94 protein-coding genes, 1 tRNA gene and 1 pseudogene are annotated in these 101,422 nt (G+C 36.3%); 36 read left to right on the top strand and 60 right to left on the bottom strand.

Features of this window, described 5'->3' with window-relative positions:
• A pseudogene (locus tag MR062_RS14465) lies at positions 1 to 565 on the bottom strand (helix-turn-helix domain-containing protein); the annotation flags it as partial.
• 54 nt (positions 566 to 619) lie between these two features.
• On the opposite strand from MR062_RS14465, the gene MR062_RS14460 reads away from it, so the two are divergent.
• Complete coding sequence (locus tag MR062_RS14460; protein ID WP_242205533.1) at positions 620 to 973, top strand: ISAon1 family transposase N-terminal region protein; 354 nt, start codon at positions 620 to 622, stop codon at positions 971 to 973.
• A gap of 19 nt (positions 974 to 992) precedes the next feature.
• Positions 993 to 1,946, top strand: a complete 954-nt coding sequence (locus MR062_RS14455) for an ISAon1 family transposase (RefSeq protein WP_242205532.1) — start codon at positions 993 to 995, stop codon at positions 1,944 to 1,946.
• 127 nt (positions 1,947 to 2,073) lie between these two features.
• On the opposite strand, the gene MR062_RS14450 is transcribed toward MR062_RS14455, so the two are convergent.
• Positions 2,074 to 2,146: transfer RNA gene (locus MR062_RS14450), tRNA-Lys, on the bottom strand.
• Positions 2,147 to 2,283: 137 nt separating this feature from the next.
• Between MR062_RS14450 and MR062_RS14445 the strand changes: the two genes are divergently transcribed.
• A complete protein-coding gene (locus MR062_RS14445; protein ID WP_242205521.1) occupies positions 2,284 to 2,805 on the top strand; it encodes a shikimate kinase in 522 nt (173 codons plus the stop codon).
• Here MR062_RS14445 and MR062_RS14440 read toward each other — a convergent pair.
• Positions 2,797 to 3,300 (bottom strand): phosphoribosyltransferase family protein, encoded by a 504-nt coding sequence (locus tag MR062_RS14440; RefSeq protein ID WP_242205518.1) that lies wholly within the window; start codon positions 3,298 to 3,300, stop codon positions 2,797 to 2,799. The two genes, MR062_RS14445 and MR062_RS14440, sit on opposite strands and share 9 nt — an antisense overlap.
• A 28-nt stretch (positions 3,301 to 3,328) precedes the next feature.
• Positions 3,329 to 3,700 carry an RNA-binding S4 domain-containing protein gene (locus tag MR062_RS14435; protein ID WP_242205531.1) on the bottom strand — a complete coding sequence of 124 codons (372 nt, stop codon included), beginning with the start codon at positions 3,698 to 3,700 and terminating at the stop codon, positions 3,329 to 3,331.
• A gap of 155 nt (positions 3,701 to 3,855) precedes the next feature.
• On the opposite strand from MR062_RS14435, the gene MR062_RS14430 reads away from it, so the two are divergent.
• Positions 3,856 to 4,899, top strand: a complete 1,044-nt coding sequence (locus tag MR062_RS14430) for an FKBP-type peptidyl-prolyl cis-trans isomerase (RefSeq protein WP_242205517.1) — start codon at positions 3,856 to 3,858, stop codon at positions 4,897 to 4,899.
• 6 nt (positions 4,900 to 4,905) lie between these two features.
• On the opposite strand, the gene MR062_RS14425 is transcribed toward MR062_RS14430, so the two are convergent.
• Both MR062_RS14425 and MR062_RS14420 read right to left on the bottom strand, forming a co-directional pair.
• Positions 4,906 to 5,574, bottom strand: a complete 669-nt coding sequence (locus MR062_RS14425) for a 3'-5' exonuclease (RefSeq protein ID WP_242205515.1) — start codon at positions 5,572 to 5,574, stop codon at positions 4,906 to 4,908.
• Positions 5,575 to 7,494 (bottom strand): DUF294 nucleotidyltransferase-like domain-containing protein, encoded by a 1,920-nt coding sequence (locus tag MR062_RS14420; RefSeq protein WP_242205513.1) that lies wholly within the window; start codon positions 7,492 to 7,494, stop codon positions 5,575 to 5,577.
• 165 nt (positions 7,495 to 7,659) lie between these two features.
• Between MR062_RS14420 and MR062_RS14415 the strand changes: the two genes are divergently transcribed.
• Together MR062_RS14415 and MR062_RS14410 are read left to right on the top strand one after the other, a co-directional pair.
• Positions 7,660 to 8,250 carry a Crp/Fnr family transcriptional regulator gene (locus tag MR062_RS14415; RefSeq protein ID WP_242205511.1) on the top strand — a complete coding sequence of 197 codons (591 nt, stop codon included), beginning with the start codon at positions 7,660 to 7,662 and terminating at the stop codon, positions 8,248 to 8,250.
• A 141-nt stretch (positions 8,251 to 8,391) separates the two neighbouring features.
• The gene (locus MR062_RS14410; RefSeq protein WP_242205509.1) at positions 8,392 to 8,964 is read left to right on the top strand and encodes a YceI family protein; all 573 of its coding nucleotides are present in this window, start codon (positions 8,392 to 8,394) and stop codon (positions 8,962 to 8,964) included.
• 75 nt (positions 8,965 to 9,039) lie between these two features.
• Here the strand turns inward: MR062_RS14410 and MR062_RS14405 are convergent, their stop codons facing one another.
• The 5 genes from MR062_RS14405 to MR062_RS14385 form a co-directional block, all read right to left on the bottom strand.
• Complete coding sequence (locus tag MR062_RS14405; protein WP_242205507.1) at positions 9,040 to 10,218, bottom strand: class I SAM-dependent methyltransferase; 1,179 nt, start codon at positions 10,216 to 10,218, stop codon at positions 9,040 to 9,042.
• Between the two features lie 7 nt (positions 10,219 to 10,225).
• Positions 10,226 to 11,314 (bottom strand): AI-2E family transporter, encoded by a 1,089-nt coding sequence (locus tag MR062_RS14400; protein ID WP_242205505.1) that lies wholly within the window; start codon positions 11,312 to 11,314, stop codon positions 10,226 to 10,228.
• Between the two features lie 86 nt (positions 11,315 to 11,400).
• On the bottom strand, positions 11,401 to 11,829 hold the full coding sequence (locus MR062_RS14395) for a DUF4268 domain-containing protein (RefSeq protein WP_242205503.1): 429 nt from the start codon (positions 11,827 to 11,829) through the stop codon (positions 11,401 to 11,403).
• A complete protein-coding gene (locus tag MR062_RS14390; protein WP_242205499.1) occupies positions 11,829 to 12,503 on the bottom strand; it encodes a ZIP family metal transporter in 675 nt (224 codons plus the stop codon). Before MR062_RS14390 ends, MR062_RS14395 begins: the two co-directional genes overlap by 1 nt.
• A gap of 11 nt (positions 12,504 to 12,514) precedes the next feature.
• Complete coding sequence (locus tag MR062_RS14385) at positions 12,515 to 13,246, bottom strand: class I SAM-dependent methyltransferase (protein ID WP_242205529.1); 732 nt, start codon at positions 13,244 to 13,246, stop codon at positions 12,515 to 12,517.
• 197 nt (positions 13,247 to 13,443) lie between these two features.
• Between MR062_RS14385 and MR062_RS14380 the strand changes: the two genes are divergently transcribed.
• Positions 13,444 to 14,601: a THUMP domain-containing class I SAM-dependent RNA methyltransferase gene (locus MR062_RS14380; protein ID WP_242205497.1), complete on the top strand. Its 1,158-nt coding sequence runs from the start codon at positions 13,444 to 13,446 to the stop codon at positions 14,599 to 14,601.
• Positions 14,602 to 14,691: 90 nt separating this feature from the next.
• Here MR062_RS14380 and MR062_RS14375 read toward each other — a convergent pair whose 3' ends face one another.
• Positions 14,692 to 15,564, bottom strand: coding sequence for an alpha/beta hydrolase (locus MR062_RS14375; RefSeq protein ID WP_242205495.1), 873 nt, complete (start codon positions 15,562 to 15,564; stop codon positions 14,692 to 14,694).
• Positions 15,565 to 15,853: 289 nt separating this feature from the next.
• On the opposite strand from MR062_RS14375, the gene MR062_RS14370 reads away from it, so the two are divergent.
• From MR062_RS14370 to MR062_RS14360, 3 genes are read left to right on the top strand one after another with little or no spacing between them, the layout of a single operon-like run.
• A complete protein-coding gene (locus MR062_RS14370; protein ID WP_242205493.1) occupies positions 15,854 to 17,713 on the top strand; it encodes a DNA topoisomerase IV subunit B in 1,860 nt (619 codons plus the stop codon).
• Positions 17,714 to 18,187: a hypothetical protein gene (locus MR062_RS14365; protein ID WP_242205491.1), complete on the top strand. Its 474-nt coding sequence runs from the start codon at positions 17,714 to 17,716 to the stop codon at positions 18,185 to 18,187.
• Positions 18,188 to 18,193: 6 nt separating this feature from the next.
• Entirely contained in the window at positions 18,194 to 20,860 is a 2,667-nt protein-coding gene (locus tag MR062_RS14360; protein ID WP_242205489.1) for a DNA gyrase/topoisomerase IV subunit A, read from the top strand.
• A 569-nt stretch (positions 20,861 to 21,429) separates the two neighbouring features.
• On the opposite strand, the gene MR062_RS14355 is transcribed toward MR062_RS14360, so the two are convergent.
• The 22 genes from MR062_RS14355 to MR062_RS14250 form a co-directional block, all read right to left on the bottom strand.
• On the bottom strand, positions 21,430 to 22,011 hold the full coding sequence (locus MR062_RS14355) for an NAD(P)H-dependent oxidoreductase (RefSeq protein ID WP_242205487.1): 582 nt from the start codon (positions 22,009 to 22,011) through the stop codon (positions 21,430 to 21,432).
• Between the two features lie 12 nt (positions 22,012 to 22,023).
• Positions 22,024 to 22,416 (bottom strand): hypothetical protein, encoded by a 393-nt coding sequence (locus tag MR062_RS14350; protein ID WP_242205484.1) that lies wholly within the window; start codon positions 22,414 to 22,416, stop codon positions 22,024 to 22,026.
• Between the two features lie 9 nt (positions 22,417 to 22,425).
• Positions 22,426 to 22,821: a hypothetical protein gene (locus MR062_RS14345; protein WP_242205483.1), complete on the bottom strand. Its 396-nt coding sequence runs from the start codon at positions 22,819 to 22,821 to the stop codon at positions 22,426 to 22,428.
• A gap of 5 nt (positions 22,822 to 22,826) precedes the next feature.
• Positions 22,827 to 23,153, bottom strand: coding sequence for a hypothetical protein (locus tag MR062_RS14340; RefSeq protein WP_242205481.1), 327 nt, complete (start codon positions 23,151 to 23,153; stop codon positions 22,827 to 22,829).
• Between the two features lie 55 nt (positions 23,154 to 23,208).
• Entirely contained in the window at positions 23,209 to 23,790 is a 582-nt protein-coding gene (locus tag MR062_RS14335) for a Crp/Fnr family transcriptional regulator (RefSeq protein WP_242205479.1), read from the bottom strand.
• 178 nt (positions 23,791 to 23,968) lie between these two features.
• Positions 23,969 to 24,322 (bottom strand): hypothetical protein, encoded by a 354-nt coding sequence (locus tag MR062_RS14330; protein ID WP_242205477.1) that lies wholly within the window; start codon positions 24,320 to 24,322, stop codon positions 23,969 to 23,971.
• Positions 24,323 to 24,670: 348 nt separating this feature from the next.
• Positions 24,671 to 24,847, bottom strand: coding sequence for a hypothetical protein (locus MR062_RS14325; RefSeq protein WP_242205475.1), 177 nt, complete (start codon positions 24,845 to 24,847; stop codon positions 24,671 to 24,673).
• 836 nt (positions 24,848 to 25,683) lie between these two features.
• Entirely contained in the window at positions 25,684 to 26,058 is a 375-nt protein-coding gene (locus MR062_RS14320) for a DoxX family protein (protein ID WP_242205473.1), read from the bottom strand.
• Positions 26,059 to 26,254: 196 nt separating this feature from the next.
• Complete coding sequence (locus MR062_RS14315; RefSeq protein WP_242205471.1) at positions 26,255 to 28,558, bottom strand: hypothetical protein; 2,304 nt, start codon at positions 28,556 to 28,558, stop codon at positions 26,255 to 26,257.
• A gap of 32 nt (positions 28,559 to 28,590) precedes the next feature.
• A complete protein-coding gene (locus MR062_RS14310; protein ID WP_242205468.1) occupies positions 28,591 to 29,676 on the bottom strand; it encodes a TlpA disulfide reductase family protein in 1,086 nt (361 codons plus the stop codon).
• Positions 29,677 to 29,834: 158 nt separating this feature from the next.
• Entirely contained in the window at positions 29,835 to 30,119 is a 285-nt protein-coding gene (locus MR062_RS14305; protein WP_242205466.1) for an addiction module antidote protein, read from the bottom strand.
• A gap of 1 nt (position 30,120) precedes the next feature.
• A complete protein-coding gene (locus MR062_RS14300) occupies positions 30,121 to 30,423 on the bottom strand; it encodes a type II toxin-antitoxin system RelE/ParE family toxin (protein ID WP_242205464.1) in 303 nt (100 codons plus the stop codon).
• Positions 30,424 to 30,651: 228 nt separating this feature from the next.
• Positions 30,652 to 31,332 (bottom strand): GNAT family N-acetyltransferase, encoded by a 681-nt coding sequence (locus tag MR062_RS14295; protein ID WP_242205462.1) that lies wholly within the window; start codon positions 31,330 to 31,332, stop codon positions 30,652 to 30,654.
• 6 nt (positions 31,333 to 31,338) lie between these two features.
• Positions 31,339 to 32,253, bottom strand: coding sequence for a tRNA (adenosine(37)-N6)-dimethylallyltransferase MiaA (gene miaA / locus MR062_RS14290; protein ID WP_242205460.1), 915 nt, complete (start codon positions 32,251 to 32,253; stop codon positions 31,339 to 31,341).
• Complete coding sequence (locus tag MR062_RS14285; RefSeq protein WP_242205458.1) at positions 32,246 to 33,121, bottom strand: ion transporter; 876 nt, start codon at positions 33,119 to 33,121, stop codon at positions 32,246 to 32,248. The genes miaA and MR062_RS14285 overlap by 8 nt, the downstream gene beginning before the upstream one ends.
• A 27-nt stretch (positions 33,122 to 33,148) precedes the next feature.
• Positions 33,149 to 35,113: a DUF3857 domain-containing protein gene (locus MR062_RS14280; protein ID WP_242205455.1), complete on the bottom strand. Its 1,965-nt coding sequence runs from the start codon at positions 35,111 to 35,113 to the stop codon at positions 33,149 to 33,151.
• A complete protein-coding gene (locus tag MR062_RS14275) occupies positions 35,113 to 36,474 on the bottom strand; it encodes an exonuclease domain-containing protein (protein ID WP_242205527.1) in 1,362 nt (453 codons plus the stop codon). Before MR062_RS14275 ends, MR062_RS14280 begins: the two co-directional genes overlap by 1 nt.
• Before the next feature lie 64 nt (positions 36,475 to 36,538).
• Positions 36,539 to 37,207 (bottom strand): YggS family pyridoxal phosphate-dependent enzyme, encoded by a 669-nt coding sequence (locus tag MR062_RS14270; RefSeq protein ID WP_242205453.1) that lies wholly within the window; start codon positions 37,205 to 37,207, stop codon positions 36,539 to 36,541.
• Positions 37,208 to 37,246: 39 nt separating this feature from the next.
• On the bottom strand, positions 37,247 to 38,470 hold the full coding sequence (locus MR062_RS14265; protein ID WP_242205451.1) for a DUF1015 domain-containing protein: 1,224 nt from the start codon (positions 38,468 to 38,470) through the stop codon (positions 37,247 to 37,249).
• Positions 38,471 to 38,533: 63 nt separating this feature from the next.
• On the bottom strand, positions 38,534 to 38,908 hold the full coding sequence (locus MR062_RS14260; RefSeq protein ID WP_242205449.1) for a four helix bundle protein: 375 nt from the start codon (positions 38,906 to 38,908) through the stop codon (positions 38,534 to 38,536).
• A gap of 44 nt (positions 38,909 to 38,952) precedes the next feature.
• Positions 38,953 to 39,840, bottom strand: coding sequence for a 3-hydroxyacyl-CoA dehydrogenase family protein (locus MR062_RS14255; protein WP_242205447.1), 888 nt, complete (start codon positions 39,838 to 39,840; stop codon positions 38,953 to 38,955).
• A gap of 81 nt (positions 39,841 to 39,921) precedes the next feature.
• Positions 39,922 to 40,881 carry a Gfo/Idh/MocA family protein gene (locus MR062_RS14250; RefSeq protein ID WP_242205445.1) on the bottom strand — a complete coding sequence of 320 codons (960 nt, stop codon included), beginning with the start codon at positions 40,879 to 40,881 and terminating at the stop codon, positions 39,922 to 39,924.
• Between the two features lie 342 nt (positions 40,882 to 41,223).
• On the opposite strand from MR062_RS14250, the gene MR062_RS14245 reads away from it, so the two are divergent.
• Positions 41,224 to 41,865, top strand: a complete 642-nt coding sequence (locus MR062_RS14245) for a protein-L-isoaspartate(D-aspartate) O-methyltransferase (protein WP_242205443.1) — start codon at positions 41,224 to 41,226, stop codon at positions 41,863 to 41,865.
• On the opposite strand, the gene MR062_RS14240 is transcribed toward MR062_RS14245, so the two are convergent.
• Genes MR062_RS14240 through smpB form a run of 6 tightly spaced genes read right to left on the bottom strand, consistent with a single transcriptional unit; the run spans position 41,862 to position 46,437 of the window.
• The gene (locus MR062_RS14240) at positions 41,862 to 42,425 is read right to left on the bottom strand and encodes a DinB family protein (protein ID WP_242205441.1); all 564 of its coding nucleotides are present in this window, start codon (positions 42,423 to 42,425) and stop codon (positions 41,862 to 41,864) included. The genes MR062_RS14245 and MR062_RS14240 overlap by 4 nt on opposite strands.
• A 54-nt stretch (positions 42,426 to 42,479) precedes the next feature.
• Positions 42,480 to 43,016 carry a Crp/Fnr family transcriptional regulator gene (locus MR062_RS14235; protein ID WP_242205439.1) on the bottom strand — a complete coding sequence of 179 codons (537 nt, stop codon included), beginning with the start codon at positions 43,014 to 43,016 and terminating at the stop codon, positions 42,480 to 42,482.
• 23 nt (positions 43,017 to 43,039) lie between these two features.
• Entirely contained in the window at positions 43,040 to 43,483 is a 444-nt protein-coding gene (locus MR062_RS14230; protein WP_242205438.1) for a YybH family protein, read from the bottom strand.
• An 11-nt stretch (positions 43,484 to 43,494) separates the two neighbouring features.
• Positions 43,495 to 45,318, bottom strand: a complete 1,824-nt coding sequence (locus MR062_RS14225; protein WP_242205436.1) for a Xaa-Pro dipeptidyl-peptidase — start codon at positions 45,316 to 45,318, stop codon at positions 43,495 to 43,497.
• A gap of 54 nt (positions 45,319 to 45,372) precedes the next feature.
• Positions 45,373 to 45,918, bottom strand: coding sequence for a hypothetical protein (locus MR062_RS14220; RefSeq protein ID WP_242205434.1), 546 nt, complete (start codon positions 45,916 to 45,918; stop codon positions 45,373 to 45,375).
• 60 nt (positions 45,919 to 45,978) lie between these two features.
• Positions 45,979 to 46,437 (bottom strand): SsrA-binding protein SmpB, encoded by a 459-nt coding sequence (smpB, locus tag MR062_RS14215; protein WP_242205432.1) that lies wholly within the window; start codon positions 46,435 to 46,437, stop codon positions 45,979 to 45,981.
• Positions 46,438 to 46,582: 145 nt separating this feature from the next.
• Between smpB and MR062_RS14210 the strand changes: the two genes are divergently transcribed.
• On the top strand, positions 46,583 to 47,437 hold the full coding sequence (locus MR062_RS14210; RefSeq protein ID WP_242205430.1) for a hypothetical protein: 855 nt from the start codon (positions 46,583 to 46,585) through the stop codon (positions 47,435 to 47,437).
• 200 nt (positions 47,438 to 47,637) lie between these two features.
• Here the strand turns inward: MR062_RS14210 and MR062_RS14205 are convergent, their stop codons facing one another.
• Positions 47,638 to 47,844, bottom strand: coding sequence for a dodecin (locus MR062_RS14205; RefSeq protein WP_242205428.1), 207 nt, complete (start codon positions 47,842 to 47,844; stop codon positions 47,638 to 47,640).
• 210 nt (positions 47,845 to 48,054) lie between these two features.
• Here MR062_RS14205 and lpdA point away from each other — a divergent pair, with 210 nt between their 5' ends.
• Positions 48,055 to 49,455: a dihydrolipoyl dehydrogenase gene (gene lpdA, locus MR062_RS14200; protein WP_242205425.1), complete on the top strand. Its 1,401-nt coding sequence runs from the start codon at positions 48,055 to 48,057 to the stop codon at positions 49,453 to 49,455.
• Between the two features lie 210 nt (positions 49,456 to 49,665).
• Complete coding sequence (locus tag MR062_RS14195) at positions 49,666 to 51,522, top strand: T9SS type A sorting domain-containing protein (RefSeq protein ID WP_242205424.1); 1,857 nt, start codon at positions 49,666 to 49,668, stop codon at positions 51,520 to 51,522.
• Between the two features lie 8 nt (positions 51,523 to 51,530).
• On the opposite strand, the gene MR062_RS14190 is transcribed toward MR062_RS14195, so the two are convergent.
• Complete coding sequence (locus tag MR062_RS14190; RefSeq protein ID WP_242205422.1) at positions 51,531 to 53,240, bottom strand: tetratricopeptide repeat protein; 1,710 nt, start codon at positions 53,238 to 53,240, stop codon at positions 51,531 to 51,533.
• Between the two features lie 162 nt (positions 53,241 to 53,402).
• Between MR062_RS14190 and MR062_RS14185 the strand changes: the two genes are divergently transcribed.
• The 15 genes from MR062_RS14185 (at position 53,403) to MR062_RS14120 (ending at position 77,132) form a co-directional block, all read left to right on the top strand.
• Positions 53,403 to 53,975, top strand: a complete 573-nt coding sequence (locus MR062_RS14185) for an RNA polymerase sigma factor (protein WP_242205420.1) — start codon at positions 53,403 to 53,405, stop codon at positions 53,973 to 53,975.
• 6 nt (positions 53,976 to 53,981) lie between these two features.
• Complete coding sequence (locus MR062_RS14180) at positions 53,982 to 54,158, top strand: hypothetical protein (RefSeq protein ID WP_242205418.1); 177 nt, start codon at positions 53,982 to 53,984, stop codon at positions 54,156 to 54,158.
• A 35-nt stretch (positions 54,159 to 54,193) separates the two neighbouring features.
• Positions 54,194 to 55,021, top strand: a complete 828-nt coding sequence (locus MR062_RS14175) for a mechanosensitive ion channel family protein (RefSeq protein WP_242205416.1) — start codon at positions 54,194 to 54,196, stop codon at positions 55,019 to 55,021.
• Between the two features lie 359 nt (positions 55,022 to 55,380).
• Positions 55,381 to 59,289 (top strand): hybrid sensor histidine kinase/response regulator transcription factor, encoded by a 3,909-nt coding sequence (locus tag MR062_RS14170; RefSeq protein ID WP_242205413.1) that lies wholly within the window; start codon positions 55,381 to 55,383, stop codon positions 59,287 to 59,289.
• Between the two features lie 519 nt (positions 59,290 to 59,808).
• On the top strand, positions 59,809 to 62,979 hold the full coding sequence (locus MR062_RS14165; RefSeq protein WP_242205412.1) for a SusC/RagA family TonB-linked outer membrane protein: 3,171 nt from the start codon (positions 59,809 to 59,811) through the stop codon (positions 62,977 to 62,979).
• 12 nt (positions 62,980 to 62,991) lie between these two features.
• The gene (locus tag MR062_RS14160; protein WP_242205410.1) at positions 62,992 to 64,674 is read left to right on the top strand and encodes a RagB/SusD family nutrient uptake outer membrane protein; all 1,683 of its coding nucleotides are present in this window, start codon (positions 62,992 to 62,994) and stop codon (positions 64,672 to 64,674) included.
• 17 nt (positions 64,675 to 64,691) lie between these two features.
• Positions 64,692 to 67,055 (top strand): glycoside hydrolase family 3 N-terminal domain-containing protein, encoded by a 2,364-nt coding sequence (locus MR062_RS14155; protein ID WP_242205408.1) that lies wholly within the window; start codon positions 64,692 to 64,694, stop codon positions 67,053 to 67,055.
• Between the two features lies 1 nt (position 67,056).
• Positions 67,057 to 68,712, top strand: coding sequence for a sulfatase family protein (locus MR062_RS14150; RefSeq protein WP_242205406.1), 1,656 nt, complete (start codon positions 67,057 to 67,059; stop codon positions 68,710 to 68,712).
• On the top strand, positions 68,699 to 70,279 hold the full coding sequence (locus MR062_RS14145; RefSeq protein ID WP_242205404.1) for a sulfatase: 1,581 nt from the start codon (positions 68,699 to 68,701) through the stop codon (positions 70,277 to 70,279). The genes MR062_RS14150 and MR062_RS14145 overlap by 14 nt, the downstream gene beginning before the upstream one ends.
• A gap of 31 nt (positions 70,280 to 70,310) precedes the next feature.
• Complete coding sequence (locus MR062_RS14140) at positions 70,311 to 71,747, top strand: sulfatase (RefSeq protein ID WP_242205402.1); 1,437 nt, start codon at positions 70,311 to 70,313, stop codon at positions 71,745 to 71,747.
• 10 nt (positions 71,748 to 71,757) lie between these two features.
• Positions 71,758 to 72,840 carry an endo-1,4-beta-xylanase gene (locus tag MR062_RS14135; protein ID WP_242205400.1) on the top strand — a complete coding sequence of 361 codons (1,083 nt, stop codon included), beginning with the start codon at positions 71,758 to 71,760 and terminating at the stop codon, positions 72,838 to 72,840.
• Positions 72,837 to 74,261 (top strand): sulfatase, encoded by a 1,425-nt coding sequence (locus tag MR062_RS14130; RefSeq protein WP_242205398.1) that lies wholly within the window; start codon positions 72,837 to 72,839, stop codon positions 74,259 to 74,261. The genes MR062_RS14135 and MR062_RS14130 overlap by 4 nt, the downstream gene beginning before the upstream one ends.
• A gap of 12 nt (positions 74,262 to 74,273) precedes the next feature.
• On the top strand, positions 74,274 to 75,965 hold the full coding sequence (locus MR062_RS14125; protein WP_242205396.1) for a sulfatase family protein: 1,692 nt from the start codon (positions 74,274 to 74,276) through the stop codon (positions 75,963 to 75,965).
• Between the two features lie 12 nt (positions 75,966 to 75,977).
• The gene (locus MR062_RS17775; RefSeq protein ID WP_394800546.1) at positions 75,978 to 76,238 is read left to right on the top strand and encodes a T9SS type A sorting domain-containing protein; all 261 of its coding nucleotides are present in this window, start codon (positions 75,978 to 75,980) and stop codon (positions 76,236 to 76,238) included.
• Positions 76,239 to 76,289: 51 nt separating this feature from the next.
• Positions 76,290 to 77,132 (top strand): sugar phosphate isomerase/epimerase family protein, encoded by an 843-nt coding sequence (locus MR062_RS14120; RefSeq protein ID WP_242205394.1) that lies wholly within the window; start codon positions 76,290 to 76,292, stop codon positions 77,130 to 77,132.
• A 154-nt stretch (positions 77,133 to 77,286) separates the two neighbouring features.
• On the opposite strand, the gene MR062_RS14115 is transcribed toward MR062_RS14120, so the two are convergent.
• Positions 77,287 to 78,534 carry a mechanosensitive ion channel family protein gene (locus MR062_RS14115; protein ID WP_242205392.1) on the bottom strand — a complete coding sequence of 416 codons (1,248 nt, stop codon included), beginning with the start codon at positions 78,532 to 78,534 and terminating at the stop codon, positions 77,287 to 77,289.
• A complete protein-coding gene (locus tag MR062_RS14110) occupies positions 78,527 to 78,817 on the bottom strand; it encodes a DUF3817 domain-containing protein (RefSeq protein ID WP_242205391.1) in 291 nt (96 codons plus the stop codon). Before MR062_RS14110 ends, MR062_RS14115 begins: the two co-directional genes overlap by 8 nt.
• Before the next feature lie 401 nt (positions 78,818 to 79,218).
• Here MR062_RS14110 and MR062_RS14105 point away from each other — a divergent pair, with 401 nt between their 5' ends.
• The gene (locus MR062_RS14105) at positions 79,219 to 81,327 is read left to right on the top strand and encodes an elongation factor G (protein WP_242205390.1); all 2,109 of its coding nucleotides are present in this window, start codon (positions 79,219 to 79,221) and stop codon (positions 81,325 to 81,327) included.
• Between the two features lie 17 nt (positions 81,328 to 81,344).
• Entirely contained in the window at positions 81,345 to 81,725 is a 381-nt protein-coding gene (locus MR062_RS14100) for a hypothetical protein (RefSeq protein WP_242205388.1), read from the top strand.
• A gap of 378 nt (positions 81,726 to 82,103) precedes the next feature.
• Here the strand turns inward: MR062_RS14100 and MR062_RS14095 are convergent, their stop codons facing one another.
• On the bottom strand, positions 82,104 to 82,721 hold the full coding sequence (locus tag MR062_RS14095; RefSeq protein WP_242205386.1) for a YqaA family protein: 618 nt from the start codon (positions 82,719 to 82,721) through the stop codon (positions 82,104 to 82,106).
• A gap of 135 nt (positions 82,722 to 82,856) precedes the next feature.
• On the opposite strand from MR062_RS14095, the gene MR062_RS14090 reads away from it, so the two are divergent.
• Together MR062_RS14090 and MR062_RS14085 are read left to right on the top strand one after the other, a co-directional pair.
• On the top strand, positions 82,857 to 83,045 hold the full coding sequence (locus tag MR062_RS14090; RefSeq protein WP_242205384.1) for a hypothetical protein: 189 nt from the start codon (positions 82,857 to 82,859) through the stop codon (positions 83,043 to 83,045).
• A gap of 151 nt (positions 83,046 to 83,196) precedes the next feature.
• Entirely contained in the window at positions 83,197 to 83,523 is a 327-nt protein-coding gene (locus MR062_RS14085; protein WP_242205383.1) for a hypothetical protein, read from the top strand.
• 632 nt (positions 83,524 to 84,155) lie between these two features.
• On the opposite strand, the gene MR062_RS14080 is transcribed toward MR062_RS14085, so the two are convergent.
• The 6 genes from MR062_RS14080 to MR062_RS14055 form a co-directional block, all read right to left on the bottom strand.
• Positions 84,156 to 84,638 (bottom strand): P-loop NTPase fold protein, encoded by a 483-nt coding sequence (locus tag MR062_RS14080; protein WP_242205381.1) that lies wholly within the window; start codon positions 84,636 to 84,638, stop codon positions 84,156 to 84,158.
• A gap of 148 nt (positions 84,639 to 84,786) precedes the next feature.
• Positions 84,787 to 85,944 (bottom strand): DUF7486 family protein, encoded by a 1,158-nt coding sequence (locus MR062_RS14075; protein WP_242205379.1) that lies wholly within the window; start codon positions 85,942 to 85,944, stop codon positions 84,787 to 84,789.
• A gap of 203 nt (positions 85,945 to 86,147) precedes the next feature.
• Positions 86,148 to 87,617, bottom strand: a complete 1,470-nt coding sequence (locus MR062_RS14070) for a metallophosphoesterase family protein (RefSeq protein ID WP_242205377.1) — start codon at positions 87,615 to 87,617, stop codon at positions 86,148 to 86,150.
• A 644-nt stretch (positions 87,618 to 88,261) separates the two neighbouring features.
• Complete coding sequence (locus tag MR062_RS14065) at positions 88,262 to 88,651, bottom strand: RidA family protein (RefSeq protein WP_242205375.1); 390 nt, start codon at positions 88,649 to 88,651, stop codon at positions 88,262 to 88,264.
• A 38-nt stretch (positions 88,652 to 88,689) separates the two neighbouring features.
• On the bottom strand, positions 88,690 to 89,424 hold the full coding sequence (locus MR062_RS14060) for a hypothetical protein (RefSeq protein WP_242205373.1): 735 nt from the start codon (positions 89,422 to 89,424) through the stop codon (positions 88,690 to 88,692).
• A gap of 18 nt (positions 89,425 to 89,442) precedes the next feature.
• Positions 89,443 to 89,946, bottom strand: a complete 504-nt coding sequence (locus MR062_RS14055) for a MarR family winged helix-turn-helix transcriptional regulator (RefSeq protein ID WP_242205370.1) — start codon at positions 89,944 to 89,946, stop codon at positions 89,443 to 89,445.
• A gap of 424 nt (positions 89,947 to 90,370) precedes the next feature.
• Here MR062_RS14055 and MR062_RS14050 point away from each other — a divergent pair, with 424 nt between their 5' ends.
• Positions 90,371 to 90,910 (top strand): hypothetical protein, encoded by a 540-nt coding sequence (locus MR062_RS14050; protein WP_242205368.1) that lies wholly within the window; start codon positions 90,371 to 90,373, stop codon positions 90,908 to 90,910.
• 12 nt (positions 90,911 to 90,922) lie between these two features.
• Here MR062_RS14050 and ygiD read toward each other — a convergent pair whose 3' ends face one another.
• The 5 genes from ygiD to MR062_RS14025 all read right to left on the bottom strand — a co-directional run bounded on the left by ygiD (position 90,923) and on the right by MR062_RS14025 (position 94,576).
• On the bottom strand, positions 90,923 to 91,738 hold the full coding sequence (gene ygiD / locus MR062_RS14045; RefSeq protein WP_242205367.1) for a 4,5-DOPA-extradiol-dioxygenase: 816 nt from the start codon (positions 91,736 to 91,738) through the stop codon (positions 90,923 to 90,925).
• Positions 91,739 to 91,792: 54 nt separating this feature from the next.
• Positions 91,793 to 92,299 carry a hypothetical protein gene (locus MR062_RS14040; protein WP_242205365.1) on the bottom strand — a complete coding sequence of 169 codons (507 nt, stop codon included), beginning with the start codon at positions 92,297 to 92,299 and terminating at the stop codon, positions 91,793 to 91,795.
• The gene (locus MR062_RS14035) at positions 92,283 to 92,876 is read right to left on the bottom strand and encodes a peroxiredoxin family protein (RefSeq protein ID WP_242205363.1); all 594 of its coding nucleotides are present in this window, start codon (positions 92,874 to 92,876) and stop codon (positions 92,283 to 92,285) included. Before MR062_RS14035 ends, MR062_RS14040 begins: the two co-directional genes overlap by 17 nt.
• Positions 92,877 to 93,195: 319 nt before the next feature.
• Positions 93,196 to 93,819: a peptidase associated/transthyretin-like domain-containing protein gene (locus MR062_RS14030; RefSeq protein ID WP_242205362.1), complete on the bottom strand. Its 624-nt coding sequence runs from the start codon at positions 93,817 to 93,819 to the stop codon at positions 93,196 to 93,198.
• Between the two features lie 208 nt (positions 93,820 to 94,027).
• Positions 94,028 to 94,576 carry a DUF4251 domain-containing protein gene (locus tag MR062_RS14025; RefSeq protein WP_242205360.1) on the bottom strand — a complete coding sequence of 183 codons (549 nt, stop codon included), beginning with the start codon at positions 94,574 to 94,576 and terminating at the stop codon, positions 94,028 to 94,030.
• Positions 94,577 to 94,811: 235 nt separating this feature from the next.
• Between MR062_RS14025 and MR062_RS14020 the strand changes: the two genes are divergently transcribed.
• Positions 94,812 to 95,084, top strand: a complete 273-nt coding sequence (locus MR062_RS14020) for a hypothetical protein (RefSeq protein ID WP_242205358.1) — start codon at positions 94,812 to 94,814, stop codon at positions 95,082 to 95,084.
• Here MR062_RS14020 and MR062_RS14015 read toward each other — a convergent pair.
• From MR062_RS14015 to MR062_RS14005, 3 genes are all read right to left on the bottom strand, one after another.
• Positions 95,081 to 96,130 carry a glycosyltransferase family 9 protein gene (locus MR062_RS14015; protein ID WP_242205356.1) on the bottom strand — a complete coding sequence of 350 codons (1,050 nt, stop codon included), beginning with the start codon at positions 96,128 to 96,130 and terminating at the stop codon, positions 95,081 to 95,083. The two genes, MR062_RS14020 and MR062_RS14015, sit on opposite strands and share 4 nt — an antisense overlap.
• Before the next feature lie 78 nt (positions 96,131 to 96,208).
• The gene (locus MR062_RS14010) at positions 96,209 to 97,126 is read right to left on the bottom strand and encodes an EamA family transporter (RefSeq protein WP_242205354.1); all 918 of its coding nucleotides are present in this window, start codon (positions 97,124 to 97,126) and stop codon (positions 96,209 to 96,211) included.
• 163 nt (positions 97,127 to 97,289) lie between these two features.
• The gene (locus MR062_RS14005; protein WP_242205525.1) at positions 97,290 to 98,843 is read right to left on the bottom strand and encodes a DEAD/DEAH box helicase; all 1,554 of its coding nucleotides are present in this window, start codon (positions 98,841 to 98,843) and stop codon (positions 97,290 to 97,292) included.
• Between the two features lie 419 nt (positions 98,844 to 99,262).
• Here MR062_RS14005 and MR062_RS14000 point away from each other — a divergent pair, with 419 nt between their 5' ends.
• A complete protein-coding gene (locus MR062_RS14000) occupies positions 99,263 to 100,084 on the top strand; it encodes a T9SS-dependent choice-of-anchor J family protein (protein ID WP_242205353.1) in 822 nt (273 codons plus the stop codon).
• A 78-nt stretch (positions 100,085 to 100,162) separates the two neighbouring features.
• Here MR062_RS14000 and MR062_RS13995 read toward each other — a convergent pair.
• Positions 100,163 to 101,422, bottom strand: a 1,260-nt coding sequence (locus tag MR062_RS13995) for a T9SS type A sorting domain-containing protein (protein WP_242205351.1), incomplete at its 5' end; no start/stop codon positions are given.

Genomic DNA, 101,422 nt, shown 5'->3' with positions numbered 1-101,422 from the left:
ATAGGGCATTTTCTATACAACGAATAAAGTCTTCTTTTTTCTGGCTCCCACAGGCTTCTACATAGGTATATTGACTGGCACCCAACACACAGACAAAGACTTCCAGCTCTTTAATCTCACCCGTATACCTATCTACAATGGTTAGCTTCTTGCCCGTAAAATCTATAAAGAGCTTATCGCCTGCTTTGTGGCTAAAGTGCATCACGGGAGAGATTTCCCTGCGCCATTCCAGATACCAATACCTAAACTGTGAGAACTGAAAACCATCGGGATGGCGCTCTTTATATTCTTCCCATAATAGGTGTTGTGTGACGCCCGTTTTCTTCATCTCTTTATCAAAATAAGGAAAGTACTGTTCTAGGGTCAGTAGCTTTTCGTTCTTGGGCTTTGTCTTGTTTAAAAAGAGTTTGTGGAGCTCTTCTATGCTTAAAGCGGACACTTCATAGGCCGTTAATTTAAAGGCTTTAAAAAAGCTAATGTATTTGCTCACGGTATTGCGCGATATGCCTAGCTGTGTGCTTATCTGCCGTTTACTGATGCCTTGGGAATGTAGGATCAATCTCAAAAGTTGTGTGTGGATTTGATAAGGAATGATATTTTTGCAGAAAAAGACAATACCTTGCATTTATCTATAGACCTACTCAAGTTGTTACTGCCAGAATTATTAATCACTCATTTTGATATCACCAGTCATAGTATAGAAAAGGACACTGTACATATATATTTTGAGGAGAAAAAAGACAAGCCTAAAGAGGAAAAACATCGTACTTTAATAGCCCATGGTTTCCATAAAGAGACTACCATACAGGACTTTCCTCTTAGGGGCAAAAAGGTGCTTCTACATATTAAGCGACGTAGGTGGCTGGACAAAACCAGTAAAGAAGCCGTACATAGAGATTGGAATCTAGTAGCACAGGGAACTCGTATGACCATCGAGTTCGCTGCTTTTTTAAAAGCACTTAGTCAGTACTAAGGCTAACGACTGTCATACCATTGGCAGTTTCTACGGGGTCAATGGCAAGAAACTTGGACGCCAGTACCGGGATTATCTAAGCGAGTTCAAAGATTGGAAAGCCAAGAAACATGCCAAACAGTGGCTGGTCTTCCCCGAGAATATGGGAAGGTACCTGTCCATTGATGAAACAGCCCTGTCCAAAGGGGAGCTCTATACCATCATTACCAACAAAAAAGCCAGAGGCAAGAAAGGGGCTATAGTTGCTGTTATGGCCGGGACCAAAGTGGAACCTATCATAGAACAACTCCTTAAAATCCCTAAATCCAAAAGGGATAAAGTCAAAGAAATCACTCTGGACATGGCCAATTCCATGAAGATGATCGCCAAGAAATGTTTCCCTAAGGCCATACAGGTCACAGACCGGTTCCATGTACAAAAGCTCGCCCTGGAAGCCTTGCAGGACATCAGGATAAAACATCGATGGGAGGCCATAGACCTAGAGAATGAGCAAATCAAACAGGCCAAGCTCAAACAAGCCCAATTCAGCCCTGAAACATTTAACAATGGGGATACCCCAAGGCAACTCCTGGCAAGAAGCAGGTATCTGCTCTACAAAGCACCCAATAACTGGACACAAAACCAATATCAAAGGGCTAAAATCCTATTTGGGCAATACCCGGATATTAAAAAGGCATATAGCCTGGTACAGAGCATTAGAAATATATTTAATACCGCCACCTCCATACAAACGGCTTACACAAAACTGGCCCATTGGCATAAAGACGTCGAACAAACTGGTTTTAAGGCTTTTAATACCATTGCAAATACAATAACTCTAAACTATAGGTCTATCTTGAACTATTTTATCAATAGAAGTACCAACGCATCGGCCGAATCATTTAATGCCAAGATCAAAGCCTTTAGGGCTCAGTATAGAGGGGTTAAAAGTGTAGAGTTCTTCCTCTTTAGATTAACTCAAATTTATGCTTAAACACAACATTTGGGCATGATCCCTTTTAAAACCAAATCATATCAAAAAAAATGATGGTCTAAAAACCACAAAACCTTGCTAATCATATAATTAGCAAGGTTTTGATTTTTATTGATATCCTTATCAGTGACCGGGCTGGGGCTCGAACCCAGGACCCTCTCCTTAAAAGGGAGATGCTCTACCAACTGAGCTACCCGGTCTGTAAGTGCGTTACCTTCTGTAATGCGGGTGCAAATATATAATGTTTAATTAATAAAACAATGCTTTTTTTAAATAAATTTTTGTTTTTTTGCATCGCTTTATTCTATGTTTTTAATAATCAATTTATAAGGGTAAAATGATAATTGTTTTAATTGGCTATATGGCTTCGGGAAAGTCCACTTTAGGAAAAATGTTGGCAGAAAAATTAAACTATAATTTTATCGATTTGGACGATTATATAGAAGCTTCTGAAAACAAAACGGTATCAGATATCTTTAAAACCAAAGGGGAAATATATTTTAGAAAGCAAGAAACCCATTATTTAAAAGCGTTATTGGAGTCCAAAAACAATATTGTACTATCCTTAGGAGGAGGGACACCCTGTTTTGGAAATAATATGGATATGATTTTAGATGCAGAAGATGTAAAAAGCATCTATTTAAAAGCATCTATTAAGGCGCTGGCCAAAAGGTTAAAAACAGAGAAAAGCAAGCGCCCATTAATAGCCCATATAGAGACCGATGATTTGCTTATGGAGTTTATTGGCAAGCACCTATTCGAACGTTCACCGTTTTACGCTAAGGCGCATACTGTGCTTACAACAGATAATAAGAAAGAAACTGATATTGTTGAAGAGCTAATTTCAGGTTTATTCTAAAACAACCTCATAGTTATTACCTTCAAGGACCACTTCAACATGTTCGTGCAATGATGTGGACAAAGAAATACCTTTAAAATCGGCTTTTACTGGGTATTGCTTATGATTTCTATTAACTAAAACTGCAGTCTTAAACTGCTTTAAGGGCACATCCAAAAAATGCTTCACGCCATAGATTAGCGTAGAACCTGAGTTTAATACATCATCAACCAAAACAAGGGACTTATTAATATATTCTGAAGTAGGGATCGAGGTTTTAATTTCGGCCCTCGGATTTTTTTTATCGATATAGACCTCACAGAGTATCGGGTTTATTTCAGAAATGTTTTTAAGCGTATCCCTTAATTTTTTAGCCAATAAAATACCGTTGTTAGCTATACCGGCAATTATAATTTCACTTTCATCAATATTACTTTCGTAAATTTGATAAGCTATTCTTCTAATTTTATTATTGATATCCTCGTGGGCTAAAATCACGTTATTTTTAATTGTCATACAAGTGCCGTTAAATTAAAGTATAAAATTACTCATTTTCTTCAGTAAAATCATCAATATCCCTTCTATCTTTTTTTGTAGGACGGCCCACACCTTTTTTACGATAATAATTTTTGGCGTATTGCAATAACTCTTGCGCTTCAAAGGCTTCCTTAGGGGTTGTATCTGTTCTATAAATATCTACGAGTTTCGCACCAACCCTACTTTCGGGTACATCGTTAATGGTAAATGTATAGTTTATTTGGTTTTTACGGACTTCTATCTGGTCTTGCGCATAAACATCCCTACTAGGTTTAGCAACCTCTTGGTTTACCTTTACTTGTCCTTTTTTACAGGCCGTAGTAGCCAACGATCTCGTTTTAAAATACCTAACACACCATAAATACTTATCAATACGCATACTGTTTAATCTAAAAACTACGTTAATGTTCTTGTGCAAAATTATATTTAAATTGTATCTTGCGCCTCAAAAATAATAATTATGAAACAGTCGTAAATAAAATAAATATTGTTTTATTTAGAATCGTTTCTTTTTTACTACTGAAAAAATAACACATGAAAATAGAAAAGTTTGGTTTAGTTGTTTTATGCATTTTATTAAGTATTGTATCTTGTAAAAAAGATGACAAGGCAGATGAGCCAACACCTGTAGAACTAAGGGATCGTATCGAACAACAGAAAGCGGATAACGATTCTCTGGTTAAATATTTAAACAACCATTATTATAATTCTGAAGTATTGGCTGGGTTGGAAGATCCAAGTATTACAGATATAGTGATCACCAAATTAGAAGATGGTGAAACCTTACCCGACGGACATACCATTTTAATGGACGTTGTAGAAACCAAGGATGTGGTTTATGCCGATACCGATTATCAATTTTACATTTTAAGGTTAAACCAAGGCGGTGGAATAGAGTCTCCTACATTTGCTGATACAGCTAGGTTATTGTATGAAGGCTTTTTATTTGATGGTAGTGTTTTTGATGGTGCCAGCACTCCAGTTGATTTTGATTTGGTTAACCTTATACCTGGTTGGAGAAAAGTAGTCCCTACATTTAATGTTGCTGAATCCTTTGCTGAAGTAGGTGATGGTACAGTTGATTACAAAAACACAGGGTTAGGAGTCATGTTTTTACCTTCAGGCTTAGCATATTTTGGATCTTCTCAAGGAGGTATTCCAGCCTATTCGCCGCTTATTTTTAAGTTTGAATTATTACAGGCTTTTGAAAAGGACCATGACAGTGATGGTATACCATCTTATCTTGAAGATTTAAATGGGGATGGTGAGTTTACAGTTAATGCTAAAGATTTAACTGATGATACTGATGATGATACAGATGGCGATTCTATACCAGATTATTTTGATAATGACGACGATGGTGATGGTATTTTAACGATTGATGAGATTGAAACCAAAACCTATGATAATGACGGAATGGGGTATGCTACAAGAGAGGAAGTTGAATCATTGTCCTTAGCACCTAATGAGGTATTGATTAAAATTGTTAAAGAAAGTAACGGTACTTATACAGGGAATTCTGTGATATTTACAGATACTGATAATGATGGCACAGCTGACTATTTAGATGCTGAATAATAGATGTTAACGCTCCAGTAAATATTCCCAATTTAGGTTTTTGCGCTTGTCCAATCGAGAGACTATTTTTAAATAGACCATGGCTGTCAATAAGGCATCTCCCGTAGCTGTATGCCTATCAATAATGGGGACGTTCAACTCTGTACACAAATCATCTAAGGTGTAGTGTGTTTTTAGATTGTTACGATAAATAATGTGTTTCGACTTAGCAAACAATACCCCTGTGTCGATGTATTCGTTTTTTAATACCCCCAAACCATTACGCAACAACATTTGATTGATCATGCCATAATCGAAAGCGGCATGGTGGGCAATTAAAATAGTGTTTTGGATATAGCTTAGGAAATGCTCGATAGCTTCAATTTCAGAAAATTTTTTGCCCGTTTTCGTTTTTAATATGCCATGAATTTTAACCGAATCGGGGTTGAATATTTCCTGGTGTAAGTATAGCTCTAAACTATTTTTAACTTCAATAGTTTTGTTTACAATGGACACCGCACCAATCGATAAAATGCGGTCTTTTATTTTGTTGAATCCCGTGGTTTCGGTATCTAAGGCGATAAAACGAGTGTCGTGTATAGTGCCTTTTGGATTAGAATCAAAGCTATCGATATAATCCTTCCAAAACTGTGGATGGCTATCCTTGTATTTTTTCTTAAACCAATTAAATTTCATTTAAATAAAGGCTTTAATGTCGAACCGCAACTTGAGGGATTCTTGAATACCCTGTAAGGGCTTAAAGCAACGTTTAAGTTTTAGTTTTTCTTCTTTGGTCAACTTTTCCAGATCAATAAATTTGTTAGAATCACTATTTAAAAACCCTTGCTTGGTCTTGAATTTCAAAAGCGCCTTAAACGCATAGGCACAAGATTCGAATAGTTCTTTGTTTTCGGGCTCAAGTTCTGCCATTTTTTCAAAACGTTGATAGGTACTGTTTATACCTCTCACATGTTTACTCAACACCAATAATCGTGCAGCATCAATTAACGGCATAAGAGCCCTTTTCTTAATATTGAACAATTCTTTATGTTCCCCGTTTTGCTCTACAACAAACTGTTTAAAGAAACCTAAAGGCGGTGGCGTTTTTATGGCATCACTGCATAGGTATTTAAAGAATAAAGAAGTCTTTTCTAGGGAATCGTATATGGTGTTGGTTAATTCCTTTTCTAAAGTATAATCACCATAAACAAGACTGTAATCAAAAAATATGGACGATAATAGTACTGCTTTTTCATTGGGATTAAGGATCCAGTCCTTGAATTGGGTTTTCCACTCAGATAGGGATTTGCACCATTCTGGATTGCTGGCCATCATATCGGCCTCACAATATTCAAACCCTACTTTATTTAATGTTTTGGTAACTAATTTGGACAATTGTAAAAAATAGTCCTGTGTTTCAGCATATTGTTTTTGGGGCACATCTTCAAACACAAGTGCATTATCCTGGTCTGTAAACAACAGTTGTTCCTTTCTACCTTGACTCCCTAACGCAAGCCACGAAAACTTTACAGGTGGGGGCGTAGGCATCTTTTTTAATGCAATCTCAATGGCACGAATGGTTACTGCATCGTTAATTTGTGAAATGACATTAATAATATGTGTTATGGGTATATTTTGATTGAAGTAACTCTGTATTAAAGTATTGGCCTTAACCCTGGCGGCTCTTATTTTTTTGGTGCGTTCTGCACGCTTTATTTCTTTCAGTATGGCGGTAGGGTTGTTTCCAAGTGTGGTGATAACATCATGATGGGATAGCACACCAACAAGCTTGGAATTAGGGCTTCCGTCTTCTGTTATCCCCAAATGGTTAACACCATGTTTTATCATTTTTAGTTGGCCATTGGCTAGGGTTAAATTCTTTTTTCCAGTAATAACAGGAGCCGACATGATATTTTCAACTTTAGTGCTAATAGGATATTGTCCGGTAGCAATTTTATTTTTTATATCACTATTGGTTATGATGCCTATGGGGTGCATGTTTTTGTCCACAACAATAATGCAGCCTATTTTAAATTTACTCATTTTAATAGCAGCATCTTTTAGCGTTGTGTCTGCATTGCAATAAATTGGTTTTTTAGTGTAATTGGCGGTTTGGAAATTTACAACATCCTGTGAGCTGTCTGGAAGGTAATCCACAAAAATTCGTAAATTTTCTTCAGCGGTATACGGGTCGTAGGCATTCGATGCCAGTGCGGTAACCAAATATTTATAAACGTTAAGATTGTTATTGGTGGCCGCTTCAAAAGTGTTTATAGGAATAGCATAGACTATGGACTCTTCGTTTGCTATGGCGGTAAGTTTATAGTTTTCCTTATTAATTAATGGACGAACGCCAAAAACATCACCGCCGTCATTGATATTTACCATTCGTGATGACCCGTCTACATTATGGTGGTAAAGGCATACAGAACCATTGCGAACCATATAGAAATAATTGGTGTAATGATCGTCTTTTCTATAAAGGACATCGCCCTTTTCCATGTAAATAATATTTACCTGAAGTGCTATTTCTAGAAGCTGTTCTTTTTGGAGCATGTTAAAAGGAGGGTATTCCTTTAAAAAATCACTAACGCGATCGGCTATAGAATTACTCATTAAGTTCTTGTTAAGGTAATTTAGTCAAATAAAATCAAGTTATAAAAGTAATGAATATTATAGAAGTTTAATTGAATTACGCCATGGGTTTTAAGTGATAATAGTGTGAATACAAACTATTATTTATTACTTTAGTAATTGATTTTTTACAATTAATAAAAGCCCATGAACCCCGAAAAAGCCCAACCTTTATTAGATTATATAAATAAGCATGTACCGCTAACAAAAGAGGAAGAATCTGCATTGTTATCGTATATTATCTTTAGACGGTATTTAAAGGGGCAATATATTGTTCAGCAGGGCGATATCTGCAAATATGAGTGTTTCGTGCTTTCTGGCTGTACCAAAACATTTTATATGGATGATGAAGGACAGGAACATATTATTATGTTTTCTATTGAAGATTGGTGGGCGTCAGACATGGGGAGTTTTATTTCACAAACCCCAGCCGATTTCAATATTCAATGTTTGGAAGATACCGAATTGGTCATGTTTCCGTACGAAACCATAGAAACCATTTATGCTGAAATCCCAAAACTGGAACGTTTTTTTAGACTTATTATCGAAAGGGCTTTTGTAGCCTCCCAAAAACGAATTGTTAGAAATTTTAGCTTAACGGCCAAAGAGCAATATCTGTACTTTAAAGAACAATATCCCGAAATAGAACAGCGCATTCCACAATATATGGTGGCGTCTTACTTGGGGATTACCAAAGAATTTTTAAGTAAAATTAAGAGCCAGTTAGCTTTAGGCTAAGCTAACAATCACTATCATTGGCGCACGCTTTAACGAAAAGTTAAACTAGTTTAACACAATTTTATAATATAGTTCATTTTTATTTACACTAATCCTATAGATATTTGTAGCATAGAAATTAATAAAACAAAAAGGATAAAAATGAAAAATTTAATTAAAATAACATTAGTATTAGTTGCTTTTACGGCATTTTCGTTTACAAGTTTAAGAATAGAAAAGAAGGCGGTTAAAGTAGAAGATAGCCAAGTGGTATGGAAAGGCTATAAGGTTACAGGATCTCACGAAGGTACTATTGTCATTAAATCTGGCGAGTTGATTTTTGAAGAAGATAAATTGGTTGGCGGTGAATTTGTAATAGATATGACTTCCATTGCTGTTACCGATATCCAAGGCGAGTACCAAGGAAAATTGGAAGGGCACTTAAAATCGGATGATTTTTTTGGTGTTGAAAACCATCCTACATCATCATTAGTATTTACAAGTGTAAAGCCTAGCGGAAAAAACGCTTATGATGTTACTGGCGATTTAACCATTAAAGGGATTACTAAGCCCATCAACTTTAATTTGTCTGTATACGGTAATAAAGCTACAGCGTCTTTAAAGATCGATAGGTCTAAATACAATGTAAAGTATGGTTCCACTAGTTTCTTTGACAATTTAAAGGATAAGGCGATTTATGATGAATTCGATTTGGTGTCGGACTTACAGTTTTAAGTTTCACTCATTGATATTTAAAAGCGTTCTTTTGGAACGCTTTTTTTATGCCTAAAATTTAGATAAATCCTTATCTTAAACTTTGCTAGCCCTTATCATTATTTTTTGGCCTTCCAAGTTGGTAGTAAAAAACAGGTAGTCATCGCCACCGTCTTTTATATTTAATTTTTTTCTGATTAGGGACACGGGCTCAGGAAAGTTTCTGGTGGTAACATTGGCTTTGGTTATACCTGTTTTTTTAAATGCTTTTTTATTATAAGGTAAAACAGTTTCAATTTTAAAGACCCTTCCCGGGAAATCAATACGAGTATCACTGGTGTATAAGTGTGAATGTTGATGTAGTTTTAAAACGTTTAATTGCTTTGAAATACTATAAAAACCACCTGCTTTCAAAATAGCACTATTGGGTTCGTATAAATAGGTAAGGGGTATACTGTATTTTGTGCCATCGGGGTTTTCGTTTTCAAGCAAAAAACCGTACTGGTCTTGACCTTGTTTTTTAAGGTTGATGGTTTCAACAGTAATGGCTTTATCAAAACCATGTTCCAAACTCCAAAGTAATTCTTTAACCTCATTGTTTACCGCCACAACATGAATGGTCTTGACATACTTCAATTCATTAATACCAATCGTTAAATCAAGCAGGGGCGACGTTTTGATCATGATGTTTTTGGTATGTTCGAAGAGTAAATCCAAGTGTTTCGGGATATTGGGCAAACAATCGTTTAAAAAGAAGACTTTTCCTTTGGAATCGTGCCTACGTGAAGGATCTACATAAATCCAGTCAAAATGTTTTGTGGAGGTTTCTAAATAATCAATACCGTTAAATGCAATAGTTTCAATGTTCTTTACGCCTAATTGTTCGTAATTATGGTTTACAATATTAGAAAGATCTTTATCTAATTCGCAATGTAAGACCTTGTTAAAACGTTTGGCAAAAAAGAAGCTGTCCACACCAAAACCACCGGTAAGGTCTATTATTGAATCGCCTTCAATAAGGGTAGACTTGTATTTTGCAGTAACTTCAGAAGAGGTTTGCTCAATATTAAGTTTGTTGGGATAATAAATGCCATCGCCATAAAACCATGTGGGAAGCTTTTTTTCACTTCGCTTTTTGGCTTCAATTTGTTCTATAATCACTTTGGCGTCTATTGTTTTAAAAGGAATACCCTTCAAAAGCAATTCAGTAATATCAGAATTTAAATTATCATTTATAAATCCTTGAATTTCAGTATTTAAAATAGATTTATTCAAACTAAAACTATAAGTTTTTGGTCAGCTTTTTTACAATCTTGTTTTCCGATAGGAAGGCTTTTAAAACCACTTTTATGGCGGTATAGGCGGGAACGGCTATAATCAATCCCAAAACCCCAAATAGGATACCGGCAATAAGGATGACCAAAAAGATTTCCAAAGGATGCGACTTCACACTTTTTGAAAAAATAATGGGCTGACTAAAAAAGTTATCTACCAATTGGCCAATGCCAATAACGAGAAGAACCCATAAGGTTTTAGGGACAATCACCTCACTGAAACTGGCTCCTAGGCTGCTGGTCATGGTTAGGGTAACCATTAAAAAAGCTCCAATAAGCGGTCCTACATAAGGAATTAAATTAAGCAAGGCACATAAAAAAGCGATCACTATAGCATTATCGACGCCAATAATCAACAGGCCTATGGTGTATATGATAAAGAGAATTAATATTTGAAAAATAAGCCCCACAAAATATCTGGAAAGCAGATCTTTTATTTTGTTTGAAGAACTTTTCCATCGGGATTCTTTATTATCGGGAATCAAGGTCAATATGGCATTTTCAAATAACCTGCTGTCCTTTAAAAAGAAAAAGGAGATAAACAGTACCGAAAACAAGCCAATACTAAAGCTACCCAAACCACTTACTACCGAATTTAAAAAGTTGGGGATTACCGAATAATCTATCGCTGAAAGTAGATTGGATTCCTTAAGCGATTGCTCTACATCTATTTGGCGTAAGTTAAAATAATTAATGATTTCAGAATATAAATGCTCAATATTACGCTCCAGTTCATTTATGTTTAAAAGCGATAAGTTGTGCCCTTGCTTGACCACCAATGGAATAAACATACCCATTAGCCCTACAAAAAAGCCCAGCAATAAAACCATTGAAATAATAACCGCCAGTGTGTTCTTAAATTTTAAGCGACGTTCCAAAAATAAGACTATAGGCCTCCCGATTAGGGAAATAACAGCCGCTATGGCTATATAACCGATAACCGATTGTATCTTGTACAAAAAATAAAGTAGCACAATGGTGCCCACAATAATGGCAATAGCCCTTAAAATACCGTTTGAAATAGTTTTAGAATCCAATAGCTCGTGTTTAGGAAAGTAAATCTAGGTATTTCGATTTATAATTAAAAGTAAAAAGCAGGTCTAATTTTAAAGTGGAGATGATGTTACCCTTCAATAACCTCTTTATACTCCATAAAAAAGGCTTCAAATAAACTCATGGTTTCGTTAAAAAAGACCATCACGTCCTGCCAAGAGTTTTTATTGTGTATGGATACCTTTTGCTCTAATGGCACATAAATTCTGGAGATCTCTTTGTAGTTGTCCAAAATATAAGTTTCATCATAAATCGCATTGGGGAGGTATTCGTCTAAAAGAATAGACTGTAGTGCAGTAAGTTTTTCCCAATATTTTATACGGTGTTCCAAATCGTCTTCAAGGTCAAGGGCTACAAGTGCCTTTTTTGTATCAAAATGAAACTTAAAACTTAAGCCTTTTAGTTTGGTGTTGTATAAGATCCATTTTCTGGGAAAGGACTTCCCAAAACTTATCCAAAACTCCTGTCGTAACCGTCTAGATTCTTCCTTACTAAACATTACACCATATAAGCTATTGCTACCCCTAGAATGATAGCAATAAATTTTGAGAGGTTAAACTTATGTCCGTCACTGCTTTCAAACAAAATAGTTGTAGCTATATGAAAAAAGATACCAATAACCACAGCGTTTATAATATGAATGTAGTCTGTTATGGCTGTAGCTGTATTGGATATTAAGGTACCTAAAGGCGTCATAACAGCAAACACCAAAAGGAATACCGCAATCTGTAATTTGTTGAATTTAGAATGAAATAAAAAAAGGGTAATCAATGTGGCTATAGGTATTTTATGGATTAAAACCCCATAGACCATGTCGTTATGTTCGTGTATAGGGAAGCCCTCTAAAAAACTATGAATGCAAAGGCTTATAAACAATAACCAGGGAAAATGCGTTTCGTTCTTATGAATGTGTACATGGCCATGTTCGGCACCTTTTGAAAATAGCTCCAGGATAATTTGCAGTAAGATCCCGCTCATAATATAAAGCCCGGTACGTTTGGCCTCTAAATGATGGTATACTTCCGGTAATAATTCAAATAGGGTAAGCGCCAACAAAAAAGAACCACTAAAGGATAAGAGCAGTTTTATGTTCCAAGAGGCTTTATTTTGGGTAACCCCAGCTAAAATTACGCCAATGCCAACAGCATAAATAGGTAATAAGTAATCGTTCATAGTCGTAGCTACTATTTAAAGATCATAATTAAGCGTTCGGACGTTTTTGCATCAAACTTATGCAATTTATAATCGCCAAAAATTTCTAATAAATGGACGTCTGCCTGTTCAAAAAGCATTTCAAAATCGGCTAAACTAAAAGCCTTTACCCGTTCGGTAAATTTAAAAAGTTCACCATGGGCTTCAAATTCAATATCCTTAAAAATATAACCATCCTTAGCATACCGCTTTAAATGAAATTCAATGTCATCGACCGTTTTAACCTCTTCGGGAACTAAATTGTCAATAACATAAGTGCTGTTCATAAAATCAATAACCCCAAAACCATAAGTGTTCAAATCTGCTTTAATTGCCTTAATGGTATTAAGGTTATTGGCATCGTTTTCAAAATAGCCAAAGCTGGTAAATAGGTTAAATACGGCATCAAATGTTTTTCCAAAAGGTTTGCTCATGTCATGAACCTCAAAGTGCAACCTATGGTTTTCGTATTTTTTGGCAAAATTAATACTGCTTTCACTTAGGTCGGCACCGGTAACATCAAACCCTATTTTATTTAAATAACGGGCATGCCTGCCTCTGCCACAGGCTAAGTCCAAAATAGAACCACCTAAGGGAATATTTAAATAGTTAGTAAGGGTATCCATAAAGGCATGCGCTTCATTCGCATCCCTATCCTTATATAATATGTGATAAAATGGCGTGTCAAACCAAGAGGCGTACCAGGTTGTTGTATTGTTGGTCATAGTTTTTTTGGTGGTTCCCTCGCCCAGATAATCATCTGGGCGGGTCAGGCTTTCCGCTATATCTTTTATTTTGTTGACTTCGATAGCCTCAGACCCCAAAATAAAAGGATGCCGCTTCAATCCTTAACCTATAATTTTAGTAAACGTCATGTTTGCCGTAAAATTACATTATTTTTGCAACCTATTTGAATAAAGACATGGAAGAAAATTTTAAGATGGTGGCCAAAACCTTATTTGGTTTTGAGGAATTGTTGGCTAACGAACTATTGCAGCTAGGTGCCCAAAAGATCCAAAAGGGAGTACGTATGGTTTCGTTTTATGGGGATAAAGGCTTTATGTATAAGGCTAATTTAGGGTTGCGTACGGCCATTAAAATTTTAAAACCCATAAAAACCTTTGTCGTTAACAACGAAAAAGACTTGTATAATAACATCTACAACATGTCCTGGGAGCGTTATTTAAATCCAACAGGAAGCTTGGCCATAGATGCCACAGTACATTCCCATTTGTTTAATCACTCCCTGTTTATTGCCCAAAAGACCAAAGATGGCATCGTAGATAAATTTCGAAATACCACGGGGCACAGGCCTAATGTAGACTTAAAATTCCCCGATGTTAAGATAAACATACACATCGACAGGAACCAATGTACGGTGTCGTTGGATTCGTCGGGAGATTCGTTGCATAAACGAGGGTATAAATCGGCCACCAATATTGCGCCAATAAACGAAGTGTTGGCAGCAGGATTGATCATGCTTTCCGGTTGGGATGGGCAATGCGATTTTATGGACCCTATGTGTGGTAGTGGTACCATGCTTATCGAGGCGGCTATGATAGCTTGCAACATTCCCCCAAACCTTATGCGAAAGGAGTTTGCTTTCGAACGTTGGCAGGATTGGGATGTCGATTTATTTGAAAGAATAGAAGAATCGCTATTAAAGAAAACGCGCGATTTCCATTATAAAATTACAGGCTACGATAAAGCGCCCAGTGCGGTCGCTAAGGCCAAGGAAAATGTTAAGCATGCCCAGTTGGAAGATTTTATCCATGTGCAGCACGAAGATTTCTTTAAGACCCAAAAAGGGGGCGATCAAAAATTGCATATGGTGTTTAACCCGCCTTATGGCGAACGGTTGAACATTGACATGGAAGCCTTTTACAAAGACATAGGCGATACCTTAAAGCAAAATTACCCGGGTACCGATGCTTGGTTTATTACCAGTAACCTGGATGCGTTAAAGCATGTAGGTTTACGGCCTTCAAGAAAAATTCAGCTATTTAATGCCAAACTCGAGGCCCGTTTGGTAAAGTATGTAATGTACGAGGGGAGTAAGAAAGGAAAGTATATGAAATAACCTAGCATTGCGAATTACATTTTTAAGTGTGGTGCGACAATCTTGGTATTTGCATAGCTCGGTTGTTAGTGATTATATTTCTTGACGAGTTTATTTGGCCATATTGAAAACAAAACATAGCCCTTTGCTAAATATTTCTATACAACCACTGGAATGCCCCATACCTTCTACAAGATTAAATTTATACTCTAAAGAAGGGTTTGGTTGGTTTAATACCATCTCATGTAAAGCTTTAATACCGTCTTGAAGCCTAAGCTTATCGAATTCGGTAACACCCATATACCATCTTATTTTAGATTGGTGTTTTGCATTTAACGCTTTAACGTGCTTTACGGGCCAATTCCCGTCCCAAAGTACCCAGGGAGAGGCCATAACATAACCGTTGAAGAGGTTGGGAGCTTGATATAAAGTATATAGACCAAACAAACCACCAAGAGAAGCGCCTACCAAGACCCGGTTAGTTGCATCTGCACGCAAGTTTTTTTCAGTATAAGGGAACAGCTCTTCTTTGATGGCCTTTAAAAATAAAGATGCACCACCCATTTTAAAATCTTGCTTATTGGCCCATTCGCTCCGTTCTTTGTTAGGTGTTAGTTCGAAAAAGCGCTCTTTATTGTAGTCAAGGCTTTTATCAGCATAGCCTATACCAACCAAAATGTATTCAGGAACTAATTGGTCTTGCCATAAAGTAGGACTAATAGTGGCCATTAGGTTAAAGCTCCAATAGGCGTCGGTTAAAAACACTACAGGATAACTTTGTTCTGGATTTTTACCGTAAGATGGAGGATAGGCAATATATAGCAAATAATCTCTATTGGTTATAGCGCTATGCCATGGCCTTAGTTCAGTGTAATCTAAGCGTTGCACTTTGTCTTCAGATGATTCAATTTCAGAATTTTGCGCAATAACGTTACAAAAGGTGAAGCCATAAAACATAATTGAGATAATTATTTTCCCAAGCATTCTGATATTTTTAAAATACGTTAAATAGACTAAATGCATTTTACATATGAAGATTGTTGCGTATTAAAGTACAAAAAATACAGAACTTTCCTGTTTTCATTAGGAATCAAAAATATTTTGTCGGAAAAATGATAATTAACAGATTTGGTTGGCTAAAAAACCAACATACTAAGCCTCAGGTTCTCAACAATATTGTATTTTTATTGTTAATTACTTTGTTTGGTCGCTGTTTCATTTTTTGAGTTGAAATGTTATATTAGCGTTCTATCATTTAATTTCACAAGTATTTATGGCAGTACAATCTAACTACACTGAAGATAATATACGTTCACTTGATTGGAAGGAACATATCCGTATGCGACCCGGTATGTATATTGGGAAACTTGGAGATGGATCGTCGCCAGACGATGGTATATATATCTTGTTAAAAGAGGTACTGGATAACTCCATAGACGAGTTTGTTATGGGGGCGGGTAAGACCATAGAGATTTCCATTCAAGGGAATAAGGTTATTGTGCGCGATTATGGCCGTGGTATTCCACTAGGAAAAGTGGTAGATGTAGTATCTAAAATGAATACCGGAGGTAAATACGACACCAAGGCATTTAAGAAATCGGTGGGATTGAATGGTGTAGGTACCAAGGCGGTGAATGCACTATCCAATTATTTTAGGGTAGAATCTACCCGAGATGGCAAATCGGCTTCAGCAGAATTTGAGCAAGGCAATCTTATCAACCAAGATTTGCTAGACGACACTACAAGACGTAAAGGAACTAAAGTGTCTTTTGTGCCCGACGAAAGCATTTTTAAAAACTATAAATACCGAAGTGAATATATAGTTAAAATGCTAAAAAACTATGTGTATCTTAATCCGGGATTAACGATTGTATTCAACGGGGAAAAGTATTTTAGCGAAAACGGATTAAAGGATTTATTGGCCGATAACAGTAACGAATCCGATTTGCTTTACCCAATCATCCATTTGAGGGGTAATGACATAGAGGTGGCAATAACCCATAGCAAGACCCAATACAGCGAAGAATATCATTCTTTTGTAAACGGACAAAATACCACACAAGGGGGAACACATTTAAATGCCTTTAGGGAAGCATTGGTTAAGACCATAAGGGAGTTTTATGGTAAGAATTTTGATGCTTCAGATGTTAGAAAATCCATTGTAAGTGCAGTAGCCATTAAAGTAATGGAACCCGTTTTTGAGAGTCAGACCAAAACAAAATTGGGATCAACCGATATGGGAGGCGATCTGCCTACCGTAAGAACCTATATTAATGACTTTGTAAAGACACATCTCGATAATTATTTACATAAAAACCAAGAAACGGCAGAAAAGATACAACGTAAAATTTTGCAGGCCGAACGTGAACGTAAGGAATTGTCGGGTATACGTAAACTGGCCCGTGACCGAGCTAAAAAGGCGAGCCTTCATAATAAGAAGCTACGTGATTGTCGTGTTCATTTTGGAGACACAAAAAACGAGCGTAATTTAGAAACTACCTTATTTATTACCGAGGGGGATTCGGCTTCTGGAAGTATCACCAAATCGCGGGATGTCAATACGCAAGCGGTGTTCAGTTTAAAAGGAAAACCATTGAACTGCTATGGTTTAACCAAAAAGATTGTTTACGAAAATGAGGAGTTTAACCTGTTACAGGCAGCCCTTAATATTGAGGAATCCCTTGAGGATTTAAGGTACAATAATGTTGTAATAGCTACCGATGCCGATGTAGATGGAATGCATATTAGGTTGTTGCTCATTACCTTTTTTCTTCAGTTTTTTCCTGAACTGATTAAAGAAGGGCATTTGTATATTTTGCAAACACCTTTGTTTAGGGTAAGAAATAAAAAAGAAACCATTTATTGCTATTCTGAAGAAGAACGGGTAAGTGCCATTGAAAAACTAAAGCCCAAACCAGAAATAACGCGATTTAAAGGACTCGGAGAGATTTCTCCAGATGAGTTCAAACATTTTATAGGGGAAGACATTAGGTTAGACCCTGTGATGTTGGACGATAATATGTCTATAGAAGATCTATTGGCGTTCTATATGGGCAAAAACACACCCACCAGACAAGAGTTTATTATTGATAATTTAAAAGTAGAGTTAGACCTTATCGAAGAAGGAAAATAGATGCGCACCAATAACGGTAACATTAGAAACATTATCATTTCTGTATATTTTATACTTATTGTTGCTGCTATAATCATGTCTACCGTATTTAGTGTGTTTCAAAAGCTAATAGGCAGTCCTAAGCACACGTTCTTCGTGTTGTTATTTGGTTTTATTGGGTTGTTTCTATTGGTACATTGGATTTCAAGGTATTTTGAGTATGATAGTGACGGTATGAAAGTCATTGTTATAAACAAAGGACTTTTGTTATCCGATTATTTGAACTATAGGGAATCTAAGGTAGAGTTTGAAAAAAAAGATTTAATCTCCTATAAACTCTATAATTATCTCGTATATAAAAGTCTAATACTTTATATTCGAAGCAGAAAAGGAGGTAGCAAACGAGTTAGTTTTAATGTCACTTTAGTAGACAGACGAAAATTAAAATATATAAGGCAGTCCTTAAGAAAAATGATTAAGGCTAACCAAAAGTAAAAGTTGATGATAGAAGAAGAGAACGACGATTTAATTAACGAGCAAGACGAACCCAAAGAAACCATTACCCGAGTTACCGGGATGTACAAAGACTGGTTTCTCGATTATGCTTCGTATGTTATATTGGAGCGTGCCGTACCAGCCATAGAAGATGGTTTTAAACCTGTACAGCGACGCATTATGCATTCTATGAAGGATTTGGACGATGGGCGTTACAACAAGGTAGCCAATATTGTGGGGCATACCATGCAGTACCATCCACATGGCGATGCCAGTATTGCTGATGCTATGGTGCAAATTGGGCAAAAAGATTTGCTAATTGATACACAAGGAAACTGGGGAAACATTTTAACGGGCGATAGTGCAGCTGCTTCACGTTATATCGAAGCACGGCTTTCAAAATTTGCCATGGATGTTGTTTACAGTCCTAAAATTACAGAGTGGCAAGCCAGTTATGACGGTCGTAGAAAAGAGCCTGTAAATTTACCTGTAAAATTCCCGTTGTTGTTGGCACAAGGCGGTGAAGGGATTGCTGTAGGGCTTTCAACAAAAATATTACCGCACAATTTTATTGAGCTTATAGAGGCATCCATAAAGCATTTGCAAGGCAAACGCTTTAAGTTAGAACCCGATTTCCCTACTGCAGGCATTGCCGATTTTTCTAATTATAACGATGGTTTAAGAGGCGGAAAAGTACGTGTACGTGCAAAAATTTCCCAACTCGATAAAAATATCTTGGTTATTTCTGAAATTCCCTTTGGAACAACAACATCGTCATTAATCGATTCCATACTAAAAGCGAATGATAAAGGGAAAATCAAAATCAAACGTATTGAAGACAATACCGCTGCCGAGGTAGAGATATTAGTGTATTTGCCATCGGGACTTTCACCAGATAAGACCATCGATGCCCTGTATGCCTTTACCAATTGCGAATCGTCTATTTCTCCATTAGGTTGCGTTATTGAAGACAATAAACCTTTGTTTGTTGGGGTTTCCGAAATGTTAAGGCGCTCTACCGATAATACGGTTCAGTTGTTAAAGCAAGAACTGGAAATTAAACTGGGCGAACTTGAAGAACAGTGGCACTTTGCTTCATTGGAACGTATTTTCATAGAAAACAGGATTTATCGCGATATTGAGGAACAAGAAACATGGGAAGGCGTAATTAGCGCTATAGATAAAGGGCTTCAGCCCCATATAAAACATTTAAAACGCGCAATTACCGAAGAGGATATTGTACGGCTGACCGAGATTCGAATCAAACGTATTTCAAAATTCGATATCGATAAAGCCCAACAAAAAATAGATGCCTTAGAAGAACAAATAGCTGAAGTTAAGCATGACTTAGCCCACCTCATCGATTATGCTATAGCCTATTTCACACGATTGAAAGCCGAATATGGTAAAGGACGTGAGCGAAAGACCGAAATACGCACTTTTGACGATGTCGATGCCACTAAGGTCGTTATTAGAAACACCAAACTTTATGTGAATAGGGAAGAAGGCTTTATTGGTACTTCCTTACGTCGTGATGAATATGTGTGCGATTGTAGCGATATAGACGACATTATAGTATTTACTAAGCAAGGTAAAATGATGGTCACCAAAGTGGATACCAAAACCTTTGTTGGTAAGGATATTATCCATGTGGCTGTCTTTAAAAAGAAAGATAAACGCACCATTTACAACATGGTTTATCGGGATGGCTCCCGAGGCCCTTCATATATCAAACGTTTTGCAGTTACTGGGGTAACAAGAGATCGGGAATACGATTTAACTAACGAAAATAAAGGTTCTGCCGTATTGTATTTTTCAGCCAACCCTAATGGAGAGGCCGAAGTGGTTGCCGTACAGTTACGACAAGCGGGCAGCATTAAAAAGCTTAAATGGGATATCGATTTTGCCGACATTCTCATTAAGGGCCGTTCTTCCAAAGGGAATTTAGTCACCAAGTATGCTGTTAAACGTATTGAACTTAAGGAAAAAGGGGTGTCGACACTAAAACCTCGTAAAATCTGGTTCGATGATGCCATACAGCGTATTAATGTTGATGGCAGGGGCGAACTAATAGGTGAGTTTAGGGGAGAAGATAAATTATTGGTCATTAACCAATCTGGTATCGCTAAAACGGTTACCCCGGAAGTTACTATGCATTTTGACGACGATATGATTGTGTTGGAAAAATGGGTTCCCAAAAAACCCATATCTGTGGTTTACTACAACGGAGAAAAAGAAATGTATTACGTTAAACGGTTCTTAATTGAAAACGAAGGTAGGGAAGAAAATTTTATTTCAGAGCATCCTAACTCCCAATTGGAAATTGTATCTACAGACTGGAGACCAATGGCAGAGGTGGTATTTGCCAAAGAACGGGGTAAGGACAGAAAGGATAATATGGAGGTAAACCTAGAAGAGTTTATTGCCGTAAAAGGGATTTCTGCCCTTGGAAACCAGCTTACTAAAGATAAGGTTAACCAAATCAACCTTTTGGATCCTTTGCCTTATGAGGCTCCAGAAGAGGTACATGCCGATGATTTAGAAGTTGTTGATGAGGAGGTTGTTAAAGATGAAAATGGTGAAACCCAAAAGCACCCAGACAACCAGAACAATGGAGAAGCATCAAAAGAAGATCTCGAGATTGACGACGAGGGACAGATAACTTTGTTTTAGGCTAAGTTTGGTATAAAATCTTGCTAACTTTTGCTAGCGCTCGGTATAAATGAGTGCTAACACAAGAATTTTAATTACGTGATTAAGATCTTACTTATAATATTATTAATAGCCTTATTAGCTAAATTATTGATTTTGAGATCTAAACATGAAGAATTATTTAACTATTGGGCCAATAGTAACTTTGATATAAATAAGATGTATAGCCTTTCGACTGATGAAAAGAAAGTTCTTAATCTATTAAAAAGATTAGGAATACTATTTTTTATTGGTTGTTTTATTTTGTTTTTAATTTTTGCACCTTCTACTTTGAAGGGGTAAAGCTTGTTAAAGGTTTTTCCCTATGGGCTACGACCTCAAAAAGCACCTTAAATTCATAGCAAAAACCGTGAAAAGTGGTGCTCAAGCAAAGCATCATTTAGTTTCTCGTTTAACTGCCTTAATGTTACTTCAGATAAGACCTTTAGAAATGTATCTAAAAATAAAAGCCCCTTAAAAAGAAGCTTTAGAGCCTTGTGCAATGATTAACATTGTTGGCAAACGTTATTACTATACGCTGTTTTTCATATTTAATTGCTTAAGCGACCTAATCTTTCTATTTTTTTTAACCACTTTGTTCTAAATTTTTGTTTAGACAGTCTAATAGGGCCAATGGTTGTAATTCTTACCTTTTTTACTCCAATGAAGTTCATTGTTAATTTTTTCATTGCTTTGTGACTAGGGCTTGAATAAAACAACTTGTAGTACCAACTGGGTTGGTCTAATGTACAGATGATTCTAGCGGTTTTACCTGAAAAATGTTTGTCCCACCATATAGAATCTTTTCTTTTGCTAAAAGCAAATCCCGGAAGAAGCACTCTATCTAAGAAACCTTTCATTATTGCTGGTACTGAACCCCACCAAACAGGATAGACCCAAACTAAATGGTCTGCCCATTTTAATATGTCTTGACTATTTAACAAATCAGGTTCAAGTTCTGTTCTTTTTCTATAACCAAATTGAAGATTTGGATTAAAATCTAAATCTTGAATAATAATTTCTCGGATTTCACAACCTGACGCCTCTACACCTTTTTTATAGGCTCTCGCTAATGCATAGTTGTAACTTTCTTTATCTGGATGACCTATTATTAAAGCTATTCGTTTGTTCATTTATGTCTTATTTTAAAGTGCTAACAGGTTTAAGATTCCAATTACTAATAAAATCACCCATCCAAGATGTTTACCTTTTGTTGCGATGAAAACAAGAAAGGAAGCGCTGAGCATTGTAATAGTTATGGCAGTAATTATAGATTGCATCAAATAAGCACTCATTTCGGCCTGCTTTGTTCCAATTTTGATAAGCATAACACCGATACTCCCACCAAAGAATGGCGTTAAATACCAAGTAGCCCAAATAATCCTAAGTTGCCTTTCTTTCAATTTGGATGTTACGATTGTAGGAACAATTTTATTATGCTTCTTTTTATTTCTAAAAATTAAAATTTCGCCAAGGATTGAGTGGACTAATCCTAATAAAAAGCATAGAACTCCAGCAATCCATAAATATTGATTCATAAGAAATTTTTAAAGATTTTGTTTATTAGAAGACGCTTTTTGTAAACCCATTAAAGGCAGAAAACCAATAGGCATTATCAATATCCACTGAAGTGCATAGACCCCATAAATATAACTGGTAATTATAAATGGGATTCCCGATAAAATGTAAAGAATAGCTATTGGCTTAAGTAGTTCTTTTTCTTGAGTACTATCTTTTTTAAATCCAATTCTTAATATGATGTAAGAAGTCAAAAATAAAAGGATAGTGACGATGTGCCACGCTCCCGTTAACTCTCTCTTTTGTTGAATACTGATATTACTATCTAATAAAGGGTTAACCAATTCTATTTGTCCGCCTATAGTGTGAAGTATAGGACCAAAAAGGTTTACAATTCCTGTTATTTTGATGTATATGGTTTTCATTGTTTTTAAAAGTATTTTTTGATTTTATGTATAAATGGATTGACTATTGGTTTATCATCTTTGAAAAACTTGTATAAGATAATACTGACGGGAAGAGTTACATAGAATATGCAGATTAAGAAAGTTGTTAAACCGCAAGTGATTGCTAAAACTTGAGTGATAACTTCTCCAATATTATCTTGTTGCTCAATAAAGTAACTGTACACCGATAGAGCATAGTCATAGAAACGAATTGAGGTTTCGTAAACTAACCACGCTGGGTAAAACCATTTTCTAATAGGTTCCCACCACGTTCCAAAAATTGATTTTTGTTGATTCTTGAATTCTCCCATTTTTAATTTTTTTTACAAAGGTCATTTTAATGGGAGGTTTATCATTTGATATAAATCAAATTCGAACTTTAGGGTTGCGAATTCGACTAAGTGTTTCAAGTGTAATTCCTAAATAAGAAGCAATATGGGTAAGTGGTATTCGTTGAGTAATGTCTGGATAAATACTTATTAAGTTTTGATATCTTTCTTCTGCTTTTGAGAATTGAATGGTGTGCAACCTTTCGCAAAGTCCCAGCATAGTTTCTGTAACTACTTTACTAATAAATCGTTCAAAATCGTGGAAATTCTTTGATAATAGGTCTACTGTTTCTTTTGAAAACTCAAGGACTTTCGATTCTTCTACAAACTCTACATAATGTGGACTGGGCTGATTACTAAAGAAACTTACAATGGAAGCCATAAACTGATTTTCAAACGTAAACCAATCAGAAATATCTTTTCCATCTTTCAAATAATAAGCTCTTGCACAACCTTCAATAATTAAATATGCTTTTTTGGAATATTGCCCTTCCCTAACTATAATATCACCTTTTTTGAAGGTAACAAATTTTGAATTTGCAATGAATTCCTGATGACATTCATAAGTTAATGGTGAGTAGACTTCTCCAATTTCAATAAGTATCTTTTCTATATTCATTTCAATTAACTGTAGTTTTAATTAGGAGTGTTTTTTTCATAGTTCCGTTTAACGTGTTCGTGTATGGTTAGTTGCGTGGTTTAGCCTGTAATTTAGTAAACAAAAACTTGCCAGAGAAAATTCCGAAGGAATTTTCCAAATAATCACTTGCCAAAGCAATTAATTATACACGGCTTAACTACAGTTTTTTTCTATTTAATTTAATCAACCAATAAATCAAATAAATATTCCCGAAAATTGTTGGTATAAACCAACCCCAAATCCCAAGAGCCCATTGATTAACTACAAATGCTGTCACTGTTGCGACGTAACCACTTATCATTTTGGACAAATGTATATTTAACCAATTTTCTCTAGTTCTATTTAAGTTTTGAAAAAATAAAAGATCAATAACACCAAATAATATACTAACCGCTCCAAAAACGAATAGAACAGGGTTTATTTTGCCATTTAATAGAATAGGATATGTCATCATCGCAATTCCTACAAGTATTATAAAATAGGCAATGATTTTATCAAACCGAAATGACACGCCTTTTTTCTTAAATGCTAGACTTCTATAACCACCAATAATAAAGTATAAACTGAATAATCCAAGGCAGAATAGAAATGGACTTCGGTGGGTTGGTATTAGGGACACAATAAGAGATAGTAATGCAGATGTAAGTAATGCGTAATAAAATATTTTACCTGATCTCTTATGTAAAAAATCTCCCTTTTTAGCAATGATTGAAATTGCCCTGATAATAAAGCGAGACTGCCAAATCCAACGTGAGTGAGAATTAATATTCGTGAAATGTTTTCTGTTTCCATTTGTTTGTTTTAATTGTAGCTAATCTTATACGATGTTGCGCAACGTATTTAACTGTTATTATTTAATCTATTTATGTTTTTGTTCGGTATGATTTTGCTTTCCATCAATCATTTTATCTTCATCATACATTGCATTGGACATTCCAAGCATAACTGCGGTAATGATTAAAATAAACGATCTTTTTATAGAATGGAAGAAATGTTTGGATTTCTCCAAATAGGTTTTATTCTTTTGTTTATACATTTTAGTAATGATAAATGGTTTGACATTTGTTTTATCATTTATGCAGCAAAGTGCACATTCACACAGAATGAAAATTTATTCTATGCTATGTATAAACCTGGATATTGATTGCTGGACACGAATGTTTTATTCAGGAAAACGTATCGAGCTATTTTTGAAGTTATTTTTTGGTACTTTTCAATTTGTAAATTTAAAACTCTTGTAATTTGAACACTAAAAACATCTCGAAGATTGAGATATGAAATCAGCTTAACAAATATTCTTTCTGTTAGAAGCGGTCTGCCGTAAACATATAATCCCGAATATTTATGTCTAAATTCTTTTCTGGAATGTATTCGTGAAACTTGATAGTAGTTTGAAGAATTAGTTTGTGAAAATATAGAACCATCGTTAACGGTCAGACCGAAAATCAGAAGGAAGGAAATCAGATATTTTATATACTTTCTCAAATTATTAGTTCAAATTATCAATGTTGGTCATATGTAGCACAACTAGTCAATAAACACAATTCCGTTTATTTCCATTGTATTTACCTGATAAATATAATTAATATTCTTACAATTCAAAAAGAATTTACAGATTTAGAAGGTGGTTTTAAAATAATAAGAAAGTGGAGACCATATTGTTTAACAGCTAATCTTCCAAAAGCTAAGGGTTCGCCTGGTTTTAAAGCCTCCCTACAATACATTTTACGTCTTTTTAAGCCCCATGATTTTTGGCCGCAAGGAATTTACATGAGAAAATATAAGCCCTTTTAAGGGCTTAATTATGTCTTATTTTCACCATTATTTATAGTTTCAATAAATTCCGAACCTTCATTAACACTACAAAACTTATTATGCTTTATCAACTGAATATTTTCCAGCTCCTGCTAGAAACATCACAACAAAGGCTATAAAAAACAATATAGCATGTTCTTTGGTAGCTAAATCGTCTTTGGCATGTACTATAAATGCAGCAACAAACATAGTAATTGCAGCAGGAATTGCAGCCCATTTTGTTTTAAAGCCTATAATTAATAGCATTGGTGCGACAACTTCTCCAATAAGTGCTAAAATTAAGGATATTGTAGCGCCAACACCTATTGGGTCACCAAAATCGGAAGGGTTTGATAACATACTTATTTTTGGAATGCCATGGGTAAGCATAAAGCCACCAAAGCCAACTCTTAATATTAAAAGTGCTAAATCGTTAAAGTTCTTTTTCATCATGGTAAATTTATTTAATTTCTCTTAGGAGGTTAATACTTACAGCTAACGTTTATGTATAAGATTAGTTGCGTGGTTTAAGCACTTAATTTAGCAAATACAGATCGAATAGAAAATCTGTGAGGATTTTCATAATTAGGCATACATGAGCAATTAATTTTAGGTGTTACAAGCAGGATTTTTCGTATGCACATGTTTCTTAGTCAGTTAATTTAGTTATAAAAAATTCAAATAATACATTGCCTAACAATCCATTACCACCAACCCCCTCTATATTTCCAATGAAATTAGTATTAATATCTGAACAAAAAAACTCTAGAGTCGCCACTCCTTTTTCATTTGTAATAACTGATGGATTCCAATACAGAGTGTTACGATAATCTGGAAAAGGATCTTCAATACTTTTCTCATTATCATAAACAGGTTGGTAAAACTCTCTTTTTCCATAATAGCCTTTAACTCTAAGTAGATTAAACCTAGACATCAAATATTCATCTGTTAATACGGGATATTTATAAGGAGGATGTTTAGGTATAATACCACTGGGAGGTGGTCCTCCATGTTCCTCATAGACAGTCCTCCAATGTATACCATAGATTTTTCCTTCTACAGGTTTTTTATTGCCTTTTTCAAAAGGACCGTGTACTGGACAATTTAGAATGTTTTCTTTACACACATAATCAGTAGTCATTTCTAATTTAGCAATACTATCTAATTTTCCTAAATATTTATCACGGTGTACTTTTCGTTTTTTTGCCTTTACCATTACTTCATCCAAAACCTTAATATCTGACGGATATTTAAAAGGTTTCACTTTTTCAGGTTTTATAGTATTTCTATCTACTAAGGGATAATTTATCGCCTTTGTTTTTCTTATAGCATTTATTGCTTTAAAGGCATAATCATTGATATTAAAGGTGTATTTTGGTTTTTGGGAAGCCAATAATTTTAAATATACTTGCCTGCCCATTTTTAAATGCTTTGGTTCAATGGTAAATGTTTTGGTTGAGTCCACAAAAATAATTTTTTTCTGTCCTTCATTTTGGGGATTGTATGCTATTAAAGCGGGTAAGGATTGCTGCGGTTTTTTCTGAAGTTTCTTAGGTAATGTTATCTTTCCTTTAATATCATCAAAAACAATTTGTTTTGGTTTGCTTTGTTCTTTTAAATTGGTTTCATTCCAAACATAACGCCGCCATCCTTGGGTTAACAGCAATAAATTCAGAGCTTCTTTTCTATTTTGGCTTTTTAAGTCAAAGTAGTATGCAGGATTGTACAGTTTTCCTTTTAACTGTGTGGTTAAATGATAATGCGTAACAATGTTTTTTGCGTCTTTTGGGTTTTTGTAGATTTTATCGTAAATACTAACTCCCAAATGAGCTACTACCGGTTGTTGGTGTTCATCTGTTACTTGTATTTTTAAAGTTGCCTTTTCGCGGATGCTGTATTCGCTCTTATCGAGTGTTGTTTTTATATATAATTTTTGATCCTGCTTTATAAAAACCAATCGTTCACAAATAGGCTCAAAATTGGCATTAAAGAGGGTAACTTCTGCAATGCCTTTAGGTACATCCTTTAAAGGAACTCTTATTTTTACCTGACTATTTAAGTTGGTTTTAGCCAAACTATAAACTTCACCTCTTACTTGCAACCTCAAGTATATTACGGTTTCTTTTAATGCTTTACTTTGCGCAATATTAAATAATAAAAAATCTTTGTTACTTCCAACAAGTTGCATAGACATACCTTTAGTTTGTATTTTGGGTATGCTGTATCGCTTGGTGGATTTTGGATTAGAAATTTCTACATAATATGTTTTATTAATATCAGGTTTAAAAACAAAACGCCCCATACCTGCATGTACAGATTTGAATTCTATTAAAGGCTTATTGTTCTCAAACAAAGTTCCTGACACTATTACAGGTTCACATTTACTATTAGTAGCTTTAAATGCTAGGGTGTTTCGTATGCCCGAAACAAGGTGCCCGCCTTCAGGAAACATCTTAAAATCAAAAACACTGTCCTTAGTTACCTCAACTACCATTCTATTTTCTGTTATCTTTTTTACTACCCTTAATTTTCTTGCTGCGTAAAACTCAGAAGTATTCTTATAAAAAGAATGGGGGCTATATGCTGTTAGGGTATAGCCTCCAGCTTGTAATGAATCCTGTAAATACAAATGCCCATCTACAATGCCATTTTCTATTTCATATTTTTCTTCCCAAACAGCTTGTTGGGTTTTGTCATTTATAAGTTGTACGAATAGGGTTTTACTTTGAGCGGATAATGTATAAGATTGAGGATTTAGCACATAACCTTTAAACCATACATCTTCTTCTGTTTCATAAATGCCTTTGCTGGTTTGGAAATAAACCAAGTCTGAAGATTTTTGTTTAGACAAAACTTGTAAATCATCTACAAGCTTTTTTGTATCTGGACTACTTGCTTGTGAAAATAATAACAATGGGAATGACCACCCTAACAAAAGAGCTTTAAAAAACAATAATGAATATTTTTCATTGTTACAAGCTGGCATTATTTATCATCAAATAATTCTTTCAATTTTTCTTCTAACTTTTGTCCCCTTATAAATCTAGCGATGATTACACCCTTCTCATTAATCAAAAGGTTATCGGGAATATCCCTAACGCCATAAGTCACGGCAGCTTGGTTGTTAGCTCCTTTTAAATCACTTACATTTTCCCAATTCAGACCATCCTTTTTTATTGCTTTCTTCCATTTTTCTTTGTCGGTGTCTAATGATACTCCGAAAATTTCAAAACCTTTACCCTTGTATAGTTTGTATTGTTCAACCAGTTCTGGGTTGAAACTTCTACAAGGGCCGCACCAAGAAGCCCAAAATTCTATAAGGGTGTAATTTTTATGTATTTTGGAGAGTTTTGTCATTTCCCCCTTTATATTAGCTTGTTCAATATCTACAAATTTATCCCCAATTTTTAAGTTTCTATTATTAGAAATAAACTCTTCTATTGCTTTTCCTTCTTCAGTAGACTTTAATTCCGAATTTAAATATGAGAAGACTATGGATGTTTTTTCACTCCCCATTCGTTCTTTAGACCAATTTAGGCGAGTCAGGCTTTCGAAAGAGTTGGGATAATCTTGAATAAACTTATTATTAATCTCAATTTCTACATCTTGCATTTTTTCATAAATCTCAAAAAGTGAATCTCGGTTTTTTTCCGTAACCTTCGCTTCGAGCTTTTCCATTTCTTTAAAAATAGAGTCTTTTCTTTTCAAAAGTAGTTCCGATTCTTTCTGTGTTTCTGAACCTTTGATTCTTCCATTGAAAAAGTTGCCTTTCTTACCAATGAAATCTATTTGTTGATTCTCAAGCCAAAATGTCTTATCATCTCTGCTTTCGATAATTCTTAAATGCGCTAATCTCGGACGGCTTAGATTCCCCTTAAATCGGAATTCTTCATTGATTACAAATGTGGAATCAGCTATTTCATCCATTTTTGGGTAGAGGTATAATAAAACTTTAGTGCTGTCAGATACATTTTCAGCTATCCCATTTATTAAATATCCTCCATTTTTAGATTTGTTGTGACAAGATGAAATTATTATTATAAGTAAAATTACGGTTATGATGTACTTCATTTCTTTTTTGCTTGATTGTAACGTGTTTGTGTAAGATTAGTTGCGTATTTTAAGCACCTAATTTAGCAAATACAAACCGAATAGAAAATCCGAAAGGATTTTCAGAAGTAGGCGCTAACAAGCAATTACTTATAGCTATTATTGTGGTGTCGTTTTTTTTACGCTGACATTGGTTTTACGTTGATTTGTCCGCCAATTGCTTTCAGAACTTTCATTATTGTTCCGAACTGTGGTTTTGCTCCGTCCGACAATGCCTTGTAAAGACTTGGCCGGCTCATTCCAGTTTTTTCTGCAATTTTGGTCATTCCGATTGCTTTTGCAATATGTCCGATTGCGACTATCAAATCAGAACTGTCCCCATCTTCAAGAACAGTGTTCAGATATTCAGCAATCATTTCTTCGCTGTCCAGATAATCCGCAATGTCAAATTTCGTAGTTACCATTTTATTCGTCTTTTATTCTGTTCCAAATTTCTTTTGCTTTTTTAACGTCCTTTTGTTGGGTCAATTTATCTCCGCCAATCAAAAGGACCACAATCTTGTCTCCTTTTTCTTTGAAGTAAATTCGATAGCCTTTAGCATAATTAATTCGCATTTCGCTAATTCCGTCTCCAACAGGTTTACAATCTCCGAAATGTCCGTCCGTTTCGAGTTTCTGTATTCGGAAGATAATTTTTGCTTTTGCTCTTAAATCTTTGAGCTTTCTAATCCACTTATCGAATTCGCTTGTCTTTTCGGTGATTACCATTTAAAATGTATCCATTTAGATACAAATTTAGAAAATATTTTGAATTAATAATACAGAATTTTGTTCTTTTTTAGCGATCGGTGAAAATGCACCACAACTAGTCAATAAACACAATTACGCTTATTTCCATTATATTTATCCGATAATATAGCTAATATTCTTACAATTCAAAAAAAAAGAGTTTAAGAAGGCGGTTTTAAAATGATGTGAAAGCGGAGATCATATTGCTTAACTGCTAATCTTCCAAAAGCTAAAGGTTCTTCTGGTTTTAAACCCTAATTTTTTATACAGTTGAATGGCTCCTGTATTAGTTTCATCGACATGTAAAAAAGGTATTTTGCCTTTGTTAAAGATGCCGCTAGCCGTGTGGGCTATCAGCTGTTTGGCATAGCCTTTACCGGTATGTTCTGGGTGGGTGATTACGGCACTTATTTCAATAAAATCTTTGGTTTGCATACGTTCACCAGTGGCTGCTACCAATTTACCATCTTTATAGATTCCAAAATACTGTCCTAACCTTTGGGTTTTAGGTTTAAAATATTCTGGGTAGACCAATTTTATCAGTTCAATTAAATCGTCGTAATGCGCATCGGTTAGTTCCACAACAGGTTCAGTTATTGGGTGGTCTATATGGTTATAAATAATCATCTGTAACCCAATATATTGTTTTGGTGGATTAAAATGTACTGGCATTTTAGGTTGGTCTCCTACAATAAAAAATTCCTTGATCAATTGCGCATGTTTTTCAATGGCAGCACTTGTATCCTGATGGTTTATAAAAGCCCCAAAAGGCGTATAATCTGGATGGTAGAATTTTACATGGCCATAATCTATGGCATAATTGGACTGGTGTTCGGTTAATGAAAACCAAACCGGATTATCTAAAGGGCTTTCATCGGGTAAATTCATACCAAATCAATTTTCAGCATTAATAGTACTGTGTACCTTTTTTATAATTGCATCCACAGGGGTTAAATAATCAAACCAAATAGCCTCTTCTTGTTTTTTAAACCAAGTAAGTTGCCGCTTGGCAAAGCGCCTTGAATTCTTTTTAATTTCAGAAATGGCAAAATCCAAAGTCCACGCCCCACTAAAATAATTGAAAAGTTCCTTATAGCCTACCGTATTTAAAGCATTTAAATGCTGATAGGGTAGTAGTGCCTTTACTTCATCTATAAGGCCTTCTTCAACCATCATATCCACTCTTTGGTTTATACGGTCATAAATAATGGCACGTTCGGCATGAAGTCCAATAGTTATGGTTTTAAAAGGGCGGTTTGTATTTTTCTTATTTAAGTATGAAGAATAGGGTTTTCCAGTGCCAATGCATATCTCCAGCGCACGAATTACACGGTGGGGATTATCTATGGCAATCGTTCCATATGATTTTGGATCCAACATTTCCAACTGCTTTTGAAGATGCTCCAAACCTTTGGTTTCTAAATCTTGGTTTAAGGTTTTTCTAATGGATTCGTCTACATCTGGAAAATCATCCAAGCCCTTAGTAACGGCGTCTACATATAATCCGGAACCACCAACCATAATGACAATATTGTGGTTTTTGAATAATTCATCCAAACAAAGCAAAGCGTCCCTTTCGAATGCCCCAACATTGTACTGGTCTTGAACGGACTTATGATGGATAAAATGATGCTTGGCTTGGGCTAATTCGGCTTGGGTTGGCGCTGCTGTGCCAATTTGCATTTCTTTAAAAAACTGCCGGGAATCTGCCGAAATGATTTCCGTATTAAAATGCTGTGCCAATTTAATACTTAAGGCTGTTTTGCCTATGGCTGTAGGCCCAATAATGGAAATAAGATACTTACTCATGATGTAATTTATGGCCGCATTTAAAACAAAATTCGGCATCATCGCGATGCGATTCGCTTAAACAATTCGAACAGCATTGCGAGTTAACTGGAACAGTATTTGGGATGCTTTCTGAATTCCCCATGGCTTCCTTTACTTTACTGGCTTTACTTTGGCTGGTATATTCTGCAGAAACAATACCAGTGGGCACAGCTATAATACCGTAACCTAATATCATAACTAAGGAGGCAATAAACTGACCTAAAGGTGTTTGTGGCGCAATATCTCCAAAGCCCACTGTAGTTAGGGTTACAATACACCAATAGACGCTCTTGGGGATGTTGGTGAAACCATTTGCTTCACCTTCAACTAAATACATGATGGCACCTAAAATAACGGCAACTATAAGTACAGCAAATAAAAACACCGAAATTTTTGCACGACTTGCCTTAATAGCATTTACAAGGGTGTTTGATGCACCAAGGTAGCGGGCCAATTTTAATATTCGAAATACTCGCAATAAACGCAAAGCCCTTAATGCAGCCAAAGCGTGAACACCACCTATAATTAAAGAAATGTATTTGGGTATTGTAGATAAAAAATCTACTATACCATAAAAACTTAATACGTACTTAAATGGTTTTTTTACAGTTAAAATTCGGGCGATATATTCAATACTAAATAAAATAGTAATGACCCATTCAGAAATGTTTAGGAAGTTGTGATAGGTATTATCAATACTTTCAACACTTTCCAGCATGACCAAAATAATACTTGCTAAAATTGTAATTAGCAATATAATGTCAAATAACTTTCCAGCAGGTGTGTCGGCTTCATAAATAATTTCCTGAAGCTTTAATCGCCATCTGTTTCTTGTAAATTTACTCATATATCCAAAAGTACTAAAAAAGGTGGATCATTTTCGCTTTAATAATATTAGTGAGTTATTTTGAATAGAAACAACTTTATTCATGAATTCTTTTAGGTAGGGATAGTATTCTGGTGAAAATTGTGATGATTTAAACTCAATTCTTAAAAGTACATGTAAAGTGTTGTTTGTTAGTTTGGTAGAAAAAACAATCCTACCTGCATTATTAGGCAATACTAAGCTAGCATCTTCTGGTTGTTCTACAAGTTCGTATTGATCGCCCAAGTTTAAGTTTAGAAGAAAAAAATAACTGTCCTCATAGCCAAAATCAATAGGATAGGTTCTTTCCTGTAACTTGAAGGGGTTCTCTTTAAAGAATTTAATAAAAAAAGGATTTAAATAGGTGTTGTCGCCAGTGTCCTCAATATTATATTCTATGGCATAACTTTTTACAAAGTCAAAGCTGGTTTTATCTTCTGTGTCTACGTTAAGATTGTAGACTTCGGCATTTAGAAATTTGTCCTGTAGTTTTTCTAGATAGCTTTCACTATTGGAAAAGTAGTTTTTTTTATCACTTAGGGCATGGTATCCTGTTGTTTTGCTTTTCACTGTTCCGGAAATTATGCCATCATCATCAATGGCCAAGTCCATGTTATAGTATATAGCAGATATCCCTTTGGGCTTTATGTCTATCCATTCACTTCCTTTTTCGAAATCCATTAATCTGCCATAACTATTTAAGCATCTAAAGGGGACTTCCCCAAAACTTAAATAATCATCTGTGGCATCGAGTAAATAGGTTTTAGAATCTATTGTAGCCTGAACAATGACATAATTAAAGTCTGAAATAACCGGATAAATTTTAGTGGGGAATCCATTATTTCTAGTAGAAGCTAATACAGGCTTGGCATCAATTCCAGCTTCATTTAATAGATTGTGCAATAAAATATTGATGGAAGATACGTTTCCTGTTTTATTTTTAATGAGGTCTTTAACCGATACATCTTCAAAAATCCTAAACTTTCCATTCCAGGTATAATTGTCCTGAATAAATTTATAGATCGTATTAGCCTTTAGGTAAAGATCGGGTTCATTAACGAGTTTAGCATCAAAGAAATCTTCTAGTTTAATAGATTTTGATAATTGCCTGCCAATGTCTTTATCTGTTCTAAATTCCTTATCTACCGTTTTCCATGATTTTGTATAGTTAAATTCTTGGCCTTCAAAGTTTTTAAACGTCATTAATTCATATTCAATTCTAGCCAAATAATTGGATTGGTGCGTCATATAGTCCTCTTCAATAAAAGCCGGGATGTCCTTCATGGCATAATGGCTAACACTACAATCTGAATACGCTCCCCTGGAACCTTCTAAACACCTTTTCTTGATATCTGAAGTTTGTATATCTAACTTTTTGTAACCTACCAATTTCACATTATAATACCAGTTGGCAGGAATACTGGTCTTATAGTCACTGTATAGTTTAGGGATGTCGCCTTGGAAGTTCCAACCTTTATATTTAAACATATAAGGAGAAACTATAGTATAACTATAGGTAATAACAGAACCTGCTTTTACATTTGGTAATGTAAACTTAACTAAGGTATGGTTCTCATCGTATTTTTCCTCGTATATGTGTGCTTTATCCAAGGAATGCTTCGTAACATCATGGCCTTCTTTATTATAGGTGGTGGCTATAATATTCTTTACACTTTCGGCTTTGTTGCCTTTATTGTAGAGGTATATCGTAATGGTTGCTTTGTCAAAACCCTCTTTAGTCAGGATTTTTATTTTGTGTTTCACTTCGGTGTTTAATCGATAATTACTTTGATCGACATAACTATTACCTGCTTCATAAATAACCAAAGCTGTTGCTGTTGAATCTTTTTCATAGGTTTTAGATTCAATATCACCTAGGGTTACTCTATAGGACTCAGGATTATAATTAGATTGGCCAAAACATGCTATGCTGAAGAAGATAAGAAGGAGAAGGGGTGCTTTTTTTTGCATCATTAGAAAATAATTTGCTTTACCTTTTTGTTTTTTCTCAAATAACTTTGAATGATATGCTGGGTATCCCTATTGTTTTGCATGGGGGTGATGATGGATTCCAAAACCTCAATGCGGTTAATTTGATAATTTAAGTTGAAGAAGCCGAGGCCTTTAAAAACACCATTTTTAATTAATATGGCACTACGCTCATCTATGTCCCGCCCCTTGTCTATAATCACCATATTTTTGTTGGCGTAACTGTTTTTGTCGATTAACATTTCAACCCGTTCGTTATATGCCTCGGGGCCTTCTTTTTGTACGCAGGCGCCATTACAGGTTTTAATGTCGTAATTAAAACAACTGGTTTTGGTCTTATAAAGCCCCGTTAGTTTTTGGCAAAGGCTATAGTCTTCAACCGCTTTGGTTATAAAGTTTTTGCCGCTTTGTCGGTTACTGAACGTCGTGATGGATTTTTTTCGGCCATCGGCTATATCAATTTTTAGATTGAGGTAATTGTTAGCGTCTGTAAAGCTATAGAGGGCATGTGTAAAAATGGTTCGCCTTAGGGCACGGTTAAAAATGGGCTTATTTCGTTTTATTTCTTCACTTTCCTTTAAAAGCGCAACCAATTCACTGCCAGTAGCCTCGTAGGTTACAGTGCTTACCAATTGCTGGATTTTTTTCGATTTGTGATTGGTGCTTGTAAAATGCTGGTTAATGCGCCTTTTTATATTTTTACTTTTGCCAATATAAATGATTTCACCATCGGATTTGTGAATGTAATACACGCCAGTTGCAGTGGGTAAGCTTTCTATAATATCAAGATGCTTGGGTTCCAGTTGATATTTTGGATCTAAGCGAACGGCATTTTGGATAATCGTTTTCGTGGAGTCTTTAGCCATTAACATTTTAAAAAGCTTCACTGTGGCTTGCGCATCACCGGCAGCACGATGCCTGTCGGAAACAGGAATACCTAAAGACCTTACCAATTTTCCAAGGCTATATGAAGGCTGTTCAGGAATTAATTGTTTGGCCAATTCTACCGTACAGAGTGTTCTGCGTTCATATTCAAAACCCAACCTTCTAAACTCGGTACATAGAATTCTATAGTCGAATTGGGCATTGTGGGCCACTAAAATACAATCGGTAGTAATTTCAACGATACGCTTGGCTATTTCATAAAATTTGGGCGCATTGCGTAACATGTTGCTGTTAATGCCGGTAAGGTTTACCACAAAGGGTTGTATCTCGCGTTCTGGGTTTATTAAACTAATAAACTGGTCTACAACAGTATGGCCATCATACTTGTAAATGGCAACTTCAGTAATTCCTTCTTCATTGTACTTACCACCAGTGGTCTCTATGTCTAGTATTGCGTAGATTTCTTAAAAGTTAAAAGTTAAAAATTTTGTGTTCTCTAAAGCTTTTCCAATCGTTAATCGTTAATCAAAGATAATTCCGTTCTCCAAATATACTACTTCCAACCCTCACCATGGTACTACCACAATCTATAGCCAGTTCATAATCGCCACTCATGCCCATAGATATAGTTTGTAGCTTGCAGTTGTGGGTTTGTGTTTTTTCCAGTGCATCGAAAATGGTTTTTAAGTTGATAAACTCTTGTTTTACTTGGTCCATATTATCGGTAAACGTCGCCATACCCATTAGGCCCACAATCTTTATGTGTTTTAATTCTGAAAATTCCTGACTTTGTATAAGCTTAACGGCATCTTCTGGAGCCATACCAAACTTGGTGTCTTCTGAAGCAATTTTTATTTGAAGTAGGCACTGGATAACCCTATCATGTTTTTGGGCCTGTTTATCAATTTCCTTAAGCAACTTAAAATTATCCACACCATGAATTAAGCTTACAAAGGAAGCCATATATTTTACCTTATTGCGTTGTACATGACCAATCATATGCCACTCAATATCCTTAGGTAGTTGCTCATGTTTGTCGGCCATTTCCTGAATTTTATTCTCTCCAAAAATTAGGTGGCCAGCATGGTAAGCCTCCATGATATCCTCTAGGGGTTTGGTTTTAGAAACCGCAACAAGGGTAACATGATCTGGTAATGTGGATTTTATGTTATTTAGTTTTTCTGAAATACTCATTTTTTTTGCTGTTTCATGAAGTCCCTGCCTTTGCAGGAACTAGAATTCATAAATAGTTACTCCGCTTCTTAATTTAGGAGTAATAAATGTGCTTTTAGGGGGCATGGTTTGCCCTGCTTCGGCAATGGCTTTCAATTCGTCTACGGTTATAGGTACAAGCCCGAAACCAACAGTATACTCGCCAGAATCTACTTTTGCTTTTATAGAAACAAGGCTATTTTTTCCATGGCAATAAGTTATACGTGTATCGTTACGTAAATCAGTTATACCTAAAATGGGCTCTAAAATGGTTTTATAAAGAATTTGGGTGTCAAGCGAATCTAAAGCCGAATTAAAATTGTAAATACTTCTTAAAAACAACGAATAGAAATCACCATCCAGATACATGCTAAAATGATGTTTTTTTGAAGGTTGATATAAAGTTTTTCCTCTGTTTTCTATTCTAAAATAGGTGTCTAATTTAACCAGAAATTCTTCCTTGCTCAAACCGTTTAAATCTTTGATCAGTCTATTGAATTCAAAAATCCTTAAATCGGATTCGGGAATTAAATAGCCCATAAAAAAATGGTAAGAGTCTTTTTCGCTTTCAGATTTCATTTCATTGGAAAGCAAATATGATGACGCCAACCGATGGTGACCATCTGCAATATATATTGTGGAAATAGATTCAAATTCCTTTTCAATAGTCTTAATTGTTTTGTCATCATGTATTAGCCATAAATAATGGGTGTCGCGATAGGTTGTAGTAAACTCAAATTCGGGACGAACGGCTTGTGTTACTTTTATTATGTTGGCAATAGTCTTATTATCTGGATAGGTAAGAAGTACAGGCTCTGCATTAAATCCAGTTGTTTTTAGGTATTCTTTAAATATCTGTTCACGATACTCAATAGTATCTTCGTGCCTTTTAATAATATCTTGTTCGTAGTCTGCCGTGCTTGCGGCTGCTATTATTCCCGAAAATACATGTCCTTCTCTGTTAACTATTTTGTATGCATAATAGCAAGGCTTTTTATCCTGGATAAAAATGTGATCTTCTTTAAATTCTAAATAGCGGTTCCTAACCAATTCGTAGCGATCTTTGCCATTTATCTTATGCTCGTATTTATAGCCAGGGTTTATAATATGTAGGAAAGAAAACGGATTGTAGTTTAATCGGGCTTCAATTTCAGCTTTGGTATAGGTTTGATAAGAACGTGATGCTACTAGGCTTACTTTGTCCCTTGTTGGTCTTACTGCTTTAAATGGTTTTATTTTAGCCATGGATTAGTATTCAGTGTTCAGTATTCAGTGTTCGGTGTTCGGTGTTTTTTTAGAAATAAGTTATCAAGAGATTTTGGATGAGCCAGATTTATCAGAATTTCTAATCATGAAATTTAACAATTTTCCAATTTCCATACTCTCTATTGTTAATTTATCAAACTCATTTTTATTTATATACTCACATGCCAAAGAAAATTCTAACCAAGTTTGGGTTTCTGAATTTTCAGCATCGCTATCGGTAAGTTTACTAACAAAATGCTTTGGATATAATCTTTTTCTATAAGCCTCTGCTATGTTAGCACAAACACTTCTTGATGATCTGCGTATTTGGCCTGTGAGTGAATATCTTTCTTCTTTTGGAAAAGTTTTTGTTATGGCTAGTATCTCCATCGCTAAATCAAAACCTTTTTTATAAGCAGTCAAATCTTGAAACTTCATACTAAATTATTTATTACTGAACACTGAATACTGAACACTGATTACTATATAAACTGTTTAGCCACCGTTTCTGCTTTTTTGCTTTCTGAATAGTCATAAAACCCTTCACCAGATTTCACGCCCAATTTTCCGGCGCGAACCATATTTACCAATAAGGGGCAAGGCGCATATTTAGGATTTTTAAAGCCTTCGTACATGACATTTAATATAGAAAGACATACATCCAAACCTATAAAATCGGCCAATTGTAAAGGGCCCATAGGGTGTGCCATTCCCAATTTCATGACTGTATCTATTTCTTCAACGCCCGCCACACCATTGTATAGGGTCTCAATAGATTCATTGAGCATGGGCATTAAAATGCGGTTGGCAACAAAACCAGGATAATCGTTAACCTCAACAGGAATTTTACCTAAGGCTTTGGATAGTTCCATAATGGTTTGTGTTACTTCACCACTGGTATTATAACCTCTTATAATTTCAACCAACTTCATGATAGGAACAGGATTCATAAAATGCATACCTATTACCATTTCTGGTCTAGATGTTACAGCTGCTATTTGTGTAATGGAAATAGAGGAGGTGTTCGTCGCTAAAATAGTATCTTCTGGACAGGCCTCATTAAGTTGCTTAAAAATATTGAGCTTTAAATCCACATTTTCGGTCGCAGCTTCTACAACCAAGCTAGCATGCTCAACACCTTCGGTTAAATTGGTGAAAGTGGTAATATTACTTAAAGTTTCGACTTTATCTACTTCGGTGATTTTTTCCTTGGCCACCATTCTATCCAAATTTTTAGTAATGGTTTCCATACCTCGATTTAATGCCGCTTTGTTAACATCAATCAATTGTACTTTAAATCCGCTTTGCGCAAATGTATGTGCAATACCATTTCCCATGGTTCCAGCACCTATTACCGCTATGTTTTTCATAGTTAAAATATTTTATGGTGAAGCCATACTTTTATGTTAGATCACTAGCTGCATACCTATGAGAGGTAGATTCATGGCTAATTAAAAACAATCTATTATTTGGGTTGCAACACGTAAGGCTTCAGTGCCATCGTGAAGTGTTACAACGGGTGTGGTATCATTATTTATGGCATCGGCAAAAGTTTCCAGTTCATCCAAAATAGAATTGGTATCTTCAATTTTTGGGTTATCGAAATAGATTTGCTTTTTAATGCCTTCAGCGTTTTGTAGGATCATATCAAAATCACCTGGGGTTTCGGGAGCATCTTTCATTTTAACCACTTCACATTTTTTGGTTAAAAAATCTACCGATATATAAGCGTCCTTTTGAAAGAATCGTGCTTTTCTCATTTTTTTTAGTGAAATTCTACTGGCCGTTAAATTGGCAACACAGCCATTTTCAAATTCAATACGGGCATTGGCAATATCTGGAGTATCACTAATTACAGCAACACCGCTGGCTGAAATATGTTTTACCTTAGATTTTACAATGCTTAAAACAATATCGATATCATGAATCATTAAATCCAGCACAACAGGCACATCGGTTCCACGAGGGTTGAATTCGGCCAAACGGTGCGTTTCAATGAACATGGGTGATTTAATGTCGTGTTTAACCGCAACAAAAGCGGGATTAAAACGTTCTACATGACCTACTTGACCACGAAGGTTGTTTTCAGCCAATAGTTGCCTAATGTGTTCTGCCTCTTCGACGGTGTTGGTAATGGGCTTTTCAATAAAAATATGTTTGCCTTTGGCTATGGCCTGTTTGGCACACTCGTAATGCGATAATGTAGGTGTTACAATATCTACCATATCTACAGCATCAATAAGAGCCTCGATGGAATTGAAGAATTTATATCCAAATTCTTCTTCTACATGCTTTCCGTTAGCTTCATCGGCATCATAAAACCCTACCAGATTATATTTTTTTGATTGTTTAAGAAGTCTTAAATGAATTTTTCCAAGGTGACCAGCACCAAGAACTCCTGCGTTTAGCATAATTGTTACGTTTTCAACAAAAGTACATGAATTTTTTCATTTGAAATTTACAAAACAAATGAAAAAAATTATATGTACTAACGAGGTGGTTACTGAGCGACGTCGAAGTATGGTTACTGAGCGACGTCGAAGTATGGTTACTGAGCGACGTCGAAGTATGGTTACTGAGGTAAAACTAAATTTTGTATCTAATAAATCACAAAATTTAGTTCTTTTACAGAAGAAAAATAAGGTAATTAGAGTGAATTTTTTAATTGAATTTTATTAAAAATAAATTACCTATAAATTGTTTCGGGCTTTCAAATGTTTAATTAATTTTGGACAACCAAACCACACCAAACATTGAAAGATACTTTTAAACATAAGGGATTACGCCAGCAACTGGTTAATACAGTGAAAAGCAAAGGAATAAAAGATGAAAAGGTTTTAAAGGCTATAGGTAAAATTCCCCGACATTTGTTTATGGATTCTAGTTTTTTGGATCATTCTTATCAAGATAAGGCGTTTCCTATTGCTGCAGACCAAACAATTTCACAACCTTTTACTGTAGCTTTCCAAACGGAATTGTTGCAAATCAAGCCTAATGACAAAATTTTGGAAATAGGTACGGGGAGTGGTTATCAAACGGCTGTGCTTTGCGAGATGGGCGCTCGCGTGTATAGCATAGAACGCCAAAATGAACTGTTTAAAAAAACCAGTAAGTTTTTGCCCAAACTAGGATATCGTGCCAAAAAGCTAGTTTTTGGAGACGGTTACATTGGACTTAAAGAAGAGGCTCCGTTTGATGGCATTATTGTAACTGCTGGAGCTCCTTTTGTTCCCAAGCCATTATTATCTCAATTAAAAATAGGAGGTAGGCTCGTTATTCCTGTGGGGGATGATGTACAGATCATGACCCTTTTTATTAGAAAAGGTCCCAAGGAGTTTGAACAGCACGAATACGGTGAGTTTCGGTTTGTACCTTTATTGGGGGATAAGAACTAATTAGGTTGGGTCTTTGCTTTATCGAGTGCATTTTGAGCCTGCAATAAGTGTCTTATATTGTGATTGATTACCACTCTAAAGGTGTCGCCTAATCGTAAAGAAATTAACTTTCCCAGTGTAGTTGCGGTTTTTACCTTATTCAGGTTAATGGTTTTTGCTTCATTTAAAAGGTTTAGCATTTGTTCTTGCTGTTCTATAAAGCGACTAATGGTGCTGTGGTTCAGCTTACTGCCATTAGGGTTCTTACTTTTAAAGGTTTTCATTTTGTTCAGTTTTTCTTTGGGAAGCATGCTTTTGGCAAAATAATCCCCTAATAGCCCTGGTTTAAAGTAGGTTTCCGGTGCTACTTGGCTTTTGTCAATGCATCTTTCAATTTCGGGCAAGTAAAAATCACCATATCTATTTAAGTGTTCTAAACATTCTAAGGCGCTCCATGTGCTGTCGTTAGCTTTCCAGTTGAGTTTGTCTACTTTATTTTGATATAAAGCTTTTGCCTGGTCGATATGCCCCTTGGTTAAATTGATTAATTCAAATATAAAGGTGTCTGCTTTTATTTTCATGGGTATTCTTTCTGCAAAGATTGAAAATTAAGCGGATTCAAAAATTGATTGAAATTAAGATTTTTTAATTCGAGAAAGCGTTTCTGGGGTCATACGCAAATAAGAAGCAATATACTTATTGGGGATTTCTTGGAATAATTGAGGACTTCTTTTTAAAACACGATTGTAGCGATCGATAGGGGATGCCGTTAAAATATCACGCTCACGTTCCATTTGCTGAAGTACAAATTGCTCTAACATAAGTTGCCAAATTTTTGTGTTTTCTGAAGAGGACCTAATAAAGTCCATAAATTTGGGTTTGTTCAATACCTTAACGGTAGACTGTTTTAAGGCTTGGATGTAAAAATCGGTAGGTTTTTCATTTAAGAATGAATCAAGAGCAGCGATTAAATTGTTTTTATAGCCAAATCTAATGGTTTGCTCTTCGTGTTCTTCAATAACATAAATTCTAAAACTGTCTTCAACAACCCAATATAAGTTGGTATTGATAGTTCCACTTTCGGCTAAGAAGTCATTTCGGTTTAGCACGACAGTGTTATCCCATAAATATTCGTTATTAAGGGACTCTATTATTTGTGAAATGGGATTCATTCTTTGCTGTAAACCTACTTGCTTTAGTCCCAAACAAATTTCCAGGAGCCGTCTTTTTGTCGTTTCCAAACGGTATGAAAAATGCCTGATGACATTTTTTCTGCACCAGTAGAGTCTTGGTATGTATATGTGTATTTACCGTATGTATAAGCTAAGTCGCCCGATGATGCAACATCAACAAAATCGGGCGACCATTTAAGCCCTTTAGAGGTTGAATTTTTCATAAAATCAGCAATGGCACTTCTTCCTTTTATAAGGCTGTCATTTCTTAAAAGCACAGCATTATCCGCTACATAAGTCAAAAAAGCCTTGTTCATTCCTTCCTTTTGAGCCATTTTAGAAAAATCCAGTTCGGTTTGGGTAACTTCATTTTTCCAAATCTCCATTTGCTCCTGGTTGTCTTTTTTGGTTTGATTACAGGAATAAAGGGATAACACAAATAATAGCAGAAATGCAATTGGTTTCATGATTTCATATGTTAGTTGCTCGTTGCTTTTTCAAAAGCGTCACTACCGCCAACTATTGGTAAGTTTAAACTGGTTCCATCTAAATCTATAGCTAGCTTTGTCCCTGGCTTTGGGTGCAATGTAAAATCTTTATCACTGGAAAAAATCATCAAACCTATTTGCTGCCCAGCTTTAATTACTTGGTCGTCTGGCTGCAGGTTAAACGTTACTTCATAAAACTGTCCTATTTTTAAAGGTTCGCTTTTTGTTAGCAATTCATGGTTTTGTGGGTCTGCCCAACCACGGGTAATGATATTATCTGTAATTCTTGCGCTTCGACCCTTATTCCACGGTAAGGATACTAACCATACCGATAGGTTTACAGCTGGTTTGCTACTTGCTAGTTTAACCGTAATTTTAGGTGCCCCTGAAATATGGATGTCCTGAGACAGTTTTGGTGTTACATATAATAACCTATGGCTGGTAATTTCAGCTTTTGCTAAGGCTTCCCCATTAAAAGAATAGTTGTCAATTAGCGTTTCAGCTTCTTGGTTGGGAACTTTTATAGTCGATAAGCCTCCTATTTCCGGTGCTCCGGCTACTAGATGTAATGTGACATCTTCAGCATCAGGATTAGGGTAATCTGCATAAGGTGTTGGTTCACTTACTTTATCATCTTCACGAACAATCCATGCCTTATTCGATTCATTTTCTATACCGTTGTCAATTCCATGTAAATAGTGGGTAAACCATTTGTTCATCATGCTTACCGGCGGTGGTCCTCCATGACCAAATTGATGGTAGTATATAGCTGTTTCTAGCCCCATTTCCTTGGCTTTTTTGTAGATGCGATAACTGTGCTCGGGCATGACGTTCCAATCGTTAAAACCGTGCGACATCAATAAGGCGGCTTTCATGGGCCCCATATCTTTAAGGTAATCGCGCTTCGCCCAAAATGCATTATAATCGCCAGTAATTCTATCCATACCATTTTTCATTTCGGTATCTCGAATTTTGGCATTGTTATAAGCACGTTTAGATTCATCACCACTATGAATGAAGTCGTATAGAACATCAATATCCTCTCCTAGGTATCCTCCGGGAGAGCGTACCAATCCGTTAGAACGGTAGTAGTGGTAATAGGACGTGTTAGGAGCTACAGGAATAATAACTTCCAAACCTTCAACACCTGTTGTAGCAGCAGCTAATGGAATGGTACCATTATACGATGTGCCTGTCATACCTACTTTACCAGTACTCCAGTAAGCGTTTACCTCCTCACCACCATAAGGTTCTGTGTAGCCTTTGGCACGTCCGTTTAACCAATCGATTACTGCTTTAGGCGCCAGGGATTCATTGTCACCACCTACTGTAGGCGATCCTTGTGAAAGGCCAGTTCCCGGCGATGAAGAATGCACAACAATATAGCCTCTTGGTACCCATGTCGTTATTTGTGAATTAGAGATGATAGGACGTTCGCCCGTGCGCACAACTTCTGGGTGTACACGTTCTTTGGGGGACATTTGTCCAAGCTCATGGTTAACATCCCAAAAGAGTCCATCTACGTCTGGAGCAACGCCAGCATAATATGGACTGGACTCGTAAATTACAGGAAGTTTTAAGCCTTCAGTATCGGTTTGGTAGGGCCTTGTGACATCCACATGCATACGATCGAGTTTTCCATCGCCATCGGTATCAAAAGTGGTTTCAACAAATAAGTCGTGACGTATCCATTTTTCAGGGGTATTGAAGGCATCTACAATTTGAGCCTCACCATCTTTAAAAATAGGAACGGTTGGTTCTTGGGCGTTGGTAGATAGGGTTATTAAAGAAAAAACAAATAACTTTAATAACATGTTTGTTTTTAATGATTTACACATTATTAATTTAAGTTTTAGATTAATATTTGGTTAAGGTAAGTATTGTTTTGGAATAGGATTCAGTCTTGATTCTTGGGACCAAGAGATATTGGTAATCCACCAGCGTTTTCCATCATAAAACAACTGGATGCTGTTAATGCCCCTCATAAAGGGTTCTTCATCGGTTGCACTATGATACGATTCGTAAGTACTGAACACATGGGCTATTGGGCCAAAGACCTCTGTTTTTCTATAAATTTCCTTTTCTATAAAACCATGTTCCTCAAGCCAGTCTTTTGAATTTTTTTTATAGTCTTGGGGCGACATGTAGTGTACTTTGTATTCCCCAAACTCGTCTTTCCCAGTAGGAATTAATTTGGCATTGGGATTAAAGAGGTAGTTGAACTGTTTCCAATGGCGTGCTTCTCCTTTTTCGCCAGAAATAGCAGCATATAAAGATTTAATGGTTTTATCGATGGTTAACACAGCTGTAGTATCCAAAGCTAGTTCTTTAGGCTTTTCGTCATTGGTCTCTTCTTGTGCATAACTAACAATGGTTAAACAGCATACCAATAGAAATGTAAATAGTTTTTGCATAGTGATAATTTTAAACTTTTAAAATTAAACAAATAAAACAGACAATAGCAAACCTACAAATTATTTATAGATTTTCTTTATCCTATCTAGGTTGCGTTTGTTGTCGCGGTCTTTAATGGTTTCGCGCTTATCGTAGAGTTTTTTACCTTTTGCTAAAGCAATGTCAAGTTTAGCATAACCTTTTTCGTTAATAAATAACCGTAAGGGGATAATGGTGAGTCCAGTATTCTGTACTTCTTTATTTAGTTTTTTAAGTTCCTTTTTGTTAAGCAATAACTTTCTAACAGCTTTAGGTTTGTGGTTGTAGTAAGTGCCGTAAAGATATTCTTCAATGGTCATGTTAACGACAAATAGTTCACCACGATCATTAAACTCACAAAAACTTTCGGCAATAGATGCCTTGCTATTTCTAATGGATTTAATTTCAGTACCTGTTAACACAATGCCAGCCGTATACTTATCTAGTATGTCATATTGAAACCTGGCTTTTTTGTTTTGTATGTTTATGGTCTTTTGCATGGCTCACAAAACTAAACAATTTTATGAAGTTAAACTTCAAACTAATTATTTTCATTAAACAAAGCTTTTATGTTTTAACATAATACAATGTTAAAGTTTTTTCCCATAGTGATAGATTGGCTTATATTACTTGAAATAAAAGATAATGAAAGCACATCATATATCAAGAAGGGCATTGGTTAAAAGTTCAATTTTTGGAGTTTTGGCCGTTTCGGTTCCAAGTGTCTTATATGCTACGAACATTCAAGAGCTTGAAAATAAACCAATAAAAGAAGGCCTGCCTAACCGTTACCCAGGCATTGACGATGACGTTGTGAGTGAAGTGGTGGATAAGTCCCATTTCGATTTAGACAGGGTTAGGCAATTAGTAGATAAACGTCCTGAGCTATCTAGGGCTACTTGGGATTGGGGGTTTGGCGATTGGGAGTCTGCCATTGGGGCGGCATCTCATGTGGGAAGAAGAGACATTATTACGTATTTACTAAGTAAGGGGGCTAAAGCCAATATATTTACTTTTGCCACTTTGGGGGCATATGAAGCCATTAAATCTATGGTGGAGTTTTATCCTGGAATACAAGAAAACTACGGGCCACACGGAATTAGTTTACTTGAACATGCCCAAGCAGGTTCGAGGATGCAGGCAAAAATGACTTCAAATGAAATCTCAGATTCAAAGAAGCTAATAAACTATTTAGAAGGTTTAGGTAATGCCAGCGGCACTAAATTTCCGGAACTTACCGTTGATAAAGAGATATTTTTAGGAGATTATAAATATGGTGATGGTACCCATGAAGGTTTTTCGGTTAAACTGAATATGCGCAAGATGCTAACATTAGGCGCCATAGGTAAATTTGGAGGTGCTTTATACAAAGTCAAGGGTTATGAGTTTAGATATAACAAGTTTCCTTCGGTTTCTATAAGCTTTCAGTTTGAAAATGATAAAGTAAAATCCTTAACTGTAAAAGAACCAGAACTCACCTTGGTGGCTTACAAAATCTAAATCTTAAATCTTGTTGCCCCAAGAATGCTTTAAATTGAAATAACCCGTTGTGCATTTTGGGTCAAACCAGTTTAAAAAATGTCAGTTCGAGTGTCCGCCAAAGGCGAGACGTATCGAGAACTAATTCAAAACCTAAAATTCTTAACAGCCGGACGGGCAGGTTTACAAAATTTCATCAAAATGCACAACGAGTTGAAATATTATTTCATCGTGAAGCCCAGCTTAATGGTGACTTGCCAATGCTGAACATCACCGTCTTTGATGCTACCCCTAGAGTCTATAACTTTAAACCAACGAAGGTTTTGAATGGTTTGTGACGCTTTCTTTAAAGCATTTCTTACAGCATCATCACTTGATGTTTCCGAAGTGCCAACAATCTCAACAATTTTGTAAATATGATCTTCCATGATGTAAATGTTTTAGTGATGGGTTAAAGTATTAAAATACAAAAAATGAAGGAATTAATTGCTATAATTTCAAACTTTGTGTTTTTGAAAGCGATAATTGATATTTATATAAAAATTTGAAAAGGGGTATTATAAACGGTTGTTTTGCTTGTCTTCCCGTAAAACATTTGTATTTTTGATTTTCGATTTTTTAAAATTCAAATTTGAAATATGAGTTCATACGATGTAGCCGTTATAGGTTCTGGTCCTGGAGGATATGTTGCAGCCATTCGTTGCGCACAATTGGGCATGAAAACTGCAATAATTGAAAAATATTCAACCTTAGGAGGTACTTGCTTAAATGTAGGGTGTATACCAAGTAAAGCATTATTAGATTCGTCCCATCACTACGAAGATGCCGTGAAACATTTTGAAGAGCACGGTATTGAAATCCCTGGAGATGTTAAGGTGAATCTGGAAAAAATGATAGCCCGTAAACAAGCGGTGGTCGATCAAACTACCGGAGGGATTGATTTTTTAATGAAAAAAAATAAAATAGATGTTTACCAAGGCCTTGGAAGTTTTAAAGATGCTACGCATATCACTATTGAAGGAGACAAAACGACCGAGATAGAAGCCAAAAACACCATTATAGCAACAGGAAGTAAACCATCGAGCTTACCATTTATCAATATTGACAAAGAGCGCATCATTACGTCTACCGAAGCTTTAAAACTTAAAGAAATTCCTAAACACCTAATTGTTATTGGTGGGGGCGTAATTGGATTGGAGTTAGGCCAAGTGTATAAACGTTTGGGAGCAGAAGTTAGCGTGGTTGAGTTTATGGACAGGATTATCCCAACTATGGACGCCGGTTTATCCAAAGAGCTTAATAAAGTATTGAAAAAGTCCAAGTTTAAAATCAATACGTCCCACAAAGTAAAGTCTGTTGAAAGTGTAGGTGATGAAGTTATTGTTAAGGCAGATAACAAAAAAGGGGAAGAAGTAGAGTTTAAAGGCGACTACTGTTTAGTATCTGTTGGTCGTCGCCCATATACAGATGGATTAAATGCCGAAGCAGCCGGTGTAAAAGTAAATGAAAGGGGACAGATTGAAGTTAACGACCACTTACAGACTAGCGCTTCAAACATCTATGCTATTGGGGATGTGGTGAAAGGCGCTATGTTAGCCCATAAAGCTGAAGAAGAAGGCGTATTTGTTGCAGAAACTTTAGCAGGACAAAAACCACATATAGATTATAACTTAATCCCAGGTGTTGTATACACATGGCCAGAAGTTGCTGCCGTTGGTAAAACTGAAGAGCAATTAAAGGAAGCTGGTGTAGCATATAAAACTGGGTCCTTCCCAATGCGTGCTTTAGGTAGAAGTAGAGCAAGTATGGACTTGGATGGTTTTGTGAAAATCTTGGCCGATAAAAACACCGATGAAATTTTAGGGGTACACATGATTGGTGCCCGGGCAGCAGATATGATTGCTGAGGCGGTTGTGGCTATGGAATATCGTGCAAGTGCAGAGGATGTTTCCCGTATGTCACATGCACATCCTACCTTCACCGAAGCCATTAAGGAAGCGGCTTTAGCAGCAACTGAAGATAGAGCACTGCATATTTAATTTATGGTATGCCATATAGATTATGAAAGCGAGCTAATTAGCTCGCTTTTTTTGTATGCAGAATTTATTTGTGTAAGTCTTTGATATTTACTAAATTAGGGATTCTCTTTCAATAACTGTTATATTCTGATTACTAGCGGTCTCAAATAAACGTTTTTGTACGGATACTCTTGTTGTGGTCATTTTTAATCTTTTAAAAGCCACTTTAGTATGAAAACACGATTATGCCTATTCGTCGCCCTATTATTTGCTACTTATATGCTTTCGGCACAATGTCCTGCTGCAGGCTATACATGTATTCCCGATGCTAATTTTGAGCAGGCCTTAATAGATTTGGGTCACGATTCAGGAAGTCCAGATGGCCGGGTCTTAACATCAAATATAAATGGAATCACCTCTCTGAGCATTAACAACAAGAGTATTGCAGACTTAACGGGAATTGAAGATTTTGCAGCATTACAAACATTTAATTGTTCGTTTAACTCCTTTTCAACTTTGATGTTACCTAATGGGGATAACCTCTTGGAATTGATTTGTCAAGGGCCAAGTATAACTAATGTAGATGTCGTTTCCGCACATCCGGCACTAACAAAAATTGATATTAAATATGGTAATGTTAGCAGTTTAAACGTAGATGCCAATGTTAATTTACAGTATTTGGATGTTTATGACAATTCAATAAGCAATCTAAGTCTTGCAAACAATACAGCTTTAACCTTTTTAGACTGTTACCGTAACGGTTTAACAAGTCTTGATCTCTCCAATAATGCTCTGTTACAGACTTTAAATTGTAAAGATAACAATCTGTCTATGTTAGATCTAACGAATAATACATCCTTAGTTACCCTTAATTGTGACAGTTGTGTTAATATGACCAATTTAACCTTGCCCGATACCACATCCTTGATTACAATTGATTGTGTTAATTGTGATAGTTTGACCAGCCTGGATGTTTCAAACAATGAAAATCTTTATAGTTTGAATATTCCTAGTAGTGGTTTACAAAATACTTTGAACTTGGCCAATAATAACTTGCTTTTTTATTTAGATTGTAGTAATAATGATTTAAGTGGCCTAACCCTTCCAGATCCATCTAATCTATCTGAAATTTATTGCAATAACAATATGATTCCAAGTTTGAATTTAGGAGGCTGTACTGGGTTGACCTATATGGAATGCCAGTATAATAGTTTGATAAGTTTAGATGTTTCCTCCTGTAGTTTATTGCAAGAGCTTTACTGCCATCATAATAGCGTCATGACATCAATTACATTTAATAACCCTGTTCTTAAATACTTGTATTGCAATAACAGTCCAATGTTAACAACTTTGAATAATACGTTAAGCTTAACAGGTTTGATAGATTTTGGTCTTTGGAATTGCGACCTTACTACTTTAGATTTAACCAATAGTTCTGTTTTGGTTTATGTTGAACCAGGAAACAATACATCATTATCGACATTAACTTTGCCAAGTAATAAAACAGCATTAGAGTCTTTATGGGCCTATAACATGGATTTATCTTCTTTAAATTATAATGAATATACTGCGTTGGTAAATTTGGACATAGGTATTAACCAATTTACAGAAGCAGATGTGAGCATGTTGCCAAACCTATACCAGTTTTATTGCAATCAAAATCAGCTAACAACGCTTAACTTAAAAAATGGAAACAATTCCAATTTAATGTGGATGTGGGCCGATGATAATCCCAGCCTAAATTGTATACAAGTAGATGATGTAACCTATGCCAATAATAAAACGATTGCCGACGACTGGAGAATTAACGGATCAGAATATTACAGTACAGATTGCACACTAGGGATTGATGATTTCTATCCATCCAATATTTCTATTTATCCCAACCCTACAAAGCATAGCTTATTTATTGAACCTTTTGCAAATACTGAATATAACTTACTAAATATTCAGGGGCAAGAAATGCTTAAGGGGCATTTAACTTCTGGGATTAATGAAATAGATGTATCCTCAATAGCCAAGGGCGTATATATAATGAATTTGCAATCCTCTCAAGGTAAAATAACCAAAAAACTGATTAAACAATAATAATAGCTTTATATATCATAATCGGCATGCTGCCAACTATCTTTGAATAAGGCGCCATAAGTTTTGGCTTGTTCAATATCACCTAAACCTTCATAGGCTGTTTTTAAGCCATGGTAGGCCCAACCATTTTTGGGTAAGTGCTCCAAATCTTCGTTGAAGGTAACAATAGCCTCATTATACTGTTTGGCCTTTAACTGAACGGCTCCCAAGTGGTGACGTATGGAAAAAAACCAATCCGGGGGTTCATTATAATTAAGGGCGTCTTCTAGTTCTACTGCTGTTTTTAGTAAGGCGATACTGGAGTTTAAATCACCTTCATATGCTAAAATTTCAGCTTTCAAAACCTTTTCAGCAATTTGAACCAATTGGAAAACAGAGTTAATGTCCCAAACGGTAATCTCGCTTAACGATTCATCTTTAGCAAGCGTTCCTAAGAAATTCAGTTCTGCTTTTGCTTTTTCAATGTTGCCTTTACCCAAATGGGCCATACCTTCAGCATAATGCTTAATGGCCATAGGGTACTTTAAATCGTAAGTATCTAGGTTTAGGTTCAATATGTCATCCCATTGCTTAAATTTTACAGCCACATAATAGGGGATGGTGTAATAATGCTGTAAAGTACCCCATCCGGGAGTTTTCATAATTTCAGGATGTACGTGTTCAGACACTTTATTGGCACCAATCATGGCCCAATGGCTGTTACCCTCTAAAGTTGCTGTGGCCGCCATAAAATGATAATTGTGTGGGTAATAAGCTAGGGGATAAGCACCTTGTGCATGGCAGGCAGTAACGTAAGTGCTATCTGCCTTTACCGCAGCTATATTGGCTAGGGTACCTTTATGGTAATCGCCCGTTCTAATATAGGTATGGGACGGCATGTGCAATAAATGCCCCGAACCTGAGACCAGCCCATCATCAAAAAGTTTAGCAGACTGGTAGGAGCGTTCTGGTGTTTTAGAAGCTTCAACAGCATGGATATAAAAATGATGGGCCCCAGGGTGTTTGGGGTGTTGTTCCATAAGATTTTCTAAAAGCGTTATAATTTCAGGGGTCCAGGGTTTGGGAGAGTAATCCTTTTCATATAAATCCCATGGGTGTAAATTCATTATCGATTCGGCATACAAAGCACTTATTTCGGTATCTGTTGGATATTTGTTATATAATTGTTTCATTGCTTTGGAATAATCAACATCCAACTGACTTCTATCTTCAGGTGCTTCGGGAGCGTAACGAAGAGCCATGGCATTTATAAAATCTTGTTCCTTAGCAGTAGCATTAACCGATAATGTTTTAGCCTTTTGAATGGCTTTATAGGCGCGGTCGTAGTTATCTGGTTCCATGCCAGCATTATAATTAGGTCCTAACACATAGGCGTAGCCAAAATAGGCCATAGCACAGTCTGGATCTAGCTTTGTAGCATAGTAAAACGATCGTGCCGCTTCAGCATGGTTAAAGGCGTATGCTAAAGCCATGCCCTGATTGAAATAGCGCTGAACTAAAGTATCTTTAGTCGAAATAGGGTAATCTATGACATCGTAACCTTCAAAAAGAGGAGCAATATTGTCTTTCTTATACCATTCGGCATCTGTGATTTGTGGTACACACGTATATTTACTTGAGTAAGTGGTTGTTAATATAACTTCCTTGGGTTGCTTGTTTTCATTTTTGCAAGAAATAAACAACAATACTAACATTAGAATTTGTACTATGTTTTTCATGTTAAATATATTTTAGTTAGTTGTTTTTTAGAAGGTTATAAGATACGAAAAATCAAAAAAAATAAAAATTTTAGGGTTTTTGTAATTAATTGAAATTATGTGTGACTTTTATTAGTAATGTGTGTCTTAAAATAAACAAGACAGTAAAGTACCCAGCTACATTTGAAAACCCTAGGCAATATTAATGAACTAACAGATGAAAAGCTTGTAGACGCAATTGTTGCGACTAACGACACATTGCTGTTTGAGGAATTATATGATAGGTATGCTACGGTAGTGTATAATAAATGTTTGGGGTTTACTAAAAATGCTGATGAAGCCGAAGATTTAACACAAGACATCTTTTTAAAACTCTTTGTTAAATTGGCCAGTTTTAAAGGAAAGGCAAAGTTTTCTACTTGGTTATATGCGTTTACTTATAACCATAGTGTCAATTATGTAACTAGGAATGCTGCCAAGAAAATTGAAAAACAATCTGTAAATTATCAGGACATTGAAAACATATCGGATGATGAGATAGACGACAAGAGTTTTCTTAAGATGAAAGTAAATAAGCTAAAATTAGCTATGGATTTAATTTCGCCAGAAGAGAAAATGATATTATTACTTAAATATCAAGATTCACTAACTATTAAAGAAATCGAATCGGTTTTAGGAATAAGTGAAAGTGCTGTAAAAATGCGCATTAAAAGGGCAAAAGATAAATTAGCTAAAATATATGCTGATAATAAATAGTGTATCATGGAGAACCCGTTTAAGCATATAGATAGACCGCTAAAAGAAGTTCCGCCAGAACTTAAATCTAAAGTAATGAACGATATTGCTATAGCTAAGCTTATCATGGAGCTTGCCGTTTTATTTTCGTATGATATTGGTTATATTATTGAAACAGTTACCAAACAAAGAAAAGATAAATAACATTTAACCTTATACTCTAACTAAAATATTTGATTATGGAAAAAGCTACACAATGGAAAGATATGGCTTTAGAAACGTTAACATCGATATGGAAAGAAGTTGCCCAAGTATTTCCTAGCCTGTTAGGAAGCCTTTTGCTATTAATTTTTGGCTGGTTGTTTACTAAACTTATAATTAAAATTGTAAAAAAGGCATTAAAATTGGCAAATGCCAATAAACTAGATGATACATTAAACGATATTGAAATCATTGAAGGCAGAAAACTAAACTTTGATACCATTAAGATTGTTTCAAACTTCGTCAAGTGGGTGTTGTATATTATATTGATAGTTATGGTTTTGGATATCATGAATCTTAACATGGTTTCTGAAAGAATAAGCGATATTTTAAGTTACTTGCCCCAGCTTTTCACGGCCCTTATCATTTTTACTGTAGGACTAATTTTTTCAAACCTTATTAAGAAAGGCGTACGTTCGTTTTTTGAGTCTATGGAATTGTCTGGTGCTAAGCTAATCAGTCAAATCGTATTTATTATCATTCTAACCTTTGTTACCATTACCGCTTTAAATCAGGCAGGAGTAGACACTAATATTATTACCAATAACATTACCATGATACTTGCGGCCTTTTTATTGGCTTTCGCATTGGCTTTTGGTTTTGGAGCGCAAAAAGTAGTAAGCGATTTATTAAAAACATTTTACACGAGAAGGACATACGAAATAGGTCAAGTCATAGAATTCCATGATATAAAAGGGGAGGTGGAAACCATTAATAGTATATCGGTGACTTTAAAAACAGATAAAGGAAAATTAGTAGTGCCAATAAAAGACATAGTAGAGAGCCGAGTAAGGATACAGGAGTAATTTTAAGTTAGGGTTAAAATTTGGTTGGTTACTATCCTGTAGTTCTAAAAGGCTCTTTTCACCCCTTTCATTAATTGGGAAGGGGTTTTTTATATAAACATTGGTTCTGATTATGCTCGTGATATTTTGTTAATTAATCTATAATGTGTGGATTAGAAGTGGCTATTATCCGAATTCAGATAAATAATATCCAATATTGACAATTATTAAACCTATATGGAATATTAGTAGACCTAATTTTAGTAGTGAAAATGTAACTTTGTTACAGAGGGTCGTTTACGATAATGGTTTAGGTCGCTTCTCTATGCATAAAATATTTATGCTATATTTAGGCTGGGTCTCTCAAATTAAATTTGGTAATGAAATTTTTTTTAAAACTTATATTTCCGGTGATTACAAGCCTTGTGTCTTTACTTGGTGCATCCCAAAATAATATAGAGTTTCAGCAATTAAAAGGAGAGAATGTTTCGACACAAAGCATTACCTATGCTGTTGCCCAAGATAGTATAGGAAACTTATGGGTCGCTTCAGAGGAAGGGGTCCTAAAACATAACTCAAAATTCTTTAGAATTTACAATACCTATAATGGCCTACCGGAAATTTTTGGAAATCGAACTACTGAGATATTTATAGATTCTAAGCAACGTATTTGGATTGGTTTGGAAAAGGGCGTGGGCGTTTACGATAAAGCACTTGATGTTTTTAAGACTATTGAAAGTACAATAGATATTAATCCGTCATTAATAACAACCATCATCGAAGACGAGGACAACCATATTTGGGTAGCAGGTTTCAATGGTTTATGGCGTTTAAACGAGGAATCACAAAGTGCTAAAATAGCAAGAATAGTTAGCGCCCAAGACATCCAGGATATGGCTGCTGTTGGCAAGCATATAATCTATGGTACTTCAAAAGGATTATACGTTTATAACAGTTATAATGATAAACTTAAGGAAGTCGATTTAAACGGAAAAAGTAACGACATTAGTACCGTTCGTCTTATTGATTCTGAAATATATATAGGCACAAAATCCGGGCAGATTTTTGTGCTTGATTTAACTTTAAGTTTAAAAAAGGAAGTTCTTTTTAAGATACCAATAGTTAACCCAATAAATGATATTGTTAAGAATGGTGAAGGAAATCTATATATCGCTACAGATGGGAATGGATTATATCTTGCAACCAAGGATTTTTCTCTAATTGATCATTGGACTGAAGACGCAAACAATACCAATTCCCTTTCAAGTAATGGTATTTACGATTTATTCATAGGAAATGAAAACATTCTTTGGATAGCGACTTATGGAGGAGGAATCAATTACTTTGACCCTAGTAGGCTTCCCTTTAAAAAAATACGGCACCAATTTAATAATCCAAATAGTATAGTGGCCAATTTTACAAGAGCGATTGCACAGGATACTAGAGGGAAATATTGGTTTGGAACAAAAAAAGGCATTAGTATTTGGAACCAATCCAATAATAATTGGACCCATATTCCCTATTTGGATGCCAATAAAAAAAATGTAAAGGATATTGTTTTGGCATTAGAGCCAGATGGTGACAACATGTGGGTGGGGACTTATAATAATGGCTTGTTTATGGTTGATATACATACTCTAAAACGGGTTAATTACAACAAAAACAATGCCGATTTAGTTAAAAAAGTTTATGCCCTGTTTAAAGATAGCAGGGGCAGTATTTGGGTTGGAGGAATAGATGACGATTTAGCGGTGATAGATAAAAATAACCATATTGAATATTATCCAATTCAACAGGTTAAGTCCATATACGAAACTAAAGACGGGTATATCTTAACTACGGGTAGGTTTGGTGTTTATAAAATAGATCCTAAAACGAAATTTTTCGAATCCATAGAAGGATTAAAACCCGAATTAAATACCCTGTCCTATGCAACCATCAACAATATTGTAGAAAATAATCAAGGGCTTTTAATATTGGCTACAAATGGAGAAGGGCTTGTGTTTTATAACCCTTCCAATAAGCAAGTAAATAAACTTACAATTAACGAGGGCATGCCTTCAGATATAGTGCAATCGGTACTCATTGCTTCAGATTCAAACCTTTGGGCAAGTACAACAAAAGGACTCGTTAAAATAAAATTAACCGAAAAAGATACCATAATTAATGTTTTTGATGAAAAAGATGGTTTGGCCAGTACCGAATTTAACTATGGTAGCTATAGAAAAATTAATGATTCCTTATTTGCCTTTGGGGGAACTAACGGAGTAACCTTTTTTAACCCTTTAAGCATTAAGGATGAAAAAGCAGTGCCAATGTTGGTTTTAGATGAATTCAAACTGTTTAATAAAAAGCTAATGCCAGGAGAAGGGCCTTTAGCACAGCACATTAACCAAACCAAAGAAATAGTCCTTAAGCATAATGAAAACTCGGTAGAATTACTCTATACGGGCGTTTTATACAGTTCGGCTTCTAAGGTTAAATATGCCTATAAACTTGAAGGCTTTGATGAAGCATGGTCGAAACCATCTGTTAGCAATCAAGCTACTTACACTAATTTACCCTCAGGCGAATATACGTTTAAAGTTAAGGCATACAACAAATTTGGGAATGAAAGTCAAGTAAGAACTTTAAATCTAACCATTTTAGCGCCTTGGTGGGCGACCAATCAAGCTTATGCCATTTATATTATATTGGTAGTTATAATTATCTTATCGATTATACATTTTACCAGTATGATTATGAAGAAGAAAAATGCTGATGAACAAATTGATTTCTTTAACAATATAACCCACGAAATAAAAACACCCCTTACGATCTTAATTTCTTCTTTAGATAACATTACCGAAAGGGATGATACAGGAGTAGAATCTAAAAAAAGAATAAAAACAACGGTAAAGCGCATCAACTCCCTGTTTGAGCAAATGCTTAATTTCCAGAAGTTTACTACTGAAGATAAACTTTCCATAGATGTCACTAAAATTGATTTAAGCACGCACTTGGCCAAGCGTGTTAATAATTTTAAACCTTTAACAGAAGAACGAAATTTAGAGATCATTGTAAATAACGAATGGCCAGAACCAGAGTTTTATTTCGATAAGGACGTTTTGGATAAGATATTACTAAACTTAATATCCAATGCCATAAAATATTCATTTGAAAACGGATATATATATATCAACCTTTTAAAGACCACCAAGAAAGAATTAAAGATAGAAATTATTGATGAAGGTTTGGGAATTCCAAAAGACCAACAAAAATTCATTTTAAAACGCTATTATCGGGCGCGCAATGCCATTAATAGCCAAAGACCAGGAACGGGCTTAGGTTTGATGATGGTTAAAAAGCTGTTGGAGAAAACAGAAGGAACCATCGATTTTTACAGTGAAGAAAACAAAGGGACTAAATTCACAATAGTACTTAAAAACCTAAAGTTTGAATATGATAAAAAACTGAGTTTAAAAGAAAGCGAATTAAAATTGGACGATCATTTAATTGAAGACCAACAAGAATTAGATGATTATAGTGATAGTAAGATTCTTATCGTAGAGGACAATGATGAGTTGCGAGATGTATTGGTTAAAACCTTAGGGGTTTACTTTCAGGTGTTTGAAGCCAGTAATGGTAAAGAAGGATTGGATAAGGCCATGCAAGTCTTCCCAGATATGATATTAACAGATTTAATCATGCCAGAGATGGATGGTATGCAAATGGCCAAAACGTTAAAAGAAGATATCAATCTAAACCATATTCCTGTATTTATGTTGACCGTTTTACAAAATTCGGCACAAAAGCTAGAGAGCATAGAAGCGGGTATATCTGAGTATATTGAAAAGCCAGTAGATATAAAATTTTTATTGGCCAAAATGGTAAATACCCTTAAATGGCAAAAACAACTTCGCGAAAAGTATGTTCACGATAATGAAGCCGATAATGCATTGTTGTTTAGAAATAAGAACGACCAGGAATTTCTTGAGAATTTAGAGAATTCAGTTATTGAAAACATTGAGAACGAATCCTTTTCTGTGCACGACCTGTCTAGTTGTTTTGGTATGAGCAGGACATCATTGTATATGAAACTAAAAAACTTAGTTGATTTATCGCCACAGGATTTTATCATACATACCAAATTAAAATATGCCAAAAAGCTTTTAATAGAAGGGGAACATAGTATTAAAGAAGTAGCCTACCGGTCCGGTTTTTCAAATCCTAAATACTTTAGTACCTCCTTTAAAAAGTTTTATAAAATGACACCTAGTGGTTTTTTGGATAGTCTTAGGCAAGGCTAATTAATAGTATCAAAAACACTAAAAAAGTACCCTGTCACTTTTGCTGTATTTTGGTCATTAGTTATAAATCTTTCTTTCTTCATTTTTTATATCCGAGACCGTGACTATCCACTATGTATCTTCTAACTTCTAATATGTATCTACCTGTTTACCTTTTGTAAACCTTTCATGCTAGTATGTATAAAATCCAAAAAGGTTAAAAAATAGTCAATAGTTAGGGTTGTTCTGTTTTAAAGCATTGAAAAACAGAGAGTAAGGACGTATTATTTAAAGAGGTTACCACAATGTTAAATGGATTTGTTTTTAATGGCATTGACAATTTTTATACCTTTTATGATGTTTTTTAAGACCCTTCATGAATAGTTGTTAGGTAATTTAGCCTACAACAATTAAACTAATTAAACATTAACATGAAATGAGCCATAACAAATCTTGATATTAACCAAGATGATTATTGGCGAATTACACCTGCCTGCCGGCAAGGCAGGTCTGACCGATGAAAAACAAAAAATTAAACAGATGAAACAGATTAAATTATTATTAATTCTATTTTTAACGCCTACAGTACTCTTGGCGCAACAAACCGTGAAGGGTTTGGTTACAGATAATCAAAGTTTGCCATTGCCCGGTGCTTCAATTATTGTAAAGGGAACTACCAAGGGAGCGGTTACAGATTTTGATGGTGCTTTTACAATTGATGTAGATGCGACACCAGCAGTTTTAAAAGTGAGTTTCTTGGGGTATGTTTCCAAAGAGATCACAATAACCGACCAAAAATCCATAACGGTGGTTTTAGAGGCCGACCAACAACAGCTGGATGAAGTGGTGGTGATTGGGTATGGGTCTGTAAACAAAAAAGATTTAACGGGGTCTGTGGTTTCTATAAAACCAACAGAAGCTGCAGTAGAACAATCCAAAACAATTGAGGATGTACTAAGAGGTCGTTCTGCCGGTGTTCAAGTAAGTGCTAATAGTGCAGAACCGGGAGGCTCTGTATCTGTAAAAATCAGAGGATTTAGTAGTTTGTCTGGTAATTCAGAACCATTATATGTTGTAGATGGTATTATTATGGACTCAGCAGCTGAAGATGTGGTTAACCCCATTTCGGGATATGCACCACCACAAGGAGGTGGTATTGCCGGCGTTAATCCTGCCGATATTGAAAGTATTGATGTTTTAAAAGATGCTTCTGCTACAGCAATTTATGGGTCAAGAGCGGCAAACGGTGTTATTATTATTACCACAAAGAAGGGTAAAAAAGGAAACGCAAAGTTTAATCTCACCAGCTCAATAAGTACAGGAAGTGTAGTACGTAATATTGATGTTTTAGATACTGAAGGCTATGCCAATTATCAAAATGATATGAGGACGGCTTTAGGGCAAGATCCTACTTATACTGTCAATGCAAATGGTTCAATTTACACTACAGATGATCAACCGGTATTGGTTGAAGGTGTTAATTGGGCAGAGGATACCTATAGAAATTCGATTATAAAAAAGCACAGATTGTCCATCTCAGGTGGTGGTGAATTGGGTAATTATTATATCGCTGGAGGTTTTACAAGCAACCAAGGAACATTTCCTAATGCTTTAGCTAAATCAACAGACTTTAATTTAAACCTTAATCAAGAGTTAACAGATAAACTTAAATTAAAGGCTAAAATTTCAGCTACATATACTGAATTATCATCATCAAAGGGACCTGATGAAAACGGTGGTGCAAATAACAGTATGGTGCGCCAGGTTATTTTAGCGGCGCCAATAATCAATTTTGCTGAAAACAATCAAGATGTTGAAGATGTGGAGCAAGCATTAGATGGGCCAAGAGCCTGGACTAGTGATTATGATGACTTAGCTGAAGAAATTCGTCTATTAGGAGCTATAGATCTGGATTATAAAATATCTAAAGTATTTACATATAGATTACGTTTCGGATCCGATTACAGAAAAAAAGACCGTAGTTTTTGGTATGGTCCAGCGTTAAGGAAAGGACAGCCCGACGGACTTGCTGGAGTTGCATCCCTTTCTAGATTTAGGTATAACATTGATAACACATTAATGTTCAGGAAGCGATTTAACAAAACCCATAGAATCGATGGTACTGTAGGTGTGCTTTTAGACAAAAGAAAATTAGAAACTACGGGGTACTCTGCTTCAAATTTTGCAGATAAATCGCTAAGAGCAGAAGGAATATCGTTTGGTAGTGCTTTCACACCTTTAACTATAGATAGCCAACAAAATACAATAGTATCCTTTATAGGACGACTTAACTATACGCTTTTAGACAGGTATTTATTTACTGGAACTTTTAGGGCAGACGGTAGTAGTAATTTCCCAGCAGGAAACCAATGGGGTTATTTTCCTGCGGCTTCTTTTGCCTGGAAAGTTAAGGAAGAAAGTTTCTTAAAGGATAGTAATACCATTTCAGATTTAAAAGTACGCATAGGATATGGTGAAGTTGGTAATCAAAACATACCTTCTTACAGGTTCTTAAGCATATTTAGCAACCCCAATGGTTTAATTCTATCTGATGCCAATGGCGGTAATTTAGTTCCAGTTTTTCCAGAATTCTTAAGTAACCCAGAATTAATTTGGGAAACGTCTAACCAATACAATGCAGGTATTGATTTTGGGTTGTTTAATGACCGTATAACAGGTACTGTGGAAGCTTATCAGAAAACAAGCTCAGATTTATTATTAAATGTTAGTATTCCGCCAAGTAATGGGTTTGCAAATGTTATAGCTAATCAAGGTGGCCTTGAAAACAAAGGACTGGAGATCTCTTTAAGTGGAGATATCATTAGCAATGAAAATGTAAGGTGGAACTTGTTTGGAAATGTATCTATCAATAGAAATGAGATTACCGACTTAGGTACTATATTGCCAACGCAATGGGGGAATTTAGGTGAGATCGTAGCTTATACAGGTACTCAAATTGCAGGAGGAACTTACTTTAAACAACCAGCTAACATATTTATAGAAGGAGAACAAGCTGGATTGTTCTACGGTTACCAAACTAATGGGATAATACGAACCGATGCACAGTTAACAGATACCCCATCTGGAGATCCTCTTGAATATGGAGGAACAGATTTAAGGGTTGGTGATGTTTATTTTGTAGACCAAAATGGTGATGGTAATATCACCGAAGCTGATAAAACTATAATTGGAAATCCTAATCCAGATTTCACATTCGGTTTTGGAACTTCATTTGAGTACAAGAATTTCTCAATAAATGCCATGTTTAATGGTGTATATGGCAACGATATAGCCAACGGGAACTTATTCGAAACGGGCTATGCCAACAATACGTTAAAGAATGTACGAAAAGAAGCGTATTATAATGCCTTTGATGCAACCAATAATCCTAACGGGACTTATCCTAGTATAGGTGTTGGTGGTATTGGTACAGACTATTCCAAAGAGTTTAACGATAGAATGGTTGAAGATGGAAGTTTTTTAAGGCTAAGTTATGTGTCTTTAGGGTATAATGTACCAGTAGAACAAATACGATTTATAGATAGCTTGAAGTTAACATTGTCAGGTCAAAACTTATGGTTACTGACTGATTATTCTGGTTTCGACCCAGAAGTAGACAGTTTTGCTTACGACCCAACCCGTTTAGGTGTCGATTGGGGGTCATTTCCTAACCAACGCTCATTCTCGCTTGGTGTAAATGTAACATTCTAAAAAAAAATCAAAATGAAAAATATAAATAAAATCTTAATACTATTAGTGCTAACAGCATTCGGTTTCATAAGCTGTAATGATGTTTTAGAAGCAGAAATACCAAAAAACAGGTATTCACAAGTGCAAACATTTTCTTCAGAAGAAGGTGTTGAAACAGCTGTTAACGGAATGTATATCAATTTGCAGGGCTATGATTATTATGGGTCTCGTATGCGTTTATTGTTATGGCCACATTCAGGTAAGTACCAATCTAAGCAAGGCGCTAATAATGATGCAAACCAATTGGATATAACCAATACTAATATCAATTTGGATAAATTATGGTTGGGTATGTACCAAACCATTAATATCGCCAATATCATTATAGAAAATGTAGAAGGTAGTGGCTTAAACAATGAAGCTTCTGCTTTAGGGCAAGCTTACTTTATACGTGGTGTGGTCTACTTTGATTTGGTTCGCATGTTTGGGGAAGTGCCTCTAAGAAACAAGCAAAGTACTGTGGATGACCTTCATTTGGCAAAAAGTTCTAGGGAAACCTTGTATAATCAGGTAATTAAAGATTTTAAACTAGCAGCAGATTTATTGCCAGATCGTAGTGAACAAATAGAAGGTAGGCCCTTAAAATATGCTGCTAATGCCTTTTTGGCTAAAGTTTATATTACCCTTGCAGGCGAAAATGATGCGACAATACAACCAACAGGTTTTGATAGTGTTACAGAATCTGAAATTACAGTAGCTTCTATTTCTAATTTTTGGGAAGAATCTAAAACTGAATTGGATTATGTAATCAATAATGGTGGGTACAGTTTAACAGCAACTTTTGGTGAACTTTGGGAAGATGGAACAGTTGGCCGAAACTCTTCCGAGTCGATTTTCGAATTACAATACGGACAAAATAGCGCCATAAGAACCAACGACATCATTAGAGATGTTGTACTTAAAGACTCTTACCTTGTTCCTAAAGGTGCTAATACATTTGGCCGTATAAGACCTAATAAAGAAATGTTCAGTGATCATATTATTCAGTATTCTGGAATGGATTATACTGGTGTTGATTTTATTCCAGCAGGAAAAGCTGGCAATATCATTACACTAGATCCAGCTTTAGCTGACCCAAGAATTGAAGAAACTTACATGTATAATAATTATACAAGAACAAATAATGGTAAAAATGTAAACCTGTTCCCGAGAGTAAATAAAGGAAATAATGCCTACGCTCATTTAAAAAAGTACAAAGAATCTAATTATGATGGGATCACTACAACCAACAATCACATTATGTTAAGATATGCAGATGTATTATTGTTAAGAGCAGAGGTGGAGAATGAGTTAAATGGCCCTAGTTCAGCCTATGCTTATGTTAACCAGGTACTAACTAGAGCTAGAACGACAAGTACTGGCACAACCTTAGAACCTGCAAATTGGGATGCAACTTCTGTTCCCGACCAAGATACTTTTAGAGAACGCATTATGAAAGAACGTGAATACGAATTAAATGGTGAAGGTCACGAATGGTTTGATATGAGAAGGCGAGGTTTAGGGCGTTTTCAAGAGCAAATAGACCACCATAATGCAGCTGTAAACTTTTACAAGTCTTCAGGTAATAAGGATTTTATTTTTAACGATGTAGAAACTGAGATGACCTTACCCATTCCTTTGTCTGAGGTTTCAACGAACAATTTAATAAGCGAATAATAAATTTTATGAACTATATGAACCGTTTATTGGTTTTAGTGTTGATATTGTTTTCAATATCCTGTAAAGATGGTAGCCATGAGGCATCTAATAAGGACACCCTAGTCTATTTAGATGCTATGGCTTCCGTTGAAGACAGAATTGAAGACCTTATGTCGCGCATGACCTTGGAAGACAAGGTTTACCAAATGTGTCAGTATGTAGGCTTGGAGCATATGAAGCACGCAGAAAATAATATTACTGCGGCCGATTTAGAAAAAAATGATGCCTTAGGGTTCTACCCAGGTATGCTTAGTAAAGATGTGGCCCAACTTGCAAGAGAAGGGAAAATAGGCTCTTTTTTACATGTAGTAACTCCAGAAGAAGCCAACGAATTGCAAAAGTTGGCCCAAGAGTCACCTTTAAAAATACCATTGCTCATAGGTATTGATGCTATTCACGGCAATGGTTTGGTAAGCGGCTCTACAATTTATCCGTCACCAATATCCCAGGCAGCTACTTTTGATGATGCATTAATACAAGAAGGGAGTAGGCAAACTGCTTTAGAGATGCGCGCCAATGGTATGCACTGGTCGTTTACACCAAATATTGATGTACTAAGAGATCCACGTTGGGGACGTACTGGGGAAACCTATGGCGAAGACCCTTACCTGGTAGGCAATATGGGAATAGCCACTATCAAGGGATTACAATCTAATGATTTTACGGGTGAGGAGTCTGTTATTGCCTGTGCAAAACACCTTATTGCAGGAAGCTCTTCCATAAATGGGTTAAATGCCTCACCAACCGATGTGTCCGAACGTACCTTATTCGAAATTTTCTTGCCTCCTTACCGTCGTGCGGTGCAGGAAGCCAATGTATTTTCTATTATGGCCGCCCATAATGAAGTGGCTGGTATGCCAGGCCATATGGACAAATTTATGATGAACGATTTGTTGCGTGATCGTTGGGGGTTTAAAGGGTTTTATGTAAGCGATTGGAACGATGTATCTAGAATAGCACTTTGGCATCATGTGGCAAAAGATTTTAAGCAAGCCATAGAGTTTTCGGTAAATGCAGGAATGGACATGAATATGCATGGCCCAGTTTTCGATAAGCTTTTAATAGAATTGGTTAAAGAAGGTAAGGTTGATCAATCGCGTGTAGACTATGCATGTCGCAAGATTTTGGAAGCAAAGTTCAAGCTAGGTTTGTTCGAAAACCCGTTTGTGGATATCGATAAAGCTAAAGCATTAAACTTTACGGAAGCCCATCAAAAGGTGGCACTGGAACAGGCGAGACGTTCCATTGTATTGCAAAAGAACAAGGCACAATTCCTGCCACTATCGGGAAATGGAAACGGAAAGACCATTTTTATTACTGGACCTAATGCCGATAACCAAACCACATTAGGCGATTGGGTGTCTCCGCAACCCGAAGAAAATATTGTAACCATTCTGGAAGGACTGACTGCTTTAGGAGAGAAAAACGGATATAAAATAAATTACTTTGATTCCGGAGATCGCTCTAAGGAAATTACCGATGCCAATATTGAAACTGCGGCACAAAAAGCCAAACAAGCCGATATATGTGTGTTGGTTTTAGGAGAGAATTCATTTCGTCACGATTGGAAACGTAAAACAACGGGAGAGAACATAGACAGGGCTACATTAAAGCTATCAGGTAATCAAATGAAATTGGCAGATAAAATCCTGGCCCAAGGTAAACCGGTAATTGTTGTTTACGTAAGTGGCAGCCCTATAGCAGAGCCTTGGTTGGAGCAACGCGTTGCAGCAGTTGTCAATACATGGGAAAGTGGTGCTTTTGCCGGACAGGCCACAGCAGAAGTTATTTTTGGAGAAGTAAACCCATCGGGTAAATTGCCATTAACCATCCCACGTAGCGTAGGGCAGTTACAAATGGTGTATAACCATAAACCAACAGCTTATATCCATAAGTACAATACCGAAAAGAAAGTGCCATTACATCCATTCGGGTTTGGTTTAAGCTATGCCAAGTTTGAACTGTCCGAACCAAAACTTTCCAAAACAGCATTCAATGGAAAAGACGATGAGGTTATTGTCGAGGTTTCAGTAAATAACATTAGTAATGTAGATGGGGAAGAAGTTGTTCAGCTCTATATTCGAGATGACATAAGTTCATACACCAGACCTTTAAAAGAACTAAAAGGTTACAAGCGAATTTTAGTAAAGGCAGGGAAAACAGAAACGGTACAAATTCCTATTACGGCCGAAAGTTTAGCCATGTACGACAAGGATTTCAATTTTGTTGTGGAGCCTGGGGATTTTATAATTATGACTGGAAATTCATCTGCAGACAAAGATTTAAATAAGGTAACGCTTTCCGTTGCAGATGGTTTTATAATAGAAAAAGTGAATTAATATGTTAAGGATTTTAAACACAGTTCTTATTTGCTCATTATTTTTGGTGTCCTGTAAAGACACTCCAAAAAAACAGGCTCACCATGTTGTGGAAGCTAATAATGGGCAAAAACCCAATATCATTTATATAATGGCAGATGATTTAACAACCCAGGCCATTAGTGCCTATGGTGGCATCTATAAAGATATTGCTCCCACGCCCAATATAGATAGACTGGCAAAAGAAGGCATGCTATTTCAGGATGTGTTATGTACCAATGCCATATGTGGCCCTTCAAGAGCCGCTATTCTTACAGGTAACTATAGCAATAAAAATGGTTACTATAAAAACGAAAGTGGCGGAAAGTTCGATGATACACAATGGACCTTTCCACAAGAGTTTCAAAAGCACGGTTACCAAACCAGCTTATTTGGTAAATGGCATTTAGGAACCGAACCGAAGGGATTCGATGTATTTAAATATCATAATTCGGCGGGACAACAAGGGCATTACTGGGATCCTGTATATAATGAAAATGGGGAAGATGTAAAGGAGAAAGGCTATGCTACCAATTTAAGCACCGATTTTGCTATAGATTGGTTGGAAAAAAAGCGAAAGCAAGACGCTCCTTTTATGATGGTACTTCAGTACAAAGCACCACATAGACCATGGCAACCCGATACTAAATATGAACAGTTGTGGGAGGATATAGAAATGCCATATCCGGCTACTTTTAATGATGATTATAAAGGTAGGGAACTAACAGCGGGAGATACCGAAATGACCATGGATTATTTTTCGCGTCGTGATATGAAGTACGAAGAGCCAGCTAACCTTGAAGGGCTGGAAAAAATAAAATGGGCTTTTTATGGAGCCAAACCGGGTGAAGTGGTACAGCCAGAAGGCATGACTGCAGAAGAAGGCAAAAAATGGCGTTATCAAACCTATATTAAAGATTATTTGGCATGCGTGAAATCGGTTGATGATAATATTGGCCGTGTGTTGAAATATTTAGACGATAATGGCTTAACAGACAATACGGTAATAGTATTGACATCAGATCAAGGTTTTTATTTAGGCGATCATGGCTTTTTCGATAAACGTTTCATTTATGAAGAGTCTCTAAGGATGCCTTTTATTGTGAAGTATCCTAAGCTGGTGAAATCAGGAACCATAAATGAAGATATTGTTACCAATATAGATTTTGCACCAACGCTTTTAGATCTTGCTAATATTGACACTGAGCAACCGATGCAAGGGGAAAGCTTTAAAGCATTATTATCTGGGCATACACCTAAAAATTGGCAACAGGCCATGTACTATCATTATTATGAATTCCCATATTGGCATCATGTGCAACCACATTATGGCATAAGAACCCAAAAATATACTTTGGCACATTTTTATTATAATATTGATGTATGGGAACTTTACGATCTGGAAAAAGACCCAATGCAGTTAAATAACATTATTAATGATCCCGAGTATGCTCATGTTGTTGAAGACTTAAAGCAACAATTGAAAGGATTAATGGCAAAGTATGAAAACAATAAGTCTTTAGCTGATTTTAGAGCCATAACTGATACCGATTTTGGATCTATCGTAGATAAGAAAGATGATGAAACTTCCGTACAGGACGTATTAACAAACAGAAGTGGTAACAATGAAAATAACTAAATATTTAGGCTTTATCGCTTGTTTGGCGCTATTTACATGTAAGGCACAACAAACAAGTACACTGCTAGATTCACAAATGGATTCTAGCAAAAAGAATATTCTTTTTATTGCTGTTGATGATTTAAAGCCGTTGCTTTCAAATTACGGACACCCAGAAATGGTTACGCCTAATTTTGATCGCTTGGCAGAAATGGGGGTTAGTTTTACTAATGCCCATGTGCAGTATGCTGTATGTGGTCCCTCCAGAGCTAGTGTCATGACGGGAACAAACCCCGATAGAACAAAAGTTTGGGATTTGCATACCGATTTTCGGGAATCTGCCCCCGATTTAATTTCCATGCCCGAATATTTAATTTCGCAAGGTTATGAAACAACTGCCGTTGGTAAAATCTATCATAAAGGGTCTTCTTCACCTGGACACGATGGGAAGAGTTGGAGCCAACCGCACCGATTGCCTAAAAATTACGATCCTAAATATGGAGCGGCTGCATTTGAGTATTACCAAGATCCCGACAACAAAAAACAACTAGCCTCATTAAAGGCTAAAGGGGAAGCCAAAGGTCTAAAGGGAGGTAAGCTTCGTAGTTATGTGTTTAAGCGCTTAAAGCCTAGTACGGAAAATGCCGATGTAAGTGATGAAGCTTATCAGGATGGTTTATATACCCAAACAGCACTTAAGCAGCTTGCAGATTTAGAGGCAACAGGAAAGCCTTGGTTCTTAGGTGTTGGTTATCAAAAGCCACATTTACCATTTGTAGCCCCTAAGAAGTATTGGGATTTGTATGATAGAGATAAAATAGAATTAGCCAAGTTTCAAGAGTTGGCAGAAGGCACTCCTAAATTGGCTTACCATTCCTTTGGAGAGCTAAGGGCTTTTTCCGATATCGATAGCAATCTGAATATCGGCGATAAATTACCCGAAGCAAAACAGCGGGAATTAATTCATGGCTATATGGCCTGTGTATCCTATATCGATGCTCAAATAGGAAAACTTTTGGATGCCTTGGAAACCAAAGGTATTTTAGATGATACCATAATTGTACTTTGGGGTGATCATGGTTGGCATTTAGGAGACCATACCGAATGGTGCAAACATTCAAATTTCGAACAGGCCACACGAATTCCGTTCATGTTTTCAGGCCCTGGAGTTTCTAAAAATAAAAAGCTAGACAACCCCGTAAACCTGGTCGATTTATTCCCTACAGTTTTTGAATTGGCAAACGTACCACAAAGTAACCAAACAGATGGTAAATCATTGGTGCCGTTGTTGGATAACAATCCTGCTACAACACTAAGCATGGATTATGCTTACCATCAGTATGCAAGAGGTAAACGCATGGGGTATTCCATTCGTACAGACCATTACCGCTACACAGAATGGCATGACAACGATTACAGAAGCTATAAAGCTTATGATGGAAACAACATTGTAGGTCGTGAATTGTATGACTATAAAAATGATCCGTTAGAAACAATAAACTGGGTCAATGACGCGAAATATAAAACAGTTGTAACCGAACTAAAAGCAAAGTTAAAGTCTCATTTAACAAAAAAACAGAACCAATAGAAATAAGTCAAGATTACCTGTTATAAATTCTATGAAAAAGATAGCGCACATCATATTATTTTGTGTTTCGTTTTATAATTATTCACAAACGAAACCCAATGTCCTGTTCATCATTACAGACGATTGGGGATATCATGATTTGAGTTACAATGGCTCAAAATTATACAATACCCCAAATGTTGATAATCTGGCCAAAAACGCTATAATATTTACAAATGCCTACAGTAGTTACCCAAGATGCACGCCTTCAAGGTATGCCATGTTAACGGGGACTTATCCCGTAAACGAAAATAAGGGCAACTTGGCGGCACTACCTAAAGAAAAAAACTTCATATCTCTTTTTAATGAAGAAGGATACCATACCTTTTACGTAGGCAAATGGCATTTAGGAGATGGTGGTGCACATCCTAAAAATTTTGGCTTCAAAACCACTTATGCAGCTGGTAGATCAGGCGGGTTGGGAAGTAGATTCTATCCATTCAATACTCAAAAAAATGGAAAACCTGCAAAAGAGCCTGTCGAAGATTTGGAAGAAGAAGGTAAAGCAGGCGATTACGCTTCAGATTTATTGACCAACAAAGTGATACAGCTTATTAAGGACACGCCAAAAGGAGAACCGTTTATGGGGGTATTGGCTTACTACGCTGTACACACACCTCTTGAGGCCAAAGAAAAGGATATTGAACGCAATAAAGAGCAGTTAAAAGCTATAGATTTTGGTGACATACCAGAATATATTAAAGAGGGGGCAGGACGCAGAAAGATGCGTCAGGACAATCCTGTTTATGCGGCTATGGTAGAAAATGTAGATGAAAACTTAGGCAGGATCTTTAAAATGCTAAAAGACAAAAAATTACTGGACAATACGATTATCGTGCTAACCTCAGACCATGGAGGGCTTTCAAACGATGGCTTTAAAGGCCAACGTAACCTTGCCACAACAAATAACCCTCTAAGAGCTGGTAAAGGTTGGTTGTATGAAGGCGGTATTCGGGTGCCTTTAATATGGCACTTTGGCAAAAATTTCAAACCCCATATAAACGAAAACTCTATCGTGATGGGAATGGACATTTTCCCAACGCTTTTAGATTTAGCTATCGACAAACAAGTGAAAGGTATTGATGGCGAGAGCTATAAAAATGTACTAAATGGTAAAGTGTCTTGGGAGAATAGATCTGTCTTTTGGAACTCCAATAAAGCACGTCCACATAGCACGGGAGACCCTAAAGAATCTGCTGTAAGGTCGGGAGATTATAAACTCATGTTTTTTAAAGACACTAACACCTACGAATTATATAATCTAAAAGAGGATATTAGTGAGTCTCATGACATTTCATCTGAAAACCCTGCTAAACTAGCCGAGATGAAATCGCTTTTAAAAGCATGGAAAAAGGAATATTTAGTGTCCTCTAAAATGGACATTGGTAAAAATAAAGGAAAGAAAAAGTCTAACAAAGACAAAAAATAAAAGCCATACTATGAAGTATTTGTTCCTATATTTTATTTTGTTGTATAGCTTGTTGATTACAGCTCAGCAAAAAAAAACAAATCCTGCTACCGGAAAGTCCTTGCTCGTTGGAGCTACATTAAATCATGAAGAGCTTAACACCATTAAAGAAAAATTATTTCTTAAAGATTTTAAATATTTAACACCTGCCAATGCCGCTAAGCAGAGTGCTATTCATCCAGAACCTGGTAAATGGCAATGGAAGAAAATCAACGATTTTATTGATTTTGCCAATAAGAATGACTTAATCGTTCGCATGCATTCCCCAGTAAGCCCGCAAGCCTCAAAATGGGCAAAAGCCGATGACAGAACTGCAGAAGAGCTATCAAAGAACATGGAAGAGTACATGTTGGCGGTTTCCAAGAGGTTTAACGCGGAGAAATGTATTAAATATATGGATGTAGTCAATGAAACCATCTTGGCTAATGGCGATTGGTTTGGACCAAAGGAAGGAGTGGATCAATGGGAGAACCCTTGGCTCAAAATGGGCTTAGATAAAAACGGCTATCCTCTTTATATCCTAAAGGCCTTTGCACTAGCTACCCGATATGCTCCAAATATCGAATTGGTTTATAACCAAAATGCAGGAATGGAAGATGTGTTATGGAATAAAGTTAAAGAAACGGTTCTGTACTTACGCTCCAAGGGCTATCGTGTAGATGGCATTGGTTGGCAAGGACATATTCAACTGGGAGCAAAAAGGAAAGACTTTATAGATAATATGGATGCCACCATCAAAAGAATGTCCGATTTAATCGATTGGGCCCATGCGAATAATTTAGCCTTCCATGTAACGGAATTGGATTATTTGGTCAAGGACCAGTTCAAAAAGGAATTAAAGACAGAACGCGAAAACCAAAAGAAATTATACAATAAAATAGTAGATTTACTTATAGAGAAAAGCAAACAAGGCGAAGTGACACTTAACCTTTGGGATTTAGGGGTAAGGCACAAAAAAGGGACAGGCGATTTTCAGTCTATTTACAACAAAAAGTTTCAGCCTACCTCGGCATATTTTAGTATCAAAAGAGCGTTAAAAGCAAGTAGATCATGAAGATTTTAAAGCAAATTAAATTACTTTATGTTATTAATTTTGTCCTATTAGTATTTATAGTTTCTTGTAAGACAAATAAATCTACCGAGCTACAACCCAATAATCAAAAACCTAATATTTTAATCATACATATAGACGATTTAGGCTATCATGATTTAAGCTGTAATGGGTCTAAAATATACCAAACGCCACACATAGATGCACTTTCTAAGGAATCTGTTGTATTTGGTAAGGCCTACGCTAATTATCCACGGTGTGTACCGTCCCGTTTTGCGATGATGACAGGGAACTATCCCGTTCAAGACGGAGACGTTCCAGACGATGGTTTCGAAATGACAAATATACCAGATAGTAAAAACTTTATAAAGCACATCAATGCCTCGGGTTACCAAACGGCTTATTTTGGTAAATGGCATTTAGGAGAAGACCCAAAAGATTTGGGCTTTAACACGAGTGTAGCTGCAGGTCATGCCGGTTCTCCTATTAGCTTTATCTACCCATTTAATACCCCAAAGCATAAAGGCATCAATAAAAAAGCGCCTATAAAGGATTTGGAAGCGATAAGTAATGAAGGTGACTATTTAACCGATGTGCTTACCAATCAAGTTATAAAATATATAAAGGAAAGAGATCAAAGCAAACCATTTATGGCTATGTTAGCCTTTTATGCTGTGCATCAGCCATTAGAAGCCAAAGCAGAAGATATTAAACGTAACAGAGAAGAAATCAATGCATTCGATTATGGGAATCGGCCAGAATACATTTTAGAAGGCACCGGTCGCACAAAAATGAGACGAGATAATGCCACGTATGCCGCTATGGTAGAAAACATGGATGCTAATGTTGGTAAATTACTTAATCTTTTGAAAACCTTGGACATAGAAGGTAATACGATTGTTGTATTATCATCCGATCATGGCGGGCTATCGAACGATGGTACTAAGAAGCGTCACTTGGCGACCTCGAATTACCCATTGCGTGCCGGAAAAGGATGGCTGTATGATGGAGGAATTAAAGTCCCGCTGTTTGTAAAATGGAAGGGACAATTACAGGCTCGTGAAGACAACCAGTCTTTGGTCATGCTCATGGATGTATTTCCTACCTTGCTCGATGTCGTTTCAGGAGAGACTTTACAAACCGATGGTAAAAGTTTTCTACCTGTACTTAAGAACAAAACACATTGGAACGATAGAACCGTATATTGGCATTCCTCAAAAGCGCGCCCTGTTAATACGGGAGATACAAAGTCATCAGCCATTAGGGAAGGTGATTATAAATTGATTCATTGGTATGAAGAAGGCAGAACAGAACTATATAATATAGCTGAAGATCCTTCAGAAACATATAATTTAATAAATGAAAAACCAAAATTGGCCCAAGCATTGCTAACAAAACTGAACGATTGGAAGGCTAATTTTTAATCATCGTATGTTATGAGAATAGTTTTTCTATTTTGGATAAGTATTTTGGGTTGCACATTATATGCCAAACTTCATATACAAGAATCACAGAAAAAAAAGGTTGAGCTAAATAAACGTCCCAACATCCTATGGATTGTTACAGAAGATATTAGTCCAAACCTATCATTTTATGGCGATCATACCGCTAAAACGCCAAATTTAGATGCCCTTGCCAAAGAAAGCCTTATTTACGACAATGCTTTTGCAGTAGTAGGGGTATGTGCGCCAACACGCTCTTCAATCATTACGGGGATGTATCCTACCAGCATAGGTACAATGCATATGCGAACCGGGCAGGATGTTATGTCTTGGGGCATACGAGAGTACCATAAAGTAGACCGTACCGATTTACAAGGCGATTCCATTATTCAATATTCGGCGGTTATTCCCGAGTATGTAAAGTGTTATACTGAATACATGCGAGCAGCGGGGTATTACTGTACGAACAATCAAAAGACCGATTATCAATTTGCGGCACCCGTAACCGCTTGGGATGAAAACAATAATAAAGCGCATTGGAGACATGCACCAAAGGACAAACCTTTCTTTGCGGTATTCAACATAGGGACAACCCACGAAAGTCAACTTTGGAAAAAAAGCGACCTACCATTAACTGTTGATCCAAATACTGTTCCTGTGCCTCCTTATTTTCCAGATAATGAAGCCACACGCGAAACCATAGCAAGGCATTACAGTAATATAGAATTAATGGATGCCGAAGTAGGGGCTTTTATCAAACAGTTAAAGGACGACGGCCTGTATAATAATACCATTATTTTCTTTTACAGCGACCATGGTGGTCCATTACCAAGACAAAAACGTGAAATTTATGATTCTGGGTTAAAAGTGCCGTTTATGGTCAAAGGAATAAACACCAATAACGGACGTACCGATCGTATGATCTCGTTTGTAGACCTGGCACCAACCATGCTGAGTTTAGCAGGGGTTAAACCTCCGGAATATATGGAAGGAAATGCTTTTTTAGGAGCCTATAAATCAGAAGAAAGAGATTATATTTTTGGGACATCAGACCGATTTGATGAGCATACCGATAGGATAAGGGCTGTTAGGGATAAAAGCTATTTGTACTTGCGAAATGACTTTCCCGAACTTACCAAATACAAAGATGTGGCCTATAGAAAAAATGTACCGATGATGCCAACTTTCTTAAAGCTAAGGGATGAAGGCAAATTGGATGCTGTTCAGCACATTTGGTTTGAAACCAAAACAAACGAAGAGCTTTACGATTGTACAAAAGACCCTCATAATTTGAACAATTTGGCTAAAGATCCAAAGTACGCTTCAATCTTGTCCAAAATGCGTCAAACACTAAAGGAGCATATGGCACAAAGACCAGATTTAGGTCTGGTACCCGAATCACAGCTTATTAACGAGATGTGGCCCAATTTTGTACAGCCTACCACTAAACCTGTCACATTGAATGTGGTCGAAACGTCCCAAGGCAAAACCATATCGCTTTCATGCCCAACGAAAGGTGCATCCATCGCCTATATTGTATCAGACAAACCAAATGAACAATTTGATTTAAATAGTGGTTGGCAGTTGTACACCAAACCATTTAAAATCAACCAGGGACAATTTGTTTATGCTATTGCAGAGCGTATTGGGTTTAAGACAAGCGATATACAAGTTGAAGGTTTTTAAGGGTAATAAAACATACAAACTGCATATTTTCTCCGAAGGAGGAGCCGTATATACCCTAACCCATCAAAAGGTTTGTTGAATATTGACCTTCAGAAAACATACAACAATGTTGGTATTGATGTAATTAATATCCTTGGGCAACGCACACAAACCTTTGCCTTTGATACATTTTCAAAAAAAAAAATAACCATAAAGGGGGCAACAGGTATTTATTTTATAAGGATTAATTCTGAAGACGGATTAAGCCTAACCAAAAAAATAATTTTAAACTAAATGTTGAGACAGAACATGGTTTTAAAAAAATATATTTTAGCTGTTCTAATAATGAGCTTAACGCTTATAGCTTGTAAAGTAACCAAGCAAGAAAGTAACGCTGGCCTATTTAATAAAGATAATCTTACCCCGTGGTCCATTGTAGGTTTCGATGCAAAAGAACGAACACCCAAAGAACGTTTGGACATGTTAGAACGTTTAGGCTATAAACAATATGCCTATGGCCATAGACCTGAGCATATTCCAACAATGAAAGAAGAATGGGAGCTTGCAAAAGAAAAGGGAATAGCTATAAAAGCCGTTTGGTTATACATTAACTTAAGGAAGGACAAGCCCAATCATTTAAACCCAGATAGAGAAGTTGTATTTAAAAACCTGAAACGCGTTGATTTAAAAACCCAAATATGGGTGGGTTTTGAACCTACATATTTTGAAAGCTTAACCGAAGCGGAATCATTACAAGAAGCTATTGCAATGGTTTCATACTTGTCTAAAAGGGCAAAATCTTTAGGGTGTAAAATAGCTTTGTACAATCATGGCGGATGGTTTGGGAGGCCAGAAAATCAACTTAAAATCATAAAAGCTTTACCTGGTGAAGAGATTGGTATTGTTTTTAATTTCCACCATGCCCATCATGATTTAGAAGACTATTCTGAAAATATTAAAAAATTGATGCCTTATTTATGGGCAGTAAGCTTAAATGGCATGAAAGCCGAAGGCCCCAAAATTATAACCATTGGAAAGGGCAACTTAGAAAAAGACATGATCCAACGGCTATTGGATTTAAACTATAAAGGCCTTTTTAATATACTGGGGCATGTAAAAGGAGGCGATCCAGAAGTTATTCTAAAAAAGAACTACGAGGGATTAATGCATCTTTTCAAGGGAGAATAAGTTAAAAAGATCATTGCGAGCGTAGCGAAGCAACCTGTTAGTTCCACAGCCTAAACATAGAGATTACTTCGGTCAATGCGCTCCCTCGTAATGACGAGGGTTAATATTAATTTTAGTTTAGTAGCGTTTGGAATGAGTTAGCCCTAAATGTTGTTTAATTTTTAATAGCTATAGCACCTGTAGGCAATTCAAACACCTCTAAGTCAAAATAGGGTAGGGCAGCCAAGAGGTGATCGAAAATATCAGACATAATATACTCGTAATTTTCCCAACGTTTATCGCTGCTAAAGGCATAGATTTCCATAGGAATACCTTGCGAGGTTGGCGCCAATTGACGCGCCATAATCATCATGTCCTTATTAATAGCCGAATGTTGCTTCAAATAAGAATCAATATATTTTCTGAATACGCCAATATTGGTTAGGTTTCTACCGTTCAAAAGTAATTCTTTATTGGCTTTATGGTCGGCATTGTATTTACTAATATCTTGTTGACGGGATTCCAAATAAGAGGTGAGCAACTGTATTTCTTTAAGACGCTCCACATGGTCTGTCGTTAAATACTTAATGCCTTCTTGTTTAATTAAAAGGGCACGCTTAATACGGCGTCCGTCTGAATTCACCATGCCACGCCAGTTCTTAAACGAATCGGAAATAAGAGCGTAGGTAGGAATGGTAGTAATGGTTTTATCGAAGTTTTGCACTTTTACCGTCGCCAAATTGATTTCTATTACATCACCATCGGCACCATATTTTTCAAACGTAATCCAGTCACCAATACGTACCATATCGTTAATGGATACTTGAATACTGGCCACAAACCCTAAAATGGTATCCTTAAACACCAAAATAATAACTGCAGAACCAGCACCTAAAGCCGTAATAAACTTAAAAAAAGTAATGCCACTTACAATAGCAACCGCCACAAAGAGGCCTAGAACCCAGGCAAAAATCATAAATACCTGTATGTAGCTGTCTATAGGTTTGTCCTTATAACGCGGTAAGGTTTTTAGGTAATCCTTAACCGTATTTAGTAAGCTTCTAACCACCCATAAGGTTAATATTATGGCAAAGACCTTAAGTGCCTTTTCAACGGGGTTTTCAAAATTTGGGAAATCATAGAAAACAACGGGCACAAATTCAATCACAATTAAAAGCGGAAAAATATGGGCTATGTTTCTGGGGACCTTATTGGTTATCAACAAATCATCAAAATTTGTTTTGGTCTTATGGGCCAATTTAATAAAGGTTACCCTAATTAATTTTCTAATTATAAAATCGACAACAAATACAATAACGAGCAAGCCTGCCAAAAACACAAGCATATTAAGATATTCTGCCATGGTTGCAGAAACTCCCTCTTCAATCAAGTAATCGTATATGCTGTGTCTAATGTTATTCATACTTAGAACTTAATATTTTTTTATCTACATAAAATGTCCCAAATGGGATAATAGCTGCTAAAAGTACGTATTTAAACTGTTTGCCACTCCAGTTCAAGCTAGGCCTTAACATAAGGGCTATAGCTATGTAAGCCACAAACAACAAACCGTGGGGCATGCCTAATAATTTCACATACTGCGGATCGCCCATCGTGTACTTTATAGGGGTTGCAATAAAAAGCAATAAAATATATGATATCCCTTCCAACAACGCTACAATTCTAAAAATACTTAAAAATGACATACTATTTTTTTTTGCAAAAATAGGACAGCCCCAGCAATAAACAACTAAAGTTAACATACATTTTTGTTATGATTCCATTAAGAATATTTAGTAGCTGATTTTAATCATATTTTTTCGTAAATTAAGAAAGTATTTTTATGTCATCTATTTGGGCCTCAAATTCTATAGTATAGAGGCAAGATGTTAACACTATTAAACTATTGGTTGCGTCTGCCTGTCGGCATACAGGCGTGGCTATTAAAACAATAAACAATGAAACGAACATTAAAAATTTTAAGAATACTTTTTACAAAAGATAGTATTTTAAAATTTTTAATGTGAGAACGAGTGCAACGAGTGCTTGCATGAGTTCTTAATTTTATAATTAGATTATTATCACATAATTAATAAAATTTTAACGAATGAAAGTATTTGACGACAAACACATTAAAAATGTAGTTTTTGTGGGTGCCCACGACAGTGGCAAAACTACTTTAGCAGAAACCATGTTATTTGAAGCGGGACTCATAAATAGACGTGGTACCATAGAAGATAAGAATACGACATCGGACCATCATGACATCGAGCAGGAGCGTCAAGCGTCGGTATTTGCAACACCACTACACACCGAATGGCGTAATTACAAGATTAACATTATTGATACGCCTGGATTGGATGACTTTATAGGTGAAATTGTTTCGGCCATCAGGGTGGGAGACACGGTCGCCACCGTTATAAATGGCAAGCACGGCGTAGAGGTTGGCACTGAAATTATCTGGAATTATACCGATAAATATAACAAGCCAACCTTATTTATTATCAATCAGATTGATCACTCAGACTGCAACTTCGACGATGCCTTTAAAAGCATAAAATCGTTGGTTGGTAATAATGCGGTTCAAATTCAGTATCCTATAAAGTTAGAAGGCGCACAGTGTATTATTGATGTGCTTAAAATGAAATGCTACAAATTTGGACCAGATGGCGGAAAACCAGAAAAAATAGCCATTCCCGATAGCGAAAAGGAAACGGCCGACTTTCTCCACAACGAATTGGTTGAAAAAGCGGCCGAAAACGATGAGGCCTTAATGGAACTCTACTTCGACAAAGGCACCCTTAGTGAAGATGAAATGCGACAGGGAATTAAATTGGGGATGTTAAACCACGATTTGTTCCCTGTTTTTTGTGTCTCTGCATTGCAGGATATGGGCAGTGGCCGCCTTATGGGTTTTATTGACAATGTGGCACCGGCTGCAGCCGATCTAAAACCAGAGCAGAGTATAGAAGGCGAGGAGGTATCCCCAAAAGTAGATGCCCCAACATCGCTTTTTATTTTTAAAACCTTATACCAGTCTAACTTGGGGCAAATCACGTTCTTTAAAGTGACATCGGGAGAGGTTAATGTAAATGACAAACTCACCAATTCCAGAACGGACGAAGTAGAAGTCATTAACCAACTGTTCATTATGGACGGAAAAAACAGAAACCCCGTAAAAAAGTTAACCACTGGCGATATTGGAGCCACCTTAAAACTAAAGTTTACCAAAACCAACGACACCCTGTACAGCGGTAGTAAGCCCATTAGCATTAAGCCCATCCAATATCCAGAGTCTCGTATTCAAAAAGCCGTTTCGGTAACCAACAAAGCCGATGACGAAAAGCTTAGTGAAGCCCTCCGTCGCATTCATAAGCAAGACCCCACTGTAGTAATAAATTATTCCAAAGAATCCAAAGAGCAAATATTGGGTTGCCAGGGCGAGTTGCACCTAGCTATTATAGATTGGACCTTAAAGCACGATTATAATATAGAAGCTACTTACAGTAAGCCCAAGATTAAGTATAGGGAAACCATTCAGCGGTCGTCTACGGCCAATTACCGTCATAAAAAGCAATCGGGAGGTTCGGGACAGTTTGCCCAGGTACACCTTAAAATAGAGCCTTGGATAGAGGGTATGCCAGAACCAGAAGGCTTCAATATTAGGGGCAAGGAGGAAGTCGATTTACCATGGGGTGGTAAGCTCGTATTTTACAACTGCATTGTAGGCGGTGTAATCGATTTGCGTTATTTGCCATCCATAATGAAAGGCGTTATGGAAGTAATGGAAGAGGGGCCGCTTACAGGATCGTACATTAGGGACGTACGCGTTATGGTTTACGATGGTAAGATGCATCCTGTCGACTCTAACGACATATCCTTTAAAATTGCTGGTGCCCACGCCTTTAAGGAAGCCTTTTTAAATGCCAACCCTAAGTTATTGGAGCCAACCAACGAATTGACCGTTAAAGTGCCGGAAGATATGGTAGGTAATGTCATGACCGATTTACAGTCCAGACGCTCCATCATCCAAGGCTTTGATAATTTAGACCATTACCAAATCCTTAAATGTACCATTCCCGCTGCAGAGTTATATGGCTATTCTACAGATTTACGCTCGTTAACCCAAGGCAAGGCCACATTTAGTTCGAAATTTTCATCGTACCAATTGGTACCTAATAACATACAAAAACAACTAGTTAAAGCAGAAGTATAATTTTTTAATCGAAAGCCATGATAGTAAAAGCAAATTATTTAAGCGATCTTAAGTTTAATTTAGACACCTGGAAAAGAGAACTACGTTTTCATTTTAATGAAATGGATACCTTTGAAGAAAAGTTGGAAGAAATCGCAAGCCGCGAATTCGATAAACGGGCGACTATGTCTATAGAGAATTTCCAAAATAGGATAATGATAGAGAAGGCCGCCATATCTAAATTAATGCACCGCTGTAGAAATAAAATGGCAAATATCCATAAAGCCGATTATAACGAAAATATTGATGGTCGCTTACAAAATGAGCAAAACACCCTAAAAGACGATATGCGTACCTATATTAAATTACATTACGACCTAAAAGAGGAAATGATGGATTTCTTTAGGGAATGGCTTTAGTTTTTTCTTTGGTCTTTAGCCTTCAGTCGATAGACAATGGATTATTAGTATTTAGTTATTGGTTAATAAGATATTAAGGGTAAATAAAAAATTCTCCTCCTTTTAAAGGAGGAGTGGCTTTATCCTAAGCATAAGGATAAAGGCGAGGTGGTAAAACCACTATATTGCATCACCGAGAGCAAACAACTTAAAGCAAGGGTTTTGGGCAGGCTTTAATTATGAAGAGATTGCCACATCACTCAAAAAAAGCGTGATTAGCAATGCCGCATGCAATTAATATAGTTCTATAAAACAGACTTTTGCAAAGGATAAGACGAGGAGGTAAAACATTACTAAACGTTTCTTCTTCGTACTTGGGTCTTCCGTCTTCTGTCTTCATTACACCACATGGAAAATAACCAGACCGTATATTAAAAAGCGCAACAAGCGTAAGGCCCCATAAAGTACCACACCCCGAAATGGAAAATGAATTAGCCCAGCCGTTAAACACGAAATAGAAAAGGGTAGTGGCAATAGGGCACCCACTACAATTAAAAAACCACCCCATTTGCGGGACTGCTTTAATTGCTTTTCCAGTTTCGCTTCCATATAGCGATGTACTTTAGGCAGCTTAGTAATACTAACACCTATAACATAGCTAATTAAACCACCTATATAAGACAAGACCGCCAATAAGCCCAAGAACAGCCAAGGCAGATCCATCTTACCAGACCATGCTATAAATATTTCTGGCGGAATAAGCCCCAAAAACGTTTCCGAAACAAAAAAGAAGCCTAAAACACCCAAGGGAGGTAAGGTTTCTGTTAAATATACCAGCCCTTCGTTGATGTTAAAAAAACTATTTATAACAATAATAGCAAGCACTACAGCTGCTATAATTGGGATTGCTTTTTTTACCGCCTGCCAAACAAAGCTATAAAACCCAGTATAATTATAGTACTGGTGTAAGAGCTGTAATCTGGTTTTAGAACTTTTATCTTTTGACGGGTTTTTCATCGACTTAAGGCATTTAAAACGGCAAATATAAAGCAGGTTAAAAGAATAAATACTATATTTATGATGAATTTAGCAATTAAACTGCTTCAAACTTTTGCTAAATTATAAGTGTCAACCTCAAAAGTAATACGCATTATGGAAACCAGAAAAAGGACAAGCCGCACCAAAAAGCACGCCGATTTTCAAGATGCTTACAGACGATCGTCTAACTTTATGTCGTACAGTAAGGAAGAATACAAAGCGTTTAAGGTTAAGGGTAATGGCTATTTAAAATTGAAAAAAGACAGCCCACAACAATTAGAAGATGAAAATCTTGAAGCGTAGAAGGGTGCAACAAAGTAGGTTTAAGAAATGGATATTATCTTAATGCAATGTTATATTGCAAAATATTCTATTTTACATAATATAATGATAATAGATTTGTCATAAAAATATTTGTATATTTACCGTAAATATAAATAAAATAGTCATATATATGAACACAGTTGACATAATTAATGAGTATGATAAAATACTTGATAGGCTAGCAGACGATATAAAAAACAGCAATTACAAGTTGCAATATTTTATGGGCCTACTTGGACTTAAAAGAGGGCTGTTTTACAAGAAAATGAATGAGAAAAGGTTTACTAGTGAAGAAATGAAAAAAATATCAAAGTACCTCTATCCTAAGGAATTTGAAGAACATAAAGAAAATACTATATTAGCCTTGTTAGAAAAATCGAAAGGACAGATAATCAAAGGGCAAACAGTCGACTTTGAAGAAGTCCTTTCGGCTGCTAAGAAAAAGTATGATTTATAAGATTAAAGCCTCAAAGCTATCTAGTGAAACTTTTAACCAAAACTTAGATTACCTACATCGAAAATTTCCCAGAAAAGTGGCGGTTTCCTTTATTGAATACAAACAATATCTAGTTTTTACTTTTTTGTATGTTAATTCTTTGAACCCAGTAGGAATAAGGGTATAGAGTAGATTATGGAAGTGTAAAAACTCTATTTTACATAATATAAATTATAGAACAAATGTGTTATCTGAGTGAAATGGCGAATACTGCGTATTTAACATAATTGTAGATATAGCGACACGCTAGTGTTCTATATCGTTAACCATTATGTTACAGCCATTTTACGGCCTACGGATCATTATCTAAGTAAGCATACATTATTTACAAGAATTATAATAAAAACGACACGCTCATAATTTTAATATTCTGTACAATCCTCCAGAAATTTTTAAATATGCGATTCTCGTGAGGTTTATATTTCTTTTTATTGGTGCTCATGAATGCTACGCATTTTTTGGTTCTGTATTAACCCACTTTTTCAACCACATATCACTTAACCAGACATCAAATGTATTGTCAATACTTTCTTTTCCTTCCTCAATATTCTCCACGCTCTTAAGAATGTTTTTATCTTTCTCATATGATGCTTTTACAAGTTGATTAAAAGATTCTGTTTTAAAATACTCCAACAACATAATTTTGCTAGAACATTCTTTTTTAAATCAATCCCTTTAGATTTAGCCATGTTAATCCTAATTATCAACATATTCAAAAATCGCTTGCATTGTCTAGGATTACCACTTAATATTGAATCCAATATTGAATTAATTTGCTTTGAAAGAATCAAATCTTGTTTTAATTCTTCAGGAACATTACTTAAATATTCTGAAATATTTTCTGAACTTAATTTTGCGGTAATTATATCGTCAGAGGTTTCGTTAAATACTTTGTAAATTAACTCTTTAAATTCAGTAGATTTAAGATGTAGTTTTGCGAATAGTAAATTTGTGTAAGTTTCAAATTCTGATTCACTCATAGAGGGGATTCTTATAGGGAAATGAATCAAGTTTTCAATGTAATCTTTACTTACATCATAATCAGTAGATGGTAATTCTGGAATAAACTTTTTCAAGAAACTGCGGTAACAACTTTCACTATTAACCAAAGCAAAACTACCTTACACGAGAACATTATAGACCAAAAACATTTATGGACAATAGCATATAATTACACTATTGTCCATAATTGAAGCTATAAAAGTTCTGTATCAGATATAAAACTTATTGACTAATCGCCTTTAAATGCGCATAAACAGGATGGCCTTGAACATTCATTTCCACGGCTCTATCAAAAATCTTAATCCCTTTTACGGCATTAAGTTTGCCGTCTGGAGCAAAAGCCTTAACCGCATAAAGGTCTCCATTTTCATTAACCGCTTTAACATGAACAATATTACCAGACCTACTAATACCTTTAACGTCCAGTTTTTGCTGGTCTTCCGTTAAGGCCTTGATGTCGTAAATAGTGCCGTCTGCTCCAATGGCCTTAATGGGCGAATAGGTATCGGAAGCTTCCCTTTGTATTATTTTAACTGGTAATACGGCCCCATCTACAAAGGCCTTAATATCCATGAAGCTATGTTGTTTGGAGTCTTGTAGCGCTTTAACATCAAAGGTATTGCCTTTGGGATCAATAGCTTTAATATCCAGATTTTTACCATCGGGGGTTATCGCTTTAATGTTCCATGAAATGGTTTCAAAATTACTATTATAAGGGCCTTTGGCTATGTTTTTCTTAGGTAGCGCAAAGTTATCTTCATCGTCTGATGGATGCATGGCTTTAACATGGGCATAGATGCTATGGCCCCTTAAGGTCATCTCCCTGTCCTGGGAATTAATTTTTATACCTTTAATATCATTAAGTTGTCCCGTTGGTGAAATGGCTTTTACACCATAGAACTTTCCTTTTTTGGTAAGGGCTTTCATAATTACAATATTGCCAAATCTAGCAACTCCTATTATTTCAATTTGCTCCCCTTCTGGAGTTATGGCTTTGAGTTTGTAGGCACTACCAGAGTCGGTAATGGCTACCACGGGCGTAAATTGATTGTCGCTCACCAATATCTTAACGGGTAAGATTTCATCATTCACCATGGCTTTAACGTCCAGTAAATTATCTTGATCGGCGTTTTGAATGGCCTTGATATCAAAACCTTCACCTGCATTGTCAAACATTTTAACGTCTAAGCTTTGTCCGTCGGGATGGATGGCCTTAACGTTCCAATAAATGGTCTCAAATTTTGGTGTGTTAGTCGTTTCAGTTGTATTGGATTTAGCTTTTGAAGGCCCATTGTTACAGGCCATAGCCAAAAACATAAAACCAAGAATAAATACTTTATAGCATGTGCTTTTAACGGATGGTAGGGTTGAATTTTTCATCGGTTTACATTTTTCATGATTACATTAACTTTAGAATGATTTAAAGGTAAAAAAGGATCCTGCCATTTTTTATGACATTGGTCATATTGAAATAGATGCTAATTTATACTTGAAAATGACCAATTGCTAATACTATTACCACGCTCTAAATTAAGGCATTCACCTCACTACGTTTCGTTCTGGATGACCAACTTTTTCACCAATTATAACAACCGCCTATAATATCTGGGTTGCGATGGCGATCCGCATACATCATAAAATCCTTCGGATATATTTTCCATAATACCATTGCTGTTGGTGCTAAGGCTAATAACTGCAAAACCGTTATAGAGTTCGTTCGAGTTTGGTTTTACATTGTCGGCTTTATAATCAATGGGTTTACCTACTAAATTACTGGCCACCCCATAGGGCAATGCGGCATGGCCCAAACAGCGGGCATAAGTTCTGGTGGTAAACCCGGGCACTTTGCTGGATGAAGGAATGGTAATGGGCATCTTATATACAATACCGTTGTGTACATGCCCCCAATACCAGGCAAAGGGATCGCCGCCAAGCGCATTACGAAGTTCGGCCCATAAAGGCGACCCCGAGGTGGTGTCGTCTGCAAAGCCATTATGATGGGTCAATACTATGGTTTTATTGGGATTGAGCTTAAGGCTTTTTATCCAATTGACCTGGGTGCCGTTAGCATCGCCCAAACTTCCTGTCATAAACGCATCTGCCACCTTGGATTCGAAGGCCGAATCGAGGCCTAGCAAGGTCCAATCCCCGAAGGTTAGTGCAAAACAACTGGAGCCCTGGTGTGCCGAGAACGGTGTGCTTGTGCCATTAACGCCATAAGCGTTATAGAATAATCCGTTGGCACCACTATACATTTCGTGATTGGAATTTAAAGTGAACGACTTTCCATTAAATCCCGAGGGCCAAAGATTTATCAAATTATTAACTTCCTCTCCGGGATCATAATATAGTGTTCCGTTAGGGTCTGTTGCCAAAGGTGTGCCACCGTAGTACACGTCCCCTACATGGATAATATAATCGACATCTTGTTTGATGAGCAGATCCATGACCGCTTTTGCGTTTGGGTTTCCTGCGCCCCAGTCTCCTATAATGGCAATTTTTACCATATGTGGCATCTTCCCTACTAAAGGAATTACCGGGGGTTTTACGGTTGGAAATGTACCGTTATTATACCATGCGGTATTTATTACGGTTTGCAATAAATTAAGAAAGGCGATAAACCACCCCTGATCGTAAGTGGCATAGCGTTCCATACTTAGAACACTGCCATCTTCATAAATTAAATCGGCCGTTTTAAGTGCATTATAATTAATTGAATTAAATTGGGTTTTACCGAGAAAAAGATTGGCAACATAAATAAGGCGTTTAATGTCCTCTTGTTGGGCTGGTGTAAACATGGATAAGTCCAGCAGGTTTACATTATGAAACCAATAGGAGAACAGTCCCAATTCTACGGTCCCTTCCCCTTTTACAAAATCGTCCGGAGGTGGTGGTATTATTCCCGACCATATATTTTTTTTAACCATGTATAAAATGAGCTCGTATTCGCAGTACGCTAAATAATTTAGGATATACTCGATATCGGATTGTAGTGTATGGTTTGCTGCTAAACGGTTTTGAAGCTCTTCAATGTGATTTTTTGTTGTTTTCATGATGTGCTGGTTATCAAGTGATTAAATATTAAAACTAAACGCCTCTGGTATTATAAAGTAAGCTTATATAAACCAAGCCTATTACCACTTCTAATGCTACACTTCCTGTCGTTTTGAAATCAATTTATCAATAAGCTTCTAACTAATACATTTTATTTAAATTAATTAGACGGGACTGAAAATATTTTTCTTGAATATGCTTTGATGATTTGTAATCTTTCAAAAAAACTTACAAGAAACTGCACCAAAAGAATTGGCAAAATAAACTGCTGTAATTAAAAAAAAGGGAGGTAAAATTATTTGATAAATAATCAACTCTTAAATATAGGAAAAATATTTCAACTTAATCGTGTTTTAGACGTATTTCTATCACCTCTATAGTCTAGTTTTGTAAAAGAACAGCTTAGCTGTTATAAATTCAATTTGCGTATGTTGTATATCAATATTGAAGGTAATAATTTTTACCACTACTCTATTAGCGGTATTTGATAGTTCGGCCGTTTATTGATTGCTTGCTGGAGATTGGCATTGGTGTTATCCATTGTGGTGACTATGAAAGCCCTATGGCTTGTTTCTTTGGCCATATAAAAGGTTAAGCTACCCTATTTTAAACGGGTTAGTCGAGAACGCTTGTAGTCAAGTCTTTACGAAGCCACAACCGCATCCACTTCAATTTCTATTAACCATTCTGGGTTAATAAAGCGGGAAACCTGCATGATGGTATCGGCAGGCTTAATGGTTTTAAAATAGGAGGCCTTGACTTCGGCAGAGGCTTCCCAATCATCGATATTGATTAAGAGCATACGTGTTCGTACCACATCGTTTAGGCTCGATCCTGCTTTTTCCAGGGCCAGTTTAATAGTTTCCAAACAGTGTTGGGTTTGAGCCCTTATATCGCCTATGCCTACGGTATTGCCATGGGCATCTATTGGTGCCGTGCCGCCAATGCTTATATAGGGGCCAACACGTACGGCGCGACTAAACCCTAGACGGTCTTCGTACGGGCTTCCACTTGTTATGAGCAGTCGCTTCATATATTCCAAATTTTAGGGGTTAAAGGCATAAATTACAATTAATTGGTTTTCATACGGCGCATTTGCTCGTTGGCCAGCTTAAAGATATTGCGTATTACCTCGCCATTGGAAGGCTCTTCTTTAAGGGTTTCAGGATCCCATTGGCTGCGCTCTGTGGCAAAAAAATCACCCCCATAAATATGAACCCCTCCGGTAAACCGTTGTAACGGATTGGTTACCGAATGGATGGCATTAGACTTTAAGGTTGCTACATCGCCCGCAAACAAACACCTTGCTTTATGGGCCTCTAAACCTAAACTGTGTTTGGTTCGGTCCCACAGGATATTGTCTTCACGCCCAGTATAGATGCCTATATTGGCCCACATGAGGTGGTTATGGGGCATGAGGTTCATTTGTGGTGTCCATGTGGCAGCAAATATGGTAAGTTCCTCAGAACGCAGGAACACCTTTAAACCGGCCTCCTTGGGTTCTCCTACAGCCTTTAGCATGACCGATGGATTCGATACGCCCCTGGCCAAAACTTCTTTTACGGCTTCTTGCGGATTGGAGTCCTTATTGGCCGCAATACAGGCTTCTATAAATTTTTGCATATCCATAAGTTCCTTTTCCTCCACGGGAATAATACGTTCGCCATGGTCTAGGGCTTCCGGGGAGACTTCTGTCATATCTGCTCTCATAAAGGACGGAAGCGCCGCCATACTCAATCCTGCCCCTAGGGTCTTGATCATTCCCCTTCGTGATAGGTCTGTGTTGTTTTTTTTAGTGGTGTCCATAGCGTCCTTTGTTTTAAGTTAATTTATCTTTTCTTGTTTTGTCTTGCGATAGGCTTCATAAAAGCGTTCGTTAAAAGGAACGGCCTTTAAGGAAGCTTCTATGTCATCGAGGTATTTGATTATGGAAAGGTCTTGGTTTAGCATGTCAAAAATGGCCTGTTCGCAACTGTGCCAGATGTGTTCCAACTGCGGCATCAGATCCAAGGATTTTTGGGTGAGCTTGATGTTTTGTTTTCGCTTGTCCAAAGGGTCCCGCTCTGAAACGATATAGTCCTTGGCGGCCATTTTTTTAAGCATCACCACCATTGAAGGATGCGTGTAGCCTAATTGTTCGGCTATTTCGGCCATGGTTAAGGTATCGTTTTTCCTTAATAGTTTAAATACCAAATGCCAACTTGGTTCGACATCGATATCGATTTGCTTAAAAAATTTTCTTGTATCGTGGGACATCCTATCGCTAATGCGTTTTAACCTATTATCCAATGCCCTATAGCCTAGCCCTTTTATAAAATCTCTTTCCATACTTAATCATCAGAATACTACAAAGATAAAATTTATTAATTAGTTAACTACATAGTTTGTTACTTATTTTTATTATTCAATTGTATGTCAATATTTTAAAAACGAAAAAGCTATTAATGAATAGTAGTGATTTGCTATTCAGAAATATGAAGTACTAACCTATTTTCTTTTCAAAACATAGAATTTAAAAGATAAGGCCATCTCTGAGACATACCTGATACCACAAGTTTTTTTAATGATATGACAAGAATAAGACTATTTAAAGACAACACTGCCCAAATCATAATGCATCATCCACATAATTAATAACTTATCCCCGTTTTGGTAGCGCAAAACGATCCAAAGGCCAAGTGAAAATAGTAGCCATAAATAAAACATAGGGATAAACAAAAAGCGTAGCCCCAAAGAATCACTTAACTGTTTAATGAAAAAATACATACTTACCATACTGCTGGTTACAGGCTTAACATGCCTTGCCCAAAGCCATATTTCTTTTTCTGTTTTTCATGATGCCAAATTACTTATTACTGGCGATGACAAAGGCAACGATGCCTTAACTACAGACCTTATTTTTAATATGGACTGGGAAGGTAAACCATTTGAAACGTACTATTTCTCAATTAAAACACAATTTGAATATGCCAATCTTAAAGGCGGAAAATTGTATCGTTATTCCGTTAATGGGATGTGGAACTTCAATCGGTTAATAATTCCTAAATTGGTAGCTGGTATAGGGCTTGGGGTTGGAGTAATCCACAGGAGTGGCTATGTAAATACCGATGGTTTATTGTCCTATTCATTAACTAACGAACTGAGTTACCCTATTTTTAAATCGGTGGCAATAAGTTGTAAATACGAAGTTGTTAAACGAACAGATCTTAAAGAAATCTACGGCGAAAAATTGCCATACAGACCTAATTTCAGTATTGGGATAAAAATAAGCCTCCCCCTAAACAACACTTGATTGTTATAGGGATTAGCCAATAAATACCGAGGTCATGCCAATACTGCCCATAACGAGTTCGTCATTAAACAAACTAAGTACTTCATTGTCGGTGTTACTCACCGCTAGGGTATAGAGCAAGGGCAAAAAATGCTCTGGTGTGGGAATGGCCAATTGCAGGGCACTATGGCTATGGTAATGGCATAAGGCTTTATAATCTCGATGCTTTATATGTTGGTTTATAAGGTGCCTGGCTTCTATGGCCCAATCGTAACCCTCTGCCCTACTAAAATTCAATCGCCTTAAATTATGTACCATGTTACCACTGCCTACAATTAGGATGCCTTTGTGCCTTAAAGGTTCCAATTGCTGTGCCAATTCAAAATGTGCTGCTGGTGTTTTGGTACGGTCCAAGCTCAATTGGATAACAGGAATGTTGGCCTTAGGGTAAAGGTGTTTAATAACACTCCATGCCCCGTGATCCAAGCCCCAGTCGTAGTCTAAGTCCACCGGAACGGGCGCCAAGGCCTGTACAGTTTTGTAAGCTAAAGCGGGACTACCTTGAGCAGGGTATTGCACCTCGTACAAGGCTAATGGAAAACCACTAAAATCGTGGATGGTTCTTGGCATGTCCATTGCGGTAACCTTAGTGCCCTTGGTTTCCCAATGTGCCGAGACACACAAAATAGCCATGGGCTCGGGGATCTGCTTGACCACATTTTTAAAACCCTGTACAAATGGATTGTCCTCAATGGCATTCATTGGACTGCCATGACCTAAAAACAAAACTGGCATTTTGGGAGTGGGTCTCCAATTTTGGGTTTCACGGTATAGGGTATGTAAATCCATAGCAATAACGACATCTGTTATTCAAAAATACGGAAATAGCCTTGTATTCTATAATTATTCAAGACTTATAGGTATGGTTAAGGATCTGGGAAAGTAGCATTTTTTAGCGTCGCATGCCTGATAATATAATATCGCATTGGTTGTTGAAGATTTTGGGCTAGCTTTATGGGGAGCTATAGTCAACCATATACTAAAATTTTCAGAAATGACTTTAAAATAGGTGGTGCTATCTAAAGTCCAGCGCTTAGGCTTATAGTCAAACTTAACAGCAGTGACATCATATGTTTCGGAATCCTCAATACTGAAATGGGTTGCAATGAAATTGGAGTTGGTAACGGTATCTGGTTGTATGTGATACCCAGAATCGATGGTGAAATTAAGTTTCAATTTTATGTTTAGATTACTTTCTTTAAACATCTTATAATCAACAAAATCCACAAAATTTTTATCATAATTTTTACTTGCATTTAACTGAAGCTGTTGGTCTGTCTTTTCTTTATGAAGACATGAACAAAATAGGGTCAATAGCATGCATGCCAACCATTTATTGTAAGAGTTCATCAAGTTTCTTTTTAAGATGAATTAATTTGGAATCGAAGTTTTTGGTATCCAACAAACTCATAAATTGTATGGCACCCTGTTGGTCTATTATAATATTGGAAGCTAGCATAATTTCGTCTCGTGATAATTCGGGCAGCACATCCTTTGGGGCAAAACTAGCAGCTACAGCACCATCGGAATCCAATAAAACAGGAAAGCTTAACTTATGGGTGTTTACCAACTTATCGATTATTAAGTCTTTAGGTTCTTTAACATCAATAATAAGGACTTCTACCCCTCTATTTTTATAGTCTTTACTTAATTGTTCCAAGTGCGGTGCTTCGGCATTACAGTAAGGACACCAGGTGGTTGCAATATGGATCACTAAGGTTTTGCCTTTATAATCCTCCATGCTTATGGTTTGACCAGTGGTAGATACGAGTTCAAACATTGGAGCTTTTACTGGGCTATCTGTAATAATGTTATTGGAAACATTGGCTGCTTCCCTTTTATGGTCTTTGCAGGATATTAATATAAAACTTAAGAGCAGGCTCAGTAAGAATGTTGCAACAGATTTTTGGTTGAATAAGGGTTTCATAATCATGTGAGTTTTAGCTGTATGATTTAATTACCATTAATATACCAAAAATTTAATTCATTTAAAATCAGTTTATTAAATAAATTTAGCTGTTCCCTGCACTTACGTAATATCGTATATTATTGAAATATCGTCATTCTTTTTACGAAAAATGGTGAAAAGCTAAATGCATCAAAAGCAGAATGGCTCTTTTTCATCTAAGCCATTTTATAAAAAGAGGGCACAAACAATGTTATCGTGTTAGATAGGTATGATGATTATTAACTAATCATGAATGGGTAAATCGAATAAATGAAATGGGTTTAGGACTATGCCATAACTATAATGCTGCCACAGCTATATGGGAAGGGTTACTCTGGCTTATAACAATATCTTTTGTGGCAACGTACATATCCTCTTTTTTCACCAAGCTAAGCATGCCTTTATAGCCTATACGGTCTAATTTTTTTCTACATCGGCTGCTTATGGCTGGATCGTCATCAAAAATAAATGCATCGAAGTCGTATTCCGGTTTGCCAGGTTCTTTTATAACAGGAAGGATTTGTTTCATACCCCTTGTTCGCGGGAATGTTAGTGGCACATAAGGCGCTCCTGGTATAAACGTGTAAAAGGTGTATTTTCCATCAGCATCGGTTTTTACCCATGCGCGGTGTGTTATGTATTTTTTGTCGTTGTTTTTTTGGGTTTCAAAACTCCCTTCAGCATTAGGTTGGTATATGTAAATAATAACATCCTTTGCTGGGGTAACGCCATCGTTATAGAAAATAGTTCCTGTAATTTTTAGTTTGTTATCTTGATCTTCAAACCCGGGAATGGTATCGGTACTGTTCAATTGAAGCTCTGAATAATCGTATAACGGACTACGTGCCTCTTCTTGAGCAAAAAGTATACTATTGGCACTTAAAATGGTTACGAAACCAATTATGGCGATTAGCTTTTTCATGGGGAACACATTTTCAATTCTCCATTAAAGCTATATAATTCAGCACATTAATACCTAAAAAATCTCATGAACTCTAAAAATACACGATGAAATGTTCAAATCCCCATTTGTGAAAAAAAGCTGGTTTTCGTTTGTCGGATAAAATGGTTTTTTAACTATCAGAATTAGGATTGCAAAAATCACATTTTAAGGCATATATCAGCCAAAATTACTCCCTTAAAGGAGCTGCATTACCAGAATACCTTATGGGCATTCTATAAACTCCATTTAACAGCAAATCGGTTCGCATATTAGGAAATAATCGTAAATATACGCTATAGCTTTCTGAACGGCTTTTAGCATCGAAAGAAATACTATAGCTGCCATCTTTATTAAGGGTAACCTCATAATTGCTCACTGTGCCTTCCAGCCTTATAGCCCCATCGTTACTTGAATTATAGCCGGCATTCATGGTGCGTTCACCATAATAGGGTAAATACGAACTTATGCTGTCCTTAGATAATTTTAAAAAGTTGGTATTACCAATAAGGTTTATGCCTCCCGAAGAACTTCCTTGCTGTAGCAATCCCGAATTGAGTACTTGCTGTACTGCATTGGTGACCTGTGGGTAAGCCCAATTGGATTCTATTTGGAACTGCTTGCTGTTAACAAGCGTTTCCATGGCCTTTTTTTGCTCCTCGGTAACATAAGGCTTAGCGGATGAACAGGACACCAGAAAAAAAGCGCAAACCCCGATATATGTTAAAACAAGTTTCATTTTAAAAAAGATTAATCCTCTCTAATTTACAAAATAATAGAGATATAAATGTAGTCTTATTCCTTTTTAACACTAATTCCCCTAACTTCACTTCTATCCATAAAACGCACAAACACAGGGTTAAAATGCATTGTATCAGTATTTTAACGAAATTAAAAGCTTTCCGTCAATAAATTTTGCTTTCAAAAGCATCTTGTTCTAGCTTTAAAATACCAAATCTTAAAAACCTATTATTATGGATACTAATTTTTCTTTATTCAATCAAATTAATAGTTTGTCTTATTGGTTGTTACTGGAAAGTAATTACAAAAGTTCCGTAAAATTAAATGCAGAAGCCGATTCTTATTTCATTAGAGTGAAAAAAGGCCAAGACATTCTATATACCCACAAGATCAATAACTTAAGCAAAAAGAACAAACGTTATCTTCAGTTTGAATTATCGGCTATAGTTAACCACCTATTGCATATTAAAAACAACGTAACCTTTCGTGGTCCTCGAAGTGCTTAATCAAGCAAAATGGTATTGATGGCCTTTATCCAATCGTCTATAGTGGTCTCGTTGGTATGAAGGGCCCTACTGCCATTACCATAAGGTGCATAAACTAACGGGTTGGTAACCGAAAAGAACCCTATGGTTGGGGTTAAGGACGCACTGGCCAAATGCATCACGCCGTTATCTGCTGCAATAAAAATAGCTGTATTCTTTATTATAGCCCCCATTTCCCTAATGTCCTTACTGTAAAAGTTAGGGGCCCTAAAATTGATCTTTGAAATGTTCTCTATGGGCAACATTTCAATGATGTTATGGTTTGGATATTCGGCTAAGAGCCTTTCATAAAATGTGTTCCACCATGTTTCAGAATAACACTTTGCCCCTGTGGCATTGGTATAGATACATATGGTTTTTTTGTCGTTCTTTATAATGTCGTCAAGAATCTGTTTTCCCTTGGTTATTTCTTCTTGGTTCAGTTTAATATCCAAAAGCGGTATCTCACTGGTATTTTTTTCAAAACCCAATTTATGCATGTAGTGCCTTAAATTATAGATAGGGTATTTGGAAATATGTTTGTAATCTGGATAGGCCTTCTGGATGTCTTCATCCACATCGCCAAACACCTTAAACTTAGCTATGCTCAATTGTGTGAGCAACCGCCCTGACGATGAATCTTTATCACCATTAATAACCAGGTCGTAACGTTTACGTTTTAGGGCCACCCATTTGCCAGCATATTTAAACAGGTTATTGAATGGTTTTTTGGGTAGTTGGATGATGTTATTGATTTGCGTATAGTTTTCAAAAACGGGATAAGCCACGCCTCCTTTTACAAACAAATCAATTTTACAATCTGGAAAGGTGTTTATAACTTCTTGTACAATAGGGGTTAACAATAACTGATTTCCCAAACGATGGTTAGGTCTTACTATCAGTACTTTTTTGATGTCTTCAATTTTTAGGGATCCAGGTTCTGGTTCTTTATAGGAGCGGCCAACATTTTTGGTAATGCTGTGCATTACCTTTCTTCGGAAGTTATTTATGGAACGTGGTACTTTCATCTTAATTTTTGAAAGGGCGCAAATTACAAATAATAAATGTATTGTTATAGCAAGGTAGCCTTCAACTTTACCGAAGTTTTAGCGCCCCATCCCTCTGGGTCTGGTGATGACGCGTTTTGAATTGATAAAATAAACTCCAGTAAGCAACACAATGGCCGCTATAATGGACTGTAATGTAATTTGTTCGTTTAAGACCCACCACCCCAATAGTAAGGCTATTATGGGGTTCACATAAGTGTTGGTCGATACTTTTTCGGGCGATACTTCCTTAAGTAAATAGTTAAATGCTGTAAAGGCTATAATGCTGCCAAATACTATTAGCCCCAGCATAGACCATTGTACCTCTGTACTCCACGCCGATGGCCATGTCCATGTTTCACCAAAACACAAGCTGGCAATACCCAGCATAATACCTCCCGTTAACATTTGGTAGCCCGTATTAACAAAGTAATTGGAAGGCAAATTGGCCTTCCCTACAAATAAACTGCCGTAAGCCCAACTTAGCATACACGTAAAAATCATGAGCATACCAATAATTTGGTTTTCTTGGTTTATCAAGGTCTTTTGACTCACCAAAAGGTAAATTCCAATAAAACCTAAAACCACACCTATATAAGACATGGCTGCTATTTTTTTTCCTTGAAGTATCCGCATTAAAATAAGCACGACCAAGGGTTGTGCCGAAATTTCCAAAGCAGCAAAACCACTATCTACGTATTTAAGCGCCCATACCACTACTCCATTGCCAAAGGTTAAAAACAAAAACCCGGCAATGATGGTGTTTTTAAGTTGTAGCTTGGTTATTGAAATATCAACTTTTAGGATTTTTGCGATGATAAAAATGAACATGCTGGCTACCAAAAACCGAATGGCGGCTAATTTAAAGGGGGGTAATTCGGTAACCGCTATTTTATTTAAAAGGTAGGTTGATCCCCAAATAACATAGATTGCAAAAAAAGCAAGTATGATGGAAACGGTTTTACGAGACACTCCCATAGCACAAAGTTAGGTATAAGGATTTTTAAAATTAGTTTAGTAAATGTACACTTAATTTTTAATGCACATTACCATACAAACGAATTATTTATAAGTGCTTTGGAATCTCAATATGAAGCCCATCGCTAGCGTGTTATTTTACAATGACGTAACCAGTCAAAATTTAATCCTCTGGCGGATAACCATGTATCGCTTCAAAGACATCATCGAAATTTAATCGTAAATAGGCGTTTAATTTTTTTCTGTAATCGCCCTTAAGCCATTCCACAAAATTAAACGTACTCTTACTTATACATTTGGTATAGCGCCCAATTCTAAAATCGATATCATCACCCAATTTTTTAGCCAAGGCAATAGCATCATAAACATCCTCACTATTTTCAATACATATTTTAGCATGCTGCTCTATAGATTGCTCCAGCACCGCTTTTGAAGATTTCCCGCTTCTAATACAATCCACATAGGTTTTTTGGATATCGAAATAGACTTCTTTAGAATTGGAAAACTCTGCACGCAACTCATCTGGCATTTCATATCTAAAATTGCTTTCCAGTTCTTCATCACTTAACAAGGTATCCAGATAATAGTTTGGTGATTTGAAAATGCGTTGCCAGTCCAAATTATCGCCCCAAGGGCCAAAGCGGTGGAAATTGTTTCCTAAATCGATAACCGTAAAGGTTTTTTTATCTTTTAAGACCCGAGATCCCCTACCAATCATCTGATAATAGAGGGTTAGCGATTTTGTTGCCCGATTTAAAATGATGCTTTCAACGGTAGGCTCATCAAATCCTGTGGTTAGAATACTTACCGAGGTTAAAATGGCATCTGGTGTATTCTTAAACCATTTTAAGATCATGGCCCGCTCCTTTTTGGTATTGGTATTATCGAGATGTGCTATTTTATAGCCTGCCCTTCTAAAGGTTTCATATACATATAGCGAGGTATTGATCCCGTTATTAAAGATTAAGGTTTTCTTGCCTTTAGAACGTTCTTCGTAAGCCTGTATTAATTTAGACAGCATATCGTCGGCTGTATATAGATCTTCCGATGACTTTACGGTATAGTCACCATTGGCTCCAACCACTAAAGAAGTCAATCCCACATTGTACGAGTACATTTGGGCACGGGACAAAAAGCCATTTTCAATCAAGGATTCTATGCTCTCACCAACAATAAGTTCATCGTAATTATCGGTCATAGGTAATTCAATACTGGAACTTAACGGAGTAGCCGTAACCCCCAGGATAAAAGACTTGCTAAAGAACTTAAATAGTTTGGTGAAGGAATTGTAATGAGCCTCGTCTATAATAACCAAGCCAATATCTGAAATATCTAGCTTGTCGTCATTCAACCTATTGTTAAGGGTTTCCACCATAGCCACAAAACAACTGTATTCCTTTTGATCGCTAAGGTCTGCTTTACTATCAACCACTTTGTTAACCACACCAAATTCGGTAAGCATTTTAGAGGTTTGTTTACAAAGCTCTATACGGTGCGTCATGACCAACACCTTTTTGTTATGGTGCTTTAGATATTGCCTTACTATTTCCGAGAAAATAACCGTTTTCCCGCCTCCGGTTGGTAATTGGTACAACAAATGGTAATCTTCTGGAGATTCCTCGAAAGCTTTAAAAATTTTATTTATTGCCCCTTTTTGATAACTGTATAAATCCTTGCCTGTTTTGCGTTCTTCTAATTCTAATGTTGAAATCCCCATAAAAAAAATTGTAATGTGCAAAAATAACATCTTTAAAGGGTTTTTAAAGAATGAAAGCGGTAAAATTATTATAGGATATCAACAACTTTTCGTTGTTTATATGCCTTTAAGTGCAATTAGAGTGCACTTAGAGTGCTCTTAGATAGGGAGGAGCTATGAAGGAGCCTACCCAAATGCTTATAAATGAGATCTGTTTGGAATTAATATTGAGGCATTTTGCTATTTATTTAACAAGATTAGTTTCAATAAATAAGATCCAAGGCTTTGAACGACACGTATATGAAACTTTAAATATCGATGAACTGCATTTTTGCGTATTCTATAACTTACAATTAATAACAATTAATCGATAAAATGCTTTTTTATTCGCTAAAAAGACAATATTTTTTATCTTTAGCATGAATTTAACCTACTTGATTATGAAAAGAGTACTACTTTTAACTTGTTTTCTATTAGTAAGCCATACCTTGATAGCTCAATGTGACAATACATTACCAGTATTAGAAACATTTGATACAAATGTTATAAATGTTTGTTGGGATGTTGAGGATCAAGATGGTGATAGTTATAATTGGATGTGGTGGGAGTTTTCATCCTATTATGGAGGCCATAAGGTCATTGCCTCACACTCACAATCTAGCATTACCCCAGATAATTGGATTATTTCCCATGCCATTGACCTAAGCTCTTTTAGTACGGGTGATAATATTACGTTGTCCTGGAAAGTGAGAGGTGAATTATCTTATGCGGCACATGAATATTACACCGTTTATGCTGCATTAGGGAATCAAACCAGCGATTTTGAATCTAGTGCTATTCAAAGAAGTGAATATACTGATGAAATAGGAGGCGCTGGTGTATTTGTAACCCGAAGTATAGATATTTCAGACTTAGCAGGTAATTCAGCCTATATTGCATTTAGACATCATAATACTACCAATCAATCCGCCATCAATATAGACGAACTATCCATAACCACAGGTACTCTTGGCATTGATGATTTTAATACCAATCCCATTACACATTATTATAATAGAGAAAACGATGTTTTAACACTTAACTCAGCCAATACTCCTATCGATACTATTGAAATCTACAATATGCTAGGAAAACATGTATTGTCTAAAAGGTCAAATAACAGCAAAGAAACCATAAACCTGTCAACTCTAAAGGATGGCATATATATTGCCCATATGGAGATTGAAGATAAAGGACATACTATAAAATTTATTAAGTATTAAGGGCTTTCTAATTTTATTGATAGAAAAAAAGAGCGGCTCATTGCCGCTCTTTTTTGGTTAACATATTTATTGAATTGGTTATTGTGGTGTTGAAGATACTACTTTCTTAATAGCCGTACCTTCCTTAGTTGTCACTCTTACAAAGAACATTTGGTTATCTGTTCTAGAGAGATCAAGCTTAGTTGTTTCCACAGTTCCTTTAATGTACTGTTTGTTTTCAGATGCTCTGATTAACGCACCTTTCATATCGTACACTTCTATAGTCACATCGGTATCATAATCGAATGAATACTTAATGTTTACTTCTTGATCGAATGGTACTGGATAGGCTGTAAATGATACTTCTTTAGTACTTGTTGTTTTAGCCAAAACACATGCGTTGGTTGGGTCTTCTGGACATGGGTCACAAGTATCTGCTATACCATCTTCATCACTATCATCAAATGGACAATCAACCGTTTCATTGAATACAGATGTACCTCCTTCGTTATCTGAAAGTAATTCACTCACATCAGGAGAGCACATACAAACCACTTGACAAGTCACGGCATGGGCTATCACATATATTGGTCCGCTAACATCGGTTACCTGTACCGAATAGTTCTGTACAATTCCTAAGTTAGATGGGTTAAATGGATATTGCCCTGGAGCCACTGTGTATTCTCCATTCTTCATTGGATATGGGTTACAACCAATATACACATGAGCTTCTGTCATCACATATCCAGGAGCAAGATTACCATAAGTTACAGTAACCTGTCCGCCTGTATAATCTACAGTAACAGTACCTACTTCTGTACCTTTCATAACGTTACAATGAGCTGCTCCGGCATATAAAGGTAATTCATAAGTACCTTCACAATCAAAACGGTTAGTCCAACCCCAACGCTTAAAGTCTGGGATGAAGCATTCTGATCCTTCATCGGCTTTAGCGAATGCGGTTTCGCAGTGGCCTATTTTGTCCATTTCGCGAGTAATAGTCACCGTTTTGGTATCATAATTACCACAAGCATCCATTGGCGTTATAAATACATAATCTGCCAGTTCTGCACAACCATCTTCACTCTCTCTTACGTTTGTTGGTCCAACATTCAATGTCCCAGGAACACACCCTGTGTAGCTAGCGATTAATTCTTCTGGGAACCCAACATTACAAATAGTTGTCTCCACATTTGGTAATGTAATTGCTATTTCAGGTAAAGCACTTATACTAAAGGTCGCCGTATCGCTTCCGTTCTCGCATAGGTCGGTAACGCTCAAGGTCACCTCTACCGATCCGCCCTCGCACAGTACCGGTGCGCTGTAACCGCTAAGGTCACTGCCCTCGGGGCTGCATCC

It is taken from the genome of Aestuariivivens insulae, assembly GCF_022662195.1.
GTDB classification, from domain to species: domain Bacteria; phylum Bacteroidota; class Bacteroidia; order Flavobacteriales; family Flavobacteriaceae; genus Aestuariivivens; species Aestuariivivens insulae.
This window is presented reverse-complemented; position numbering and strand designations above follow the sequence as displayed.

Excerpts from the sequence above, each read along its gene's own strand:
- MR062_RS14015 (WP_242205356.1), bottom strand. The coding sequence starts at position 96,130 with ATGAAAGTACCACGTTCCATAAATAACTTCCGAAGAAAGGTAATGCAC.
- MR062_RS14235 (WP_242205439.1), bottom strand. The coding sequence starts at position 43,016 with ATGAATCCCATTTCACAAATAATAGAGTCCCTTAATAACGAATATTTA.
- MR062_RS14415 (WP_242205511.1), top strand. The coding sequence starts at position 7,660 with ATGAACCCCGAAAAAGCCCAACCTTTATTAGATTATATAAATAAGCAT.
- MR062_RS14040 (WP_242205365.1), bottom strand. The coding sequence starts at position 92,299 with ATGAACTCTTACAATAAATGGTTGGCATGCATGCTATTGACCCTATTT.
- lpdA (WP_242205425.1), top strand. The coding sequence starts at position 48,055 with ATGAGTTCATACGATGTAGCCGTTATAGGTTCTGGTCCTGGAGGATAT.
- MR062_RS14395 (WP_242205503.1), bottom strand. The coding sequence starts at position 11,829 with ATGTTTAGTAAGGAAGAATCTAGACGGTTACGACAGGAGTTTTGGATA.
- MR062_RS14050 (WP_242205368.1), top strand. The coding sequence starts at position 90,371 with ATGAAAAAATACATACTTACCATACTGCTGGTTACAGGCTTAACATGC.
- MR062_RS14250 (WP_242205445.1), bottom strand. The coding sequence starts at position 40,881 with ATGCTAAACGCAGGAGTTCTTGGTGCTGGTCACCTTGGAAAAATTCAT.
- MR062_RS14090 (WP_242205384.1), top strand. The coding sequence starts at position 82,857 with ATGGAAACCAGAAAAAGGACAAGCCGCACCAAAAAGCACGCCGATTTT.
- MR062_RS14230 (WP_242205438.1), bottom strand. The coding sequence starts at position 43,483 with ATGAAACCAATTGCATTTCTGCTATTATTTGTGTTATCCCTTTATTCC.
- MR062_RS14210 (WP_242205430.1), top strand. The coding sequence starts at position 46,583 with ATGAAAGCACATCATATATCAAGAAGGGCATTGGTTAAAAGTTCAATT.
- MR062_RS14350 (WP_242205484.1), bottom strand. The coding sequence starts at position 22,416 with ATGAATCAATATTTATGGATTGCTGGAGTTCTATGCTTTTTATTAGGA.
- MR062_RS14300 (WP_242205464.1), bottom strand. The coding sequence starts at position 30,423 with ATGGTAATCACCGAAAAGACAAGCGAATTCGATAAGTGGATTAGAAAG.
- smpB (WP_242205432.1), bottom strand. The coding sequence starts at position 46,437 with ATGCAAAAGACCATAAACATACAAAACAAAAAAGCCAGGTTTCAATAT.
- MR062_RS14085 (WP_242205383.1), top strand. The coding sequence starts at position 83,197 with ATGAACACAGTTGACATAATTAATGAGTATGATAAAATACTTGATAGG.
- MR062_RS14005 (WP_242205525.1), bottom strand. The coding sequence starts at position 98,843 with ATGGGGATTTCAACATTAGAATTAGAAGAACGCAAAACAGGCAAGGAT.
- MR062_RS14205 (WP_242205428.1), bottom strand. The coding sequence starts at position 47,844 with ATGGAAGATCATATTTACAAAATTGTTGAGATTGTTGGCACTTCGGAA.
- MR062_RS14340 (WP_242205481.1), bottom strand. The coding sequence starts at position 23,153 with ATGGGAGAATTCAAGAATCAACAAAAATCAATTTTTGGAACGTGGTGG.
- MR062_RS14125 (WP_242205396.1), top strand. The coding sequence starts at position 74,274 with ATGAGAATAGTTTTTCTATTTTGGATAAGTATTTTGGGTTGCACATTA.
- MR062_RS14325 (WP_242205475.1), bottom strand. The coding sequence starts at position 24,847 with ATGTATAAACAAAAGAATAAAACCTATTTGGAGAAATCCAAACATTTC.
- MR062_RS14000 (WP_242205353.1), top strand. The coding sequence starts at position 99,263 with ATGAAAAGAGTACTACTTTTAACTTGTTTTCTATTAGTAAGCCATACC.
- MR062_RS14100 (WP_242205388.1), top strand. The coding sequence starts at position 81,345 with ATGATAGTAAAAGCAAATTATTTAAGCGATCTTAAGTTTAATTTAGAC.
- MR062_RS14260 (WP_242205449.1), bottom strand. The coding sequence starts at position 38,908 with ATGAAGTTTCAAGATTTGACTGCTTATAAAAAAGGTTTTGATTTAGCG.
- MR062_RS14095 (WP_242205386.1), bottom strand. The coding sequence starts at position 82,721 with ATGAAAAACCCGTCAAAAGATAAAAGTTCTAAAACCAGATTACAGCTC.
- MR062_RS14190 (WP_242205422.1), bottom strand. The coding sequence starts at position 53,240 with ATGAAAAACATAGTACAAATTCTAATGTTAGTATTGTTGTTTATTTCT.
- MR062_RS14055 (WP_242205370.1), bottom strand. The coding sequence starts at position 89,946 with ATGGAAAGAGATTTTATAAAAGGGCTAGGCTATAGGGCATTGGATAAT.
- MR062_RS14065 (WP_242205375.1), bottom strand. The coding sequence starts at position 88,651 with ATGAAGCGACTGCTCATAACAAGTGGAAGCCCGTACGAAGACCGTCTA.
- MR062_RS14345 (WP_242205483.1), bottom strand. The coding sequence starts at position 22,821 with ATGAAAACCATATACATCAAAATAACAGGAATTGTAAACCTTTTTGGT.
- MR062_RS14440 (WP_242205518.1), bottom strand. The coding sequence starts at position 3,300 with ATGACAATTAAAAATAACGTGATTTTAGCCCACGAGGATATCAATAAT.
- MR062_RS14265 (WP_242205451.1), bottom strand. The coding sequence starts at position 38,470 with ATGGCTAAAATAAAACCATTTAAAGCAGTAAGACCAACAAGGGACAAA.
- MR062_RS14310 (WP_242205468.1), bottom strand. The coding sequence starts at position 29,676 with ATGAAGTACATCATAACCGTAATTTTACTTATAATAATAATTTCATCT.
- MR062_RS14165 (WP_242205412.1), top strand. The coding sequence starts at position 59,809 with ATGAAACAGATTAAATTATTATTAATTCTATTTTTAACGCCTACAGTA.
- MR062_RS14425 (WP_242205515.1), bottom strand. The coding sequence starts at position 5,574 with ATGAAATTTAATTGGTTTAAGAAAAAATACAAGGATAGCCATCCACAG.
- MR062_RS14175 (WP_242205416.1), top strand. The coding sequence starts at position 54,194 with ATGGAAAAAGCTACACAATGGAAAGATATGGCTTTAGAAACGTTAACA.
- ygiD (WP_242205367.1), bottom strand. The coding sequence starts at position 91,738 with ATGGATTTACATACCCTATACCGTGAAACCCAAAATTGGAGACCCACT.
- MR062_RS14255 (WP_242205447.1), bottom strand. The coding sequence starts at position 39,840 with ATGAAAAACATAGCGGTAATAGGTGCTGGAACCATGGGAAATGGTATT.
- MR062_RS14020 (WP_242205358.1), top strand. The coding sequence starts at position 94,812 with ATGGATACTAATTTTTCTTTATTCAATCAAATTAATAGTTTGTCTTAT.
- MR062_RS14365 (WP_242205491.1), top strand. The coding sequence starts at position 17,714 with ATGCGCACCAATAACGGTAACATTAGAAACATTATCATTTCTGTATAT.
- MR062_RS14120 (WP_242205394.1), top strand. The coding sequence starts at position 76,290 with ATGAGCTTAACGCTTATAGCTTGTAAAGTAACCAAGCAAGAAAGTAAC.
- MR062_RS14130 (WP_242205398.1), top strand. The coding sequence starts at position 72,837 with ATGAAGATTTTAAAGCAAATTAAATTACTTTATGTTATTAATTTTGTC.
- MR062_RS14435 (WP_242205531.1), bottom strand. The coding sequence starts at position 3,700 with ATGCGTATTGATAAGTATTTATGGTGTGTTAGGTATTTTAAAACGAGA.
- MR062_RS14145 (WP_242205404.1), top strand. The coding sequence starts at position 68,699 with ATGAAAATAACTAAATATTTAGGCTTTATCGCTTGTTTGGCGCTATTT.
- MR062_RS14445 (WP_242205521.1), top strand. The coding sequence starts at position 2,284 with ATGATAATTGTTTTAATTGGCTATATGGCTTCGGGAAAGTCCACTTTA.
- MR062_RS14295 (WP_242205462.1), bottom strand. The coding sequence starts at position 31,332 with ATGAATTTACCCGATGAAAGCCCTTTAGATAATCCGGTTTGGTTTTCA.
- MR062_RS14195 (WP_242205424.1), top strand. The coding sequence starts at position 49,666 with ATGAAAACACGATTATGCCTATTCGTCGCCCTATTATTTGCTACTTAT.
- MR062_RS14135 (WP_242205400.1), top strand. The coding sequence starts at position 71,758 with ATGAAGTATTTGTTCCTATATTTTATTTTGTTGTATAGCTTGTTGATT.
- MR062_RS14220 (WP_242205434.1), bottom strand. The coding sequence starts at position 45,918 with ATGCAAAAACTATTTACATTTCTATTGGTATGCTGTTTAACCATTGTT.
- MR062_RS14320 (WP_242205473.1), bottom strand. The coding sequence starts at position 26,058 with ATGATGAAAAAGAACTTTAACGATTTAGCACTTTTAATATTAAGAGTT.
- MR062_RS14155 (WP_242205408.1), top strand. The coding sequence starts at position 64,692 with ATGAACCGTTTATTGGTTTTAGTGTTGATATTGTTTTCAATATCCTGT.
- MR062_RS14360 (WP_242205489.1), top strand. The coding sequence starts at position 18,194 with ATGATAGAAGAAGAGAACGACGATTTAATTAACGAGCAAGACGAACCC.
- MR062_RS14225 (WP_242205436.1), bottom strand. The coding sequence starts at position 45,318 with ATGTTATTAAAGTTATTTGTTTTTTCTTTAATAACCCTATCTACCAAC.
- MR062_RS14355 (WP_242205487.1), bottom strand. The coding sequence starts at position 22,011 with ATGAACAAACGAATAGCTTTAATAATAGGTCATCCAGATAAAGAAAGT.
- MR062_RS14380 (WP_242205497.1), top strand. The coding sequence starts at position 13,444 with ATGGAAGAAAATTTTAAGATGGTGGCCAAAACCTTATTTGGTTTTGAG.
- MR062_RS14285 (WP_242205458.1), bottom strand. The coding sequence starts at position 33,121 with ATGAGTAAATTTACAAGAAACAGATGGCGATTAAAGCTTCAGGAAATT.
- MR062_RS14110 (WP_242205391.1), bottom strand. The coding sequence starts at position 78,817 with ATGTCATTTTTAAGTATTTTTAGAATTGTAGCGTTGTTGGAAGGGATA.
- MR062_RS14270 (WP_242205453.1), bottom strand. The coding sequence starts at position 37,207 with ATGAGTATTTCAGAAAAACTAAATAACATAAAATCCACATTACCAGAT.
- MR062_RS14390 (WP_242205499.1), bottom strand. The coding sequence starts at position 12,503 with ATGAACGATTACTTATTACCTATTTATGCTGTTGGCATTGGCGTAATT.
- MR062_RS14140 (WP_242205402.1), top strand. The coding sequence starts at position 70,311 with ATGAAAAAGATAGCGCACATCATATTATTTTGTGTTTCGTTTTATAAT.
- MR062_RS14150 (WP_242205406.1), top strand. The coding sequence starts at position 67,057 with ATGTTAAGGATTTTAAACACAGTTCTTATTTGCTCATTATTTTTGGTG.
- MR062_RS14280 (WP_242205455.1), bottom strand. The coding sequence starts at position 35,113 with ATGATGCAAAAAAAAGCACCCCTTCTCCTTCTTATCTTCTTCAGCATA.
- MR062_RS14070 (WP_242205377.1), bottom strand. The coding sequence starts at position 87,617 with ATGAAAACAACAAAAAATCACATTGAAGAGCTTCAAAACCGTTTAGCA.
- MR062_RS14025 (WP_242205360.1), bottom strand. The coding sequence starts at position 94,576 with ATGAAACTTGTTTTAACATATATCGGGGTTTGCGCTTTTTTTCTGGTG.
- MR062_RS14410 (WP_242205509.1), top strand. The coding sequence starts at position 8,392 with ATGAAAAATTTAATTAAAATAACATTAGTATTAGTTGCTTTTACGGCA.
- MR062_RS14430 (WP_242205517.1), top strand. The coding sequence starts at position 3,856 with ATGAAAATAGAAAAGTTTGGTTTAGTTGTTTTATGCATTTTATTAAGT.
- MR062_RS14385 (WP_242205529.1), bottom strand. The coding sequence starts at position 13,246 with ATGACCAACAATACAACAACCTGGTACGCCTCTTGGTTTGACACGCCA.
- MR062_RS14060 (WP_242205373.1), bottom strand. The coding sequence starts at position 89,424 with ATGGACACCACTAAAAAAAACAACACAGACCTATCACGAAGGGGAATG.
- MR062_RS14030 (WP_242205362.1), bottom strand. The coding sequence starts at position 93,819 with ATGAAAAAGCTAATCGCCATAATTGGTTTCGTAACCATTTTAAGTGCC.
- MR062_RS14075 (WP_242205379.1), bottom strand. The coding sequence starts at position 85,944 with ATGAAAAATTCAACCCTACCATCCGTTAAAAGCACATGCTATAAAGTA.
- MR062_RS14180 (WP_242205418.1), top strand. The coding sequence starts at position 53,982 with ATGGAGAACCCGTTTAAGCATATAGATAGACCGCTAAAAGAAGTTCCG.
- MR062_RS14375 (WP_242205495.1), bottom strand. The coding sequence starts at position 15,564 with ATGCTTGGGAAAATAATTATCTCAATTATGTTTTATGGCTTCACCTTT.
- MR062_RS14035 (WP_242205363.1), bottom strand. The coding sequence starts at position 92,876 with ATGAAACCCTTATTCAACCAAAAATCTGTTGCAACATTCTTACTGAGC.
- MR062_RS14240 (WP_242205441.1), bottom strand. The coding sequence starts at position 42,425 with ATGAAAATAAAAGCAGACACCTTTATATTTGAATTAATCAATTTAACC.
- MR062_RS14370 (WP_242205493.1), top strand. The coding sequence starts at position 15,854 with ATGGCAGTACAATCTAACTACACTGAAGATAATATACGTTCACTTGAT.
- MR062_RS14160 (WP_242205410.1), top strand. The coding sequence starts at position 62,992 with ATGAAAAATATAAATAAAATCTTAATACTATTAGTGCTAACAGCATTC.
- MR062_RS14115 (WP_242205392.1), bottom strand. The coding sequence starts at position 78,534 with ATGAATAACATTAGACACAGCATATACGATTACTTGATTGAAGAGGGA.
- MR062_RS14305 (WP_242205466.1), bottom strand. The coding sequence starts at position 30,119 with ATGGTAACTACGAAATTTGACATTGCGGATTATCTGGACAGCGAAGAA.
- MR062_RS14010 (WP_242205354.1), bottom strand. The coding sequence starts at position 97,126 with ATGGGAGTGTCTCGTAAAACCGTTTCCATCATACTTGCTTTTTTTGCA.
- MR062_RS14335 (WP_242205479.1), bottom strand. The coding sequence starts at position 23,790 with ATGAATATAGAAAAGATACTTATTGAAATTGGAGAAGTCTACTCACCA.
- MR062_RS14105 (WP_242205390.1), top strand. The coding sequence starts at position 79,219 with ATGAAAGTATTTGACGACAAACACATTAAAAATGTAGTTTTTGTGGGT.
- MR062_RS14170 (WP_242205413.1), top strand. The coding sequence starts at position 55,381 with ATGAAATTTTTTTTAAAACTTATATTTCCGGTGATTACAAGCCTTGTG.
- MR062_RS14420 (WP_242205513.1), bottom strand. The coding sequence starts at position 7,494 with ATGAGTAATTCTATAGCCGATCGCGTTAGTGATTTTTTAAAGGAATAC.
- miaA (WP_242205460.1), bottom strand. The coding sequence starts at position 32,253 with ATGAGTAAGTATCTTATTTCCATTATTGGGCCTACAGCCATAGGCAAA.